Origin of the sequence: Streptomyces sp. NPDC087859 (assembly GCF_044742595.1) — a bacterium.
Lineage (GTDB): Bacteria > Actinomycetota > Actinomycetes > Streptomycetales > Streptomycetaceae > Streptomyces > Streptomyces canus_F.
In genome coordinates this window covers 1-109,022 of the sequence record NZ_JBIUUU010000004.1, presented here as the reverse complement: position 1 = coordinate 109,022, position 109,022 = coordinate 1, and the positions used below count along the sequence as shown (strand labels likewise).

The 109,022-nt window shown below is 69.8% G+C and carries 114 protein-coding genes, 2 rRNA genes and 2 pseudogenes (1 of these 118 running past the window's edge); 53 read left to right on the top strand and 65 right to left on the bottom strand.

Annotated features, from left to right (window positions below; genetic code table 11):
- From ACIOHP_RS10630 to ACIOHP_RS10605, 6 genes are all read right to left on the bottom strand, one after another.
- Positions 1-304, bottom strand: partial view of a DoxX family membrane protein gene (locus ACIOHP_RS10630; protein WP_401885531.1) — the beginning only. It extends 1,313 nt beyond the left edge of the window; only the first 304 of its 1,617 coding nucleotides appear in the window; the start codon lies at positions 302-304; its stop codon lies beyond the left edge, outside the window.
- 128 nt (positions 305-432) lie between these two features.
- Positions 433-1,374: a 23S rRNA (guanosine(2251)-2'-O)-methyltransferase RlmB gene (gene rlmB / locus ACIOHP_RS10625; protein WP_401885528.1), complete on the bottom strand. Its 942-nt coding sequence runs from the start codon at positions 1,372-1,374 to the stop codon at positions 433-435.
- Positions 1,375-1,462: 88 nt separating this feature from the next.
- Positions 1,463-2,860, bottom strand: coding sequence for a cysteine--tRNA ligase (gene cysS, locus ACIOHP_RS10620; protein ID WP_361553383.1), 1,398 nt, complete (start codon positions 2,858-2,860; stop codon positions 1,463-1,465).
- A gap of 75 nt (positions 2,861-2,935) precedes the next feature.
- Complete coding sequence (ispF, locus tag ACIOHP_RS10615; protein WP_266825412.1) at positions 2,936-3,439, bottom strand: 2-C-methyl-D-erythritol 2,4-cyclodiphosphate synthase; 504 nt, start codon at positions 3,437-3,439, stop codon at positions 2,936-2,938.
- Entirely contained in the window at positions 3,429-4,181 is a 753-nt protein-coding gene (gene ispD, locus ACIOHP_RS10610; protein ID WP_401885524.1) for a 2-C-methyl-D-erythritol 4-phosphate cytidylyltransferase, read from the bottom strand. Before ispD ends, ispF begins: the two co-directional genes overlap by 11 nt.
- Before the next feature lie 325 nt (positions 4,182-4,506).
- The gene (locus ACIOHP_RS10605; protein WP_003953493.1) at positions 4,507-4,989 is read right to left on the bottom strand and encodes a CarD family transcriptional regulator; all 483 of its coding nucleotides are present in this window, start codon (positions 4,987-4,989) and stop codon (positions 4,507-4,509) included.
- Positions 4,990-5,602: 613 nt separating this feature from the next.
- Between ACIOHP_RS10605 and ACIOHP_RS10600 the strand changes: the two genes are divergently transcribed.
- A complete protein-coding gene (locus ACIOHP_RS10600) occupies positions 5,603-6,265 on the top strand; it encodes a DUF461 domain-containing protein (protein ID WP_361553392.1) in 663 nt (220 codons plus the stop codon).
- Positions 6,266-6,352: 87 nt separating this feature from the next.
- Here the strand turns inward: ACIOHP_RS10600 and ACIOHP_RS10595 are convergent, their stop codons facing one another.
- The gene (locus ACIOHP_RS10595) at positions 6,353-7,033 is read right to left on the bottom strand and encodes a response regulator transcription factor (protein ID WP_266890667.1); all 681 of its coding nucleotides are present in this window, start codon (positions 7,031-7,033) and stop codon (positions 6,353-6,355) included.
- Entirely contained in the window at positions 7,030-8,277 is a 1,248-nt protein-coding gene (locus ACIOHP_RS10590; protein WP_361553395.1) for an ATP-binding protein, read from the bottom strand. Before ACIOHP_RS10590 ends, ACIOHP_RS10595 begins: the two co-directional genes overlap by 4 nt.
- 235 nt (positions 8,278-8,512) lie before the next feature.
- Here ACIOHP_RS10590 and phoU point away from each other — a divergent pair, with 235 nt between their 5' ends.
- A complete protein-coding gene (gene phoU / locus ACIOHP_RS10585) occupies positions 8,513-9,202 on the top strand; it encodes a phosphate signaling complex protein PhoU (RefSeq protein WP_307029047.1) in 690 nt (229 codons plus the stop codon).
- A 369-nt stretch (positions 9,203-9,571) separates the two neighbouring features.
- Here phoU and ACIOHP_RS10580 read toward each other — a convergent pair whose 3' ends face one another.
- The 3 genes from ACIOHP_RS10580 to ACIOHP_RS10570 form a co-directional block, all read right to left on the bottom strand.
- Complete coding sequence (locus ACIOHP_RS10580; protein WP_401885518.1) at positions 9,572-10,123, bottom strand: hypothetical protein; 552 nt, start codon at positions 10,121-10,123, stop codon at positions 9,572-9,574.
- 72 nt (positions 10,124-10,195) lie between these two features.
- Positions 10,196-10,615 carry a hypothetical protein gene (locus tag ACIOHP_RS10575; RefSeq protein ID WP_401885514.1) on the bottom strand — a complete coding sequence of 140 codons (420 nt, stop codon included), beginning with the start codon at positions 10,613-10,615 and terminating at the stop codon, positions 10,196-10,198.
- Between the two features lie 113 nt (positions 10,616-10,728).
- Positions 10,729-11,490: a phosphoglyceromutase gene (locus ACIOHP_RS10570; protein WP_361553405.1), complete on the bottom strand. Its 762-nt coding sequence runs from the start codon at positions 11,488-11,490 to the stop codon at positions 10,729-10,731.
- A gap of 154 nt (positions 11,491-11,644) precedes the next feature.
- Here ACIOHP_RS10570 and ACIOHP_RS10565 point away from each other — a divergent pair, with 154 nt between their 5' ends.
- Together ACIOHP_RS10565 and fxsT are read left to right on the top strand one after the other, a co-directional pair.
- The gene (locus ACIOHP_RS10565) at positions 11,645-12,904 is read left to right on the top strand and encodes an MDR family MFS transporter (RefSeq protein ID WP_401885508.1); all 1,260 of its coding nucleotides are present in this window, start codon (positions 11,645-11,647) and stop codon (positions 12,902-12,904) included.
- 146 nt (positions 12,905-13,050) lie between these two features.
- Complete coding sequence (gene fxsT / locus ACIOHP_RS10560) at positions 13,051-15,690, top strand: FxSxx-COOH system tetratricopeptide repeat protein (protein ID WP_401885504.1); 2,640 nt, start codon at positions 13,051-13,053, stop codon at positions 15,688-15,690.
- 9 nt (positions 15,691-15,699) lie between these two features.
- Here the strand turns inward: fxsT and ACIOHP_RS10555 are convergent, their stop codons facing one another.
- A complete protein-coding gene (locus ACIOHP_RS10555) occupies positions 15,700-16,125 on the bottom strand; it encodes a DUF2000 family protein (protein ID WP_401885501.1) in 426 nt (141 codons plus the stop codon).
- Positions 16,126-16,174: 49 nt separating this feature from the next.
- On the opposite strand from ACIOHP_RS10555, the gene ACIOHP_RS10550 reads away from it, so the two are divergent.
- The gene (locus ACIOHP_RS10550) at positions 16,175-16,969 is read left to right on the top strand and encodes an AraC family transcriptional regulator (protein ID WP_401885497.1); all 795 of its coding nucleotides are present in this window, start codon (positions 16,175-16,177) and stop codon (positions 16,967-16,969) included.
- Between the two features lie 101 nt (positions 16,970-17,070).
- Positions 17,071-17,583: a hypothetical protein gene (locus ACIOHP_RS10545; RefSeq protein WP_361553421.1), complete on the top strand. Its 513-nt coding sequence runs from the start codon at positions 17,071-17,073 to the stop codon at positions 17,581-17,583.
- Between the two features lie 15 nt (positions 17,584-17,598).
- Here the strand turns inward: ACIOHP_RS10545 and ACIOHP_RS10540 are convergent, their stop codons facing one another.
- A complete protein-coding gene (locus ACIOHP_RS10540; protein ID WP_401885493.1) occupies positions 17,599-18,108 on the bottom strand; it encodes a YbjN domain-containing protein in 510 nt (169 codons plus the stop codon).
- A complete protein-coding gene (gene mshA / locus ACIOHP_RS10535; RefSeq protein WP_401885490.1) occupies positions 18,101-19,438 on the bottom strand; it encodes a D-inositol-3-phosphate glycosyltransferase in 1,338 nt (445 codons plus the stop codon). Before mshA ends, ACIOHP_RS10540 begins: the two co-directional genes overlap by 8 nt.
- A 191-nt stretch (positions 19,439-19,629) precedes the next feature.
- Here mshA and ACIOHP_RS10530 point away from each other — a divergent pair, with 191 nt between their 5' ends.
- From ACIOHP_RS10530 to ACIOHP_RS10520, 3 genes are all read left to right on the top strand, one after another.
- Positions 19,630-20,424, top strand: coding sequence for a class I SAM-dependent methyltransferase (locus ACIOHP_RS10530; RefSeq protein WP_401885487.1), 795 nt, complete (start codon positions 19,630-19,632; stop codon positions 20,422-20,424).
- A 192-nt stretch (positions 20,425-20,616) separates the two neighbouring features.
- Complete coding sequence (locus ACIOHP_RS10525; RefSeq protein WP_401885483.1) at positions 20,617-21,696, top strand: NlpC/P60 family protein; 1,080 nt, start codon at positions 20,617-20,619, stop codon at positions 21,694-21,696.
- Positions 21,697-21,977: 281 nt separating this feature from the next.
- Positions 21,978-23,282, top strand: coding sequence for a PP2C family protein-serine/threonine phosphatase (locus ACIOHP_RS10520; protein WP_401885477.1), 1,305 nt, complete (start codon positions 21,978-21,980; stop codon positions 23,280-23,282).
- A gap of 113 nt (positions 23,283-23,395) precedes the next feature.
- Here ACIOHP_RS10520 and ACIOHP_RS10515 read toward each other — a convergent pair whose 3' ends face one another.
- From ACIOHP_RS10515 to ACIOHP_RS10505, 3 genes are all read right to left on the bottom strand, one after another.
- Positions 23,396-23,728, bottom strand: a complete 333-nt coding sequence (locus tag ACIOHP_RS10515) for a DUF2516 family protein (RefSeq protein ID WP_373463970.1) — start codon at positions 23,726-23,728, stop codon at positions 23,396-23,398.
- Between the two features lie 114 nt (positions 23,729-23,842).
- Positions 23,843-24,493 (bottom strand): hypothetical protein, encoded by a 651-nt coding sequence (locus ACIOHP_RS10510; protein ID WP_401885474.1) that lies wholly within the window; start codon positions 24,491-24,493, stop codon positions 23,843-23,845.
- Between the two features lie 65 nt (positions 24,494-24,558).
- A complete protein-coding gene (locus ACIOHP_RS10505; protein WP_361484732.1) occupies positions 24,559-25,101 on the bottom strand; it encodes a helix-turn-helix transcriptional regulator in 543 nt (180 codons plus the stop codon).
- Positions 25,102-25,201: 100 nt separating this feature from the next.
- Here ACIOHP_RS10505 and ACIOHP_RS10500 point away from each other — a divergent pair, with 100 nt between their 5' ends.
- Complete coding sequence (locus ACIOHP_RS10500) at positions 25,202-25,945, top strand: VOC family protein (RefSeq protein ID WP_401885471.1); 744 nt, start codon at positions 25,202-25,204, stop codon at positions 25,943-25,945.
- Between the two features lie 55 nt (positions 25,946-26,000).
- Here the strand turns inward: ACIOHP_RS10500 and ACIOHP_RS10495 are convergent, their stop codons facing one another.
- Complete coding sequence (locus ACIOHP_RS10495) at positions 26,001-26,588, bottom strand: TetR/AcrR family transcriptional regulator (protein WP_401885468.1); 588 nt, start codon at positions 26,586-26,588, stop codon at positions 26,001-26,003.
- 99 nt (positions 26,589-26,687) lie between these two features.
- Between ACIOHP_RS10495 and ACIOHP_RS10490 the strand changes: the two genes are divergently transcribed.
- Both ACIOHP_RS10490 and ACIOHP_RS10485 read left to right on the top strand, forming a co-directional pair.
- A complete protein-coding gene (locus tag ACIOHP_RS10490) occupies positions 26,688-27,122 on the top strand; it encodes a nuclear transport factor 2 family protein (protein ID WP_401885465.1) in 435 nt (144 codons plus the stop codon).
- 79 nt (positions 27,123-27,201) lie between these two features.
- On the top strand, positions 27,202-27,795 hold the full coding sequence (locus ACIOHP_RS10485) for a DinB family protein (protein WP_361553454.1): 594 nt from the start codon (positions 27,202-27,204) through the stop codon (positions 27,793-27,795).
- A 116-nt stretch (positions 27,796-27,911) separates the two neighbouring features.
- Here the strand turns inward: ACIOHP_RS10485 and ACIOHP_RS10480 are convergent, their stop codons facing one another.
- Positions 27,912-28,268, bottom strand: coding sequence for a helix-turn-helix domain-containing protein (locus ACIOHP_RS10480; RefSeq protein WP_361553660.1), 357 nt, complete (start codon positions 28,266-28,268; stop codon positions 27,912-27,914).
- 48 nt (positions 28,269-28,316) lie between these two features.
- Between ACIOHP_RS10480 and ACIOHP_RS10475 the strand changes: the two genes are divergently transcribed.
- Positions 28,317-29,195 (top strand): NAD(P)-dependent oxidoreductase, encoded by an 879-nt coding sequence (locus ACIOHP_RS10475; RefSeq protein WP_401885461.1) that lies wholly within the window; start codon positions 28,317-28,319, stop codon positions 29,193-29,195.
- Positions 29,196-29,204: 9 nt separating this feature from the next.
- Here ACIOHP_RS10475 and ACIOHP_RS10470 read toward each other — a convergent pair whose 3' ends face one another.
- The gene (locus tag ACIOHP_RS10470; RefSeq protein ID WP_401885459.1) at positions 29,205-29,681 is read right to left on the bottom strand and encodes an HAD domain-containing protein; all 477 of its coding nucleotides are present in this window, start codon (positions 29,679-29,681) and stop codon (positions 29,205-29,207) included.
- 221 nt (positions 29,682-29,902) lie between these two features.
- Here ACIOHP_RS10470 and ACIOHP_RS10465 point away from each other — a divergent pair, with 221 nt between their 5' ends.
- On the top strand, positions 29,903-30,742 hold the full coding sequence (locus tag ACIOHP_RS10465; RefSeq protein ID WP_401885457.1) for a nitroreductase/quinone reductase family protein: 840 nt from the start codon (positions 29,903-29,905) through the stop codon (positions 30,740-30,742).
- A gap of 7 nt (positions 30,743-30,749) precedes the next feature.
- Here the strand turns inward: ACIOHP_RS10465 and ACIOHP_RS10460 are convergent, their stop codons facing one another.
- The 5 genes from ACIOHP_RS10460 to ACIOHP_RS10440 all read right to left on the bottom strand — a co-directional run bounded on the left by ACIOHP_RS10460 (position 30,750) and on the right by ACIOHP_RS10440 (position 37,756).
- Positions 30,750-32,771: a HelD family protein gene (locus ACIOHP_RS10460; protein WP_401885454.1), complete on the bottom strand. Its 2,022-nt coding sequence runs from the start codon at positions 32,769-32,771 to the stop codon at positions 30,750-30,752.
- A gap of 55 nt (positions 32,772-32,826) precedes the next feature.
- Positions 32,827-33,438 (bottom strand): TetR/AcrR family transcriptional regulator, encoded by a 612-nt coding sequence (locus ACIOHP_RS10455; RefSeq protein ID WP_401885451.1) that lies wholly within the window; start codon positions 33,436-33,438, stop codon positions 32,827-32,829.
- A 33-nt stretch (positions 33,439-33,471) separates the two neighbouring features.
- Positions 33,472-34,386: a hypothetical protein gene (locus ACIOHP_RS10450; protein WP_401885449.1), complete on the bottom strand. Its 915-nt coding sequence runs from the start codon at positions 34,384-34,386 to the stop codon at positions 33,472-33,474.
- Positions 34,387-34,469: 83 nt separating this feature from the next.
- Positions 34,470-36,644 (bottom strand): aminoglycoside phosphotransferase family protein, encoded by a 2,175-nt coding sequence (locus ACIOHP_RS10445; protein WP_401886396.1) that lies wholly within the window; start codon positions 36,642-36,644, stop codon positions 34,470-34,472.
- Positions 36,645-36,868: 224 nt separating this feature from the next.
- A complete protein-coding gene (locus ACIOHP_RS10440; RefSeq protein ID WP_401885445.1) occupies positions 36,869-37,756 on the bottom strand; it encodes a GntR family transcriptional regulator in 888 nt (295 codons plus the stop codon).
- Between the two features lie 172 nt (positions 37,757-37,928).
- Between ACIOHP_RS10440 and ACIOHP_RS10435 the strand changes: the two genes are divergently transcribed.
- Positions 37,929-38,111: a hypothetical protein gene (locus tag ACIOHP_RS10435; protein ID WP_401885442.1), complete on the top strand. Its 183-nt coding sequence runs from the start codon at positions 37,929-37,931 to the stop codon at positions 38,109-38,111.
- Here ACIOHP_RS10435 and ACIOHP_RS10430 read toward each other — a convergent pair.
- From ACIOHP_RS10430 to ACIOHP_RS10420, 3 genes are read right to left on the bottom strand one after another with little or no spacing between them, the layout of a single operon-like run.
- On the bottom strand, positions 38,108-39,013 hold the full coding sequence (locus ACIOHP_RS10430; protein ID WP_401886393.1) for a GntR family transcriptional regulator: 906 nt from the start codon (positions 39,011-39,013) through the stop codon (positions 38,108-38,110). The genes ACIOHP_RS10435 and ACIOHP_RS10430 overlap by 4 nt on opposite strands.
- 32 nt (positions 39,014-39,045) lie before the next feature.
- The gene (locus tag ACIOHP_RS10425; RefSeq protein ID WP_401885439.1) at positions 39,046-39,783 is read right to left on the bottom strand and encodes an HAD family hydrolase; all 738 of its coding nucleotides are present in this window, start codon (positions 39,781-39,783) and stop codon (positions 39,046-39,048) included.
- On the bottom strand, positions 39,783-40,661 hold the full coding sequence (locus tag ACIOHP_RS10420; RefSeq protein WP_361553481.1) for a winged helix-turn-helix domain-containing protein: 879 nt from the start codon (positions 40,659-40,661) through the stop codon (positions 39,783-39,785). Before ACIOHP_RS10420 ends, ACIOHP_RS10425 begins: the two co-directional genes overlap by 1 nt.
- A 223-nt stretch (positions 40,662-40,884) precedes the next feature.
- Between ACIOHP_RS10420 and ACIOHP_RS10415 the strand changes: the two genes are divergently transcribed.
- The gene (locus tag ACIOHP_RS10415) at positions 40,885-41,073 is read left to right on the top strand and encodes a hypothetical protein (RefSeq protein ID WP_046258741.1); all 189 of its coding nucleotides are present in this window, start codon (positions 40,885-40,887) and stop codon (positions 41,071-41,073) included.
- Positions 41,074-41,112: 39 nt separating this feature from the next.
- On the opposite strand, the gene ACIOHP_RS10410 is transcribed toward ACIOHP_RS10415, so the two are convergent.
- Complete coding sequence (locus tag ACIOHP_RS10410; protein ID WP_401885435.1) at positions 41,113-42,021, bottom strand: winged helix-turn-helix domain-containing protein; 909 nt, start codon at positions 42,019-42,021, stop codon at positions 41,113-41,115.
- 183 nt (positions 42,022-42,204) lie between these two features.
- On the opposite strand from ACIOHP_RS10410, the gene ACIOHP_RS10405 reads away from it, so the two are divergent.
- Positions 42,205-42,387: a hypothetical protein gene (locus tag ACIOHP_RS10405; protein WP_307028972.1), complete on the top strand. Its 183-nt coding sequence runs from the start codon at positions 42,205-42,207 to the stop codon at positions 42,385-42,387.
- 211 nt (positions 42,388-42,598) lie between these two features.
- Here the strand turns inward: ACIOHP_RS10405 and ACIOHP_RS10400 are convergent, their stop codons facing one another.
- Together ACIOHP_RS10400 and ACIOHP_RS10395 are read right to left on the bottom strand one after the other, a co-directional pair.
- On the bottom strand, positions 42,599-43,858 hold the full coding sequence (locus ACIOHP_RS10400) for a GNAT family N-acetyltransferase (protein WP_401885431.1): 1,260 nt from the start codon (positions 43,856-43,858) through the stop codon (positions 42,599-42,601).
- Between the two features lie 427 nt (positions 43,859-44,285).
- Positions 44,286-44,858 (bottom strand): aerial mycelium formation protein, encoded by a 573-nt coding sequence (locus ACIOHP_RS10395; RefSeq protein WP_351687886.1) that lies wholly within the window; start codon positions 44,856-44,858, stop codon positions 44,286-44,288.
- 159 nt (positions 44,859-45,017) lie between these two features.
- Between ACIOHP_RS10395 and dtd the strand changes: the two genes are divergently transcribed.
- Positions 45,018-45,443: a D-aminoacyl-tRNA deacylase gene (gene dtd / locus ACIOHP_RS10390; protein WP_401885427.1), complete on the top strand. Its 426-nt coding sequence runs from the start codon at positions 45,018-45,020 to the stop codon at positions 45,441-45,443.
- 30 nt (positions 45,444-45,473) lie between these two features.
- On the opposite strand, the gene ACIOHP_RS10385 is transcribed toward dtd, so the two are convergent.
- The 6 genes from ACIOHP_RS10385 to ACIOHP_RS10360 form a co-directional block, all read right to left on the bottom strand.
- Positions 45,474-46,439, bottom strand: a complete 966-nt coding sequence (locus ACIOHP_RS10385) for a folate-binding protein (protein ID WP_361484680.1) — start codon at positions 46,437-46,439, stop codon at positions 45,474-45,476.
- Positions 46,440-46,449: 10 nt separating this feature from the next.
- A complete protein-coding gene (locus ACIOHP_RS10380; RefSeq protein ID WP_046258734.1) occupies positions 46,450-46,887 on the bottom strand; it encodes a Fur family transcriptional regulator in 438 nt (145 codons plus the stop codon).
- A gap of 16 nt (positions 46,888-46,903) precedes the next feature.
- Positions 46,904-47,479, bottom strand: a complete 576-nt coding sequence (locus ACIOHP_RS10375) for an FABP family protein (protein ID WP_046258733.1) — start codon at positions 47,477-47,479, stop codon at positions 46,904-46,906.
- Between the two features lie 216 nt (positions 47,480-47,695).
- Positions 47,696-48,535, bottom strand: a complete 840-nt coding sequence (locus ACIOHP_RS10370; RefSeq protein WP_401885423.1) for a hypothetical protein — start codon at positions 48,533-48,535, stop codon at positions 47,696-47,698.
- On the bottom strand, positions 48,532-49,356 hold the full coding sequence (locus ACIOHP_RS10365) for a hypothetical protein (RefSeq protein ID WP_401885421.1): 825 nt from the start codon (positions 49,354-49,356) through the stop codon (positions 48,532-48,534). The genes ACIOHP_RS10370 and ACIOHP_RS10365 overlap by 4 nt, the downstream gene beginning before the upstream one ends.
- Complete coding sequence (locus ACIOHP_RS10360) at positions 49,353-50,075, bottom strand: hypothetical protein (RefSeq protein ID WP_401885418.1); 723 nt, start codon at positions 50,073-50,075, stop codon at positions 49,353-49,355. The genes ACIOHP_RS10365 and ACIOHP_RS10360 overlap by 4 nt, the downstream gene beginning before the upstream one ends.
- 142 nt (positions 50,076-50,217) lie before the next feature.
- Here ACIOHP_RS10360 and ACIOHP_RS10355 point away from each other — a divergent pair, with 142 nt between their 5' ends.
- Positions 50,218-50,580: a DsrE family protein gene (locus tag ACIOHP_RS10355; RefSeq protein WP_361553509.1), complete on the top strand. Its 363-nt coding sequence runs from the start codon at positions 50,218-50,220 to the stop codon at positions 50,578-50,580.
- A 239-nt stretch (positions 50,581-50,819) separates the two neighbouring features.
- On the opposite strand, the gene ACIOHP_RS10350 is transcribed toward ACIOHP_RS10355, so the two are convergent.
- The 7 genes from ACIOHP_RS10350 to ACIOHP_RS10320 form a co-directional block, all read right to left on the bottom strand.
- Positions 50,820-51,080, bottom strand: a complete 261-nt coding sequence (locus tag ACIOHP_RS10350) for a DUF3099 domain-containing protein (RefSeq protein ID WP_046258727.1) — start codon at positions 51,078-51,080, stop codon at positions 50,820-50,822.
- Positions 51,081-51,160: 80 nt separating this feature from the next.
- A complete protein-coding gene (locus tag ACIOHP_RS10345) occupies positions 51,161-51,448 on the bottom strand; it encodes a DUF1416 domain-containing protein (protein WP_030318169.1) in 288 nt (95 codons plus the stop codon).
- A gap of 62 nt (positions 51,449-51,510) precedes the next feature.
- Positions 51,511-52,350, bottom strand: coding sequence for a sulfurtransferase (locus tag ACIOHP_RS10340; protein ID WP_351687866.1), 840 nt, complete (start codon positions 52,348-52,350; stop codon positions 51,511-51,513).
- A 402-nt stretch (positions 52,351-52,752) separates the two neighbouring features.
- Entirely contained in the window at positions 52,753-53,481 is a 729-nt protein-coding gene (locus ACIOHP_RS10335; RefSeq protein ID WP_401885414.1) for a DUF2993 domain-containing protein, read from the bottom strand.
- A 109-nt stretch (positions 53,482-53,590) separates the two neighbouring features.
- Entirely contained in the window at positions 53,591-54,670 is a 1,080-nt protein-coding gene (locus tag ACIOHP_RS10330; RefSeq protein WP_401885412.1) for a hypothetical protein, read from the bottom strand.
- A 2-nt stretch (positions 54,671-54,672) separates the two neighbouring features.
- Complete coding sequence (locus ACIOHP_RS10325; RefSeq protein WP_046258723.1) at positions 54,673-54,927, bottom strand: MoaD/ThiS family protein; 255 nt, start codon at positions 54,925-54,927, stop codon at positions 54,673-54,675.
- A 37-nt stretch (positions 54,928-54,964) separates the two neighbouring features.
- Positions 54,965-55,840, bottom strand: a complete 876-nt coding sequence (locus ACIOHP_RS10320) for an alpha/beta hydrolase (RefSeq protein WP_401885408.1) — start codon at positions 55,838-55,840, stop codon at positions 54,965-54,967.
- A gap of 118 nt (positions 55,841-55,958) precedes the next feature.
- On the opposite strand from ACIOHP_RS10320, the gene ACIOHP_RS10315 reads away from it, so the two are divergent.
- The 9 genes from ACIOHP_RS10315 to ACIOHP_RS10275 all read left to right on the top strand — a co-directional run bounded on the left by ACIOHP_RS10315 (position 55,959) and on the right by ACIOHP_RS10275 (position 65,271).
- A complete protein-coding gene (locus ACIOHP_RS10315; RefSeq protein WP_046258722.1) occupies positions 55,959-56,738 on the top strand; it encodes a response regulator transcription factor in 780 nt (259 codons plus the stop codon).
- Positions 56,739-56,822: 84 nt separating this feature from the next.
- On the top strand, positions 56,823-57,845 hold the full coding sequence (locus tag ACIOHP_RS10310) for a LacI family DNA-binding transcriptional regulator (RefSeq protein ID WP_361553526.1): 1,023 nt from the start codon (positions 56,823-56,825) through the stop codon (positions 57,843-57,845).
- Positions 57,846-57,987: 142 nt separating this feature from the next.
- Complete coding sequence (locus ACIOHP_RS10305; RefSeq protein WP_401885404.1) at positions 57,988-59,145, top strand: S1C family serine protease; 1,158 nt, start codon at positions 57,988-57,990, stop codon at positions 59,143-59,145.
- Between the two features lie 28 nt (positions 59,146-59,173).
- Positions 59,174-59,350, top strand: a complete 177-nt coding sequence (locus ACIOHP_RS10300) for a hypothetical protein (protein WP_361553532.1) — start codon at positions 59,174-59,176, stop codon at positions 59,348-59,350.
- A 90-nt stretch (positions 59,351-59,440) separates the two neighbouring features.
- Positions 59,441-60,175, top strand: coding sequence for a response regulator transcription factor (locus ACIOHP_RS10295; protein WP_361553535.1), 735 nt, complete (start codon positions 59,441-59,443; stop codon positions 60,173-60,175).
- Positions 60,172-61,641, top strand: coding sequence for a sensor histidine kinase (locus ACIOHP_RS10290; protein ID WP_401885400.1), 1,470 nt, complete (start codon positions 60,172-60,174; stop codon positions 61,639-61,641). The genes ACIOHP_RS10295 and ACIOHP_RS10290 overlap by 4 nt, the downstream gene beginning before the upstream one ends.
- A gap of 133 nt (positions 61,642-61,774) precedes the next feature.
- Positions 61,775-62,632 carry a hypothetical protein gene (locus ACIOHP_RS10285; RefSeq protein WP_401885398.1) on the top strand — a complete coding sequence of 286 codons (858 nt, stop codon included), beginning with the start codon at positions 61,775-61,777 and terminating at the stop codon, positions 62,630-62,632.
- Positions 62,633-62,720: 88 nt separating this feature from the next.
- A complete protein-coding gene (locus tag ACIOHP_RS10280) occupies positions 62,721-64,778 on the top strand; it encodes a pectinesterase family protein (protein WP_401885396.1) in 2,058 nt (685 codons plus the stop codon).
- Positions 64,779-64,824: 46 nt separating this feature from the next.
- Complete coding sequence (locus tag ACIOHP_RS10275) at positions 64,825-65,271, top strand: hypothetical protein (protein ID WP_401885393.1); 447 nt, start codon at positions 64,825-64,827, stop codon at positions 65,269-65,271.
- Positions 65,272-65,327: 56 nt separating this feature from the next.
- Here ACIOHP_RS10275 and ACIOHP_RS10270 read toward each other — a convergent pair whose 3' ends face one another.
- From ACIOHP_RS10270 to ACIOHP_RS10255, 4 genes are all read right to left on the bottom strand, one after another.
- On the bottom strand, positions 65,328-67,091 hold the full coding sequence (locus tag ACIOHP_RS10270) for an ABC transporter ATP-binding protein (protein ID WP_401885391.1): 1,764 nt from the start codon (positions 67,089-67,091) through the stop codon (positions 65,328-65,330).
- Positions 67,092-67,163: 72 nt separating this feature from the next.
- Positions 67,164-67,289 carry a hypothetical protein gene (locus ACIOHP_RS10265; protein WP_401885388.1) on the bottom strand — a complete coding sequence of 42 codons (126 nt, stop codon included), beginning with the start codon at positions 67,287-67,289 and terminating at the stop codon, positions 67,164-67,166.
- Positions 67,290-67,336: 47 nt separating this feature from the next.
- A complete protein-coding gene (locus ACIOHP_RS10260; protein ID WP_401885385.1) occupies positions 67,337-67,462 on the bottom strand; it encodes a hypothetical protein in 126 nt (41 codons plus the stop codon).
- Between the two features lie 222 nt (positions 67,463-67,684).
- Positions 67,685-69,493 carry a bifunctional metallophosphatase/5'-nucleotidase gene (locus ACIOHP_RS10255; RefSeq protein WP_401885380.1) on the bottom strand — a complete coding sequence of 603 codons (1,809 nt, stop codon included), beginning with the start codon at positions 69,491-69,493 and terminating at the stop codon, positions 67,685-67,687.
- 158 nt (positions 69,494-69,651) lie between these two features.
- Between ACIOHP_RS10255 and mshD the strand changes: the two genes are divergently transcribed.
- The gene (mshD, locus tag ACIOHP_RS10250) at positions 69,652-70,578 is read left to right on the top strand and encodes a mycothiol synthase (RefSeq protein ID WP_361553557.1); all 927 of its coding nucleotides are present in this window, start codon (positions 69,652-69,654) and stop codon (positions 70,576-70,578) included.
- 238 nt (positions 70,579-70,816) lie between these two features.
- Here mshD and ACIOHP_RS10245 read toward each other — a convergent pair whose 3' ends face one another.
- From ACIOHP_RS10245 to ACIOHP_RS10225, 5 genes are all read right to left on the bottom strand, one after another.
- Positions 70,817-71,497 (bottom strand): ABC transporter, encoded by a 681-nt coding sequence (locus ACIOHP_RS10245; protein ID WP_401886391.1) that lies wholly within the window; start codon positions 71,495-71,497, stop codon positions 70,817-70,819.
- Positions 71,498-71,540: 43 nt separating this feature from the next.
- Positions 71,541-73,058: an ABC transporter permease gene (locus ACIOHP_RS10240; RefSeq protein ID WP_401885375.1), complete on the bottom strand. Its 1,518-nt coding sequence runs from the start codon at positions 73,056-73,058 to the stop codon at positions 71,541-71,543.
- Positions 73,055-73,915, bottom strand: a complete 861-nt coding sequence (locus ACIOHP_RS10235; RefSeq protein WP_401885370.1) for an ABC transporter ATP-binding protein — start codon at positions 73,913-73,915, stop codon at positions 73,055-73,057. The genes ACIOHP_RS10240 and ACIOHP_RS10235 overlap by 4 nt, the downstream gene beginning before the upstream one ends.
- On the bottom strand, positions 73,912-74,724 hold the full coding sequence (locus ACIOHP_RS10230) for a zf-HC2 domain-containing protein (RefSeq protein WP_361553568.1): 813 nt from the start codon (positions 74,722-74,724) through the stop codon (positions 73,912-73,914). Before ACIOHP_RS10230 ends, ACIOHP_RS10235 begins: the two co-directional genes overlap by 4 nt.
- Before the next feature lie 70 nt (positions 74,725-74,794).
- Positions 74,795-75,343, bottom strand: coding sequence for an RNA polymerase sigma factor (locus tag ACIOHP_RS10225; RefSeq protein WP_361553571.1), 549 nt, complete (start codon positions 75,341-75,343; stop codon positions 74,795-74,797).
- Positions 75,344-75,454: 111 nt separating this feature from the next.
- Between ACIOHP_RS10225 and ACIOHP_RS10220 the strand changes: the two genes are divergently transcribed.
- From ACIOHP_RS10220 to pstB, 12 genes are all read left to right on the top strand, one after another.
- A complete protein-coding gene (locus ACIOHP_RS10220) occupies positions 75,455-75,871 on the top strand; it encodes a GntR family transcriptional regulator (protein WP_361553574.1) in 417 nt (138 codons plus the stop codon).
- Positions 75,868-76,764: an ABC transporter ATP-binding protein gene (locus ACIOHP_RS10215; RefSeq protein WP_401885364.1), complete on the top strand. Its 897-nt coding sequence runs from the start codon at positions 75,868-75,870 to the stop codon at positions 76,762-76,764. Before ACIOHP_RS10220 ends, ACIOHP_RS10215 begins: the two co-directional genes overlap by 4 nt.
- On the top strand, positions 76,761-77,732 hold the full coding sequence (locus ACIOHP_RS10210) for an ABC transporter permease (protein ID WP_401885362.1): 972 nt from the start codon (positions 76,761-76,763) through the stop codon (positions 77,730-77,732). Before ACIOHP_RS10215 ends, ACIOHP_RS10210 begins: the two co-directional genes overlap by 4 nt.
- Positions 77,729-78,568, top strand: a complete 840-nt coding sequence (locus ACIOHP_RS10205) for a hypothetical protein (protein WP_401885359.1) — start codon at positions 77,729-77,731, stop codon at positions 78,566-78,568. Before ACIOHP_RS10210 ends, ACIOHP_RS10205 begins: the two co-directional genes overlap by 4 nt.
- A complete protein-coding gene (locus ACIOHP_RS10200) occupies positions 78,565-79,515 on the top strand; it encodes a hypothetical protein (RefSeq protein ID WP_401885357.1) in 951 nt (316 codons plus the stop codon). Before ACIOHP_RS10205 ends, ACIOHP_RS10200 begins: the two co-directional genes overlap by 4 nt.
- Before the next feature lie 151 nt (positions 79,516-79,666).
- Positions 79,667-82,024 (top strand): RNA degradosome polyphosphate kinase, encoded by a 2,358-nt coding sequence (locus ACIOHP_RS10195; RefSeq protein WP_361553588.1) that lies wholly within the window; start codon positions 79,667-79,669, stop codon positions 82,022-82,024.
- Complete coding sequence (locus ACIOHP_RS10190; RefSeq protein ID WP_361553591.1) at positions 82,005-83,060, top strand: CHAD domain-containing protein; 1,056 nt, start codon at positions 82,005-82,007, stop codon at positions 83,058-83,060. Before ACIOHP_RS10195 ends, ACIOHP_RS10190 begins: the two co-directional genes overlap by 20 nt.
- A 25-nt stretch (positions 83,061-83,085) precedes the next feature.
- The gene (locus tag ACIOHP_RS10185; RefSeq protein ID WP_401885353.1) at positions 83,086-83,508 is read left to right on the top strand and encodes an NUDIX hydrolase; all 423 of its coding nucleotides are present in this window, start codon (positions 83,086-83,088) and stop codon (positions 83,506-83,508) included.
- Positions 83,509-83,741: 233 nt separating this feature from the next.
- Positions 83,742-84,866, top strand: a complete 1,125-nt coding sequence (pstS, locus tag ACIOHP_RS10180; RefSeq protein ID WP_361553597.1) for a phosphate ABC transporter substrate-binding protein PstS — start codon at positions 83,742-83,744, stop codon at positions 84,864-84,866.
- A gap of 110 nt (positions 84,867-84,976) precedes the next feature.
- Positions 84,977-85,981 carry a phosphate ABC transporter permease subunit PstC gene (pstC, locus tag ACIOHP_RS10175; protein ID WP_361553600.1) on the top strand — a complete coding sequence of 335 codons (1,005 nt, stop codon included), beginning with the start codon at positions 84,977-84,979 and terminating at the stop codon, positions 85,979-85,981.
- Positions 85,978-87,024 carry a phosphate ABC transporter permease PstA gene (pstA, locus tag ACIOHP_RS10170; protein ID WP_401885347.1) on the top strand — a complete coding sequence of 349 codons (1,047 nt, stop codon included), beginning with the start codon at positions 85,978-85,980 and terminating at the stop codon, positions 87,022-87,024. Before pstC ends, pstA begins: the two co-directional genes overlap by 4 nt.
- 41 nt (positions 87,025-87,065) lie before the next feature.
- A complete protein-coding gene (pstB, locus tag ACIOHP_RS10165; protein ID WP_361553606.1) occupies positions 87,066-87,842 on the top strand; it encodes a phosphate ABC transporter ATP-binding protein PstB in 777 nt (258 codons plus the stop codon).
- A 114-nt stretch (positions 87,843-87,956) separates the two neighbouring features.
- On the opposite strand, the gene ACIOHP_RS10160 is transcribed toward pstB, so the two are convergent.
- The 3 genes from ACIOHP_RS10160 to ACIOHP_RS10150 form a co-directional block, all read right to left on the bottom strand.
- Positions 87,957-88,379: a hypothetical protein gene (locus tag ACIOHP_RS10160; protein ID WP_361553609.1), complete on the bottom strand. Its 423-nt coding sequence runs from the start codon at positions 88,377-88,379 to the stop codon at positions 87,957-87,959.
- Positions 88,380-88,478: 99 nt separating this feature from the next.
- On the bottom strand, positions 88,479-89,477 hold the full coding sequence (locus tag ACIOHP_RS10155) for an anion permease (RefSeq protein ID WP_401885336.1): 999 nt from the start codon (positions 89,475-89,477) through the stop codon (positions 88,479-88,481).
- A gap of 5 nt (positions 89,478-89,482) precedes the next feature.
- Positions 89,483-90,103 (bottom strand): DUF47 domain-containing protein, encoded by a 621-nt coding sequence (locus tag ACIOHP_RS10150; RefSeq protein WP_030043659.1) that lies wholly within the window; start codon positions 90,101-90,103, stop codon positions 89,483-89,485.
- 212 nt (positions 90,104-90,315) lie between these two features.
- Here ACIOHP_RS10150 and ACIOHP_RS10145 point away from each other — a divergent pair, with 212 nt between their 5' ends.
- Complete coding sequence (locus ACIOHP_RS10145; protein ID WP_046262890.1) at positions 90,316-90,657, top strand: metal-sensitive transcriptional regulator; 342 nt, start codon at positions 90,316-90,318, stop codon at positions 90,655-90,657.
- Between the two features lie 60 nt (positions 90,658-90,717).
- Here ACIOHP_RS10145 and ACIOHP_RS10140 read toward each other — a convergent pair whose 3' ends face one another.
- Positions 90,718-90,897: a hypothetical protein gene (locus tag ACIOHP_RS10140; protein ID WP_046262891.1), complete on the bottom strand. Its 180-nt coding sequence runs from the start codon at positions 90,895-90,897 to the stop codon at positions 90,718-90,720.
- 97 nt (positions 90,898-90,994) lie between these two features.
- Positions 90,995-91,837 carry a hypothetical protein gene (locus tag ACIOHP_RS10135; RefSeq protein ID WP_401885333.1) on the bottom strand — a complete coding sequence of 281 codons (843 nt, stop codon included), beginning with the start codon at positions 91,835-91,837 and terminating at the stop codon, positions 90,995-90,997.
- Positions 91,838-92,218: 381 nt separating this feature from the next.
- On the opposite strand from ACIOHP_RS10135, the gene ACIOHP_RS10130 reads away from it, so the two are divergent.
- Positions 92,219-93,781, top strand: coding sequence for an FAD-binding oxidoreductase (locus ACIOHP_RS10130; RefSeq protein WP_401885331.1), 1,563 nt, complete (start codon positions 92,219-92,221; stop codon positions 93,779-93,781).
- Between the two features lie 26 nt (positions 93,782-93,807).
- Here ACIOHP_RS10130 and ACIOHP_RS10125 read toward each other — a convergent pair whose 3' ends face one another.
- From ACIOHP_RS10125 to ACIOHP_RS10110, 4 genes are all read right to left on the bottom strand, one after another.
- Positions 93,808-94,512, bottom strand: coding sequence for a phosphatase PAP2 family protein (locus ACIOHP_RS10125; RefSeq protein WP_361553623.1), 705 nt, complete (start codon positions 94,510-94,512; stop codon positions 93,808-93,810).
- Between the two features lie 197 nt (positions 94,513-94,709).
- Positions 94,710-95,717 carry an NlpC/P60 family protein gene (locus ACIOHP_RS10120; RefSeq protein ID WP_401886389.1) on the bottom strand — a complete coding sequence of 336 codons (1,008 nt, stop codon included), beginning with the start codon at positions 95,715-95,717 and terminating at the stop codon, positions 94,710-94,712.
- A gap of 68 nt (positions 95,718-95,785) precedes the next feature.
- Positions 95,786-96,502: a trypsin-like peptidase domain-containing protein gene (locus ACIOHP_RS10115; protein ID WP_401885323.1), complete on the bottom strand. Its 717-nt coding sequence runs from the start codon at positions 96,500-96,502 to the stop codon at positions 95,786-95,788.
- Between the two features lie 287 nt (positions 96,503-96,789).
- A complete protein-coding gene (locus tag ACIOHP_RS10110; RefSeq protein WP_401885319.1) occupies positions 96,790-97,707 on the bottom strand; it encodes an oxidoreductase in 918 nt (305 codons plus the stop codon).
- An 89-nt stretch (positions 97,708-97,796) separates the two neighbouring features.
- On the opposite strand from ACIOHP_RS10110, the gene ACIOHP_RS10105 reads away from it, so the two are divergent.
- The 8 genes from ACIOHP_RS10105 to ACIOHP_RS10070 all read left to right on the top strand — a co-directional run bounded on the left by ACIOHP_RS10105 (position 97,797) and on the right by ACIOHP_RS10070 (position 107,377).
- The gene (locus tag ACIOHP_RS10105) at positions 97,797-98,402 is read left to right on the top strand and encodes a TetR/AcrR family transcriptional regulator (RefSeq protein WP_361553632.1); all 606 of its coding nucleotides are present in this window, start codon (positions 97,797-97,799) and stop codon (positions 98,400-98,402) included.
- Positions 98,403-98,647: 245 nt separating this feature from the next.
- Positions 98,648-99,997: a peptidase S8 gene (locus ACIOHP_RS10100; RefSeq protein ID WP_401885316.1), complete on the top strand. Its 1,350-nt coding sequence runs from the start codon at positions 98,648-98,650 to the stop codon at positions 99,995-99,997.
- A 351-nt stretch (positions 99,998-100,348) separates the two neighbouring features.
- On the top strand, positions 100,349-100,657 hold the full coding sequence (locus ACIOHP_RS10095; RefSeq protein ID WP_046262904.1) for a hypothetical protein: 309 nt from the start codon (positions 100,349-100,351) through the stop codon (positions 100,655-100,657).
- Positions 100,658-100,843: 186 nt separating this feature from the next.
- Positions 100,844-101,644, top strand: a complete 801-nt coding sequence (locus tag ACIOHP_RS10090) for a hypothetical protein (protein WP_401885311.1) — start codon at positions 100,844-100,846, stop codon at positions 101,642-101,644.
- Positions 101,634-102,950 carry a hypothetical protein gene (locus tag ACIOHP_RS10085; protein WP_401885304.1) on the top strand — a complete coding sequence of 439 codons (1,317 nt, stop codon included), beginning with the start codon at positions 101,634-101,636 and terminating at the stop codon, positions 102,948-102,950. The genes ACIOHP_RS10090 and ACIOHP_RS10085 overlap by 11 nt, the downstream gene beginning before the upstream one ends.
- Positions 102,947-104,506 carry an SCO6880 family protein gene (locus ACIOHP_RS10080; RefSeq protein ID WP_361553645.1) on the top strand — a complete coding sequence of 520 codons (1,560 nt, stop codon included), beginning with the start codon at positions 102,947-102,949 and terminating at the stop codon, positions 104,504-104,506. The genes ACIOHP_RS10085 and ACIOHP_RS10080 overlap by 4 nt, the downstream gene beginning before the upstream one ends.
- A 13-nt stretch (positions 104,507-104,519) precedes the next feature.
- A complete protein-coding gene (locus ACIOHP_RS10075; RefSeq protein WP_351687759.1) occupies positions 104,520-105,932 on the top strand; it encodes an ATP-binding protein in 1,413 nt (470 codons plus the stop codon).
- 17 nt (positions 105,933-105,949) lie between these two features.
- Positions 105,950-107,377, top strand: coding sequence for a TraM recognition domain-containing protein (locus tag ACIOHP_RS10070; RefSeq protein ID WP_401886387.1), 1,428 nt, complete (start codon positions 105,950-105,952; stop codon positions 107,375-107,377).
- 66 nt (positions 107,378-107,443) lie between these two features.
- Here the strand turns inward: ACIOHP_RS10070 and ACIOHP_RS10065 are convergent, their stop codons facing one another.
- A complete protein-coding gene (locus ACIOHP_RS10065) occupies positions 107,444-108,007 on the bottom strand; it encodes a GNAT family N-acetyltransferase (RefSeq protein WP_401885296.1) in 564 nt (187 codons plus the stop codon).
- A 95-nt stretch (positions 108,008-108,102) separates the two neighbouring features.
- Between ACIOHP_RS10065 and ACIOHP_RS10060 the strand changes: the two are divergent.
- Both ACIOHP_RS10060 and ACIOHP_RS10055 read left to right on the top strand, forming a co-directional pair.
- Positions 108,103-108,639 (top strand): annotated as a pseudogene (locus tag ACIOHP_RS10060) (histidine kinase); the annotation flags it as partial.
- Positions 108,618-108,695, top strand: a pseudogene (locus ACIOHP_RS10055) (DNA-binding response regulator); the annotation flags it as partial. The pseudogenes ACIOHP_RS10060 and ACIOHP_RS10055, both read left to right, overlap by 22 nt.
- 42 nt (positions 108,696-108,737) lie before the next feature.
- Here the strand turns inward: ACIOHP_RS10055 and rrf are convergent.
- Together rrf and ACIOHP_RS10045 are read right to left on the bottom strand one after the other, a co-directional pair.
- Positions 108,738-108,854, bottom strand: a 5S ribosomal RNA gene (rrf, locus tag ACIOHP_RS10050).
- A gap of 95 nt (positions 108,855-108,949) precedes the next feature.
- Positions 108,950-109,022 (bottom strand): 23S ribosomal RNA (locus tag ACIOHP_RS10045); the annotation flags it as partial.

The window sequence follows — 109,022 nt, the reverse complement described above, 5'->3', positions numbered from 1 at the left end:
GGGCGGACTTGCCGCTCCAGACGACGGGGCGGCGGCGGGCCGCACCGGTGGCCGTGGCTCCCACGGCGGGCATCCGGGCGGTGTCCTCGGCAGCGCTCAAGTGCCGGGCGATCCGCGGGGATTGGGCGGCACGTCTCGTCGACGCGCCCAACTGCACGCGGAAGCTGGCGTGATTGACGATGACCTGCGCCGGATCGCTCGGCACCTTCACCATGCTCAGCGCGGGAGCGTCGTCGAATCCGGAATCGAATCCCGACGAGCGGTCCCCCGTGGGTGTGCGGGGTGTTCTGGTGTCCACACTCATCTAACCGAGTGACGTGTGTTTAGGACACTGCTTTGACTGCCCGGATGTGTCCGGACAGCGTCAAGCGTGCCCGCATCGCCCGAACGGAGGCGAGATTACCCCGTACGGGTGACGGTGCGGACCCCTGTTCAGGCCCGCCGACGAGCCGCCTCGTACAGCACGACACCCGCTGCCACACCGGCGTTCAGCGACTCCGCGCCACCCGGCATCGGGATCCGCATCCGGAAGTCGCACGTCTCGCCGACCAGCCGGGACAGGCCCTTGCCCTCGCTGCCGACGACGATGACGACCGGACCGCCGAGGGCCTCCAGGTCGCCGATCTCGTGCTCTCCGTCGGCGGCGAGACCGACGACGGCGATGCCGGCCTTCTGGTACGCCTCCAGGGCGCGCGTCAGGTTGGTGGCGCGGGCGACGGGCGTACGGGCGGCCGTACCGGCGGACGTCTTCCAGGCTCCGGCGGTCATGCCGGCCGCGCGGCGCTCGGGCACGACGACGCCGTGGCCGCCGAAGGCCGACACCGAGCGGACGACGGCGCCGAGGTTGCGCGGGTCGGTGACGCCGTCGAGCGCCACGATCAGCGGGTCCTCGCCGTGGTCGTAGGCGGCGCTGGCGAGGTCCTCGGGGTGGGCGTACTCGTACGGCGGGACCTGGAGGACCAGGCCCTGGTGGTTGAGCCCGTTGGTCATCCGGTCGAGCTCGGGACGGGGGGCCTCCATGAGGTTGATCCCGCCGCGCTCGGCCGCGAGCTGGAGCGCCTCGCGCACCCGCTCGTCGTTGTCGATGAACTGCTGGACGTACAGCGTCACCGCGGGCACGCCCTCGCGCAGCGCCTCGACGACGGGGTTGCGGCCGACGACCATCTCGGACGTGCCCTTGCCGCCCCGGCCGCGCGGCGTGGGACGGCGCGCGGCCTGCTTGGCCTTGGCGTTGGCGATGCGGTTCGCCTTGTGCTTCTTGCGCAGCTCGGCGGGCGGCGTCGGACCCCGGCCTTCGAGGCCCTTGCGTCGCTGGCCGCCACTGCCGACCTGCGCGCCCTTCTTGCCGGACATGCGGCGGTTGTTCGCGGCCATGACCTACCTGTTCTCTACGGAAGTAATACGTACGTCTATGCAGTGTGCCGCCCGGAGGGCCGGGCGGCACAATCGATCAAGAAGCGGGCTAGCGCGGACCGAGGGTCCAGCGCGGTCCCTGGGGGCCGTCCTCGATGGACAGGCCCGACTGGTTGAGCTGGTCGCGGATGGCGTCCGCGGTGGCCCAGTCCTTGCGGCCGCGGGCCGACTCGCGCTGGTCGAGGACGAGTCGTACGAGGCTGTCGACCACACCGTGCAGGTCCTCGCCGCGGCTCTCCTCGCCGGCCCAGTGGGCGTCGAGCGGGTCGAGGCCGAGAACGCCGAGCATGGCGCGGACCTCGGCGAGGCGGGCCACGGCGGCTTCCTTGTCGTCGGCGGCCAGCGCGCTGTTGCCCTGGCGGACCGTGGTGTGGACGACGGCGAGTGCCTGCGGGACGCCCAGGTCGTCGTCCATGGCCTCGGCGAAGGCGGGCGGGACCTCGGCGGAGGGCTCGACGGTGCCGGCCTTCTCGACGACGCGCTGCACGAAGCCCTCGATGCGCGCGAACGCCGACTCGGCCTCGCGCAGGGCCTCCTCGCTGTACTCGATCATCGAGCGGTAGTGCGGGGTGCCGAGGTAGTAGCGCAGGACGATCGGGCGCCACGTCTTGACCATCTCGGAGACGAGGACGCTGTTGCCGAGCGACTTCGACATCTTCTCGCCGCTCATGGTGACCCAGGCGTTGTGCACCCAGTACGCGGCGAAGTCGTCGCCGTAGGCCTTGGCCTGGGCGATCTCGTTCTCGTGGTGCGGGAAGATCAGGTCGAGGCCGCCGCCGTGGATGTCGAAGGCGCTGCCGAGGTACTTGTGGGCCATGGCCGAGCACTCCAGGTGCCAGCCGGGGCGGCCACGGCCCCACGGGGTCTCCCAGTCGGGCTCGCCCGGCTTGGTCGCCTTCCACAGCGCGAAGTCACGGGGGTCGCGCTTGCCGGTCTCGCCGTCCGCGGCGGGCTGGAGCAGGTTGTCCAGCTCCTGGTTGGACAGCTGGAGGTAGCCCGGGAAGGAGCGCACGTCGAAGTAGACGTTGCCGTCCGACTCGTAGGCGTGACCGCGCTCGATGAGGCCGCGCATCATCTCGATCATCTCGGGGACGTGCCCGGTGGCACGCGGCTCGTACGTCGGCGGGAGGCAGCCGAGGGCCTGGTAGCCGTCGTTGAACGCCCGCTCGTTCTCGTAGCCGATGGACCACCAGGGGCGGCCCTGGTCGTGCGACTTGGCGATGATCTTGTCGTCGATGTCGGTGACGTTGCGGATGAACGTGACGTCGTAGCCGCGGTACTCGAACCAGCGGCGCATGATGTCGAAGTTCAGGCCGGACCGGATGTGCCCGATGTGCGGTGCGGCCTGCACGGTGGCACCACAGAGGTAGATCGAGACACAACCCGGCATGAGCGGGGTGAAGTCACGGATCTGCCGGGCGCTGGTGTCGTACAGCCGAATAGTCACGAGACAAGGGTAGTGGGCCCCGGGTAGTGCGTTGCGCGCGTTCTGCTCAAGGGGACGTTTTCGTGACGTTGTCGGTCAGCCGACCCGTACGACCAGCGCCGTGGCGATCGCCATGAGGCCCTCGTCGCGGCCGGGGAACCCCAGTCCGTCCGTGGTGGCGCCCGACACCGACACCGGTGCTCCGGCCGCCTCCGAGAGGATCTTCTGGGCCTCGTCGCGGCGCTTGCCGATCTTCGGACGCGGTCCTACGACCTGTACGGCGATGTTGCCGATCCGGAAGCCCGCGGAGTTCACGATCCGGGCCGCCTCCGTCAGCAAGGTGATTCCGGACGCACCCGACCACTCGGGGCGCCCCGTGCCGAAGTGCTGCCCCAGGTCGCCGAGGCCCGCCGCCGAGAACAGCGCGTTGCACGCGGCGTGGGCGACGACGTCGGCGTCGGAGTGACCGGCCAGGCCCGGGCCCTCGCCCTCCCACTTGAGCCCGGCGCACCACAGCTCGCGGCCCTCTTCGAAGGCATGGATGTCGGTGCCGATGCCGACCTGCGGCAGCGGCGTCCCCGCGAAGGCGTCAGAAGCCATCGTTGAGCCTCCGGCGTGCCAGAACCGCCTCCGCGAGGACCAGGTCCAGGGGGCGGGTGACCTTGAAGGCCTCCTCGTGGCCAGGGACGACCACGACCGTCTCACCGAGCTGCTCGATCATGCTCGCGTCGTCGGTGACGTCGCCGGTGACGGTCTCGTGGGCGCGGATCAGGGTCGCGCGGTCGAAGCCCTGGGGCGTCTGGACGGCGCGGAGGCGGGCGCGCTCTGGGGTGGCGACGACGGGCTCGGGGTCGCCCGGGACCGTGGCCGGTTCGACCTCCTTGACGGTGTCGGCGAGGGGCAGCGCGGGCACGACGGCCGTGGCGCCCTCCCGTACGGCCTCGATGACCGCGTCCACCGTGTCCACGGGGACCAGCGGGCGGGCCGCGTCGTGGACGAGGACGATGTCGTAGTCCGGCGGCAACGCGTCCAGGCCGAGCCTCACGGAGTCCTGGCGTTCCTCACCGCCGGGGACGACCAGGAAGTCGGTGCGCTCGGGGAGGGCATGGGCGTCGAGGAGGCTCTTGACCTCGGCGGCGCCGTCGGGCGGTGCCACGACGACGACCAGGGAGACCGCGCGGGACGCCGCCATCGCACGGACCGCGTGGATCAGCATGGGGGTGCCGTTCAGCGCGCGGAGCGCTTTGGGGGCGCCCGGGCCGAGTCGTACGCCCCGGCCGGCGGCCGGAATCACGACCGCCGTGCGGACTTCGGCGCGTGAAGAGCGCGAATCGTCAGACATCGGTTCCTGTCAGGTTTGTGTGCTCGGCCAAGGTGGGTAGGCCAGACAGCGTGCCGGGCGCGACGCCTTGACCGGACCCTTCCGTGACACCGGTCGAGCCTGCTGCCCGGGCCCGGCACGCCAAGTATCGGGGCTCGTCCCCGAAGATGTGAGCGCCGGGACCAGGATCGGCCCGTGCAGGACGGATCGGCGTCCGGGCGTGAACATGCCGCAGCGCCCGGCGACAATGGTTACGTCATCGGGCACCGCGGCATTTCTTTGCAGCGTTTCTCTTTTCAGAGGACGCGGCAATGTGCTGAGCCGGGTCTGGCGGCAGCGTGCGTCGTCAGGACGCGAGGACCTCGTCGAGCAGGGCCTCGGCCTTGTCTTCGTTCGTGTTCTCCGCGAGAGCGAGCTCGCTCACCAGGATCTGGCGGGCCTTGGCGAGCATGCGCTTCTCACCTGCGGAAAGTCCGCGCTCACGCTCACGACGCCACAGGTCACGCACGACTTCCGCGACCTTGATGACATCGCCGGAGGCGAGCTTCTCCAGATTTGCCTTGTAGCGACGCGACCAGTTCGTGGGCTCCTCGGCGTACGGCGCGCGCAGCACCTCGAAGACCCGGTCCAGTCCGTCCTGACCGACCACATCACGCACGCCGACGAACTCCGCATTGTCCGCTGGCACACGTACCGTCAGGTCACCCTGCGCGACCTTCAGCACCAAGTAGGTCTTGTCCACGCCTTTGATCTGGCGAGTTTCGATAGCCTCGATCAGCGCGGCCCCGTGATGGGGATAGACCACGGTGTCGCCAACCTTGAACGTCATGTGACAGGTACCCCTTCCGTGGCTATCCAGGGTAACACGGAAACTGCGGGTTCTGAATGGCGTTTTCGCAGGTCAGGGCATATCTCGGGGCTTGACAACAACAACAGGAACGTGCTGCGCGGGCCGAGCGGAAGAAGGTATTCGCAGGTCGGAGCGGCTCTCCGGGGGAGGTGAAACGCGTACGTTACACACATCCGGAGGCCCTTCAGCGTAGACGAACGTCCCCATATGTCTGGTTCCGTGTGTGCGACTTCCGCTACTCCGTTCGGTGCCCGGAGTCGCCTCCGCGCCGTTTCCTGAATTGATCACTCGCAATCGTGAGCACCCACCGGATCAGCCCGTGATCAATTTCGTGGGCGGTCGCGATTTCCTTCACGGAAGATTTGCGAGGGGCGCGGAGGCTTCTTATGTGAATGGCGGACGAGTGCGGCTCAAAGTGACCCGTGAGTCATGTGTGAGGGGTGGTGACTAGCCCCTGCGGTGCGGAAGACGGCCCGTTGGGGAGGGTCGGGTGCGGTGACGCGGGAACGGCTCGGTAACCTAAGGCCCGCTGACAGACACTTAGGGCGGCTTTATGCGCCCGCTCCGTTCGAGTCAAGGAGTTGCCGCCCCCGTGAGCAGCAGCCTTCGACGCGGTGCCCTCGCGGCCGCCGCCATCGCGTTCTCGATCGCCTCGCTCTCCGCGTGCGCGGCCGGCAACAACGCCCAGACCCTGGAGGTCAAGCCGGACAACGCGGCCACCTCCGTCGGTGACATCAAGATCCAGAACGCCGTCGTCATCACCCAGCCCGACCTGGAGTCGACGGGTCCGGCCGTGATCTCCGCGACCCTGTTCAACAGCGGCCCCACCGCCGAGACGCTGGACTCGGTCACCGTGGACGACGCCGGCAAGACCGCCGAGCTCGCCGCCGCCAAGGGGAAGGGCAAGCTGACCATCCCGGCCGGCGGCTCCCTCGTCATCGGCGGTGAGGGCAACGCCTCCGCGGTCCTGTCCAGCAGCCGTGAGGCGGTCCGGGACGGCGACGCGCAGAAGATCACCTTCACCTTCAGCAAGACCGGTGCGGTGAGCCTGCAGGCCTTCGTGGTGCCGGCCAAGAGCTTCTTCGAGAAGTGGGGCCCCACCGAGATGCCCGAGGCGCCGGGCACGGGCGAGAGCACCTCGCCCTCCCCGACCGGGTCGGCCACCGACACGGCCTCGCCTTCGGCGACGGAGACCGCGACCGACGCGGCATCGGCCTCCGCCACGGCGACCGAGAGCGCCGCCGCCGGGCACTGAGCGGTCGTACGACGACTGCCTCGTCGCGAACGAAAGGGCGGGACCTCTCCGGAGGTCCCGCCCTTTCGTCGTCGTACGGCTTACGGCTTACGGCTCGAACTTGTAGCCCAGGCCCCTGACCGTCACCAGATACCTGGGCGCGCCCGGGTCGGGTTCGATCTTGGCGCGCAGGCGCTTGACGTGGACGTCGAGGGTCTTGGTGTCGCCGACGTAGTCGGCGCCCCAGACGCGGTCGATGAGCTGCATGCGGGTCAGGACGCGGCCCGCGTTGCGCAGGAGCATCTCCAGCAGGTCGAACTCCTTGAGGGGCAGGTCGACCTTGGAGCCGGAGACAGTGACCACGTGACGGTCCACGTCCATACGGACCGGACCGGCCTCCAGCGCGGCGGGGCTGACCTCCTCGGGCTCGCCGCGGCGGCGCAGGACGGCCCGGATACGGGCGACGAGTTCGCGGGACGAGAAGGGCTTGGTGACGTAGTCATCGGCTCCTATTTCCAGGCCGACGACCTTGTCGATCTCACTGTCCTTGGCGGTGACCATGATGACGGGCACGTTGGAGCGGCCGCGCAGCTGGCGGCAGACCTCGGTGCCCGGCAGGCCGGGCAGCATGAGGTCGAGGAGGACGAGGTCGGCGCCGTTGCGCTCGAACTCGTCGAGGCCGTCGGGGCCCGTGGTCGCGACCGCGACCTCGAAGCCCTCCTTGCGGAGCATGTACGACAGGGCGTCGGAGAAGGACTCCTCGTCCTCGACGACAAGCACTCGGGTCACGGAAGGACCTCCGGGGCGGGAAGCGGTTCGTACGGGGATGGGTCGGGTCCGTCCTCGTCATCGAGGTCGGCCGGGTGTTGTGCGCGGTCGCGGGCAGCCCCCGCCTCCGGCAGCCGCAGGGTGAACGTGGAGCCTTGTCCCTCCGAGCTCCACACCGTGACCTCCCCGGCATGGGAGGCGGCCACGTGTTTGACGATCGCCAGGCCCAGGCCGGTGCCGCCGGTGGCACGGGAGCGGGCCGGGTCGACGCGGTAGAAGCGCTCGAAGATGCGCTCCTTGTCCTTGTCGGAGATGCCTATGCCCTGGTCGGTCACGGCGATCTCGATGAGGTCCCCGCCGGGCGCGGTCACCCGGCGGGCGGCTATGCCGACGCGGGTGCGGGCCGGGGAGTAGTTCACGGCGTTCTCGACGAGGTTGCCGAGGGCGGCGGCGAGCTGGCCGCGGTTGCCCCAGATCCTGAGGTCGGCGGTGCCGCCGGCGGCCATGGTGATCTGCTTGGCGCCCGCCTGGTGGCGGCAGCGGTCGATGGCCTCGGCGACGAGTTCGTCGATACGGACGGGTTCGGCGTCCTCCAGGGGGTCGTCGTTCTGGACCCGGGAGAGGTCGATGAGCTCCTGGACCAGGTTGGTCAGCCGGGTCGCCTCTATCTGCATACGGCCGGCGAAGCGTGTCACCGCCTCGGGGTCGTCGGAGGCGTCCATGACGGCCTCGGACAGCAGGGAGAGGGCGCCGACCGGGGTCTTGAGCTCGTGACTGACGTTCGCGACGAAGTCGCGGCGTACCGCCTCGATGCGGCGGGCCTCGGTGAGGTCCTCGACCAGGAGGAGAACCAGCCGCGAGCCGAGCGGGGCGACACGGGCGGAGACCGCGAGGGCCTCGCCGCGTCCGGTTCCCCTTCTCGGCAGATCCAGTTCGACCTGTCGTATCTCTCCGTCTCTCCTGGTGTCGCGGGCCATCAGCAGCATGGGCTCGACGGCGAGTTTGCCGCCGCGGACCAGGCCGAGGGCGTAGGCGGCCGAGCTGGCCTTGACGACACCGTCGGCCTCGTCGAGGACGACGGCGGAGGAGCGCAGGACGGACAGGACGGTGTCCACGCCCGGCGGGAGCACCGGGTCGGTGTGCAGCGAGGTACGGGTGGGTCGCTTCTGTTCCCGCTCGCTGAAGCGGAACGCCAGCATGGCGATCACGCCGGTAACCACTCCGGCGATCGCTGCCACTGCGGCGACCGCCGCGTTCACGTCCATGCGTCCAGGTTAGGCATGGGATCGCTCCTGGCCACAGCCTTCGAGGTGCGAGCTCGAACACTCGTCGCCCAGAGTTCACCTAGGAGCCAGTGATGGTTCATTTGGGGTGACGGAAATCGACGCGTACAGGGCCGAACGTGGGAGCGTGGGGTTCACAGCGCCGGTCGTCGGATGTCTCCGGTGGCTGGTTCTGGCCCCCGGAACCCCCGAGGCAGACGTAAGAGAGGGACCCCTGATGCGGGACGCGTACCACGAGGAACTTGACTCCATCGGCGACGGTCTGGTGGAGATGGCCCGGCTGGTGGGGTCGGCGATCGGGCGCGCCACGACGTCCATCCTCGACTCCGACCTGAAGCTGGCCGAAAGCGTCATCGAGGCCGACCAGCGGGTGGACGACCTCCAGCACGAGCTGGAGGCGCGGGCCATAGCCCTGCTGGCCAGGCAGCAGCCGGTGGCCACGGATCTCCGTATCGTCGTCACCTCGCTGCGGATGTCGGCGGACCTGGAGCGTTCGGGCGACCTCGCCCAGCACGTGGCGAAGCTCGCCCGGCTGCGCTTCCCGGAGCGTGCCATCCCGCACGACCTGCACGCCACGATCCTGGAGATGGGCCAGCTCGCCCAGCGCCTGATGGCGAAGGCGGCGGAGGTCATCATCACCAAGGACGTCGACCTCGCGCTCCAGCTGGAGCAGGACGACGACGAGATGGACCTGCTGCACCGCACCCTCTTCCAGCACCTGCTCGACGACCGCTGGAAGCACGGCATCGAGACGGCGGTGGACGTCACCCTGCTGGGCCGCTACTACGAGCGGTTCGCCGACCACGCGGTGTCGGTGGCCAAGCGGGTGGTGTTCCTGGTGACGGGTGAGCACGCGGACGATCTGCAGGCGGACATCCAGCCCGCGACGGGGGTGGAGGGGGCCTGAGCCCCCGGTCTCCCGGGGGTGTGCGGGGCCTGTCGGGGCGCGTGCAAGCCTCAGTGCGCCGTTGATGCGACCTCGTGGGCGGGCATGCAATGGGGACAGGGTCTGTGCCGAGAGTCAGACCCTTGCCTCGAGGAGGGACCCATGGCCGAATCCCCCAGCACCCCCACGCCCGATCCCACGCAGGAACGCCCGACCGAGCAGCCCGCCGAGATCAGGAATCTGATGCTGATAGGCGCGTGCGGCTGTGGCTCGGGCTGCGGGTGCGGGTGCCAGTCGGGCAATCCGTGCCAGTGCGGCTGACGCCGCGATTTTTGTCGTACGACGGTGAGGGCCCCGGTGATCGCGCCGGGGCCCTTCGCGTGCCCGGGGTCAGGCGCCCCGGGTCCGGTTGACCGTGAGCAGGACGTCCGTGGTGGGCCGGAGGGTGCCGATGCGGCCGGGGTCCGTCTGGAGGGCGATGTCGACGGTCTCGGGCTCCCCGCCGAAGTCGGTGCGCTGCTGTTCGACGAGGACGGCGGGCGCGTAGATCTGGGGGACGCCGCCGCACAGGCCGAGGGAGGCGGGTGGTGTGCCGACGTCGCCGGTGAGGAAACGGCCGTCGGCGAGGTGGGTGAACCCGCTCGTCACGATCCTGTGCTGTTCGAGGTAGGCGCGCATCACCTTGGCGGTGCTGCGGAAGGCGACGGCCAGCTCGACGTCTCCGTCCTTGGCGGCGGGGTGGGTGACGTAGTGGACGTCCCGGGCACCGGCCGGCATCGGCAGGCCCACGACGTCGAGCTCCTGCTCCAACGGCACGTCGCTGCCCTCGCAGGCCCGCGCGTCCGCGAACGGATACCCCTTGTCCGCGGCCACGAGCCACCCGCCCACCGCCAGTACCGCCGCGGCGAACCCGCCGCCGACCGCCCACCACACGCGTCGCATGGGGCGCACAGTAGAGGCGGGTCAGGTGTGCGGTCGGGGAATTGTCCGGAGGTTGACGGACTCCTTGCCCGCTCAGAACCACCCCCGCCACCACGGGACGTCGGGCGAGGCGCAGGGCAGGACGCGGGCCCGGCGCAGGATGACGGCGTCGAGGTCGTGGAGCAGGGCGCGGAGTTCGCGGGCGGACCTGGCGGGGAGGGCGTGGAGCACCTGTTCGAGGTGGTCGCGGTAGTACCCCGGGTCGCACCCGCACCCAGGAATGCCGCAGGCGTCGACGTCGCGGGTCAGATGGGCGAGGGGGCCGTGCGCGAGGGCGGCCCAGTACCGGAACGCGCTGTCCGTGTCCCCCGGTGAGAAGCGCCGGTGTTCGAGCCTGCGGATGTCGGCGGCACAGCCCGCGGAGATCCGGCCGATACGGGGACGGGGGTGCCGGGAACGTCGTACCCGCACCGGTGTCGCTGCCCGTACCGCGGAGGGGCGCCTACGCGGCATCGCCCTTTCGGTGGTGAGTCATCCGCGCAGGTTACCGGGGCGGGCGGGCCGGCCGCACAGACAAACCCCCTGCCGGCGGGAAGGCCGCGGGCAGGGGGCTTGATCAGTACGGCTTACTTCTTCTTGCCCTGGTTCTTGACCGCCTCGATGGCCGCCGCGGCCGCGGCGGGGTCGAGGTAGGTGCCGCCCGGGTTGAGGGGCTTGAAGGCGGCGTCGAGTTCGTAGGACAGCGGGATGCCGGTGGGGATGTTCAGGCCCGCGATGTCGGCGTCGGAGATGCCGTCGAGGTGCTTGACGAGGGCGCGCAGCGAGTTGCCGTGGGCCGCGACCAGGACCGTGCGGCCCGCGAGGAGGTCGGGGACGATGCCGTCGTACCAGTACGGGAGCATGCGCGTCACGACGTCCTTGAGGCACTCCGTCCGCGGGCGGAGCTCCGGCGGGATCGTCGCGTAGCGCGGGTCGTCCGACTGGGAGTACTCCGTGCCGTCCTCGAGCGCGGGCGGCGGAGTGTCGTAGGAGCGGCGCCAGAGCATGAACTGCTCCTCGCCGAACTCCGCGAGGGTCTGCGCCTTGTCCTTGCCCTGGAGGGCGCCGTAGTGACGCTCGTTCAGGCGCCACGAACGGTGGACCGGGATCCAGTGGCGGTCCGCGGACTCCAGCGCGAGCTGGGCGGTGCGGATGGCGCGCTTCTGGAGGGACGTGTGGACCACGTCGGGGAGGAGATCGGCGTCCTTCAGGAGCTCGCCACCGCGGACCGCCTCCTTCTCGCCCTTCTCGTTCAGGTTCACGTCCACCCAGCCGGTGAACAGGTTCTTCGCGTTCCACTCGCTCTCGCCGTGGCGGAGGAGGATCAGCTTGTACGGTGCGTCGGCCATGCGTATGAGCGTAATCCACCGACTCGATCGCCTGTGCCTCCGCTCGGCAGGCGGACGGTTGACGAGATCTGTTAATTGAGTGGCCTCCCCGAGCACCCCGATTGTAAGTTGCCGTTGCCGTCAGAGACACTTACATCATCCCGGGGGATCCGCCATGTCACCAGCCGCCTTGAGACGTGCCCTCAGAGAATCCGTCTCCGGTCTCCCCCGCGCGTTCTGGTGGCTGTGGCTCAGCACCCTCGTCAACCGGCTCGGTGCCTTCGTCGCCACCTTCATGGCGCTCTACCTCACGCTCGACCGCGGGTACTCCGCCGCCTACGCCGGTCTCGTCGCCTCCCTGCACGGCCTGGGCGGTGTCGTCTCGTCCCTCGGGGCCGGTGTCATGACCGACCGGCTGGGACGGCGGCCCACGCTGCTCATCGCCCAGGCGTCCACCGCCGCCTCCGTCGCCCTGCTCGGCTTCATGCACCACCCCGTCGCCATCGCCGCCGTCGCCTTCCTCGTCGGTATGACGAGCAACGCCTCGCGGCCCGCGGTGCAGGCGATGATGGCCGACATCGTGCGGCCCGAGGACCGGGTGCGCGCCTTCTCGCTCAACTACTGGGCGATCAACCTGGGGTTCGCCATCTCCTCCATGGCCGCCGGGTTCATCGCCGAGTTCAGCTACCTCGCCGGCTTCCTCCTCGAGGCCGGCATGACGGCCGCCTGCGCGATCGTGATCTTCCTGAAGCTGCCCGAGTCGCGGCCCGAACGCACCCCCACCGAGAAGGCGGCCGACAACGAGGCCGGGCTCGGCACCGTGCTCCGCGACGGGCGCTACATGGGTGTCGTCGGGCTGTCCTTCCTCATCGCCCTCGTCTTCCAGCAGGGCGCCGTCGGACTGCCGGTGGCGATGGGCGAGGCCGGGTTCACACCCGCCGACTACGGCATGGCGATCGCCGTCAACGGCATCCTCATCGTCGCGTTGCAGATCCCGGTCACCCGGTTCATCCAGCACCGCGATCCGCGCCGGCTGCTCGTCATCTCGTCCCTGCTCGCCGGATACGGCTTCGGGCTCACCGCCTTCGCCGGCTCCATCGGCGTGTTCGCCCTCACGGTCTGCGTCTGGACCCTCGCCGAGATCGTCAACGCCCCCACCCAGACCAGCCTGGTCGTCCGCCTCTCCCCCGTCCACGGCCGCGGCCGCTACCAGGGCATGTACACCCTGTCCTGGGCGGTCGCCTCCCTCGTCGCCCCGCTGATGTCCGGCCTGATCATCGACCACTACGGCGCCGAGTGGCTGTGGGGGCTGTGCGCGGTCGTCGGCACCCTGGCCGGGGTGGGCTACGGCGTGCTGATGCGACGGCTGCCCGCCGAGGACCCGCTGCCGGCCGAGCCGCCGGTCGCCGCCAGGCCCGAAGTCAGCGCGGCCTGATCCCGGCCAACGCCCGGCCCCGCCACCGTTCCTGACCTGGCATCCCCTGTCCGTCGACTTTTCCCTACGCCGGGCGCGGACGCGTTTCCCGGCGGTATACAGGAAGGCGCGGGGGGCCGCCGGGGCCGCTGGGGTGGGAGACGGGCATGTCCGACAGTTCCGAGCCGATCTTCATCAGCTACGCCGGTCCGGACAACGAGTGGGCGGAATGGGTGGCCTGGCACCTCCAGGAGAACGGTTACCGGGTGGAGCTCGACCGCTGGAACTGGCGCACCGGCGACGACTTCGTGACGAAGATGAACAACGCACTCGACCAGGCGTCCGCCGTCGTCGCCGTCTTCTCCCCGCGCTACTTCGAGGCGGGGCGGTACACCGAGGAGGAGTGGACGTCTGTCATCGCCCGGCGCGGCCGTTTCATCCCGCTCGTGGTCGAGCCCTTGGAGTCCGGCCAGGTCCCGGCGATCCTCGCGCCCCGGCTCCGCAAGGACCTGCACGGACTGAGCGAGCCGGATGCCCTCAAGGCCCTCCTCGACGCCGTACGGGGACCGGCGCGGCCCACCCGCCCGCCGACCTTCCCCGGCGCCGCGGCCACACCGCCCGCGCCGCCCGCCCCGCACGGCCCGCAGCCGCCGTTCCCACCCCGCACCGGCGGCGGCCCCGCCGTGTGGGACGTACGCGACCGGCGGCGCAACCCGCACTTCACCGGCCGTGAAGCCGTCATCGACGAGGTCCGCGGCAAACTGCTGGCCGAACGCCACGCCGCCGTCCAGGCACTGCGCGGCACGGGCGGCATCGGCAAGACCCTGGTGGCTCTGGAGTACGCCTTCCGGCATGCCGCCGACTACGACCTCGTCTGGTGGGTCGACGCCGAACAGAGCGAGCAGGTCGTGGCCCGCTACGCCGAACTGGCGGCCCGCGTGGACGTGGCCAAGCCGGAGGCGGGCGTCGAGTTCAACGCCCGGTACGCGATGGAGTATCTGCGCACCCGGGACCGCTGGCTGATCATCCTGGACAACGCGGAGGACCCGGACCAGCTGCGGAGCTGGCTGCCGGAGGGCGGCGGGCACGTACTGATCACGGCCCGTAATCCGGCGTGGAGCGGGATCGTGCCGGGGCTGTCGCTGGGGGTGTTCAGCCGGGAGGAGTCGGTGGCTTACCTGAGGCGTCAGTTGCCGGCCCTGACCGACGATCAGGCGGACGCGCTGGCCGAGGCCCTCGGCGACCTGCCGCTCGCGCTGGCGCAGGCGGCGGGCGTGATGCGGGGCGGGATTCCGGCGGACCGGTATCTGGAGCTGCTCAGGACGAACACGGCCCAGCTGCTCGGGCGCAGCAACCTGCCGGACTATCCCGCGTCCCTGGCCGCCACGGTCACGATCGCCGCGGAACGTCTGGAGGCCGACCATCCGGGAGCCGTCGCCGTACTGCGCCTCGCCGCGTTTCTGGGGCCCGAGCCGATTCCCACGTCGTGGCTGGTCACGGCGCGGGACTCGTTGGCGAGCGTGCCGGGTGACGCCGACGACATCTTCTGGCCGGAGAGCGCCCTGACGCCGCTCGGGCGGTACGGGCTGGCGGTGGTGGGGTCGGATGTGTTTCAGGTGCATCGGCTGACGCAGGCGGTGGTACGACAGTCCGTCGACGAGGCGGATGCCCCGCGGGACGACGTGGCGGCGTTGCTGACCGCGGTCGATCCCGGCGATCCGGAGCTGCCCGCGACCTGGCCACGCTGGGCGTCCCTCACCTCCCACCTGACGGCGACACTGCCCGCCCTGAGCACCCGCCCCCGGCTGCGCCCCACCCTGCTGCGCGCCGCCCGCTACCTGGTGCGCAGCGCCCAGTACCACACCGGCCGCAGCCTCGCCGAGAAGCTGCACGAGACATGGTCCGAGTCCCTCGGAAAGAACGACCCCGACACTCTGCGCGCCGCCCATATGGTGACCTGGGCCCTGGACGGCCTGGGGGCACACGCGGAGGCCCTGCCTCTGGTCGAGGACGTCCTGAGGCGGCGTCGGCGGGTGCTGGGCGAGAATGACGACGACACGCTGAGTTCAGCCCATGACCTCGCCGTCACCCTGAACAAACTGGGCCGGCGCAAGGAGTCGTACGTCCTGCACCAGGACGCCCTCGAACGGCGTCGAGCAGTTCTGGGCCGCGATCACCCCGAGACACTCCGCACCGCCTACTCCATGGCCGTCGTCCTGGGTGCCACCGGCGAGTTGGAGAAGGCGCACGCAGACCTGACCGAGGTTCTGGAACAACAGCGACGCTCGCTGGGCAACGACCATCCCCACACTCTGGACACCGCTCACAACCTCGGCCAGGCGGCGGACCACACCGGCCAGCCGGACGCGGCCCACCGCGTCCTCACGGACGTCTTGAGGCGACGGCGTGACGTACTGGGCGAAGACCATCCCGACACTCTCCGCACCGCCCATAACCTGGGCATCGTGCTGGGACGTCTGGGCCGGTACGACGAGGCCCTTGCTCTGCTGTCCGGGTCATTCGAACGCCAGCGACGCGCCTTGGGCGACGACCATCCGGACTCTCTCGACATGGCCGACAGCCTTGGCCTCGCGCTCACGCATCTGGGTCGGTACAACAAGGCCGAGCAACTCCTGAGGAGCACAAGGGCACGTGTGCAAGAGGTCCTCGGGAAGGACCACCGCCTCCACAGACTCGTCAGCCGCAACCTGGCCAACGCCCTCGAAGGCCAGGGCCGCCACTTCGAGGCACAGAAGCTGAGGGCGTCCCTCCGCCGCAAACCCGCCCCCACCAAGCGCACCCCCTGACCCGCCCCCTCACGGATGCATCCGCGCCCCCTTCACCACCTTGTCCACCCCGTTCCGCGCCCCATAGACCGCAATCCCCACCACATCCAACTCCCCCGTCCCCACGGCCCGTACCGCCGCCCGGTTGTCCCGGTCGTTCCCCGTGGAGAACAGATCACCGGTGAACACCGAGCACGGCAACCCCCGGGACACCGCCCGCGCATGCGCCGCCGTCACCGTCTCCTTCGTCCCCTCGAAAACCATCACCGGCTGCCGGAACATCGGCAGATAGACCACCCCGTCGGCGTCCTCGTACGGCTCCCCGACCACCTCGGGAACCACCGTGCCGAGGCCGCTGACCAGGAACGCGGTGACGTTCAGCCGCTGCCACGGCTCCAGGTCCTCCCGCAGCAGGACGGCGATCTTCGTATCGAATCGGATGGGTGCTTCGCTCATGCCATGAGACTGCCGGGCGGCTCATGGCACCGTCTTGTACGTTCTTTGCATGGCCACCCGGCAGACCGTCTCCGCCTGGCGCCCCGCCGTCCCGGGCGTCGTGGAGGTCTTCCACGCTCACTACACCGGGTACGCCTACCCGATGCACGTCCATGACGCGTGGACGCTGCTGATCGTGGACGACGGGGCCGTACGGTACGACCTCGACCGGCATGAGCACGGCACCCCGCACGACACGGTGTCCCTGCTGCCGCCGCACGTCCCGCACAACGGCTCACCTGTCACGCCGGACGGTTTCCGCAAGCGGGTCGTCTATCTCGACACCTCCCTGCTGGGCGAGGATCTGGTCGGGTCCGCCGTCGACACCCCCGATCTGCGGGACCCCCTGCTGCGGCAGCGCGTCGGGCAGTTGCACCACGCCCTCGACCATCCCGGTGACGAGCTGGAGGCCGCGAGCAGGCTGATGTTCATCGGGGAACGGCTCACCGCTCAGCTGCGGCCGCGCCTGGTCGCCGACCTCCCGCGCGCCGACCCCGCCCTCGCCCGCCGGCTGCGCGAACTGCTCGACGAGCGGGTGGTCGAGGGGATCACCCTCGACGAGGCCGCCGCGCTGGTGCACGCGCATCCCGCCCATCTGGTACGGGCGTTCAGCAGCGCCTACGGCATCGCGCCGCACCAGTACCTCAACTCCCGCCGCGTCGACCGCGCCCGGCGGCTCCTCCTGGACGGGGTGCGGCCGAGTGAGGTGGCCGCCGCCACCGGCTTCTTCGACCAGTCCCATCTGACCCGGCACTTCAGGAAGTTGGTGGGGGTCACGCCCGGGCGGTACACAAAGGGAGGGTGAGACTTCGGATCGCGGCAGGTCGGCGGCCGAAAGCGGACGCCCGTTCGAGAGGTTCGGCGGAAGACGCCCGTCCGGCGATCAATGCCGCTTAGCGTCGGCACATGGACAACTCAGAGGACACCCAAGGCACTTCAGAGACCGACCGCACCGTGAGAGTCAGACGTTTCTCGACCGCCGTCGTCGGCGCGGCCGCCCTGGTCGCCCTCAGTGTCGGGGCCGCCCTCGCGGCGACCTCGGACGAGGAGCCCACCGCCGAACCCTCCGTGGAGATCAGCGTCCCGGCGGACGGGGGCACGGGCGGCTCCGGATCCGGCGGTGGCGACACCACCGGCGGCAGCGACCCGAGCCCGACGTTCACGGAACCGGACGACCCCACCGAGGAACCGACCGAGGGCCCCACCGACGGGCCGTCCGCGCCCAGTGAGCTGGACGAGCTCAACCGGCGTATCTCGGAGCTCGACAGGAAGGTCGACGAGCTGCCCACCAAGAAGGAACTCGCGGACGCCTTGCGCGCGTTCGCCGACGAGCTCGACAAGAGCGACCCTTCCGGCGAGCACCCCGACCCCACCAGCGAGCCCCAGCCGGGCTCGTCCCTGCCGCCCGGCGAGTCCTGACGCGCCGGACCGGGGTCAGTCGGACCGGTCGGCCGGGCGCTGGGTCAGGTGTGCGAACGCGTCCAGGTTGCGCGTCGGCTCACCCCGGGCCACCCGCCACTCGTACTCCTTGCGGATCGCGGACGCGAAACCGAGCTCCAGCAGGGTGTTGAAGCTGCCGTCCGCCGCCTCCAGGGTCTGTCCCAGGAGGCGGTCGATCTCGTCGGCGGTGACGGCGGCGAGGGGCAGCTTGGCGGTGACGTAGACGTCGCCGAGCCGGTCCACCGCGTAACTCACGCCGTACAGCTTGAGGTTGCGCTCCAGGAGCCAGCGGTGGACTCCCGACTCGTTCTCGTCGGGGTGGCGGACGACGAAGGCGTTCAGGGAGAGGGAGTGGCGGCCGACCAGGAGCGAGACCGTCGTCTTCAGCTTGCGGGTGCCGGGGAGCTGGACGACGTAATTGCCGGGGGCCGGGCTCTCCCACTCCAGGTCGTTGTCCTGGAGGACAGCCTCGATGACCTGTGCCGCCTTCTGCTCCTCAGCCATGGTGGGAGCGTACGCGACGCCGGTGGGCCTGCATCGCGGCCGTGTAGACGTCCGCCGTCGCGGCGGCCGCGGTGTCCCAGCCGAAGGACTGCGCGTGCCGGGCGGCGGCCTCGCCCATGCGGGGCGCGAGGTGGGGGTCGTCGGCGAGCTCGCCGAGCACGCGCGCGTAGTCGGCGGGATTGTGGCCCCGTACGAGGAAGCCCGTCTGCCGGTCGCGCACGGCCACCGGCAGGCCGCCGACCGCCGCCGCGAGGACGGGCGTGCCGGCTGCCTGGGCCTCTATGGCGACCAGACCGAAGGACTCGCTGTAGGACGGCATGACCAGCACGGACGCGGCCCGGAACCAGTCCGCGAGCTGTTCCTGGCCGACGGGCGGACGGAACCGTACGACGTCCGCGACACCGAGCCGGGCGGCCAGCTTCTGCAGGCCCTCGGGCTTGGCGAGGCCGCTGCCGCTGGGGCCGCCGACGATGGGCACGACCAGACGGGAGCGCAGCTCGGGGCGCTCGTCGAGGAGGACGGCGACGGCGCGCAGGAGGACGTCGGGGGCCTTCAGGGGCTGGATGCGGCCCGCGAAGAGCGGGATGAGGGCGTCCTGGGGGAGGTCCAGGCGGGCGCGGGCGGCGGCGCGGCCGTCGGCGGGGCTGAAGCGGTCCAGGTTGACGCCGGGGTGGACCACGGCGACCTTGCCGGGGTCCGCGCTGTAGTGGCGTACGAGCTCGTCGGCCTCCTCCGCCGTGTTGGCGATGAGGCGGTCCGCGGCGTCGACGATCTGGGTCTCGCCGATGACCCGGGCGGCGGGTTCGGGGGTGTCGCCGTCGGCGAGGTTGGCGTTCTTGACCTTGGCCATGGTGTGCATGGCGTGGACCAGCGGGACGCCCCAGCGCTGGGCGGCGAGCCAGCCGACGTGGCCGGAGAGCCAGTAGTGCGAGTGGACGAGGTCGTAGTAGCCGGGGCGGTGGCCGGCCCAGGCCTGCATCACGCCGTGCGTGAAGGCGCACAGCTGGGCGGGGAGCTCTTCCTTGGCGAGGCCCTCGTAGGGGCCGGCGTCGACGTGGCGGACGAGTACGCCGGGGGCGAGCTGGACCGTCGGCTCCAGTGCGGCGGTGGTCGCGCGCGTGAAGATCTCGACCTCGATGTTGATCGCTGCGAGGCGCTGCGCCAGCTCGACGATGTAGACGTTCATGCCGCCGGCGTCGCCGGTGCCGGGCTGGTGGAGCGGGGAGGTGTGCACGGAGAGCATCGCGATACGGCGGGGGCGGCGGTGCAGCCTCAGCCGCGGGGGCGCGGCCGGGGAGCGCCGCCCGAGCCTGCTGACGTACTGGCTCACGTGGCGGTCCTCCTCGCAGCGGGCATGCCTGACGGAGGGTGTGGGGAGCCCTCCACGGGGGTGCAACATCGGAGGAACGGGTTCCCATTCCGGGCGCGGTGAATTTTGCTGAGGCATTACCGGGGGTCGCTCAACTGTTCGGGGCGTGGGTGCGTCAGGAGGGTCTTTTCGGCGCGCATACCCTCGTAGGCATGACATCCCGCTCCACCACCCGCCCCGTGGGCACAGTGACGCGCGGGACCACCAACCCCAACCGGCTGCGCCGCATGGACCGCTGGATCACCGCGGCCCACGGGCCGGAACTGCGGCGGGCCGACGACCCCCTCGCCATCGATCTCGGGTACGGGGCAGCCCCCTGGACCGCCGTCGAGCTGTTGCGGCGGCTCCGAACCGTCGCGCCACGCGCGCGTGTCGTAGGGGTGGAGATCGAGCCCGCCCGGGTCGCGGCCGCGAAGCCGTACGAGCGGGAGGGGCTCGAGTTCCGGCACGGCGGGTTCGAGGTTCCGGTCCGGTCGCGGCCGACGCTCATCCGGGCCGCCAATGTGCTGCGGCAGTACGAGGAGGGCGAGGTCGCCGAGGTGTGGGCGCGGCTGTGTGCGCGGCTCGCGCCGGGCGGGCTGCTCATCGAGGGGACGTGTGACGAGATCGGGCGGCGGCATGTGTGGGTCGCGCTCGGACCGGAGGGGCCGCGGACGGTCACCTTCGCGACCCGGCTGGGCTCCCTGGAGCGGCCGTCCGACCTCGCCGAGCGGCTGCCGAAAGCCCTCATCCACCGCAACGTCCCGGGTGAGCCCGTGCACGCCTTCCTCCGCGACTTCGACCGCGCCTGGGCCGCCGCCGCGCCCTACGCCTCGTACGGCGCCCGGCAGCGCTGGATCCGGGCGGTGCGGGATCTGACCGCCGACTGGCCCGTGACCGATGGGCCGGTGCGGTGGCGCCAGGGGGAAGTCACCGTGTCGTGGGGGGCGTTGGCCCCGCGCGGGTGAACCTCACTCGCCCGCCTGACCTGCGGGGAACGATCTCCGTGAGTCGTTCGTCACAAAGGCGGGGAGATCGTCATGGGGCGGGTGGATCAGGGGGATGGACGTCGTACTGCCTCTGTCGTTTTCTGTCACGACATGGCACGATCCCCGGGCGTCCGTAAGTTACTGACGGTAAATCAGGTGGGGGGCTGGGGTATGGGTGCGGGCAAGCGCGGGCTGGTGACGGCTGCTGTGACCGTGGTCTGTGCGGTCACGGTGCTCGCGGCACCGGGCACGGCGTTCGCCAGCCCGAGCCCCAGTCCCAGCCCCACGCCTTCGGCATCCGCCACCGCCGGGACCAACAAGGACCTCGAGGCCGTACGCCAGCAGCTGGACGACCTCTATCACGACGCCGCCGTCGCCACGGACGAGTACAACGCCGCCGAGGAAGCCGCCGACCAGCAGTCGGCCGCGATCGTGGCGCTGGCGAAGAAGATCGTCAAGGGCAAGGAGAAGCTGGCGGAGTTGGAGAAGCGCGCGGGCGATGCGGCCGCCGCCCAGTACCGCACCGGCGGACTGCCCGACGAGGCACAGCTGATGCTCAGCGACGATCCGCAGCAGTTCCTCAACGGAGCGGGCCGGATTCTGCAGGGCCAGCGCGCCACCAAGGGTCTCATCGCGGAAATGACCCGCACCCAGGAGGACTTGGAGCAGTACGCCAGGGACGCCTCCGCCCAGTGGAACAAGCTCGAGGCCAACCGGAAGACGAAGGCCGCCGCCAAGAAGAAGGTCAAGAAGCAGATCGCGGCGGCCGAGGAGCTCGAGTCCCAGCTGGAGAAAGAGGAGAAGGAGCGCCTCGCCCGGCTGGAGCAGCAGGCCGCCTACCAGGCGCAGACCGCCTGGCTGGACTCCGGGATCCTCGACGAGATCAACGGCAAGGCGTCCACCCAGGGCAAGAAGGCCGTGGAGTACGCGAGCGCCCAGATAGGCAAGCCCTACGAATGGGGTGCCGAGGGTCCGGGGTCGTACGACTGCTCGGGCCTGACCTCGCAGGCCTGGGCCAGTGCCGGGCAGGCCATTCCGCGGACCTCGCAGCAGCAGTGGAAGCAGCTGAAGCACGTGGACGTCGCGGACATGCGGCCCGGCGACCTCATCATCTACAACGCCGATGCCAGCCATGTCGCGATGTACATAGGCGACGGCGCCATCATCCACGCCCCGCGGCCCGGGCGGACGGTGACCGTCGCCGGGGCGGGATCCATGCCGATCCTGGCGGTCGTGCGGCCGGACGCCTGACATATAGGCATTTGAGGTCGCGGGCACCTGAGATCGGGGTCACGTGACGCACCGCACGCCGACTGGCTCCCAAACCCGGCGCGGACGTGACGTTCGTCATTCCCGCACCTCGGGCGGGGTGTCCAACTGCGGTACGGAACGCGGCATATGACAGCGGCCGCCTGCCGAGCCGGGTGCCGTACACCATTCCGTTGCGGCGCCGAGTACCGCTATGGTCCCCGTCGGTGGGTCGAGGTCCCTCGCCCCGCCATGCCCTCGGGGGGAGGGAAGGACCCAAGACGATGCCCGTACCCGTACCGCGGCAGAGAGCGATCCCGGCCGTGGAAAGTGGTCAGGCGCCGGCCGCAACCGCACGTGGCGGCCCTTCAAGGGAAGAGGCCCCGCGCACGGACGGCACGATCGAGAAGCACAACGGCACGACTCATCTGACGCTGCTGGTGATCGAGGACGATCCCGGTGGCTCGACGCTCGTGCCGGAGCTCCTCGACGCCGCCGGCAACCCCATCCGCGTCCGCACCGCCCGCAACCTCACCGAGGCCGAGCGGCTGCTCACCGACGACGTCCACTGCATCCTGCTGGACCTCGCGCTGCGCGCCCCCGTGCGCGGCGGTGACGACGAGCTCGCCGTGCTCAAGCACGTACTGGAGCTCGCACCCCGGCACGCCGTGCTCGCCCTCACCACCTCCGGCGACGCCGAGCGCGGCACGGAGGCCGTCCGCGTGGGCGCCCAGGACTACCTCTTCCGGGATGAACTGGACAGCCGGCTGCTGAGCCGGGCGATCCGCTACGCCGTCGAGAGGAAACGTTCCGACACGGCCGAGCGGAGGCTCGCCGAGGGCCGGCTGCGGGCGCAGGAGAACCGCCGCCTGGAGCGGGGGCTGCTGCCCACACCGCTGCTGGAGGGCTCCTCGCTGCGGTTCGCCGCGCGCTACCGGCCGGGGCGTTCACGTGCGCTCCTCGGCGGTGACTTCTACGACGTCGTCCGCACTCCCGACGGCACGGTGCACGCCATGATCGGCGACGTCTGCGGGCACGGGCCCGACGAGGCGGCGCTCGGCGTGGAGCTGCGGATCGCGTGGCGAGCGCTGACCCTGGCGGGGCTGTGCGGGGACGAACTGCTCGGCACGTTGCAGCAGGTCCTCGAGCACGAGCGGTCCGACGACGAGATCTTCGCGACGCTGTGCACGGTGGACATCGCACCGGACGGGCGTCGGGCGGGGCTGTGCCTCGCGGGGCATCCGGCACCGCTGGTCGCACGGCCGGGGCGGCCGGCACGGCTGCTGCCGTACGACAACAACGGGCCGGCGCTCGGGCTGCTGCCCGGTGCCCGGTGGCCGCGGATGCAGGTGGAGCTGGGGCGGGAGTGGAGTCTGATGCTCTACACCGACGGGCTGATCGAGGGGCGGATCGGGGTCGGCAAGGAGCGGCTCGGCCAGGACGGCATGGTGGAGATGGTCCGCCGGCAGCTGTCCGAAGGGCTGCAGGGGGAAGCGTTGCTGCGGGCGGCCGTCAGCGAGGTGCGGGAGTTGAACGGTGGCGAGCTGACGGATGACGTCGCTGTGCTGCTGCTGGATCGGACCGGGTGATTTCGGGCGGGGGCCCGCCGTTGCGGGTGCCTGTCATTTGCCGGGTGCGCGTCCGTTGTGGCTGGTCGCGCAGTTCCCCGCGCCCCTGGGTCAGTCGCCGCTGACGGCGCGTTCTACCTGCCGCCGTTCCAGGGGCCGTACGGGCCGTCGCTGCTGCTGCCTCCGCGGCCCCTGCCTCCGCCGCCCGACACCTGGCGGAGCGCCGGGCGTACGTCGACGAAGAAGACGATCGAGGCGACCAGGCCCGCGAGTTGCAGGAAGAGCATCGGCACCAGGAGGTTCACCGCGACCGCGACGCCGAGGATGATCAGCCAGAAACCCTTGTTGTTCTTGCTGGCCGCGCGGTACGCGTCCTCACGGAACAGGGCGGCCATCACGAAGGCCACCACCGCGAATCCCAACATCGCGAGATAGAGAATCCACATCAACCCCGCGAATCCCTGCATCAGCACAACGCCCACCACCTGACTCGGATCGTCGTTACGCGGTCACCGTACCCGTAGAACGGGCCGGGCACCCCAGGGGTGCCCGGCCCGTCGTACCGGTACCGGCCGCCTCGCCTACTTCGCGGGCGGGGTCGTCTTCTTGGCGGTGGTCTTCTTCGCCGGGGTGGCCTTCTTGGCGGTGGTCTTCTTCGCCGGAGCGGCCGCGGCGGCCTGGGCCTCGGCGGGCTTCGGCTCTTCCTTGACCTCGACGGGCTCGGCCTTGGGCTCGACGGCCACGGCCAGCTCCTCGATCTCCTCGGCGGCCTCGCCACGCCAGGTCTTCACGGCCTGCTCGCCGTGCTCGGCGACCTTCTCGTAGGTCTCGCGGGCCTTCACGGCGTACTCGGCGGCGACACCGACGCCACGCAGGGCGAAGTCCTGGGCGCTCTCGCCGAACTTCTTCAGGTCGGCGTCGATGGTGGTGCCGAGCTTCTTGAGGTCGCCGTCCAGGGTCGCGATGAACTCGCCGACCTTGGTCTGGAGGGACTCCTGCGCCTCCTTGGCCTTGACGCCGGCCTCCTTGGCACGGGCGGCGGCCTTCTCCTGCACGGCCTTCGGGTCGGTGCCGCGCACGGCCTCGATACGGGCCGGGGCCTCGGCGCGCAGCTGCTCGACGATGCCGGGCACCTTCTTGGCCTCCTGGAGGGCGAGGTCACCGGCGCCGGCGAGGAAGTAGAGCGGGGTGGGGTCCGAAACGGCCTTGCGGATGTCGTCGGTGATGGCCATGGTGATGGTCCTCCCGGATCGCTTTCGTTTGAGGGTTTTGGTTCCGCGCTCGGTCAGCCGGTGTCTCAACTGGCCGTCTGCTGCGGGCCGGCGTCGCTGCCGTCGGTCGCGCGGGGGGCCGTGCTCTTCTTGCGGGTACGGCGCTTGGCAGTGCCGCCCCGGGCTTCTTCGCCCGGGATGTCTGCCGGTACGTCGACCGTGGTGGCCTCCGCCTCGGGAGCGGGTGCCCCCTGCGAGCCGGTCTCCTCGGTGTCGGTCCCGAATCCGTTCTCCTTGCGGAAGGACTCGTAGATCTGGAGCAGCACCTGCTTCTGCCGCTCGTTGAGCGTGGGGTCGGCGATGATGACGGCACGCGTCTCCACCTCGTCCCGGTCGCGCTCGGCGTCGAGGATGCCGGCGCGGACGTACAGCGTCTCGGCGGAGATCCGCAGCGCCTTGGCGACCTGCTGCAGCACCTCCGCGCTCGGCTTGCGCAGCCCGCGCTCGATCTGGCTCAGATACGGATTGGACACCCCGGCGGCGTCGGCGAGCTGCCTGAGCGAGAGCTGGGCGTTTCGCCGCTGCTCGCGCAGGTACTCACCGAGATTGCCGACGTTGAGCGATGCCATGACTCCACTGTGCCTCACCGTTGCTAACTATTGCAAGCAGGCGCTTGCAAAAGTGCTCCACGCCACTGATCCGGCGTAGTGGGTGCATAGGATCGTCCGCATGGCACTGCGACCTGTTCAGCTGAACATCAAGGCTGTCGACGGCTCGGCGGTCGGCCGGTTCTGGGCCCAGGCGCTCGGCTGGAACCTTTTCCGACCCGGTGTGACCACCTACGTCGGCCCCTCAGCCGAACTCGTCTGGCCGGACCCCGTCGCCGTCGGCATCGACGTCGTGCCGGTTCCCGAACCCAAGACGGCGACGAAGAACCGTGTGCACCTCGACCTCGCCACCACCTCCGCGGCCCATCAGGCGGAGTTGGTCGCGCGCCTGAAGGCTCTCGGTGCGACCCCCGTCGACGTGGGCCAGGGCGACGACGTGCCGTTCACGGTCCTCGCCGACCCGGAGGGCAACGAGTTCTGTGTGCTGGAGCCCCGGGAGATCCACCGGGACACCGGGCCGATCGCCGTGATGGTCGTCGACTGCGCGGATCCGCGGGCCATGGCCCGGTTCTGGGGCCAGGCGGTGGACTGGCCGCTGCACGAGGTGACCGACGACCATGCGCTGTTCCGCTCCCCCAAGGGTGTCGGCCCGTATCTCGAGTTCCTCCGCACGCCCGACGTGAAGACCGTGCCGGACCGTATCCATCTCGACCTGCTGCCCTACCCCGGCGACGACAAGGAGGCGGAGGTGACCCGGCTGCGGGCCCTCGGCGCCGTCGACCTCGACCTCGGCCAGGGCGATGTGCCGTGGACGTGCCTGACCGACCCGGAGGGGCACGAGTTCTGCGTCCTCGCCCCGTCCTGAGACGACACGGCCCGCCCGCATGTGCGGGGCGATCAGCTCGCGTCACTCACCGACGTCAGCCCGTCTGCCCCGTCTGCCCCGTCAGCGCCTTGATCGCCGGCCGCAGAAGTGCCGCGACGCGATCGGGCGGGGCGTCATGGAGGGCGGGCAGGGCGAGGAGCTGGTGCCCGACGGTGACGCCCAGGAGGGTGGTCACGATCAGGGCGGCGCGCAGTTCGGGGTCCTCGGCCGTCGGCAGGGTGGCGGCGACCCCGTCGATCTGCCGGGCGAGGGCGGCGCGGGCGTGGTCGGCCGCGGCCGGGTCGGTGAGCATGGAGCGCATCATCGCCAGCGTGCCCTCGGGCAGACCGCCGAGTTTGAGGCCGAGCGTGGCGATGAGCTGATCGACGAGCGCGTCGGTGTCGGCGGGTGCCGGTGACACGGGGAGCGCCTGCACCGCCTGCGAGAACAGCTCGCGCTTCGAACCGAAGTACTGCATGACCAGGGCCGGGTCCACACCCGCCGAGGCCGCCACGGCACGGATGGTGGTGCGGTCGAAGCCCTTCTCCGCGAACAGCTCCCGGGCGCTGTCGAGGATGCGCGCCTCGGTGGCCCGACGGCGGTCGGCGCGGGACCGATGGGGCGAGGAGGGGGACGTAGGCATCAATTCACTCTACAGACGTTGACCGAATCACCCCGTCGTCCTTACGGTGATTGGGTCAACGCTTGTTGAGTGAAAGACCGTACGACCGGGGTGGTCACCATGTCCGAACCGCAGCTCCCCGTCCTCCGCTCCCCACGCGAGGTACTGGCCCGCTACTACCGGGCCATGGTCGACAAGTCCGCGGACGACCTCGCCGACCTGTACGCCGTGGACGCGGTGCACGAGTTCCCGTTCGCCGTCCCCGGCTTCCCGCCTCGCTACGACGGTCGTGAGGCCGTACGTGCGGGGTACCAGGTGGCCTGGGGCGCAAGTCCCGCCCGGGTGGACGAGATCAGGAAGGTCGCGGCCTACGAGACCACCGAACCCGGAGTGATCGTCGCCGAGCATGTCGTGGCGGGGTCAGTACTGTCGGTGCCGCCCCGGCGCACCGTCTTCACCGTCCCCGGCCTGCTGATACTCCACGTCCACGACGGACTGATCACGCGGGCGCGCGACTACATGGACGCATCGGGGGTCACCGGCGCCCGCGGTTGAGCGCCCGGGACGGCCGTCCTCCTGACCGTCCGTGCGAAAAGCGGTGCGCGAAGATCGCCCGCGTCACAGACTGGCACACATGACCGAAACGGATCCCAAGGACGTCCTCCGCTTCTACCTCCAGTCGGCCCGCGACGCCCTCCTCTGGAAGCTCGACGGGCTCTCCGAGTACAGCGTCCGCCGCCCCCTGACACCGACCGGAACCAACCTCCTGGGGCTGGTGAAGCACGCGGCCGGCGTGGAGTTGGGGTATCTGGGCGACACCTTCGGGCGCCCGTCCGGGGAGCGGCTCCCCTGGCTCGACACCGCCGCCGAGAGCAACGGCGACATGTGGGCCACCGCCGACGAGTCGCGCGAGGACATCGTGGGCCTGTACCGCCGGGCATGGGCGCACGCGGACGCGACGCTCGACGCGCTCGCCCTGGACACCGTCGGCAGGGTGCCGTGGTGGCCGAACGGCAAGGACGAGGTCACGCTGCATCACGCGATGGTCCGCGTGATCGCCGACACGCAGCGGCACGCCGGGCACGCCGACATCCTCCGGGAGCTCCTGGACGGTGCCGTCGGGATGAACCAGGGCAACGACAGCATGGCCTCGCAGGACCCGGCCTGGTGGGAGGCCTACCGGGAACGGCTGGAGCGTGCGGCTCGGGAGGCAGACCGGAAGAGCTGACCAAGTACCCACAAAAAAGTGGGTACTTGGCAGCGGGACCGGGTGGATCGGAAGCTGGTCACGAAGGGCCGGCGAAGGAAAGGGGATCGGAAGCCGGGATCGGGAACCGGGAGCGATCAGGAAGCGGCCTGCTTCTCCATGTGGCGGTGGCCCCAGTCGGACAACGGGGCCAGCAGCTCGGAGAGTTCACGGCCGAAGGCGGTCAGTGAGTAGACCGTCTTGAGCGGCAGGACGTCGTGCACCTCCCGGTGCACAAGACCGTCCGTCTCCATCGAGCGCAGCGCCTGCGTCAGCACTTTCTCGCTGAGGCCGGGCAGTTGCCTGCGCAGCTCACCGGGCCGTTGCGGACCGGCCTCCAGCAGCCACAGCAGCGAGGTCTTCCACTTGCCGTCGATCACCGCGATCGCGGCGGTCACTCCGCAGGTGTTCATGTCCAGGACCCGCGCGCAGCCCATCTCCGCCCCCTTCGTCATCATTCGTAACGGCCTGCCAAGGGCCACTGTTCCCAAGGGAGTTGCAGCATGCCCGAGTCCTCTTCCGTCACCGTCCTCGGCCTGGGCCCGATGGGCCGCGCGCTGGCCGGTGCCTTCCTGGACGCCGGTCTGCGGACCACGGTCTGGAACCGCACCCCGGGCCGGGACCTCGACCTCAAAGAGCGCGGGGCGATCAGCGCCCCCTCGGCCGCCGAAGCGGTCGCCGCGAGCCCGCTGACGGTCGTCTGCGTGGTCAACTACGACGCCGCCGACACCTTCCTGCGTACGGAATCCGTCACCGACGCCCTCAAGGGCCGTACCGTCGTCAACTTCTCCAGCGACGCCCCCGACCGCGCCCGCCGCGCCGCGGACTGGGCCGCCGAGCACGGCATCCGCTATCTGGACGGCGCGATCATGACGCCGATCACGACCATCGGCACGCCCCACGCGGTGTTCTTGCACAGCGGCCCCGAGGACCTCTACGCCGAGCACCGCCCCGCCCTGGACGCGCTGGGCGGCACCCACACCCACCTCGGCGCGGACCCCGGCCGGGCAGCCGCCCACGACATCGCCCTGCTCGACATCTTCTGGACGGCCACCGCGGGCTATGTCCACGCCCTCGCGCTGGCCCGCGCCGAGGGCATCACCGCCCGCGAACTGGCTTCCTTCGCCCAGGGCATCGGCGCGATCCTGCCGCCGCTGTTCGCCGAGTGGGCGGACGACATCGACGAGGGCACCTACTCCGGCGAGGGCAACCCGCTGACCTCCTCGGTCTCCTCGATGGCCCACATCGTCCACACCGCCGAGGCACACGGCATCGACTCGGCCGTACTGCGCGCCGCCGAGGGCCAGGCCCGCCGCGCCGTCGGTCTGGGCCACGGCACGGACGGCATCACACGGCTGACCGAGCTGCTGGGCCGCCGCTGATCCGGTGCACTACGGCCGCCGGGACCGCAGCCAGTCCGCTACGACCGTGAAGTCCGCGTCGGTGATCCCGTACCGGTGATCGACGCGGTGGAGCAGGGCCGGTACGGGGTGATCCGCCGCCCGTGCCCGGTCCGCCGCACCGATCTCGTCGTCGATCCAGACGAAGGGTCGCCCGGCCGCCCGGTCGAGGAGGGGCAGTGTCTTCCAGTGCAGGGCGCCATCCCCCTCGCCGGCCGGGTCCGGCCAGTCCACGGCCGGCAGCGGGGGCAGCCCGAGCCAGGGGGCGAGGAGGTCGTTGGCGTCCTCCGTCGCCCAGGTCGTGGCCCATACGAGCTCGCAGCCCAACGCCGTGAGCCGCGACCCCAGTCCGGGATCGACACGGCTCAGCAGAGGGTGCCTGGCGGCCGCCGCACCGCCGTACACCGGATACGGCCGCGAGGACCCGAACGGCAGGATCGTCCCGTCGATGTCGAGAAAGAGAATCATCGGCAGCCAGCATGCACCGCCCGCGCCCCCGTGCACCGATATTCGGTGGCGCCGTTCATGACCGCGGGGCTACCGTCCCTCCCATGACTGCCGGGTTTGCGGCCACGCGCCGCGCGACAGTTGGGTACCCGGCCTCCGAGTGAGGCCGGTGCGGGCCAGAGGTCCGCCGTCTTCTCTTCGCCCTTGCCTCCCAGAGACCAGCGACGAAGAGAAAGAAGAGAATGCCCAACGACTTCAACCAGCCGATCATCGACGAGTTCCGGGCCGGCAACGGCCGCGTCGGCGGCATGTTCGAGGGTGCCCGGCTGCTCCTGCTGACCACCACCGGCGCCCGCACCGGCACCCCGCACACCACCCCCCTCGGCTACCTCCCCGACGGCGGCGACCGCGTCCTGGTCATCGCCTCCGCGGGCGGCTCCCCCAGGCACCCGGCCTGGTACCACAATCTCCGCGCGAACCCCCAAGTGACCGTCGAGAGCGGCGCGTTCATCTACGAGGCCCGGGCCGTCGTCCTGGAGGGCGAGGAGCGCGACCGGTCGTTCGCGCGGGCGGTGGAGGCGGAGCCGGGCTGGGCGGCGTACCAGGAGAAGGCCGGCGACCGGGTGATCCCGGTGGTCGCCCTGTACGAGAACGCGGCACCCGGTCCGCCGAACATCCGGGCCGGCTCCATGGGCGAGGCCATCAAGCTCGTCCACGACAACTTCCGCCACGAACTCGCCCTGATCCGTGAGGAGATGCGCAAGAACACCGGCTCGACCCTCGGCGCCCAGCTCCGCGTCAACTGCCTCACCTTCTGCCAGGGCATCCACAACCACCACACCGGCGAGGACCAGGGCCTGTTCCCCTTCCTCGCCGGCCGGCACCCCGAAGCCGCCCCCGTGCTGGCCCGCCTGGGCGAGGAGCACGAGCGGATCGCCGCGCTGGTGGAGGAGCTGAAGCAGGTGGTGTGGACGGCGGCCGAGCCCGCCACGGCCCAGGCGGAGGTGGAACGGCTCGCGGCCGAACTGGAGACCCATCTGACCTACGAGGAGGAGCAGTTGATCCCTCTGCTGGGCGGCTGAGGCCCTTTCACAGGGGCAGCGGCCGTCCGTGCACCACCTCCAGCCCCGACACCGCCCGCGTGAGCACCACGTACAGCCGGTGCAGCCCTCGCTCCTCCGCCTCGGCGATCGCCGCGGGCTCGACGGCGACGACATGGTCGTACTCGAGCCCCTTGACCAGCGTCGCCGGTACGAGGGTCACGCGGGCGCCCAGGTCGTCGGGGCCCGCGGTGTCGAGGCCCGCGGCGTGGAGGGCCGCTCGCACCCGGGGCACGTCCGCGTCGGCGGCGACGACACCGATCGACCCCTCCCTCAGGAGCGCGTCGCGCACGGCGGCCACGACCGCGCCGGGCACGTCGTCCCCGGCGTCCCGGATCCGCAACTCCCCGTCTCCGCGCAGCGATCGCGAGGCCGGGACGTCGACGTCCAGCCGCTCCAGAAGCCGGTTGGCCAGGCCTACGACGGCCTCGGGCACCCGGAAACCGGTCGTGAGCGGCACGACGGCGGCGTCCGGGCGGCCGAGGTGCGCGAGCTGGTCGGACCAGGTCCGCGCCGCCCACGGCGTGGTGCCCTGCGCCAGGTCCCCCAGCACGGTCAGCGACCCGAAGGAGGCCCGCCGGGCGATGGCCCGGCACTCCATCGGGGAGAGGTCCTGGGCCTCGTCGACCACGACATGGCCGTATGCCTCGGGATGTTCGATCAGCCCGTCGGCCTCGTCGAGGAGCACGAGGTCGGCGGCCGACCAGCGTGCCGACTTCCACGATCGCGGCGGCTTGTCCCACAGCAGCGCCTTCTGCTCGTCGGCGTCCAGCACCCCGTCCGCGGCCCGCTCCAACACCCCGGGGTCCGTGAGGAGTTCGGCGACGACCTCCTCCGGCCGCACACGGGGCCACACGGCATCGACGTACGCGCTGATCGCCCGCGCCCGCTCGATCCTGCGCACCCAGGAGTTCGGCACCGGCCCCTCGCGCCGCTCGGCCTGCGCCCGGACGTACGCCACGACCCGCGCCCGGACCCGCTCCCGCCCGACACCGTACGGCGGCGCCTCGGCCCGCACCCCCGCCACGATCCGCACCAGCTCACCGGCCGGCACCCGCCACCGGTACGACCCGTCGGGAATCGCCAGCCCCTCCACGACCTCCGCGGACACCCGCGCGTACAGTGCCCGGCGCAGCACCTCCGCCATCCGCCCGTCGTGCTTGACGGCGGCGGTACGCCCGTCGTCCTCACCCCTGACCGGATGCCGCGCGATCTCCTCCTGGAGGGTGGCCTGCCGTACGCCGGTCTCGCCGAGCGCGGGCAGCACCTGGGAGATGTACGCCAGGAAGGTGCGGTTGGGGCCGAGGATCAGCATGCCGCCGCGGCGGATGCGCTGCGGGTGGGTGTAGAGCAGATACGCGGCCCGGTGCAGCCCGACGGCGGTCTTGCCGGTGCCCGGGGCGCCCTGCACGCACACGGAGGCGCGCAGATCTCCTCGTACGAGATCGTCCTGCTCGGGCTGGATGGTCGCGGCGATGTCCCGCATGGGCCCGACGCGGGGCCGCTCGATCTCCCGCAGCACGATGTCCCCGACCCGGTCCTCACCCTCTTCGAGATGCTCGTCCTCCAGTCCGGTGAGGTCGGCGGAGTCCCCCCGGCTGCCCGGCGCCCACCCGAACCGCCGCCGCACGGCGACGCCCTGCGGGTCGCGTGCGCTGGCCTGGTAGAAGGCGCGCGAGACGGGAGCGCGCCAGTCGACGACGAGGGGTGGGGCGGCGGGGTGCTCGCTGATCCGCAGCCGCCCGATGTGCAGCGTCTGCCGGTCATCGGACGAATCCAGCCGCCCGAAGAACAACGGCCCCTCGGGCAGCTCCCGCATCTCCTTGGCCCGGCTGCGCAGCCGGTACCCGAGCACTTCGGCGTCGGCACCGGAGGCGGAGACGTCCTCGCCGGTGACGACCTGTTCCTGGGCACCGTCGACCATGGCGGCGAGGGCGGCGCGGCAGGTGTCGTGGTGGGTGCGTTCGAGGTGGAGGGCGTGCTGGAGTCGGCCTGGGTCGGGTGACGTCATGGGGTCGAGCGTACCGAAATAACGTAACCGAGTTAAATTTTTTACCGAGCCTCGCTCACGCCAGGTGCGGCAACCCCGCCTCCAGCAGATCGAAGGCCCGCTCGGCGGCGGCAACGGCATCCGCCCGCACGACACCCGCGTCCTCGCCGCCGGTGACCCGCCGCCAGTTCTCCTGGGCCAGCACCCGCCGCACCGCGATGATCTGCCCGGCGGCGAGCCGTGCGTCGAGATCACCGCCGAGGGCTTCGGCGAGGGCCTCCTCGGAGCGTTCGAGGTGGGCGTACATGCGGGCGACGAGGGCGGGGGTGCCGTAGAGCAGGTCGTAGAAGGCGAGCACGGCGGGGTGATCACTGAGCCCGGTGATGGGATCCGACCGCTCGATCCCACCGAGGAAGTCCCGCCGAAGCGAAACGAGCGGCGCGACGTCCGGGGCGCCCGCCACCACCCGCGCGGCCTCGTCCTCGTGATCGGCGATGCGGTGGAAGACGAGGTCTTCCTTGGTCGGGAAGTACCGGAAGAGGGTCGGCTTGGAGATCTCGGCTGCGGCGGCGATCTCGGCTACGGAGACGGTGTCGTAGCCCTTCTCCAGGAAGAGGCGGACGGCGGTGTCCGAGAGGGTTTCGTACATCCGCTGCTTCTTGCGTTCGCGCAGGCCGATCTCGCTCATGGGTCGAGCGTAAAGGGGCGGGGGGAGCCTCGGTCACTGTGCCGGTGCCGGAGCCGGGACAGGTGCCGGCCCTCGTCGCCAGCTCGGCTGTAGCGAGAGGTTCCACAGGTCGTCCAGGTGCTTGCTCCACGTGGCGACGATGGCCCGGGCGTCGTCACCCGCACCCCGGGACCAGACGCTGAGGTCGGTGCGGTAGCCCTTGGGGTCGTAGAACTCGGGTCCGCCGCTGCGGAGCATGCTGCGGGCCGAGACGTTGTAGAGGCCGTGGAGCACCTGTTCCCGGTTGAAGATGCAGACCTTCTCCCTGGGGATGCCCGGGTAGACCCGGTACTCGCACTCCGCGCTCACCCTGCCCAGGGCGTTGAGGCGGTCCTCGAGTCCTGACAGGGTCTCGTCGTAGTCCTTGCACTTCTCTTCCAGGCACCTGCGAAAACCTGGGTCGTCCACCGGCACCCCGTCCTCGCCCACGCGCGACGGCACGGTCATCGGCTGCCCGAAGTCCGGTATCAGAACCCTGACCGACACATGCCGGGTCGGGCCGGGGTCTTCGAGGAGTCCCTCAAGGCGGTAGAAGAGTTCGTTGCAGAGTGTCTCGCCGGTGTAACCGAGGAAGTGGATCTCCACTTCCCGGGAACGGAACGCCTCGGTCACGAAGGTTCCCAGTTCCCGCGACTCGACCTGGACCCGTCGCGGCAGCCGGAGCGTCAGGGCCAGATCCTTGAGCGTGTCATACAGGACATAGCCGACCAGGCTGAGCAGAGCGCCACCGAGGAACGCCTTGTCCTCCAGGGCGTCGCCGACCGGGCGCACGAACTGCGCGGTCAGACCGGTGACGAAGATCGTCATCAGCAGGACGCGGATGACGATCGGTTCGTAACGGGCCTGAAGACGCCTCCAGTGCTCGCCCACACCACGGTCGGCGGACCCTCCGCTCTTCCGCTCAGACACGCGCCCCCCTTTGATCTCGCCGAACTCCGACGGACCGTCACACAGCTTTGAACAAGGCGGATTTCGGCTCGACCATGCTCCTCTCAGGCCAGAGCGCGGGCAAGATAGGGGTTCGCAGCGGAACGGATCGGCAGGCCGAGAGATCCCTTCGCTGCCGCCAGTGTCATCGCGTAGGAGTCCACGGCGCGGCGGACGTTGGGCACGTCCAGGCTCGCACCCGTCACCAGGCGGTCGAGGTCCACATAAGCCGAGCGCACGGTCTCGAACCAGCGATAGACACGCCAGTCCCGCTTCCAGCCTGCCGTATAACCGTGGTCCAGCCGCTTCTCCCAGCGGCGGAACATACGATCGCGGATCTCCCGCCGCGTCGGGGTGAGATGCATGTGCCGGACCAGGTCGTAGAGCGGATCGCCGATGACGGCCAGTTCCCAGTCGATGATAGTCAAGGCGAGTGCATCGCCACGGCGGACGAGGTTCCACGGGTTCAGGTCCCCGTGCAGGAGGGCGGCTCTGCGGTCGTTCACCTTGTGCCGGGCCAGGATGCCTTTGAGCCGCTGATCGTCGGGCAACCCGATACGTCGTGCCAGCTGTTGCGACTCTTTCGGCAACTCTTTAACCAGAGCGACGAGTTGGTCGCTCAGCCAGGTGTAGAAGCTGCCCTCGCCGGCGACCGGGTCCAACTCCCTGTGGTCGATCCTCGTCAACGCGCAGAGCTGGTCCACGAGACCGTCCGCCTCGTGCGGCAGCAGACCGTGCACCGGATGGTCGGGAAGCCGGTCGTGCTCGCGCGGCCCTTCGTAGGTGTGGATGCCGAAACTTCCCCCCCGGTAGCTCGTACCCAGAGCGAGGATCTTCGGCGCCGCCACCGGGACCTTCGATGTCTCGATGACCCGCAGGACAGCGTGCTCGCTGAGGAATCCCCGCTCACGCCGGCAGACATCGGCCCTCTTGCGCCGTACGACGACGGGAAAGTCGACAGTCGGCACCGGGACCACCGAGCTTACGTGCCCTGTGCCCTTGAAGACCCGACTGGCCGGGACCGCGCCCTCCGCCAGCAGCGCATGACGCACCGCCGAGCGGGGAAAGTCAGGGTGTTCCGGGAAACGCGGATCGGGGCTCCAGTTGCCGTCCTTGACGGACAGTCCGAGGCCGCCCTTTCGGCCCGCGAGCCACCGGAGGAGAATCCGCTCGATCCTCTGATCACTCGGGATGACAGCGAGTCTGAGCGGTTCGGCCGCCGCCTCCAGCGCCCGGCGCACCGCGCTCTTCGCCGCGTCCAGCCCTTTCTGGTCGGGCGAGTCCGGCAGGGACTGCACGGCCCGCATCACGTCGGGGTAGACGGACTGCGCCCGCTCGAAGGCAATGTAGTGCGGCAGATCCCTGGTCAGGCCCCGGACGGCCGCCGGACGGACCTGCTGCATGGCGGCCGCCCAGGCCTCGATCACCTCGCCCCGCTGATGAACCGGGTACTGCATGCGCTCGATATGCGTCGCGAGGTCGTGCAAGGGATCCCCGTAGGTCGCCAGTTCCCAGTCGACGCAGATGAGGGGCGGGTCGCCGCCGTACGACATGACCAGGTTGTCGCGGTGTAGGTCGGTGTGGAGAAGACCGAACGGTCGCCGGGACATGACGGGAACCCGATCGGCCAACTGCTTCATGGCCTCCTCCGGGATACCGAGTGCCTTGAACAGCCCGCCGAAAGCAGCCCAATTGGGCTGACGAACCTGCTGGTCGGTCATCAACACCAGCGTCCGCAGAAATCCCTGGCTGTCCCAGTCGTCGCCGGGCCAGACATCCGGCAGGGGCGGCAACGCGTCTCTGCCCACCTGGGTCATCCTGGCGAGCAGGTCAGCCATCGCCTTGATGAGTATCGTGTCGACGGGCTTGCCGTTGTCGCACACGCGGGAGAGTGGCACACCCTCCACATAGGAGTGGATGGCGAACCCGTCGGCCTTGACGAGGCAGTCCGGGACATGCGGCAGAACGGTCTTGATGGCGTTGAGGATCTCCGCCTCGTCAGGCCATGTCCTGATCACCACGGGCAACGCCTCGGCGCGCCGAATACGTACAGTCACCAATGTGCCGGTCTTGCGGCGGGCCAGCCTGGCCACGTCCGCTGTCAGGGGCAGCACGTAGTTCTGGTTGTGGTGACCTCTGCTCGCTACACCCTGCCGCGTGGCACGCTCGACGAACGCCTCGACATCGGCGGATCTGGCGCGCTCCCCGGGGTGGGAACCGGGAGGAGATACTGCGCCCACTGGCCGCTCCGGGTGTGACTCACGCAGGGGACTGGGGAAGGTACGGCAAGCACAAACACTAGGTGTCGGTTGTAACAAGCACGACCGGAGTTCGGCTCGAATCGCCACAAAGAGTGGTTTGCAACTTTTCTTGGCCAAGGTGTCTGAGATTGACGTGTTCGCCTTCTCCCATACGCGCAAAACAGAGCGGTTGCTCAGGCGGTGTGGGGATGCTATCGGACTCGTCAAGGCTCTTCCGTGCGGGGTGGGGCTGCTTCCTCGGCAAGGTTGTCCCAGATCGAGTCGAACCACGCCTGCATGCGGCTCACGAAGACAGAGCCAGCCGAGTCGAGGTCGGCATCCTTCACATGGTGCGTCAGAGTGGCGCCGACTCCGAGGGCGTCCAGGGCGGGAATCTCCTCGCCGTTCTCGAGGACGACGGTGCGCTTGATGACCTCGTACGGCGCATGCAATGCCTCGACACCGTTGAGCAGGTAGAGCTTGCATGTCGGGGTCAGCGGCGCATGACGGATATGCGTCTCGACGGACGGAACCAACTGCTCGACCCGGAGCTCGTTCAGCACCGTCCGCAATGAGCCGCTATGCCTCCGCGTGAGGGCGAGCCGACGCTCTCGCAGTCGCCCATCATCCTTGTCGGCCAGGACCCTGGGATAGGGAAGCGCCAGCGACTCCGAGGGCAGCAGCATCCGCAGGGTGATGCTCTGAGGACTGATCTCGCCCATGCGGATCCGCTCGGCTTGGAGGCGGATGTGCGCGTCCAGCGATTCCGAAGTCAATGTATAGACATCCAGGCTGACTTCAGGCCGAGAGAACGCCTCACCAATGAGGGGCCCTAGCGTCAGTTTGCCCGGCTTAGCCGTGGAGGACTGTATGTCCTGCCGCCTGATAACCCGGGACCCACTCCCCTGGCGGGTTTCGATCCAACCCTCACTACTGAGCTCCTTGAGCACCCGCTGCACAGTGTCGCGCGAGACACCGAACTCCTGGGCGAGCTCGCGCTGCGGCGGCAGAAATGACTTGAGGGGATAGATCCCGTCAGCCATGCGAGCCCGCAGCGCATCCCCGACGCGCTCGAACTCCCTGCCACCGTCACCTGTGCCGCTCTCACTCACACATCGACCGTACCGCTCCCCCTCCCCAAGCAAACCACTTTCAGTCCAATTGGCATTCCAACTTGACCACGAGTTAAGGGATCAAGGGACACGGGCAGAACCAGATTACGTCAACCAGTCCAATTGGAACGAGAGTTGATCGCTTCCCGGAAAGTGGCAGATGGGGGTAGTCATGGTCGTCGTTCAACTGCTGTCCGCAGCCTTGCTCGTGGGCCTGGACCAACTGTTCCAGTCGAGGTACGGAGCGCTCGGCGTCCTGTGCCTCTTCCTCCTCGCGGTGGGCCTCAAGGCACGCAACACGGCATGCCTGTCCGTCGGCGCCGTGATCTTCGTCCTGCTGATGACGCAGGCCTAGGAACGCTCCGCGAGGACATTCCAGCAGGAGTCGAACCACGCCTGCATGCTCTCGATGAACACGGATCCCGGGGCATCTGGGTCGCCCTCGTCATTGACGTGCCGGGTCAGCGTCGAGCCGAGGCCGAGCACGTCCCGGGCTTCGACCTCCGTGAGGTCGTCCAGCAGAATGGTGCGCTCCACCACTTCGTACGGCCCGAACAGCGCCTCGACGCCGGGGCGCAGATAGAGCTTGAACGTCGGAGTCAGCGGCACATGCCGCACCTGCACGTCGATGTCCCCGACCAGCCCCTCGGCCTTCAGGTCGAGCAACGCGATGCGCATCGACGTGGTGTGCCGACGGGTGATCGCGCGGAGCCGCTCCTGCAACCGGTCCGGTTGGCCTGGTTGCCGCTGCGGTTCCTCCTCCCCCTCCGGCTTCTTGGCTCGGGGGTAGGGAAGATCGAGCGACTCCGAGGGCAGCAGCATGCGGAGCTTGATGTGCTCGGGATGGATCTCGCCAAGTCGGATGCTCTCGGCCTGGAGCCGGATATGGGCGTCCAGAGACTCAGAGGTCAGGGTGAACACGTCCAGTTGCACGATCGACTGAGCGAAGGCCCGCTCGATGAACGTGCCGAGAGCCGCACGCACCCGGGGCGTCTCCAGCTTGGGCGGCAGTCCCACATGGGTCGGACTCTTCACGACACGCGATCCTCTGCCCTGCCGGGATTTGATCCAGCCCTCGCTGTTCAGTTCGCGCATGACCCGCTGCACCGTGTCGCGCGACACCCCGAATTCTTCCGCGAGTTGACGCTGCGGCGGGATCTGGGAGCCGACTGCGTAGGTACCGACGGCTATCCGGGTCCGCAGCGCCTCCAGGACACGCTCGAACTCGGTACCGCTCCCGTCGCCGCGTTCCCCCATCACGACGTGACCGTACCCCTCTGGCCTACGCCTCAGGCCTGTTCCAGAACCACGGCCCTGACCACCTCCAGTGAACTCACCACCACCGAAGCACCAGCCTCCCGCAACACCTTCTCCTTGCGCGCGTTACGCGCGTAGCCGAGGAACGGCACGCCCGCGCTCCGAGCAGCCTCGTAGTCGGTGTCGCTGTCGCCGATCATCAGGGCGGACGAGGGAGCCGCGCCCATCGCGTTCAGGGCGCGGTTGAGGCAGTGCGGGTCGGGCTTGAGACGGTGGAGGTCCTCGGTGCGGCCGTAGATGTGGGGGGTGAAGCAGGAGATCAGGCCCCGGGACGAAAGGTATCTGCGGACGACCCTGGGGGAGTTGTTCGTCGCTATCGCCAGGCGGGAGCCGACCGCAGTCCAAGTGCGGATCAGGACGTCCGCGTACGCCGTCGGCATCGCCGAGGCCGCGGCGCGCAGTTCCTCCTGGGTGAGCCGCTCCTCCAGTTCCGCGACCAGGTCACTGCCGGGGTGCCGGCCGTCCACGGCGCGCAGGACGACATGAGGGTCGAGGGACTCCCGTTCGTCCTCCGTCACCAGGCCGTGCAGGCCTCGGCTCTCCAGCCACTCGACCAGCCCCCTCGCCACCCCGTCCGCCGTGTGCCCGGCGAACAGGCGGCAGATCGGACCGTCGAAGTCCCACAGGACGACTCGGGCGCGGGTGATCAGTTCGCGGAGTTCCTCGAGTTCTGCTGTCACCGCTTCAGTCTGCGTCGTATCAGAAGTCACTAGGAGAGTGTCAGGTCCGTCGTGATGGTTTCCCAGAGGGCGTCGAACCACTTCTGGGATTCCTCCACGAACGCCCCGTCCCGCTGGCTCGCCGCCTTCACGAAGGAGAAGAGGACGGACTGGGAGCCGAGGGCGTCGTACATCTCCAGGGTCTGGCTCTCGTACTCCTCCTCGCGCTTCTCCAGCATGTAGTAGCCGAGCAGCACTTCTTCCTCGTTGAGCAGGTACATCTTCACCGGCGGGGTGAAGGGCAGCGCGCGGAAGGTGATCCGGACGTCGATGCCGTGGGTGGAGCGGACGGCGTTGAGGTTGTACTTGAGGACGTGCGCCTGGGCGTTGCGCATCTCCAGCCACCGCTGGTGGACCGGGTCCTCCTCGACGTCGCGGTCGATCAGTACCGGGAAGGCGAGGTTGATGTCCCGGGACGGCAGCAGGACGCGGAAGTTGATCGACTCGGGGTGGATCCTGCCCTCGTGGATCCGGCGGAGTGAGTCGCCGAGGGCCAGCATCAGGGTCTCGGAGGTGTGACTCACGACGTCCACGCGCACGTGCTTCGCCGTGAACGCCTCCGACAGCCGCGGCGCCAGCCCCACCATCGTCGGCTGCGGCGCCCCCCGGACCGGCGCCGGCTCCGCGATCCTCGGCGGGCTCCCCTTGCTCACGTTGCTGAGCAGCCCGTCCTCCTGGAGGGCGCGCAGGGCCTGGCGGACGGCACCGCGTTCGACGCCGAACTCCTCTGCCAACTCGGCCTGGGTGGGCAGGCGATCCCCCGTCTTGAGGTCGCCCGCGCGAATACGTTCCCGCAGGATGTCGGCGATCTCCTGGGGCGAAAGCCTTCTGCTGCCGTTCACTGCAACGTTCTCCTGGGTCACGACCAAACGCTACAACTCCGATCCATCTATGGGGAGTTGTTTGGAAGTTGTTTCGGACTACGGGCCAAGTGGGGACAACTATTACTGAGATGGTTGCCAACTTCGCCAAGTTGGCGGAAGTTTTGCCTCCTTGTCGCCCAACCCCCGCACATCCGAATCCCAGCACATCCAACCCCCCCGCACATCCGACCGCCCCGGATGCCCGCCTCACGCCCGAAGGGGGAACACCGTGCCAGCTCTCTACCTCCTCTCCGCCCTCCTCGTCACCGGCATCGAGCAGACCGTCCAGTGGAAGTACGGCGCCACCGGCATCGTCGGCCTGCTGCTGCTCACCATCGGCGTCAGGGCCAAGAGCCCGGCGCTGAGCTCCATCGGCGCCGTCGTGCTCGCCCTGCTGGTCGCGGGGCCCGCCCTATGACGGACAGGCGCCGCCCGGATCCGCCACTGTGGGAGACCTTCAGCTCGTGAGCGTCAGCTCCGAACTGATCGTCTCCCACAGTGCGTTGAACCACAGGTGGGACTGCTCGACGAAGGTGGTGTCCCGCAGGCCGGCGCCCTGGTCGAAGGCGAACAGCATCGACTGGGTGCCCTCGGCGTCGTACATCTGAAGGAACTCGTGGTCGATCTGCTCCTCGCGCTGGCTGAGGGTGTAGTAGGCGAACAGGGCCTCGGTGTTGTTGAGCAGGTACAGCTTCACCGGCGGGGTGAAGGGCAGCGCGCGGAAGGTGACCCGGACGTCGATGCCGTGCGTGGAGCGCAGGGCCAGCAGGTTGTGGCGGAGCACATGACCCTGGGCGTTGCGGTGGGCCAGCCAGTGGCGCTGCAGCCGGCCGTCCACCGAGGCGTCGACCGGGGCCGGGAAGGCGAGGTCGATGTCCCGGCTCGGCAGCAGGACGCGGACGTCGATCTTGGCCGGTTTCAGCTGCCCGGCGTGAATCTGGCGCAGGGGTTCGCCGAGGGCGAGGTTGAAGGAGACCGAGGTCAGACAGAGCGCGTCGATCTCGACGTGCGGGGTCGCGAAGGCGGCGGCTATCCGTGGGGCGAGGGCCACCATCGTGGGCTGCGGCGGGGCTCCGGGGCCGGTCAGCGCCCTGCCGAGGTCGGGGGCGACGGTCGCGGGGCTGCCCTTGGACACGTTGGTGAGCAGCTGCTCGGACTGCAGGATGCGCAGGGCCTGTCGTACCGCCCCGCGCTCCACTCCGAACTCGTCGGCCAGCCTGGCCTGGGTGGGCATGCGCTGACCCGGCCGCAGCTCACCGGACCGGATCCGGGAACGCAGCTCGTCGGCCACGTCACGATGTGATGTGTGTGACCGCTGTGACCTCTCCCGTCCATTGACGGAGGCGTGTTTCGGGTCCACAACCAAACACTACAACTTCCCGCCATCTTTGGGCAGTTCGGAGGAAGGTGGTTATGAGACGCATCCAAGCGGAGATAAGTACAGTGAAGTTGGTAGCCAACTTGCACAACATGGTCAAACTTCCAAAGGGTTGGTGCCACCAAGCCGCTTCAGACCTCGACAGGTAGTACCGCAACTGGGGGGATCGTCATGCCGCTCGCCATCGCCATCGCCGCCCTCGCCATCGGATTCGAGCAGCTCATCCAGTGGAAGTGGGGGCCGATGGGCATCATCGCCTTCGTCCTTCTCACCGTCGGCATCAAGGCAAAGAACACCATGGTCGGCGGTATCGGTGCGGCGATCCTCGTGATGCTGCTCGCCCAGTCCGGCTGACCGGACCGCCCAAGTCCGCGCAGTCGGCCGGTCGGGCTCCCTTCCGGAGGGGAGCCGGGAGCCCGGTCGGTCAGCACAGCCACAACTCCACATCGACAACTGAACACCGCTTCCGCTCAGCCACAACTAAAGAGCTACACAGCTACAGCTACGGATCGGTTCAGTCCCGAGCCCCTGCCACCGGCGGGAGGCGGCCGGCAGGAGGGAGACGTCAGAACATGTCCGGGCACCAAGGCCGCCCGGACGTATGCAGCAGGGCGTCGGCCATTCGGCCGGCGCCCGCTCGGTCTTCCTGGACCCGGCCGAGCGCGGCGAGCCGTACGGCGGACTCGTCGCCGAGCCACAGGGTGGCCAAGTCGGCGACGTCCAGGGTGAGTTCGGCGTTCTGCGTGGTCGCCGTACAGGACGCCCGGCCGTCCTCCGCCACCTCCAGCCGATAGCGCCCACCGGCCAGACCGGCCGCGTCGACGACCTCCAGGACCAACGCCCCCGCCCTGTTGTACGTACGCGCCTCCAGAGCCCGTACGACGTCCAGGATCCGCACCCACAGCCAGTCCGCGTGCATGGTGGTGCGCGCGGCCCGCGGATCAGGCAGGTAGAAGGGCAGCAGGTCGTCGGGCCCGCGCCAGCCGCTGCGCACCTTCGTGACCCAGTCGATCGAGCAGAGATGGAGCCACAGGGCGCGCTCGGCGGCCGCGGTCGTGGCGATCAGCCACTTCACCTTGGCCGTCTCGGCGGGCTGCTTGTCCTCCCACTGGTCGTCGCACTTGTAGGCCGCCATTCCCTCGACCTCGCCGGTGGCCGAGCGGTACACGGCGAAGAACGGCTCGACCCAGGGGGCACGGTCCAGGTGCACGGCCCCGGTCTCGATCTCCCACCATCGCCGCGTACGACTGACCGCACCGGGTTGGCCGCGGCGCACGCGCTCATGCAGCTCCGGGCCGAGCTTGCGGACGTCCTCCCGGTCCACGAGATCGATACGGCCGCCGTCCTCGGGCCCCGACCAGCGGGCGTCCAGCCCTGCGCGCGGCACGTCCACCGTCCACTCGGTCATCCAGGTGGCGGGACCGAAGCCGTAGCGGCCGTAGATCGGGTACTCGGCGGCGATCAGCGTGGCGACGACGTCTCCGCGCTCCTTCGCCGCGCCAAGGTCCGCGGCCATCATGCGCGTCAGGATGCCGCGTCGGCGGTGGGTGGCCGTCACGCTGACGTTCGTGATGGCATCCGCGGGAACCTCCGCGCCGCCGACAGCCGTGAGCTGCTGCTCGAACGACCGGAACGTCCCCACACACCGCCCACCGTCGAAGGCACCCAGCGTCCGGGACGGTTCGATATAGCTGCTCCGGTCCGCGATCTCGTCCTCGGTGACGCCGGGACTGCGCAGAAAACCGGTGTTCAGGGCACGGATCCAGTCGGGGATCTCGTCCTCGTCGATCGGACGGATGTCGATGTCGGGATACGGGCGGGTCATGGAGCCACGTTAGGTCGACGACGATGAGCTGTCGCCACGATTTTCCCGCTCCCGACCGGCCCCCCGCCCTACCCGGCCGCTCGGAATCGTGCGAGAAGCCCGCGCGCTCCCATGCTGTCGGCGTCGAAGCCGTGAATGCTGTCGAGTTCGTCGGGGACGGACGGTCCCCACAGACGCGCGCCGTGGCACTGAAAACAGAAAGCCAAGCTCGCCGGCCCTCGTGGGCGACGAGGTCGCGATCTGGGAGGCGGCACGGGTCACGGAGACCCTGAAGTCGGTCGGCGCTCTGCCGGACAGTCCTCTGATGCGCTGCTTCTTTCCCGGGTGGGGCATCCGCGCACACAGTGCCTCCGGCCTGCTCTTCCAGGAAGCAGCATCCGCTCATGGTCGTCGAGCGGGACGCCGCGCACCAGGGACCGCCCCCTCCTCACATCAACAGGTCCTCCACCTGCGCCTCGCCTTCCCGGTAGCGTCGGGCGATCTCCGCGCTGGAGTCGTCCGCCGTGCGTTGCAAGCGCTGGCGGCGGCGGGAGACCTGCTGTTCGTAGCGGACGAGGCGGGCCATCGCGGCGTTGAGTTCGAGGTCGGTGCGGGCCCGGAGGTCGGAGAGTTCGACCTCGGCGAGCATCTCGGCGGCGAGGCGGCGGTACTCCTCGCTGTGGGGCGTGCCCAGCGTCACATGGCGGGCCGAGGAGCGGTGGCGGGCCGGGGCGTCCGCGAGGATCTCGGAGAGGCGCTCCACCACCGAGCCCTCCCCCGCCGGCGAGCGGCGTGCCAACTCCGCGCGCAGGATGTCGATACGGCCCTGCAGCAGCCGCCGTACATAGCTCAGGTCCGCCTCGTCGCGCTGGGCGTCCCGGCGCAGGGTGCGCAGCTCGGGCAGGCTCAGCGGGGCGAGGTCGTGTTCGGACGGGTCCGCGGACAGCCACGGCTCCTCCGTACGCTGCGCGGGCGGCCGGACAACAGCCCCGGGCGGCTGTCCGATGCTCGGTGTGCTCATGTGCCTCAACCGTCCCCTCGACCGGGCGTGTATGAGCATCGTGCCACCCCAAGTGGCCGCTATGTGACCGAGTGCCCCCGATCGGCCCCAGATGGGGGGTTATCGATCAAAAAGAAACCCGAGGAAAGGTCACTGCGGCCCGGGCGGCATGATGGTCCCATGCGTGCAGTGGTTCAGAGAGTCGACGGCGCGAGCGTCGTCGTCGAGGGCGAGACCGTCGGGGAGATCGTCGGCGAGGGACTCTGTGTCCTCGTGGGGGTCACCCACGAGGACACCAAGGAGAAGGCCGCCCAACTCGCCCGCAAACTCTGGTCGATCCGCATGCTGCACGACGAGAAGTCCTGCAGCGACGTCGACGCCCCGCTCCTCGTGATCAGCCAGTTCACCCTGTACGGGGACGCGAGGAAGGGCCGCCGCCCCACCTGGAACGCCGCCGCCCCCGGCGACATCGCCGAGCCGCTCGTCGACGAGGTCGTGTCCCAGCTCCGCGCCCTGGGCGCGACGGTGGCTACGGGACGGTTCGGCGCGCAGATGCGGGTGTCGCTGACGAACGACGGCCCCTTCACCGTGCTCGTGGAGATCTAGGTGCTCTTGGAGATCTAGGCCCGCAGCCCCTCAGGGCTCGACCACGACCTCCTGTGCCGCCGCCGTCGTGTCCGCCACCAGGTGCGCGTCCACCGGCACGTTCCGCTTCACCAGGGCGAGGGCGACTGGGCCGAGTTCGTGGTGGCGTACGGACGTCGTGATGAAGCCGATCTTGCGGCCGTCGGGGCCGTCGTCCGCGAGGTGGATCTGGGTGCCGGCCGGTGGCAGGTGGACCTCGCTGCCGTCGAGGTGGAGGAAGACGAGGCGGCGCGGGGGCTTGCCCAGGTTGTGGACACGGGCGACCGTCTCCTGGCCTCGGTAGCAGCCCTTCTGCAGATGCACCGCCGTGCCGATCCAGCCCAACTCGTGCGGGATGGTGCGGTGGTCGGTCTCGAAGCCGAGGCGAGGGCGGTGCTGCTCGACGCGCAGCGCCTCGTAGGCCAGGAGACCCGCTGCCGGGCCCGCCTGCTCGGCGTACGACTCCAGGTCCGCGCGCGGGAGGAACAGATCACGGCCGTACGCCGTCTCGCGGACGACGACACCCTCCGGCACCGGCGCGATCGAACCGGCCGGCAGATGGACGACCGCGATGTCGGCCGTGCGGTCGGCGGTCTCGACCCGGTAGAAGAACTTCATCGACTCCAGGTAGGCGAGCAGCGCCTCCTGGGTGTCGGGTTCCACATGGATCCAGACCGTCGCACCGTCGTCCACCAGGTACAGCGCATGCTCGATGTGGCCGTTGGCGGACAGGATCAGCGCCTCGGTGGCCTGGCCCACGGGCAGCTCGGAGACGTGTTGCGTGAGCAGCAGATGCAGCCAGCTCAGCCGGTCCTCGCCGGTGACGGTGAGGACACCGCGGTGGGAGAGGTCGACGAATCCGGTGCCCTCGGCGAGGGCGCGCTGTTCGCGGAACAGGTCGCCGTAGTGGGCGGCGACACCTTCGTCCACGCCCTCGGCGGGGACGGCGCCGGGCAGGGACAGCAGAGGGCTCTTCATACGCCTAAGCCTACGACTCGGTAGTTGAAGCCTTCAGAGAACAGTCCTTGCACCGGCCGAAGATCGCGAAGTGCTTCATGTCCGTCTCGAACCCGAAGGTCGAACGCAGCTTCGCGGTGAACTCCGCCGCCACCGCGATATCCGCCTCGATGACGTTCTGGCAGTCGCGGCAGACCAGGTGGATGTGGTGGTGACGGTCCGCGAGATGGTACGTCGGCGCCCCGTGCCCCAGATGGGCATGGCTGACCAGACCGAGCTCCTCCAGGAGCTCCAGGGTCCGGTAGACCGTGGAAATGTTGACCCCCGACGCCGTCTTCTTCACTTCCGTGAGGATGTCGTCGGGGGTCGCGTGTTCGAGGGTGTCCACGGCTTCGAGCACAAGCTGCCGTTGCGGGGTCAGCCGGTAACCGCGCTGCCGCAGATCACTCTTCCAGTCGGTGCTCACCACACCGACGAGTCTAGGCCTACTTGAAGAAGGCGATGCCGTCGTCCGGCATGTCGTCGGGGAGAGCCTTGGCCCAGCGCTCGACGTCCTCCGGGGTGACGACCTTCTTCAGGTGCGCGGACATGTAGGGGCGCAGTTCGACCTCGGGGGTCTGCTTCTCGCCGACCCACATGAGGTCGCTCTTGACGTAGCCGTACAGACGCTTGCCGCCGGTGTACGGGCCCGAGGCCGCCGTACGCGCCACCGCGTCCGTGACCAGGTCGATCTGCGGCTTCTGCTTGGCCAGCTCGCCGTACCAGATCTCCACGACGCCGTCGTCACGGACCATCGTGATCTCGACCTTGCGGTCGGCGTCGACGCGCCAGAAGCCGTGCTCGGACTCCAGCGGACGGACCTTGTTCCCGTCGTTGTCCAGGACCCAGGTGTGGGACTGGTACTCCAGGAAGTCCCGGCCGTCGTGCGAGAAGGTGACCTCCTGCCCGAAGTTGCACTTCTCGGAGCCGGGGAAGTCGTGCACGCCCGCGCCGGCCCAGTTGCCGAGCAGGAAGGCGAGCGGGACGAGCTCCTTGTGGAGGTCGGACGGGATCTCGATCATGAGAGGCGGTTCCTAGGTATGGGTCAGCGCTGGCCCTGGTACAGCTTCTTCGCTGTCAGCCCGGCGAAGGCGAGGACGCCGACGCAGACCATGGCGAGCAGGATTTCGAAGACAACCTCAAGCACGTGGTGCTCCTACGGTGAGCGAGGGTGGGCGGTACACAGGCCGGGCCCCAGCTTAGTCGGCCGGGGCCCGGCCTTCTCCGCGAGGTGGGCCTCAGCCGAGCAGCTGGCTCTGCAGCGTCACCGTCTGCTGGAAGGGCACGGCCTTCGCAGCGCCCTTGCGTGACTGGACGATCACAGCGAGGACGTCCCCTGCGGCGAGATACGCCTGGCGGGTCTGCTCGGGGCCGTAGGGCTCCAGCTCGACGTAGACAGAGCGCCGGATCTCTTCCAGCCGGGACTTCTCCGGGAACTTCTCGTCGAAGACGGACGCCTCGGCGCCGCGCAAGGCGTGAGAGGGGCTGTTGGCCGGGGCGAGGTCCTCGTCGAAGAGGTAGTCCGTGGCCGCCGCGGTGTCGAACTGCAGCAGGTAGATCCGGGTGTGCGTGCCGTCCGTGGTCCAGCCACGGGCCGCGATGTGCCGCAGTCCGCTGTCGGTGAGCGTCTGCCCGAACTCCTCGCGGTCGTCCTCCGTGTACTCCGTGAGGAAGTCCTTCGTCGTCAGCCAGCCGGCCTTCCCCTCGAGTGCCTTGTCGGCCTTCGCGCCCTCAGGCGCGGGCAGCAGGAGCTCCCGCAGGTCGGCGTAGTGCGAGCCGGCCGTGTTCTCCTCGGAGAAGGGGCCCGGACGGCCGGACGGCAGCGGCGGCTTGACGATCTGCGGGTACTCCCAGCGTCCGTCCGACTCGGTCGCGAGTCCGGGTACGTCCGTCCGCTCCATGCGGGTGATGCCGTACGCCGTCCCCGCACCGGCCACGGCGAAGACCACGACGGCGGCGGTCCAGCGCAGGACGGCCCGGAGGACGCGACGGTCCTTCGGGGCCGGGACCACGGGCTCCGGGAGCGCCTCGGGCACGGGCGTTGTCACGAGGTACTGCTGCTCGGTCTGCTCGGTCATACCGCCTCCCCAGGCTCCGCGATGCGGTCGAGCTGGTCCTTCAGAAGCTCAGCGACACCCTTGGTGTCGAACGGCTTGTCCCCGTCCGCGGTGAGAGTGATCAGGACGTCGCCCCGGTAGGCGGAGCAGTACATCGAGTCGAGGTCCTCGTCGGTGTCCTTGGGCGGAAGGAAGCACTCGGCGTCCTTGTAGCCCTTGATCTTCGGGCCCTTGCGGATGATGTCCAGGCTGTCGAGGAACTCGTTCTGGGACGTGGAGACGTTCCGGACCACCGACTGGCTTTTCATCCGGGACAGCACGATGCTGACGGAGAGGGGGGTGTCGGTGAAGAAGGCGCTGCCGGCTTCCTTGACGTAGCTGCGCATGGCCGTGCCCTCGATGGACTGCTTGTCGATCAGCTTCTCCAGCTCTCTGCGCTCGGTCCGGGGCAGGCCGCGCAGCGACTCCTTGCGCAGGGCGGTCGCCTGGGCGGCACCGAGCTCCACGTCGGAGCCGAACTCGGCCAGATCCGGGCCGCGCTGCCAGCCGTCGATGTACGGCACGAGCGCACCGGCCAGCCCCTTGGCAGCGACCGCATTCTCCGCGTCTGCCTTGGCCTTCGGGAACTTCCAGACCGGGGCACCGGCATCACGATCGGCGCCGTCCACGGTCACGACGGTGTAGCCGACGCCGGCCACGACGGCACCGGTCAGCAGCACGGACCCGGCGATCGCGGCGATACGACCACGGCGGACGGGCTTCTTGGCGGGAACGGCAGGCTCGGGTACCGCTGACTCGACGACCTCGACCTCGCCGATCGGCTCGTTATGGTTCTCCGTCACAGCCGCCCCATCTGCCGCTCGACCAGGTCCATGATCTTCTTCTTGGTGATCGGCTTGGTGTCGTAGACCCAGACCTCCACAGCGATGTCACCGCGCCAGGCGTGCGCCTCCGCGCTGTAGAGCGGGAGGTAGCCGGGCTCGGTCTTGGGCTCCTTGTGGACGTATGCCATCCCGTCCTCGGTCCCCGGAACGACCCAGCTCTCCGTGGAGTCCTTGGAGTCCGCCCAGTACTGGCCGTCCAGCGCAGCATCGCGGGCCTCGACGGCCTCCTCCTGCCGGTACTGGATCAGCCGGATCGACACCGAGAGGTTGCCTGTCTCCCAGCCGGTGACGGCCGCACGGCGGAATTCCTCGTCGACGAGGTTGCCGAAGGCACGGCCGGGCTTCTCGAAGACGTCGGCGTAAGCGGCCAGGTCCATCCAGCCGTCGTTGTCGCCCAGCCAGGCGCCGGCCTCCTTCGCCCCATCCGGCTTCTTCAGCAGCAGCTTGCGCAGATCGCCGTCCGTCTTCACCCGCCGGTCCTGCGCCGCGGACAACGGCTCGACCTCGCCCTCGGCCTGCTTGACGGCGGGCTGGGAAAGCGACGGCAGCCTGGTCGGCTCACGGTCCGCCTGGATGAGGAAACCCGTGCAGGTGCCGGCGACCGTGCCGAGGGCGGCGGCCGCGGCGATGAGGAGTGCGGTGCGTCCGCGCCGGCGCGGACGGGGCGCTTCGGGCACCTCCGCCGGTACCGGTATTTCAAGAACTTCAGGTACTTCCAAGACGTCCCCCCACAGAACGCGAAGTGCGCATTCCGTATGCGCGCACAGGAGACTCACCGCCGATGACCTGGGTTGTAGGCGAGATGATTACGATTCAGGCATGGCGAAGAAGCTCGTGATCAAGGTGACGGCGGGGGCCGATGCCCCCGAGCGCTGCTCGCAGGCGTTCACGGTGGCGGCGGTGGCCGTGGCCAGCGGGGTGGAGGTCTCCCTGTGGCTGACCGGGGAGTCCGCGTGGTTCGCGCTGCCGGGCCGCGCCGCCGAGTTCGACCTGCCGCACGCGGCCCCGCTCCCCGACCTGATCGACTCGGTCCTGGCCGGCGGCACGCTGACGTTGTGCACCCAGTGCGCGGCCCGTCGGGACATCACGGAGAAGGACGTCATCGAGGGCGTACGGATCGCGGGGGCGCAGGTGTTCGTGCAGGAGGCGCTCGGGGACGGGACGCAGGCGCTGGTCTACTGAGCCGTCCGCACCCACAGACAGAACGGATGGCCCGCGGGGTCGAAGAGCCCTCTTCGCCCCCGCCGCCCTTACCGGTTCCCATCCCCAGGGGCATGCTGCCCCTTCGACCCCGCTCCCAGCGAGGCTCCGCCCCCTGGCGCCCCCTCCTCAAACGAGGCCCGTTCAGGGCCGAAGCGGGGGTCTGGGGGCGGCAGCCCCCAGGGATGGGACGGGTAGGGGCGGCGGGGGCGAAACGCCTCCTACCGCGGCCGCTTCTTCCCGTCCAGTTCGTCCCACCAGTCGTCCGACTTGGGGTCGCCGGACGGGTCGTCCCACCAACGGTCGTCAGGACCGCGCCGGTTGGCGACCATCGCGGCGACCGGGGGGATCAGCATGGCGACCACGCACATGCCGACGGCCACCGGAACCGACCAGAGGCGCACGACCGACCAGGCCAGGACGAAGAGCCCGATGCACGTGCCCATCATGGCGAAGTAGACATGACGTCGTCGTGCCAGCATGAGTCCAGCGTAGGCCCGTCCACGGGCATGCCGAAGGGCCGCACCCCGCGGGGTGCGGCCCTTCGGTCGGTCTCGGCGGTTCAGACCGCGATCGCGACCTCCGCGAGGCCGCCGTGCTGGGCGACGACCGTGCGGTCGGCGGTGCCGCCGGGGACCAGGGCGCGGACGGTCCAGGTGCCCTCGGCCGCGTAGAAGCGGAACTGGCCCGTCGCCGAGGTCGGGACCTCGGCGGTGAACTCGCCGGTCGAGTCCAGGAGGCGGACGTAGCCCACCACCGGCTCGCCGTCGCGGGTCACCTGGCCCTGGATCGTGGTCTCACCGGGCTTGATCGTCGAGGCGTCCGGGCCGCCGGCCTTCGCTCCACACATGTCTTTCTCCAAGAGGGGTCTGACCGGAAGGAAGGCCGGTCGGGATTGAGCGGGGTCTGTGCTTACTTGTTGGCGCCGAGCTCGATCGGAACGCCGACCAGGCTGCCGTACTCGGTCCAGGAGCCGTCGTAGTTCTTGACGTTCTCCACACCCAGCAGCTCGTGCAGCACGAACCAGGTCAGCGCGGAGCGCTCACCGATGCGGCAGTAGGCGATGGTGTCCTTGGCCAGGTCCACCTGCTCCTCGGCGTAGAGCTCCTTGAGCTCGTCGTCCGACTTGAAGGTGCCGTCGTCGTTGGCGTTCTTCGACCACGGGATGTTGCGGGCGGACGGGACGTGGCCCGGACGCTGCGACTGCTCCTGCGGAAGGTGCGCCGGGGCGAGCAGCTTGCCGCTGAACTCGTCGGGCGAACGGACGTCGACGAGGTTCTGCGAACCGATCGCCGCCACCACGTCGTCGCGGAAGGCGCGGATCGCGGTGTTCTGGGGCTTGGCCTTGTAGTCGGTGGCGGCCCGCTCCGGGACCTCCTCGACCAGCTCGCGGGCGTCCAGCTCCCACTTCTTGCGGCCGCCGTCGAGCAGCTTGACGTTGTCGTGGCCGTACAGCTTGAAGTACCAGTAGGCGTAGGAGGCGAACCAGTTGTTGTTGCCGCCGTAGAGGATCACCAGCGTGTCGTTGGCGATGCCCTTCGCCGAGAGGAGCTTCTCGAAGCCCTCCTGGTCGATGAAGTCACGGCGGACCGGGTCCTGCAGGTCCTGCGTCCAGTCGATCCGGATCGCGTTCTTGATGTGGTTCTTCTCGTAGGCGGACGTGTCTTCGTCCACCTCCACGATCGCGATGTCGGCGTTGTCGAGGTTGGCCTCGACCCAGTCGGCGTCGACCAGGACGTCGCTGCGGCTCATGCTCTTTCTCCTCCGGGGCAGTTACGGCGGGGCGTGCGAGTGCGAGGGTGCGTGGCCCGGTGCGGGCGCGGCGCACGGATGCCCTGGAATCAGGGCGAGGGGATGCGGAAGGACGGAGCTTCCGCTCAGAAGGTGCGACAGAGCATGGCGGCAACGCGGCACAGGTCCACTGCCCGCCGCTTCGTGAGATCCGCCTGTCGCTTCATGCGTCGATCGTAGGGACGGACAGCCTGGCGTGTCACCGGCGTGTCGTATTTTGAGACGCGATCGTCCGGGATGTGGGATCCGAGCAGCGCCCGGGCCGTGTTCGCACGGGTTTCGGGCGCCGGTGGCCGTCGTCACATCTGCGGTGCGGACGGCCCGTCTCGCTCCTCGGACAGTTCCTGTCCGCCGAACGCGGTCCTACCCGGCCAGCTCGACGTTCGAACCCTTCACCGTCACCTCTACGCCGTTCTGCGCGGCCTCGACCTTGTCGAGCTGCACGCCGCCGGGCAGGTCGTCGATCTTCTGCTCGAAGTCGGTGATCGAGCGGACCTTGCCCTCCGCGACCTCGACGACCATGTTCGGCAGGTTGTCCGCGTGCACCTTCACGGTGTCGCCGTCGACGGTGACCGTGCTGAGCACCGGATACGTCGTCGACTTGCCCAGGGCCGTGACCTTGACGTTCACCTTGATCTTGCCGTTGCCGCCGTCGGAGAGGCCGACGACCTCGGCCGTCACCCCGGTGAAGATCTGCGTCGGTTCGGACTCGGCGGCCTTGAGCAGCTCGTCGTAGGAGATGCTCGCGGTGCCGTTCGCGGTGGCGGCGGTCGCGGAGCTGTAGTCGCCGGAGAAGGCGACGCCCTTGAAGTTCGCCTTGATGTCGTCGATGCGGATCTTGTCGCCCGTGGTGCCGGCGGCGGCCTCGTAGTCCCTGATGCCGACCTCGGTGTCGTCGAGCTCGCCGGAGACGACCTGGGTGAGGAACGGGAAGCCCTTGATGGACACGTCGGGGGTGGAGGAGAGGTTCTCGGTGGTCCTGAGCTTGTCCGCCACCTCGCCCTCCGCGAAGTGGACCGCGACACGGTCGGCGATCACGAAGAGGCCGCCCAGAATGACGACGACGATCAGAAGTATTCGCAGTGCGCGCATTCTTTGGTGTTCCCCCACCTAGGCGGTCTACGTCCGGGTGCCACCGTAACTCCGGCCGGAGCGCCGACCAGGAGTTTGTCGATCACCTGTGACAAGGCGGGCCAGGGCTTTACCCGAGCGCCCGCCCCAGCACGTACACCGCCGGTGCCGCGGCGGCCAGCGGCAGGGCCACGCCCGCCGTGAAGTGCACGAAGCGGGACGGGTAGTCATAGCTCGCGACCCGGTGGCCGATCAGCGCGCACACCCCCGCGCCCGCGCCCAGCAGCGCGCCCCCCGAGCCCAGGTCCGTCATCCCGCCGACCGCGATACCCGCGCCCGCCGCGGCGAGCAGCGAGACCACCACGGAGGCCGGCGTGGGCAGCGGCAGCGCCCGGGCCAGGACGGCGACCGCGACCGAGGCCGCGCCGACCGTCACCGCGTCCGCGGCGGCCGCGAGATAGCCGGACGCGATGATCGCCAGGGCCGCCGAGGCGACGGTGGCCATCAGGCCGTACATCCGGGTGTCGGCGTCGGCGTGCGAGCGCAGCTGGAGCACCAGGGAGAGCAGCACCCAGACGCCCAGCGTCCCGAGGATCGCGGACGGCGCGTGGTCGGACGCCAGCAGCGCCACGTCCGCGACCAGCGCGCCCAGGAACGCCAGCGCGATGCCCTGCCGGGCGGGCCACATGCCGTTCAGCCGGAACCAGCCGGCCGCCGTCACGGCCTGGAGGACGACGAGCGGGACGAGCAGGGCGTACGACCCGACGGCCGCCGTGCCGGCGAGGAGCAGGCCGAGCAGCGCGGTGAGCGCGGCGGGCTGCATGCCGGGCTCGATGACCGGGGAGCGGCCCTCGAGCCGGGCGCGCTGGGCGTCGGTGATGCGGGCGTTGCCGCCGAGGCTGGCGGGGCCGTAGTCGGAGGTGGTGGGGGCCTGCGGAGGGGTCGCCGCGGGGGCCGGCGGCTCGCCGTACGCCTGCTGCGGCACGTACGAGGTGTCCGCGGCCGGCGCGACCGGCGCCTGGACCTGCGTCTCCCAGGTCTGGCCCTGCCACTGCTGGGTGTACTGCTGGGCGGCCTGCGGATCCTCGTAGCCCTGCTGCTGCCCGGGCCAGGACTGCTGCTGATGCTGGGGCTGCTGCTGGTGCTGCTGCCAGTACGGGTCGTAACCCTGCTGGTACTGCTGCTGCCCCTCATACGGCTGGTCGGTCATCGTCACCCTCCTGCGAACGGCGGGAGCACCTCGACCGTGCCGCCGTCGGCCAGCCGTACCGTCTCATGTCCGCGGGTGCCCACGGGGTCACCGTCGATGAGGAACGAGCATCGCTGCAGGACGCGCGTGAGTTCGCCGGGGTGTCGCCCGCGCACCGCGTCGAGCGCCTCGGCGAGCGTGTCCGCGTCGTACGCCTCCTCGGCGACGCCGGCCGCGGACTTGGCGGCGGCCCAGTAGCGGACCGTGACCTTGGGCATCCGGTTCCTCAATCAATCGGCTGTGTACACGGTCAGGCTAGCCGCCCTGTGCGACGGCCCAGTCCCCGATGCGCCCCAGCAGCTCGTCCGGCGCCGCGTTCTCGGCATGGCCCATGCCGGGCTCCAGCCACAGTTCGCCGTGGTCACCGGCGGCCGCGGCCAGCATGCGCGGGTGGTCGAGGGGGAAATAGCCGTCGCGGTCGCCGTGGACGACGAGGAGAGGAGTGGGGGCGATCCTCGGGACGGCCTCCACCGGGGACAGCGGGACCGGGTCCCACTCCCGGTGATGGATCCTCGTCCGCAGGCCGTAGCGGCCCACCAGACGGCCCGCGGGGCGGGTTATCAGCCAGTGGACCCTGCGCATAGGGGCCGTGCCGCGGTAGTACCAGCGAGCCGGAGCACTCACCGAGACCACCGCGTCCGAATGCGCTTCCGTGCGCCCCTCGCGCCCCGAGTCACCGTCCGGCCGGTACAGGGCCGCGTGCCGCAGCACCACAGAACCGCCCATGGAGAAGCCGACGGTCACCACGCGCGTGTGCCCGAGCGACCGGGCCCACTCCACCGCGGCCGCCAGATCCAGCACCTCGCGGTCCCCCACCGTCGAGCGCCCGCCGGAGGCTCCGTGGCCGCGGAAGGAGAACGTGACCACGGCCCCGTACTGCGTGAACGTCTTGGCCACCCGGCGAACATGTGGACGATCCACGTCGCCGGTGAAACCGTGCGCGACGACGAACACGAGACCACGCGCGGATGAAGCGGAGGCGTCGTATACAACGGCCGGCGGATCGTATACGGAATCGATCGTCACACCGTCGGTGGTGTGCAGAAACGTCCGTATAGGTGTGCCTCTGTTCGTCTCAGAGTGCGGAATCGGGGTGGATCGCACCACACGACCTGCCGGATCAATGCGCATGTGGGCTATTCTCCTCAACAGAGGACTCGGGCAATGCAGCCCCCGGGTCCTTTTGTGCTTTCGGATCACCTGTATACGAAAGCTACGACCTCGCCGGGACCGAGGAGGAACCAGCCGTATGAGTTCTCTGCTGCTCCTGACCAATGCCCTCCAGCCATCGACGGAGGTGCTTCCCGCTCTCGGCCTTCTCCTGCACAACGTGCGAGTGGCCCCGGCAGAAGGCCCTGCCCTCGTCGACACCCCTGGTGCCGACGTGATCCTCATCGACGGCCGCCGCGATCTGCCACAGGTCCGCAGCCTGTGTCAGCTCCTGCGCTCCACGGGGCCGGGCTGTCCGCTCATCCTCGTCGTCACCGAGGGCGGCCTCGCCGCCGTCACCGCCGACTGGGGCATCGACGACGTCCTGCTCGACACCGCCGGACCGGCCGAGGTCGAGGCACGACTGCGCCTGGCCATGGGCCGGCAGCAGATCGTCAACGACGACTCCCCCATGGAGATCCGCAACGGCGACCTCTCGGTCGACGAGGCGACCTACAGCGCCAAGCTGAAGGGCCGGGTCCTCGACCTGACCTTCAAGGAGTTCGAGCTCCTCAAATACCTCGCCCAGCACCCGGGCCGCGTCTTCACGCGCGCCCAGCTGCTCCAGGAGGTCTGGGGCTACGACTACTTCGGTGGCACCCGGACCGTGGACGTGCACGTACGACGTCTGCGCGCCAAGCTCGGCCCCGAGCACGAGTCGCTCATCGGAACCGTCCGTAACGTCGGTTATCGATTCGTTACGCCGGAGAAGGGTGGGGCCGTCTCGGACGAGGCAAAGTCCAAGAGCGCCCAGCCAAAGGCGGAGGATGCGGACGAGACGGCCGCCCTGGACGCGGCCGAGGTCAATGCCGACGTATAGCGGTCGTCGGAAACGCTCGGGCGGGGCACAGGGAAGCTCCTTCACGCCCTGCCCAGAGCGGGTCCATCCGCGTAGACTCCGCGCGTGGCCAAGGTAACCAGGGATGATGTGGCGCGGCTGGCGGGGACGTCCACTGCCGTCGTCAGCTATGTCATCAACAACGGACCCCGGCCGGTTGCCCCGGCCACGCGCGAGCGTGTCCTCGCCGCGATCAAGGAACTGGGTTACCGGCCCGACCGGGTCGCGCAGGCGATGGCATCGCGGCGCACCGACCTCATAGGCCTGATCGTGCCGGACGCGCGCCAGCCCTTCTTCGGGGAGATGGCGCACGCGGTCGAACAGGCCGCGTCCGAGCGCGGAAAGATGGTACTGGTCGGCAACTCCGACTACATCGCCGAGCGCGAGGTCCACTATCTGCGGGCCTTCCTCGGTATGCGGGTCTCCGGACTGATCCTGGTCAGCCACGCACTGAACGACAACGCCGCCGCCGAGATCGACGCCTGGGACGCCCGGGTGGTGCTCCTGCACGAGCGGCCCGAGGCTATCGACGACGTCGCGGTGGTCACGGACGACCTCGGCGGCGCCGAACTCGCCACCCGCCATCTCCTGGAACACGGTTACGCGTACGTCGCCTGTATGGGCGGCACCGCCGAGACCCCCTCCGTCGGCGACCCGGTCTCCGACCACGTCGAGGGCTGGCGGCGCGCGATGGACGAGGCGGGGATCTCCACCGAGGGGCGGCTCTTCGAGGCGCCCTACAACCGCTACGACGCGTATCAGGTGGCGCTGGGTGTGCTGTCGGGCCCCGAGCGTCCGCCCGCGATCTTCTGCTCCACCGACGACCAGGCGATCGGCGTGCTGCGCGCGGCGCGCGAGCTGCGGATCGATGTGCCGGGTGAGCTGGCGGTGATCGGGTTCGACGACATCAAGGAAGCGGCGCTCGCTGATCCGCCGATGACAACGATCGCATCGGACCGGTCGGCGATGGCGCGGGCCGCGGTGGACCTGGTGCTCGATGACGGGCTGCGGGTCGCGGGTTCGCGCCGGGAGCGGCTGAAGGTGTTTCCGTCGCGGTTGGTCGTACGACAGTCCTGTGGCTGCGCATGAGGCTGCACGGGCCTTCATGAGGTCTGTCTGAGAAGGCTCCGCCTACTCCCTGGTCCGGCTTTATATCGGGCAAACGAGGTTCTGGTGGCGTTCTCAGGGAGCACTCAGGGAGCTCTCATGGTCGGGCGACAAGCTCATTGCCATGACCGAGAGCTTCCGCCGCGACGGCGAGTACGAGCAGTACACGAACCCCTACCAGGGCGCCCAGCAGCACGCCTCCTCCCCCGTGAACCCGGAGTGGCCGCCCCCGCCGGCGCAGCCGCCCGCTCCGCAGCCGGTGACCGTCGAGCCGGGTACGACCGTGTGGCCGGGGCAGCAGCAGGCGGCCTACGCCACTTCCGCTGACGGCGGCGCCGGCGACGGCCACGGCGGCGGGACGGCTCTCCTCACCGCGGTACCGGCGGAGCCTGCCGCGCCGAAGAAGCGGACCCGGGGTCCCCTCGCCCTTCTCGCCGCCGTGGCGATCGTCGCCGCGGCGATCGGTGGCGGTACGGCGTACGGCATCCAGGAACTCACCGGCAACGACACCGTCACCTCCAGCAGCACCAGCACCAACGTCATCCCGTCCTCCGCCAGGGGCACGGTCTCCGGGGTCGCCAAGGCGGTCAGCCCGAGCATCGTCGAAATCAACGCGACACTCAGCAACGGCTCCTCCACCGGCTCCGGCGTGATCATCACCAGTGGCGGCGAGATCATCACCAACAACCACGTCATCTCCGGCGCCTCCTCGATCAAGGTCTCGACGAGCGACGGCAAGGAGTACACCGCCAAGGTCGTCGGCACCGACAGCGCCAAGGACCTCGCCCTGATCAAGCTGGAGAACGCCTCCGGCCTCACCCCCGCGACCCTCGGCAACTCCGACGGTGTCCAGGTCGGCGACGAGGTCGTGGCGATCGGCTCCCCCGAGGGCCTGACCGGCACCGTCACCAGCGGCATCGTCTCGGCGCTCGACCGCGACGTGACCGTCTCGACCGACGAGAGCCAGAGCCAGGGCGGCCAGGGCGGCGGCAGCGGGCAGTGGCCGTTCGAGTTCGGTGGCCAGGAGTTCAACGGCGACACCGGTTCGTCCACGACGACGTACAAGGCGCTCCAGACCGACGCGTCCCTGAACCCCGGCAACTCCGGCGGCGCGCTGATCGACATGAACGGCAACATCGTCGGCATCAACTCGGCGATGTACTCGGCCGCGGACTCCACCTCCTCGTCCAGCGCCGGCAGCGTCGGCCTCGGCTTCGCCATCCCGATCAACACCGTCAAGGCCGACCTGGCGAAGCTGCGGGCCGGCGGCAGCGACAGCTGAACCACCTCTGAGCAGCAGGGAGTACGTCATGATCAAGCAGGTTTCCCACCCGGTGGCCGGCGACGACCCGGCCGGCTTCGCCCTCGCGCTGGCAGTGGCGTACGAGCTCAACGCACCCGCCGCGGCGGTCCGCGCCCCCGAGATATCGACGGCGGCCGCCCGGCACGCGGCGAGGGTCACCCGGCGTCGTACGGTCCGCGGCTGATCCCCACCGTGCTCGACCCGACCGCACCGAAACATGCGAGGCTGAGAGCGACCCGGCCCCGCCCCACCGCACCCTGAGGAACCGCGAGCGATGAGTCCCGCCGATGGCGACCGTGACCCCCAGCGCATCCTGATCGTCGACGACGAGCCGGCCGTGCGCGAAGCACTTCAGCGCAGCCTCGCCTTCGAGGGGTACGACACCGAGGTCGCGGTCGACGGCGCGGACGCGCTGGAGAAGGCGACGGCATACCAGCCGGACCTGGTCGTCCTCGACATCCAGATGCCGCGCATGGACGGCCTGACCGCCGCGCGGCGCATGCGGGGTGCGGGCACGACGACGCCGATCCTCATGCTGACGGCTCGGGACACGGTCGGCGACCGTGTGACGGGTCTCGACGCCGGCGCCGACGACTACCTGGTCAAGCCGTTCGAACTGGACGAACTGTTCGCTCGGGTCCGTGCGCTGCTGCGGCGCAGCTCCTACGCGGCCGTGGCCGGGGCCGCCGTCCAGGAGGACGAGGCGCTGACCTTCGCGGACCTCCGCATGGATCTGGCGACGCGGGAGGTGACCCGTGCCGGGCGGCCGGTGGAGCTGACCCGAACCGAGTTCACGCTGCTGGAGATGTTCATGGCGCATCCGCGCCAGGTCCTCACCCGTGAGCAGATCCTCAAGGCGGTCTGGGGCTTCGACTTCGAGCCGTCGTCGAACTCCCTCGACGTGTATGTGATGTACCTGCGCCGCAAGACGGAGGCGGGCGGAGAGCCTCGGCTCGTGCACACGGTGCGTGGCGTGGGGTACGTGTTGCGGCAGGGCGGGGCCGAGTGAACAGGGTTCTGCACCGGTTCCGGACACTTCCCATCCGGGCACGGCTGTCGTTGCTGGTCGCGGCGGCGGTGGCGTTCGCGGTGGCGGCGGTTTCGGTGACCTGCTGGTTCATCGTGCAGGGGAAGCTGTACGAGCAGTTGGACAACGATCTGCAGCGGGGCAGCGGCGGACCCCAGCAGATCAAGCAGATCAACCAGGCCCAGAGCGCCCTCGACAACTGTTCCAAGACCCCGCAGAGCACCGGCTTCTCCCGCGGCGACTACACCCAGGTGGTCACGGAGAACGGAAAGGTCTGCGTCGTCGACGACTCGGCGGGCGCGATCAAGGTGACACAGGCCGACAAGAACGTGATCGAGAAGGCGGATCCCACCCGGGTCTACTTCCGCAACGGCACGGCCGAGGACGGCACCGAGGTGCGCGTGATGACGCGGTACCTGAGTCCCACCACCACCTCCACCGGGGAGGCCGGTCCCGCCATCGGCATCGCCATCGCCGTACCCCTGAAGGGCACCCAGAGCACCCTCAACGACCTCGCCCTGATCCTCCTCCTCGTCTCCGGTATCGGAGTGCTCGGTGCCGGCGCCGCCGGTCTGGCCGTGGCCCGCGCAGGGCTGCGCCCCGTCGACAAGCTCACCGAAGCCGTCGAACACGTGGCCCGCACCGAGGACTTGAGCGTCCGTATCCCCGTCGAGGAGGACTCCGAGGACGAGGTGGCCCGGCTCTCGCGGTCGTTCAACTCGATGACCTCGTCCCTCGCCAGCTCCCGTGAGCTCCAGCAGCAGCTGATCGCGGACGCCGGCCACGAACTCCGTACCCCTCTCACCTCCCTCCGCACCAACATCGAGCTCCTGACCCGCAGTGAGGAGACCGGCCGCCCCATCCCCGAGGCGGACCGCAAGGCGCTGCTCGCCTCGGTGAAGGCGCAGATGACCGAACTGGCGGCGCTCATCGGCGACTTGCAGGAGCTGTCGAGGTCGGAGGGTCAGCGGGGGGAACGTGTGCAGGTCGTCTCGCTGGAGGACACCGTCGAGTCCGCCCTGCGTCGCGCACGGCTGCGTGGGCCCGAGCTGAGCATCGACGTCGATCTCCAGCCCTGGTACGTCCGTGCCGAGCCCGCCGCTCTGGAACGCGCCGTGGTCAACATCCTCGACAACGCCGTGAAGTTCAGCCCCGAGGGCGGCTCCATCGAGGTCCGGCTGGCTTCCGACGGCACCCTCACCGTCCGCGACCACGGCCCCGGTATCCCGGAGGACGAACTCCCCCACGTCTTCGACCGTTTCTGGCGCTCACCGAGCGCCCGCGCCCTCCCCGGTTCGGGCCTCGGTCTCTCCATCGTCGCCCGCACGGTGGAGCAGGCCGGCGGCCAGGTGACGCTGGGGCACGCGCCGGGTGGCGGCACCATCGCGACCGTGCAGATGCCGGGTGCGCCCACTCCTCCGCCGGAGAATCCTGTCGCTGGACAGTGACGACCAAGCTGTCAATGTCCTGTCAAAGCTCCCGCGTTTTCGACCCTACTCGCGGGTTCTCTGCCACCTTCCTGAGCTGTCGAACAGATGCCCCACGCGTCTGTCCTCAACGCTCAGGAGTGAAGAACCCCCCATGCGCCCGTTTCGCACATCGACTCTGAAGAAGAGCGCCCTGGCCGCCGCGTCCGTGGCCCTCGCCGTCACCGGACTGCTGGCCGGCTCCGGCACCGCGCAGGCCGCGGGCCCCGGCGGCGCCCAGAACGTCCGGGGCGTGGACCCCGGGAACACCGACGTCATGCTCGACCGGCTGTGCGGCCAGGAGACCAGCCTGACCGGGGTCTACGGCGCGTACAACGTCGACACCGGCGAGTTCAAGACGCGGGACGAGTACCTGCGGGACGTCGTCGGGCTGTGGGTGCCCGCCGGACCGTGGGAGCTGTTCCGCGGCTGGTGCGGGTACGCGCAGGCGTCCACCTGGTCGGTCAAGGGCGAGCCCGTCCGCACCTCCGAGTGGACCGGCAACCACGGCACGACGGAGGACAAGGTGACCTTCGTCAGCGGCTACAGCACCAAGACGTTCGCCAAGAAGAGCGTCGGCGCCAGCATCAGCCTCTCGCTCGCCAAGAGCATCTTCTCCGGCACGGCCGGCGGCAGCTTCGGATACGAGTGGGGCTGGGAGAAGAGCTCGTCCTTCGAGCGCCGCAGCGAGAAGTCGATACCGCCGTGCACCCAGGTCGCGACGACCTGGACGCCGTACCAGCGCGTGGTCCGCGTGAACCCGGTCTTCTACGTCGAGGACTACCAGTGGAACAAGGGCGACGGCGAGGTCACCGCGCACACCTGGCGTGGCCGGGACGCGAGCTGGAAGACGATCTACTCGTACGGCTACTACATCGACGGCGTCTCCGACAAGCTCCTGCCCAACGGCCAGCCGGACGGCCGTGAGGACAAGTGGCAGGAGAACCTCGACCCCAAGTCCTGCGCCAAGTAGCCGAACTGGCCGATTCGCGCGGCAACCTTCCGTGCGGGGGCGGCGACTGCACTGCGGTCCCTACCCCCGCACGGAACGGAATCCCCCCATGAGTGAGATCCGCGGCAAGGCCCGCCACCGCCGGAGGAAGACAGCCCTCGCGGTGGGCGTCCCGCTCGCTCTGACCGCCGCCGGCGTCACGGCGTACGGCTTCCTCCCGGGCACCCAGTCCCACGCGTCCGCCGCGACCGCCGCGGCCCCCGCGTGGGCGACCGCCACCGCCGACGGCTTCGCCTCGGTCAACGCGCTGGGGCAGAACGGCACTTACGGCGGGCGTGACGGGCAGACCGTCACCGTCAAGACGCTCGCCGACCTGGAGAAGTACGCGACCGCGGCCGAGCCGTACGTCATCGTCGTCGCCGCGACCATCAACATGAACCCGGTCGGCAAGGAGATCAAGGTCCAGTCCGACAAGACCATCGTCGGGGCCGGGACCTCCGGGCACATCGTCGGCGGCGGGTTCTTCCTCGGGGCCGGCGTGCACAACGTGATCATCCGGAACCTGACCATCCGGGACGCCTACCAGGGCATCTGGAACGACAAGGACCACGACTTCGACGCCGTCCAGATGGACGGTGCCCATCACGTCTGGATCGACCACAACGATCTGCGGCACATGGCCGACGGCCTCATCGACGTCCGCAAGGACAGCACCTATGTGACCGTCTCCTGGAACAAACTCAGCCAGGACAACAAGGCGTTCGGCATCGGGTGGACGGAGAACGTCGTCACCGACATCACCATCCACCACAACTGGATCCGCGAGACCGAGCAGCGCAACCCGTCGACGGACAACGCCGCCCACGCGCACCTCTACAACAACTTCCTCGAGGACGTCGCCGACACCGACATCAAGTCGTCGTACGGCAACTACTCGCGCGGCGCCACCAAGATGGTCCTGGAGAACTCCTACTTCCAGGGCGTCAACAACCCCGTCATCAAGGACAGCACCGCGACGATCGTGCAGAAGGGGAACACCTTCGTCGGCACCAGCGGGCGCAACGAGAGCGGGGGTACGGCTTTCGACCCGAAGACGTATTACGCCTACACGCTCGACAAGACGGCCGACGTACCGGCGCTTCTCAAGTCCGGTGCGGGACCACGGAGTTCGATCGGCACGACGGTGACCGCCGCGACGAAGGCAGCCGCCGCCACCACGCTGACCGTCGCCAAGGACGGCAGCGGGCAGTACTCGACCGTGCAGGCCGCGGTGAACGCCGTACCGGCGAACAACCCCTCCCGCGTGGTGATATCGGTGAAGCCGGGGACCTACCGCGAGCTGGTCAAGGTGCCGTCCAACAAGCCGCACGTCACCATCCAGGGGTCGGGCGCCAGCCGTAAGGACACGGTGATCGTCTACAACAACGCGTCGGGCACGCCCAAGCCCGACGGCTCCGGCACCTACGGCACCGGCGGCAGCGCCACCGTCGCCGTCGAGGCCGACGACTTCCAGGCCCGCAACCTGACCGTCTCCAACGACTTCGACGAGGCCAGTCACCAGGACATCGCGGGCCAGGCGGTGGCCCTGCGCACCGCCGCCGACAAGGTGTTCCTGGACGGGATCATCGTCAGCGGCGACCAGGACACCCTGCTCGTGGACACCGCGGCGAAGGACAAGCTGGGCCGGGTCTACATGACGAACTTCTACGTCATCGGCAACGTCGACTTCATCTTCGGCCGGGCCACCACGGTGATCGACAAGTCGGTCATCACCCTGAAGAAGCGCTGGAACGGCACCTCGGCCGGTTACGTCACCGCGCCCAGCACCGCCGCGGACCGCAAGGGCATCCTCATCGCCAACTCGACGGTCAACGGGGACGTCTCCTCCGCGAGCTTCTACCTGGGCCGCCCCTGGCACGCCGGCGGCGACACGACCCTCGACCCGCAGACCACGGTCCGGAACACGTCGTTGAGCGCCGCGATCAAGTCCACGCCCTGGACCGACATGAGCGGCTTCTCCTGGAAGGACGACCGGTTCGCCGAGTACAAGAACACCGGCGCCGGTTCCGGCAGCGCGAGCGGCGACCGGCCCCAGCTGACCGACTCCCAGGCCACCGGCCAGGAGGTCGCGGACTGGCTCGGCGGCTGGACGCCCACCGCTTCCTGACGCGCGGGTCCCCGTCCTACGATCAACCCGACCACGGGGAGGGATCATGGGCGGGGACATCATCCGGGAGTACCGCAGACGGGGGCCGGCGTGGAAGGCGGCCGCCGCCGTCGCGCTCTTCTTCGCGGCCGGCGTCGGGGAAGTGCTGCTCAACGGGGTGCCGTTGTGGCCCGCGGTGGCCCTGGTGACGGTCCTGCTGCTCTCCAACGGCTGGATGGCGCTGGCCCTGCTGCGGGCCCGTACCGTCGTACGGCCCGGCGGGATCACCTCGTACAGCGCCCTGCGCGTGCGGAAGTGGACCTGGCACGACATCCAGGACCTACGCGTCGAGAACGCCCCGCAGGACTCCAGTCTCCGGTTCATCACCTGCCTGTACGACTCGGCGGGGCGCCGGACCGTGCTGCCCTTCGTCAACGACCGGTGTGTGACGGACGTGCACGCCGAGACCGAGTTCCTGCGGGGGGTCCTGGCGGGCGGCCGGGGGGTGGCATAGCAGGCCGGAGGCGCCGCGGCGGACCGCGGCTCAGCCGGGCCATGCGGGGGGCCGGGCTACACACTCAGGAGTCCGGTGGGCTTCCCGGCCGGGCGGGTGTGGGCGGCCAGCCGGGCGTATGTCCCGCCGCGCTCCACGAGTTCGTCGTGTGTGCCGGCCTCCACCAGCCGGCCCTCGTCCACGACGAGGATGCGGTCGGCGTCGGGGGCGAGGCTCAGATCGTGGGTGATCATGATCGTCGTACGGCCGGACATCAGGTGGCGCAGCGGCTTCACGATGCGGCGGGCGGCCACCGAGTCGAGGCCGGTGGTGGGTTCGTCGAGGATCAGGACGGGGGCGGCGCGCAGCATCGCGCGGGCGATGGCGATCCGCTTGAGCTGGCCGCCGGAGAGGGCGGCGGTGCCGGGGGCGATGACGGTGCCGTAGCCGCCGGGGAGTTCGGCGATGAACTCGTGCGCCGCGGCAGCCCGCGCGGCCCGCTCGATGTCCTCGTCGGCGGCGCCGGGGCGGCCGCACTCGATGTTCTCGCGGATCGTGCCGTGCAGGACGAGCGTCTCCTGCGGTAGCAGCGCCACGTTCTCGCGCAGGAATTCCAGGGGTACGTCGGTCAGCGGGACGCCGTCCAGGCAGAGCACTCCGGACGAGGGGTCGTAGAAGCGGAGCAGCAGCTTGGCGAGGGTGGACTTGCCGGCGCCGCTCGGGCCGGTGACGAGGACGAGTTCGCCGGGGGCGGCCTGGAAGGTGACGTCATGCAGGGAGTCCCTGGCGGCGCCGGGGTAGCGGAAGCCGGCGCCGTGGACGCTGACCCAGCCGCGTACCGGCCAGTCCCGGACCGGTTCGGCGGGGTCGGTGACGGCGGGTTCGGCGTCGAGGATCTCGTTGAGCCGCTGGGCGCCCGCGGTGGCGGCGGTGAGGGTGAGGCCGAGTTGGCCGAGGTTGCGGACCGGTGGGTAGAGGTAGCCGATGAACGCGGCGAAGGCGAGGAGCCGCCCGAGGGTCATACGGTCGGCGGAGATCTCCCAGACACCGAGTCCGATGACGGCGAGGACGCAGACCGTCTCGACGACCTCGACGAACTGCTCGTACATCTCGCTGAGTCGTGCCCCGCGCACGGATGCCTTCATCCAGGCGCGGGCCTCGCGGTCGAGCCGCTTCTCCTCGTCGGCGCGGCGGTTGTAGGCCTGGGTCAGCACCACATTGCCGAGGGACTCCTCGACGACGGAGGTGATGGCGCCGTCGGCGGTCCGCTCGTCCTGTGAGGCGCTCTTGACGCGGCCGGCGAAGCGGCGGGCGGCCAGCAGGAACAGGGGGGCGAGGACGAAGGTGACGAGGGCCAGGTCCCAGCGCAGATAAAGGGCCGCGGCGGAGTAGAAGACGGCGGAGAACGCGGCGGCGACGGTACCGACGACCCCGGACACCACCATCTGCTCGATGGCCTCGACATCACCGGTGAGCCGTTCGACGAGGTCGCCCTGGCGGTGCTTCTGGAAGAAGTGCGGGGGCAGGTCCTGGACGTGCCGGAACACCGTGGCCCGCAGCCGGAGCACGAATCTCTCCGCGGTCCAGGCGGCCAGCGAGTTCCCGAGGTAGCCGACCAGCGCGCCGAGCGCGGCGACGGCGAGCCAGGCGCCGGCCGGGCCCCAGAAGGCGGAGAGCGAACCGGCCTTCAGGGCGGTGTCGGTCAGCTCCGCGAACAGCAGGATCGAGGCGGTCTCGGCGAGCGCGGACACCACCACGCACCCGACGATCGCCACCAGCCACCTGCGGTCACCGCGGGTCAGCGGCCAGAAGCGGCGGAAGGCCTCGCGGACTTCCCTCATGATTCCTCCTCCGTACATGCCGGAGGCGGGGCCACCGAGTCCCTGTCGGTGGCCCCGCCTCACGGTTCGGCGTCAGCAGCCCTTGCGGGATACCGGACGGGCGGCGGCCTTCTTCTGCTGAGGAGCCTTCTTCTTCGGCGCCGGGGCGGCGGGCTTGGTGTTCTTCCTGGCGACAGGGGCGATCTTGTGGAAGCTCATGGGAATTACCTCTCCGGTTATCAGGTTCAGGTTATGCGGGGTTTATTTCAGTGCTTATGGGAGACCGGGCGCCGTCGCGGAGTCACCTTCTTCACCTGGGCCTTCTTCTTGGCGGCCGGGGCGGCGGGCTTGGTGTTCTTCCTGGCGACGGGGGCGACCTTGTGGAAGCTCATCGTCTTCTCCTTTGTGTTGTCCGGTGTCGTTCGCTTTCGACATGGAAAACACTACGGGACCGCAAACCCGGAAAAGGCCAATTCCGCTTAGACCTCGATGAATTGCAGCTGAGACCATTTTTCAGGCGGCACCCGGAACCAATACGCCACTCACACAGGTTTTAATACGCGAAGAGGCGGCCGCGTCGATATGACGCGACCGCCTCTTACCGCCCCAGAGGGTTACTTCAGGATCGTGATCCGGTTCGCGGCCGGAGGTGCGATCGGGCTCGTGGCCGAGGAGTTGGCCAGGAGGTACTGCTCGAGCGCCGCCAGGTCGTCCGTGCCGACGAGGTCGTTGGTGCCCAGGCCCAGCGTGGTGATGCCGTCGCCGCCGCCCGCGAGGAAGCTGTTGGTCGCGACGCGGTAGGTGGCCGCCGGGTCGATGGCCGTGCCGTTCAGCTTGACGGAGTCGACGACGATCCGGTCGGCGCCGGTCTTCGTGAGGTCCAGCGTGTACGTCAGGCCCGACGAGGGCTGAAGGATCTTCGGCGAGGCCGCGTTGCTGCCGCTCACCTGCTCCTGGAGGACCTTGATCAGCTGGGCGCCGGTGAAGTCCTGAAGGTTCACGGTGTTGGAGAACGGCTGGACGGTGAAGCCCTCGGCGTAGGTCACCACGCCGTCGCCCTCGGTCCCCTTGGCCGCGTAGTTGAGGCCGGCCCGCACACCGCCCGGGTTCATCAGCGCGAGGTCGGTCTCCGGGTCGAGCTGCTTGCCGTACGCGAGTTGCGCGTCGGCGATGAGGTCGCCCATCGGGGACTCGGTGCCGGTGCTCGGGATGTCGGCGGAGATGTAGCCGATCGCGCGGTTGCCGATGGGCGCCGCGAGGGTGTTCCACCTGCTGATCAGCTCGGTCATGTCCGTCGCCTTGGCGACGGTCCGGGTGACCACGTGGTTCGCCGACTTCACGGCCGTACGGGCGATGTCACCCGTCCACCGGTCGTACGTCAGCGTGGTGTCCGTGTAGAGCCGGCCGAAGGACGCGGCCGAGGTGACCGTGCGCGGGTTGCCCGCCGGGTCGTTGATGGTGCAGGCGTAGGCGGCGTGGGTGTGACCCGTCACCAGCGCGTCGACCTGCGGGGTGATGTTCTTGGCGATGTCCACGATCGGGCCGGAGATGCCGTCACCGGCGCCCGGGGCGTCGCAGTCGTAGTTGTACGACGCCGAGGCCGGGGCCCCGCCCTCGTGGATGAGGGCCACGATCGACTTGACGCCCTGGCGCTGGAGCTCCTTGGCGTACTTGTTGATCGTCTGGACCTCGTCCTTGAACTTCAGGCCCTTGACGCCCTCCGCGGAGACGACGCCCGGGGTGTCCTCCAGGGTGACGCCGATGAAGCCGACCTTGACGCCGTTCTTCTTCCACACCCAGTAGGGCTTGAGGATCGGCTTGCCGGTCTTCTCGTTCAGGACGTTGGCCGCGAGGTAGGGGAAGTTCGCACCCTCGAACTCCTCGTCCGTGTAGCAGCCGGCGGTCGGGTGACAGCCGCCCTTCTGCAGACGGGCCAGTTCCTTGGCGCCCTCGTCGAACTCGTGGTTGCCGACGGAGGTGACGTCCAGGTCGAGGCCGTTGAGCGCCTCGATGGTCGGCTCGTCATGGAAGAGTCCCGAAATGAGCGGAGACGCACCGACCATGTCGCCGCCGGCGGCGGTGATGGAGTACTTGTTGCCCGCACGCGCCTCGCGCAGGTGCGTGGCGAGGTACTCGACACCACCGGCGTCGATGGTCTTCGTCGTGCCGTCCGCCTGGAGTTCGGTGACACGGCCGGACGAACCGGACGGCGGCTCCAGGTTGCCGTGCAGGTCGTTGAAGGACAGCAGCTGCACGTCCTGGTAACGACTGGGCGCCTTACCACCCGACTTGCCCGATTCGCCCGCAGCGGCCGTCGAGGGCAGCGCGGCGGCGAGAGCGCCGACGGTCGCGAGACCGGCGGCTGCGGCAAGGAGACGGACGGTCCGTCTGCGGCGTTGGTGCGGCTGGGATATGGCTGGCATACGCCCCCCTGTGGGATGTCTGAATCACGTGGGCCCCGTCCGGCGCAGCCTAGAGTCAACGCGCGTAGCGCGACAGGGGTTTCCTGGTTACATCCTGGTTTCCCTTTGCCCTTTCCTTTGCCGCCACTTTGCGGGGTCCTCCCCGTACCCTCGTACGCATGACCAGCGACGACACCGCACGGCATGGCACTTCCCGCTCGATCGACACCTACTCGGCGCTCTCTCCTGACCGGACCGAAGCGGTGCTGGCGCTCCTCGCGGAGGCCGTGCGCAGCGACGGGCAGCAGGCGGTGTCGGAGCAGGGGCGGCTGCAGCTGCGCGGTGGCGCACGCGAAGGGGTGTCCCATCTGCTGCTGACCGTCGACGACCAGCTCGTCGGCTACGCCCAACTGGAGGACACCGACCCGGTGGAGGCGCCGGCCGCGGAACTGGTCGTCCATCCCGCGCACCGCGGTCACGGCCACGGCCGGGCGCTGGGCTCGGCCCTCCTCGCCGCGTCCGGCAAGCGGCTGCGGGTGTGGGCCCACGGCGGCCACTCCGCGGCCCGGCATCTCGCCCAGGTCCTCGGCCTGACCCTCTTCCGTGAGCTGCGGCAGATGCGGCGGCCGCTGACGGGCCTCGAGCTGCCCGACCCTGTCCTCCCGGACGGCGTGACGGTACGCACCTTCGTCCCCGGCCAGGACGACGCGGCCTGGCTCGCCGTCAACGCCGCCGCCTTCGCCCACCATCCCGAGCAGGGCTCCCTCGTCCAGCGCGACCTCGACGCGCGCATGGCCGAGTCCTGGTTCGACCCGTCCGGGTTCTTCCTCGCCTTCCGCGGCGACGAGTTGATCGGTTTCCACTGGACCAAGGTCCACGCCACGGAGCAGCTGGGCGAGGTCTATGTCCTCGGGGTGAAGCCGGGTGCGCAGGGTGGGGGGCTCGGGAAGTCCCTCACCACGGTCGGCCTGCGGCATCTGGCGGGGCAGGGGTTGCCCACGGCGATGCTGTACGTCGACGCGGACAACAAGGCGGCGGTGTCGGTGTACGAGCGGCTCGGGTTCGTGACGCATGAGACGGATCTGATGTACCGCACGGAGACGTGAGGCCGGGGGCGCGCGCCGGGCGGTTTTCGCCCCCGCCGCCCCTACCCGTCCCGTCCCTGGGGGCTGCCGCCCCCAGACCCCCGCTTCGGCCCCGAAAGGGCCTCGTCCTCAAACGCCGGACGGGCTGGAACATCTGGACCGGCGTCAGCAAATCCAGCCCCTCCGGCGTTTGAGGAGCGGGGGTCCAGGGGGCGGAGCCCCCTGGAGGGTGGGAACGGGTAAGGGCGGCGGGGCGAGATCACGCGCCCGACGGGCCGGCCCGCAGCGCTCGCCGTCTCGTCCGCTCCGGTCCGCACAGCACCCACACCACCGCCGCCCCCACCAGCACCCACGCCCACCGGTCATGGGACGCCGCCCACCGCTCGTCCCGCACTCCCACGAACATCGCCCACCGACCCGGCAGCGCCAGCGGCGTCACGACCGCCGACGTGAGTACCGCCGCGGCCACCGCCTGCCCCGGCTCCGACGCCTCGTTGAACCGCACGGCGACAGCGGCCGCCGCCAGGGCGAGCACAGAGGTCGCGGCGGCCTCCAACGTGACGTCGCCCACGGGAGGACGTATCTCACCCGGCACGAGGAGCATCGCCACCGTCCACGCCAGCGCCAGGAACGGGGCGACCACTGCCACCCGCAGCGCCTGCCGGAGCGGACGCGTCGTCGGCACCGAGGCGGTGGTCTCGCGGGCCGGGTCGTCCAGGAGGAACGCCAGGCCCAGGGCGAAGGCCAGCGCGGCCGCCCGCAGCAGATTCAGCGCCAGCCACTCGTCCCCGTCGATGAGCCACCGCGCCGCCCCCGCGAGGAGCAGCCCCACACCGCCGGCGGCCCCCAACGCCCGCCACGGCAAGGTCCGCAGAACGGGACCCAGCAACGTCCGCGACACCACCGCACTCCGCACCCGCGCCTCCCCGGCCCCGCTCATCTCCACCCTCTCCACCTTCTCCACTCGAACGCCGGAGCCCGTGTCAGTCACACGAGTCGGCCTTCACCTTGGCGTCCACGCCCAGCAGTTCGGCCGCCCGGGCGGTCGTCACCTTCGGCGCCGTCAGTTCCGACCACCGCGACTTCACCTTCGCCTCGATCTCGCCCCGCGGCCGCTCCAGCAGCTTGCGGACCACCGTCGTCTGTCCCTCCGTCATCGACATCGAGTTCGTCGGGGACAGCACGATCGCCGAGCCGGTCACGCTGTCGTCGAGGCGGACGCGCCTCAACTGGGTGATCGGGTCGGACTCCCAGGCCAGGGCGATCCACATGAGGGTGACCATGCGGCCGTCGCACAGTTCGCCCGCCGCGTCCTCGTTGCCCGCGATCAGTACGGCGGCGACGGCGGCCGAGAACTCGGGGACGCGGTTGCCGCCCCAGTTCGTGCCGACCGTCACCTGGTGGGCGGCCTTGGACGGGGCGACCGCCGCGTCGCTGTCGAGGCCGTAGGTGGCGTCTATCCGCTGGCGGACGAGAAGTGGCTGGTCGTGTGCCGTACCGCCCGCCAGGGACTGCACCTGGTCCACGACCGAGGCCCAGTCCGCCGTGCGGTCCCGCCACTCCGGGAAGGCGCAGTACCGCGATCCGGCCCGCTCCACGCATGTCTGCACCTGCTCGGGGTGGAACGTCACCCGCTCCCGCGCCGCCGTCGTCTTCGCCGGCACTCCCTGTGCCTGGGCGGTCCCGCCCAGGACAGTCAGGGCCAGCGCTCCGACGAACAGGGCCCGTGCGGACCGCGCACGACCGCCGCCCAGCAGTACCGCGAGCAGCGCCAGGCTCAGCCCGAGGCCGGCGAGATAGACGGCGTGCCAGAGGGCGGGGCGGCCGATCAGGTCGGAGGGCAGCGTGTCGTTGCTCATCTCGCCCACCACCGGGTACAGCCAGCGGACCCAGCCGCCTTCGCCTCCCAGCCCCGTGCCGAGCACGAAGAAGAAGAGGAAGACCACCAACAGCAGCGGAGCCGCGAAGCTCGAGGCCACCAGCCGGGCCATCAGGACGCCGACCGCCCCGAACAGCAGCACCGTCAGCGGCCCCACCAGCAGCTCGCCGACCGAACCGTGCCCGAGGGCACCGGACTTGAGGGCCTCCCAGCCGAACTGTCCCGTCACGCAGACCGCGGTGAGCAGGACGGTCGGCACGACGGACAGCAGATGCGCCACCGTACGCCGCCCCGACCCCATCACCAGCACCCCGAAGTGGCGTTCCGTGTCCTGTCGCCCGGACCGCAGCACCGCCTGGTTCACGGCCAGCAGCGCGGCGAGGCCGACCAGCAGCGGCCCGCCCTGCGTGGCACGGTCGACGTTCTGCAGGGCCGGATAGCCGTCCGCGTAGTCCCGGGCGTTCCACACGATCCAGGCGACGTACATCAGGAAGCCGACGATCACCGGAAGGCTCATCAGCATGCGGCGCGCCTCGAACCGGGCGAGTGCGAACACCGCGGCCCAGGAGTCCCGTGACGCGATCCGCTCGGCGGGCGGGGCCGCCTCCATCACCGCGCTCATGCCGCCACCTCCGCGCCCGCGCCGTCGAGGGTCAGCAGGTAGCCGTCCTCCAGGGTGGGGTCGAGGAGTTCGGCACCGGCGGGCGGATCCCCCACGTTGCGGAAGGAGCCTGTGCCGGTGCGCCACCCCGCCTTCGCTCCCGGGTCGCGTTCCGTACTGCTCCACACGCGTCCGGCGGCGCGTGCGGTCAGTTCGGCGGGAGTGCCGTCGAAGCGCACTCCGCCGGTCGCCATCACCACGACCCGGTGGCAGAGCATCGCCACGTCCTCCGTCTGGTGGGTGGACAGCAGGACCGTCCGCCCTTCGCCCGCCCTGGCGATCAACTCCCGGAATCTCATGCGCTGTTCCGGGTCGAGGCCGACCGTCGGTTCGTCCAGGACGAGGAAGCCCGGGTCGCCGACGAGCGCCGCGGCCAGCGCGACCCGCTGCCGCATGCCTCCGGACAGCTTCTTGATGCGCTTGGCGCGCACCTCGCCCAGGTCGACCTCGTCCAGCACCCGGCGCACCTCACGGTGGCGGGCGGCGCGATCCGTCAGCTCCTTCAGGATCGCCACGTAGTCGACGAACTCGAAGGCCGTGAAGTCCGGGTGGAAACCGGGGGTCTGGGGCAGATAGCCGAGCCGGCGCCGCACCTCCTGCCGCCCGCGGGTGGTGCCCGGGTCATGTCCGAGCACCGTGAAGGCGCCCCGGTCGGCGGGCGCGGCGGTGGCCAGTACCCGCAACAGGGTGGTCTTTCCGGCCCCGTTGGGACCGAGCAGTCCGGTGACGCCGCGCGTCAGCCGCAGCGACACGTCGTCCAGGGCGCGGGTACCGCCGTAACGGAGGCTGAGCCCCGAGGCGGAGACGGTGGGTGTCATACGGCACTCCTGTGGGAGACGTCGAAACGGTCACGTGCGAGGTAGAGCAGTCCGACCGCGAGTGCGGCGACCGCGGCGGCGGCACCCTGGCCCGCCGCTGTGAACGGCACGAGCGGCCCGTCGCCGCTCGCGTCCGCGACGATCAGCAGCGCGACCCACATCCCGCCGACGAGGGACGGTGCGAGGACCGGGCCCAGTCGGGGGGTCAGCGCGAGGCCGGTCGCGGTGAGGGCGAGCGCGGGCAGCAGCCAGGCCAGGGCGCGCAGGCCGTAGGCGGGGAGCGCGAGCGTCGCCAGGCCGTTGAGGCCGAGGACGGTGGTGAGCACGGCGACCGTACGGATCATCAGCAGCCGGAATCCGTGCACCGGACTGACGACCGCCATCTCGTACGTCGGGTCCAGCGCGGGCCCGTACGCCAGTGCCACACCCGCGAGCGGCAGCAGCGGGGCAAGGGCGAGGAACAGCGTCGGCGAGTCCGCCGAGTACACCGCCCCCACCGTCGCCGCCAGCACGAACACCACCGCCGCCAGCCACGACCGGCGCAGCACCGGGGTCGCCGCGAGCAGCCGCGCGGTGTGGTCGGCGACCCCGAGCCGCACGAGCAGCCCCTCGAACAACCCCCGCTTGGGCGCGTCGAGTTCGGCGTCGAGGCGCTCCCAGCCGGCGTCCACGGAAGGGCCGACGGAGGCGAGCACCTCCCGGCACCGCGCACAGGAGACGAGGTGTGTGTCGGCGGACCAGAGCATGGGGGGCGTCAGCTCACCCTGTGCATAGGCCCGTAGATCCTCTTCGGCCACATGCCATGTCATGCCGCCACCTCCTGTCCGTGCTCCCGACCGTGCTCCCGGCCCCGCAGACCGTGATCGCTTACGTGCCTGCTCATGCCAGTGCCTCCCGCAGTTGCTTACGGGCCCGCATCGCCCGCGTCTTGACCGTGCCCGGCGGGATCCCCAGGACGACGGCCGCCTCGCGGGTGGTCAGCCCGTCGATGACCGTCGCCTGGAGGACCGCCCGGAGCTCGGGTGACAGCCGGACCAGGGCGCCCGCGAGGTCTCCGTGCTCAACCCCCGCGAGCACGCGTTCCTCCGCTGACGCCTCGTCCCGGTGGCGCAGCCTGGCCAGTGCCTGCCGCAGCCTCCCCCGCGCCCCGTCGCCGCGCAGCACGTCGACGAGGCGCCGCGAACCGATGCGCCACAGCCACCCGGCCGGATCCCCGGTGACTCCGTCCTCGCGATAGCGGGCCTTGCCCCGCCAGATCGCGAGGAACGTCTCCTGCACCACGTCGTCGACGACCCCGGCGTCGGCGCACCGGCCCCGCAGCCTGGCCGTCAGCCAGGGCGCGAACCGCCGGTACAGCTCCTCGAAGGCGCGCCGGTCCCCGTCCGCCGCGGCCCGCAGCAGCTCCCCGTCGCTTCTCGTCTCGCTCACATCACCCTCATCGCACGAGCCCCGCCGATCGGTTCACAGGATCGCTCTTGACTTTCCGACCCGCCTTGCACCACCCTTTAACTACTCAATTAGTGAAAGGGTGGTGCACGGGTGGTCGAGTACCGCATCGACCGGCACTCCGGGGTCGCCACGTACGTCCAGATCGTCCAGCAGACCAAGCAGGCCCTCCGGCTGGGCCACCTGGAACCGGGCGACAAGCTCCCCACGGCGCGCGAGGTAGTGGAGGCCACCGCCATCAACCCCAACACGGTCCTGAAGGCCTACCGCGAACTGGAGCGCGAGGGACTGGTCGAGGCCCGGCGCGGCCTCGGCACCTTCGTGCGCCGCGGCCTCGGCGCCGCTACCGCCGACTCGCCCCTCCACTCCGAGCTCGACGGATGGACCCAGCGGGCCCGGGCGGCCGGCCTCGACCGGGACGACGTGGCCGCGCTCTTCACCGCCGTACTCGACAAGCACTTCCTGGACGGAAACGGCCAGGACCAGCACAGCCAGGGAGCCCCCTCATGACCGACACCGCCCTTGAGGCAGCCGCGCTGGGCAAGCGCTTCGGCCGGCTGCGGCGGTCCGCCGGATGGGCCCTGCGCGACTGCACGTTCACGCTCCCCGCCAGCCGCGTCTGCGCCGTCGTCGGCCCCAACGGCGCCGGCAAGTCCACGCTGCTCGCCCTCGCCGCCGGCCTCATGGCCCCCACGGAGGGCGCCCTCTCCGTCCTCGGCGGGCCCGCGGGCCAGGCACGCGCACGCGTGGGCTTCGTCGCCCAGGACAAGCCGCTCTATCCCCAGCTCAGCGTCGCCGAGACGCTCCGCATGGGCGCCGACCTCAACCCCGGCCACTGGGACGCGCGCGCCGCCGAGCGGATCGTGGCAGGCGGCGAGCTCGACCCCAAGGCCCGTATCCGCGCCCTGTCCGGCGGCCAGCGGACCCGGGTCGCGCTCGCCCTCGCGCTCGGCAAGAAGCCCGAACTCCTGCTCCTGGACGAGCCGATGGCCGACCTCGACCCGCTGGCCCGGCACGAGCTGATGGGCGTGCTGATGTCACAAGCGGCCCAGCACGGCACCACGATCGTCATGTCCTCGCACGTCGTCGCCGAGCTGGAGGACTCCTGCGACCACCTGCTGCTGATCGGCGGCGGCCGGGTCCGCCTCGCCGGGGAGATCGACGAGCTGCTGGAGACGCACACGCGCGTGTCGGCATCCGCGGACACCGCCCTCGACCCGCACACGGTCGTCGAGTCCCGCACCACGGGCCGCCAGCTGTCCGCCCTGATCCGCCCGGCCGCCCCGCTCCCCGCCGGCTGGCGCACCAGCGCGCCCTCCCTGGAGGAGCTGGTGCTGTCCTATCTGCGCAACCCGCAGGCCCCCGGCCTGACGCCGGCCGGCGCCGAGGAGGTCTCCGCGTGAGCACCCTCACCGCACCGCACCTGACCCGGTGGCTGATACGACTGCACCGACCGGCCCTCCTCATCTGGACCGTCGTCCTCCTCGGACTCGGCAGCGCGCTGATGTGCCTGTGGGGTCCACTGGCCGACGCCTCCGCCGAGGCCTGGCAGCAGCACTACGCCTGCGCGTCCACAGGTCCCTGCCTGTACGACCAGGCCGCGATCCTGCGCTACAAGCACATCTACGACTACGCGACCATCGCGGTCCTGGCCGTCCCCTTCCTCGTCGCCGCCTGGGCGGGAGCCGCCCTCACCGGCCGTGAACTGGAGCAGCGCACCGCGCAGCTGGCGTGGGCCCAGGGCCTGACCCCGACCCGCTGGCTGCTCTCGAAGCTCACCCTCCCGGCCGCCCTGGTCACCGCCGGCACCGGCCTCCTGGTGCTGCTGCACCACGAGATGTGGTGGGCGTCCGAGGGCCGGATCGGCAGCGCCAAGTCCTGGTACGACCCGCCCACCTTCTACGCCGGCGGCCCGATCACCGTCGCCCTCGCCCTGGCCGGCCTGTTCGCCGGCGCCTTCGCGGGCGTGCTGCTGCGCCGCTCACTGGCCGCGCTGGGCGCCTCCGTCGTCGCCGTGGGCGCGCTGTGGGCCGGTGTCCACCGGGCCCTGCCGCACCTGTGGACGCCGGTGCACAGCGTGTCGGGCCTGGACAGCGATCTGCCCGTGGGCAACGGCGTGGACGTGTCCACAGGCCTGCTCACCGCCGACGGCGAGCGCCTCGCCGACCCGTTCTGCGGCAGCACGATCAACCCGCAGTGCGAGCGGCTCTACGACCGTCTCGGCGCCGTCAGCTGGTACCACGACTACCACCCGCTCTCCCACTACTGGCCCCTCCAGCTGACCGCCTCCGCGATCGTGCTCGCCGTCGCCGCCCTGCTCGCGCTGGCCGCGTTCCGCGTGATGGCCGTACGCACGAGAGGTCTCTCATGATCCGGGGCGTGCTGCGGCTGCACCGCACGGCCCTGATCGTGTGGACCGTGTTCGTGCTGGGCTCGGTGGCCTCCCTGGTCTGGCTGACCGAGATCACCGCCGACGACGTACACGCGACGCTGGCCGCCTGCCCCAGGAACGACCCCGACGGCGGCTGCGGCATCTGGGCCTGGCGCGACTACAGCGAGCCGATGGGCTGGATCAGTACGTTCATGTACTACGGCTTCTGGTCCGTCGCCGCCTGGTCGGCCGGCGCGCTGATCGGCCGTGAACTGGAGTCCGGCACGGAGCGGCTGGCGTGGACGCAGGGCGTCTCGCCGATGCGCTGGCTGACCGCCAAGCTCTCCGTGCCGGCGCTGGTCCTGATCGTCGGCGGCGCGCTCTTCGTCCCCGTCTACCGCTGGGCCTGGTCGGCCCACCGCGACCTGATGGGCGACGACTGGGGCTTCGCCGACGTGTTCGCCGCCCGCGGCCCGCTCGTCGTGGCCTACGGCCTGTGCGCCCTCGCCGTCGGCGCGCTCACCGGGCTCGTCGTACGCCGTTCACTGCCCGCGACGGCCATCGCGGTCGCCGCGGTGATCGTGCTCAACCGGTACGTGGAGAAGTACCGCGCGCAGTACTGGCCCTCGGCCGACAGCGACGGACGCGAACTGCCCGCCACCGTATGGCAGCTGGGCGACGGCGCCTACCACCCGCAGTCCCACTTCTGGCCGCTGCACCTCGTCGAGACCGGCATCGTCCTCGCCGTCGCGGCCCTGGCCACCCTCGCCGCGTTCCTCCTGCTCCGCCACCGCACCCACCCCGCTCGCACGCCCCGCCAGGAGTCCCCCGCATGACCGCATCCGTCGCCGCGGCCCCACCGCGGCCCCCGGCCACCGGCCGCACGGTGCTGCGCCTGCACCGCGCCGCCCTGATCGTCTGGGTGCTCGTGACCGTCGCCGCCGCGCTGGCCCTGCTGTGGGCGTATGGTCCCGGCGCCGATTCCGCCGAGGCCGCGTGGCGGCGCAGCTGCCCCGTCGGCGACGACTGCATGTGGGACACCACGCTCAACGGCTACTACCGGACCGTCATGCTCGCCAGGTGGGCCATCGTCTACCTGCCCTGTGCCGTCGCCGCGTGGGCCGGTGCCGTCATCGGCCGCGAACTGGAGTCCGGCACCGCGCGGCTGGCGTGGACCCAGGGCGTGACGCCGACCCGCTGGCTGGCCGCCAAGCTCGCCGTCCCCGCGGCCCTGCTCACCGCCGGCACGGCCGTACTGGTCCTGCTGCACCGCATGGTCTACCGCGCGAACGAGTTCCCGCTGGACTGGGTCTGGTACGACGACAACACGTTCACCGCGAACGGCACCGTCGCCCTCGCCCTGCCCCTCCTCGCCCTGGCCGTCGGCGCCCTCGCGGGCCTGCTCCTGCGCCGCGCCCTGCCGGCCCTCGCGCTGGGCCTCGCGGTCACCGTGCTCGTGGAGTACGCCGCCGACACCGTCACCCCCCACCTGTGGCCCTGGCAGACCGCGCTCAACGGTCTGCGCTCGGGCCCCGGGACCCCGCAGAACGTCCTGTGGGGCGACCAGGGGGCCCTGACCGCCGGCGGCGAACGGATCCCGATCCCGGACTGCGGCGACAGCATGAAGTGCTTCACCGACCACGGCGTGACCGGCTACTACCTCGACTACCACCCCGCCTCCGACTTCTGGCCCCTCCAGTACGTCGAGACCGGCCTCCTCCTCGCCATCGCCGCCGCCGCGACGGCCGCCGCCTTCCTGCTGCTGCGCCGCCGCACGGCCTAGGACCTCCGGACCGCACGTCCTCCCACGGGGGTGGGGGACGTGCGGTCCGGGCCTGTTTCCGGGCGGGCGGATGCCCGGGATCCGCTCCCCGGTGTCCCACACGCCATGTCTCCGTAACCAATGGTTCAGACAGACTTGCGAGGCTCGGCGAATGAAGCCCGCCGTGCCCGAGCCTTCGCCGCCACCCGAGGGACCCGCGCGGAACGGAGTCGCCGCGCTCCCGCCCGCGCTCTCCGACGCGCCTGTCTCGCCCTCGGCGCGGAACAATGGGTCCATGAGCCAGCCCAACACCCAGGCAGCACAGGTCCAGCACGCGCAGCCCTCCGTGGGCTCCATAGCCGCGCACCGCCCGCACACCGTGGCGGCGGCGGTCTCCGACCTGGAACCCGACATCGACGCCGACCTCGACGCGTACGAGGAGTCGCCCTTCGATGGACCGGATCTCCCGCAGGGTCGTTTCCTCGACCGGGAGCGCAGCTGGCTCGCCTTCAACGAGCGCGTCCTGGAACTCGCCGAGGATCCGAACACGCCCCTGCTCGAACGGGCGAACTTCCTCGCGATTTTCGCCAGCAACCTGGACGAGTTCTTCATGGTCCGGGTGGCCGGTCTGAAGCGCCGTATCGCCACCGGCGTCGCCACCCGCTCCGCCTCCGGCCTCCAGCCGCGCGAGGTGCTGGAGATGATCTGGGCCCGCTCCCGCGAGCTGATGGCCCGGCACGCCGCCTGCTACCACGAGGACGTCGCCCCCGCACTGGCGGAGGAGGGCATCCACCTGGTCCGCTGGAACGAGCTCCAGGAGAAGGAGCAGGCCCGCCTCTTCACCCTGTTCCGCCACCAGATCTTCCCGGTCCTGACCCCCCTGGCGGTCGACCCGGCGCACCCCTTCCCGTACATCTCGGGTCTCTCGCTGAACCTCGCGGTCGTCGTACGCAACCCCGTCACCGGCCACCGCCACTTCGCCCGCGTCAAGGTCCCGCCGCTGCTGTCCCGCTTCCTGGAGAGCTCCCCCGGCCGCTACGTCCCCATCGAGGACGTCATCGCCGCGCACCTGGAGGAGCTGTTCCCGGGCATGGAGGTGCTGGAGCACCACGCCTTCCGCCTGACCAGGAACGAGGACCTGGAGGTCGAGGAGGACGACGCCGAGAACCTGCTCCAGGCCCTGGAGAAGGAGCTCATGCGGCGCCGCTTCGGGCCGCCGGTGCGCCTGGAGGTGGAGGAGTCCATCGACCGCGAGGTCCTGGACCTGCTGGTGCGCGAGCTGAAGATCTCCGAGGCCGAGGTGTACCCGCTGCCGGGTCCCCTGGACCTCACCGGTCTCTTCCGCATCGCCTCCCTCGACCGGCCCGAGCTGAAGTACAAGAAGTTCATCGCCGGCGTCCACCGCGACCTGGCCGAGGTCGAGTCGGCGTCCGCGCCCGACATCTTCGCGGCCCTGCGCGCCCGTGACGTGCTGCTGCACCACCCCTACGACAGCTTCTCGACCTCCGTGCAGGCCTTCCTCCAGCAGGCGGCCGACGACCCGGACGTCCTCGCCATCAAGCAGACCCTGTACCGGACCTCCGGCGACTCCCCGATAGTCGACGCGCTCATCGACGCCGCCGAGGCCGGCAAGCAGGTCCTCGTCCTGGTCGAGATCAAGGCCCGCTTCGACGAGCACGCCAACATCAAGTGGGCGCGCAAGCTGGAGGAGGCGGGCTGCCATGTCGTCTACGGCCTGGTGGGCCTGAAGACCCACTGCAAGCTGTCCCTGGTGGTGCGCCAGGAGGGCGAGACGCTACGGCGCTACAGCCACGTCGGCACCGGCAACTACCACCCCAAGACGGCCCGCCTGTACGAGGACCTGGGCCTGCTGACGGCGGACCCGCAGGTCGGCGCGGACCTCTCGGACCTGTTCAACCGTCTCTCGGGCTACTCCCGCCGCGAGACCTACCGCCGCCTCCTGGTGGCTCCCAAGTCCCTTCGGGACGGTCTGATCTCGCGGGTCAACAAGGAAGTCCAGCACCACAAGGCGGGGCGTCCGGCGTTCATCCGCATCAAGGTCAACTCGATGGTCGACGAGGCGCTCATCGACTCGCTCTACCGCGCGTCCCAGGCCGGTGTGCCGGTCGACGTGTGGGTGCGCGGCATCTGCGCGATCCGCCCCGGCGTCACGGGCCTGTCGGAGAACATCCGGGTCCGCTCGATCCTCGGCCGCTTCCTGGAGCACTCCCGGGTCTTCGGCTTCGGCAACGGCGGTGAGCCCGAGGTGTGGATCGGCAGCGCCGACATGATGCACCGCAACCTCGACCGCCGTATCGAGGCGCTGGTCAGGGTGACCGACCCGGCCCACCGGGCGGCGCTCAACCGTCTCCTGGAGACGGGCATGTCCGACGCCACGTCCTCCTGGCATCTGGGCCCGGACGGCGAGTGGGAGCGGCACGCGACCGACGCGGAGGGCCAGCCGCTGCGCAACGTCCAGGAGATGCTCATAGACGCCCGGAGGCGCCGGCGTGGCACAGCAACACCTTGAACCGACGGAACCCGTGGCCGGTCATGCCGGGCCGGTGACGGGGGAAGCCCTCGCGGGTTACCTCCGGGCCCAGGCCACGGAGTTCCTCCGCGCCCTGCGACTGCACCGGGAGTCCGGTGCGGTCGCCGGCAGCGGCGCGGTGCCCCCCGTCGACGCGGCCCGGGCCCTGCGCCGCTCGGCCCGCCGCATCAGCGGCAGCCTCCACACCTTCCGGCCGCTCCTGGAGGCGGACTGGTCGGAACGGATGCGGCCCGAACTGGCGTGGGTGTCGGGCACGCTGGCGTCGGAGCACGCGTGCGAGGCGCGGCTGGAGAGGCTGCTGCTGGCGCTGCACCGGCTGTCGGGGGCGACGGTGTTTCCGGCGCAGGGGGCCGGCGGGACAGTCGCCTCGGCCCCGCCGGCGCCCTCCCCGGACCGCGGCAACCTCACGGTGGGCGCGGCGAAGGCGGGCGCCCTCCTGGACCGCCAGCTGACCCTGGCCCGTACCCGGGCGCACTCCACGGCCCTCCAGGCCCTCGGCTCCTCCCGCTTCCACGCGGTCGCCGATAACATCGCCGTACTGGCCAGCGAGGTGCCCCTCACCCCCGCGGCCCCCTCCACCGACCTCCACGCCCTGGCCCAGGCCGCCAAGGACCGCCTCAAGGACGCCGCGGCCGCCCTCCCCCTGGTCACCGCGGGCCATCCCTACAACGCGGAGGCCCTCGTCCACGGCCTCTCCCCGGACCCGGCCCCGCACCCCCAGGACGCCCCCTGGCACCAGGTCCGCCTGCTGCTGCGCCTGCACCGGTACGCCCGCGAGGTCCTGCGCGGCGACCTGACCGATGTACGCCTGCTCGCGGCCGGCGAGGCACTCGACCGGCACCGCGACGCGTCCGAGGCCGCCGCGGCCGCCGCGCAGGCGGCCCGCACGCCCCGGATCGCGCCGGCGACCGCCTACGCCCTCGGCGTGCTCCACGCCGACCAGCGCCACGAAGTGGAAGCCGCCAGGTTCGCCTTCCAGCGTTCGTGGCAGATGGAACCCGTCAGCACCTCGTAGCCGACACGGAGGCGGTGAGCCCTCGGTGAGCTCTCCCGGCAACAGCACCGTCCAGGCGGCGGGCTGCGTCCTGTGGCGCCGTTCGCCCTTCGACGGTGAGCTGGAGGTATGCCTCGTCCACAGGCCGAAATACGACGACTGGTCCCACCCCAAGGGCAAGCTGAAGCGGGGCGAGGACCCCCTGGTGGGCGCCCTGCGCGAGGTGGCGGAGGAAACCGGCTACCGGGCGGCGACCGGCGCCGAGCTGCCCACGATGCACTACGTGGCGAACGAGCGCCCCAAACAGGTCCGCTACTGGGCCGCCGAGGCCGTCGACGGTGCCTTCACCCCGAACAGCGAGGTCGACCGCATCCTGTGGCTCTCCCCGACGGGAGCCCGCAACCGACTGACCCAGCCGAGGGACCGCACGTTGGTGGACGCGCTGCTGGCCTCACTGCACCTGACATAGTCCGGAATCGCGTCGTGTCCTCGACGTAAGCCTTCCGTGACCTAACCGCCCCTTCCGCAGGGGTTCACCCCCCGTTCATTTACGCCAGTCGGCGCCTTCACCTGATCTGCCTAATTTCGGCCTTACGCGGTGCGGACCGCCCTTCGGGACAACACCTCGAAGTCGTGTCCGCATCACCCAGTCTTCGCACGCCGCCGGATTCAGGACGGCGGCTCTCGGAAGGAACTCCCTCAGTGAAGCTTCAGCGCAAGAACCGGCGGGCTCTCGCTCTCGGCGCGATCGCCGTCTCCGGCGCCCTGGCCCTCACGGCGTGCGGCTCCGACGACACCGGCTCCTCGGACGGCGCGAGCAACGCCACCGCCGCCAACAGCTCGATCAAGTGTGACGACGCCAAGGGTCAGCTGCTCGCCGACGGCTCCTCCGCGCAGAAGAACGCCATCGACGCCTGGGTCAAGCAGTTCACGGCCGCCTGCTCCGGCGTCCAGATCAACTACAAGGGCGGCGGCTCCGGCGCCGGCGTCACCGCGTTCACCCAGGGCCAGGTGGCCTTCGCCGGTTCGGACTCCGCGCTGAAGCCCGAAGAGGTCACCGCCTCCAAGTCGGTCTGCAAGGGCGGCCAGGGCATCGACCTCCCGATGGTCGGCGGCCCGATCGCGGTCGGCTTCAACGTCCCGGGCGTGGACAAGCTCGTCCTGAACGCCGAGACGCTCGCCAAGATCTTCGACAGCAAGATCACCAACTGGAACGACAAGGCGATCAAGGCGCTCAACCCCGACGCCACGCTCCCCGACCTGAAGATCCAGGCGTTCCACCGCTCCGACGAGTCCGGCACCACGGACAACTTCACCAAGTACCTGATCGCCGCCTCCCCGGCGAACTGGAAGTACGAGGGCGGCAAGGCCTGGCAGGCCAAGGGCGGCCAGTCGGCCTCCGGCTCCTCCGGTGTCGCCCAGCAGGTCAAGCAGACCTCCGGCGCCATCTCCTACATGGAGCTGTCGTACGCCAAGGACGGCATCGTCCCGGTCACCATCGACACGGGCGCCTCCGCCCCGGTCGAGGCCACCGTCGAGAACGCCACCAAGGCGATCGCGGCCGCTCAGGTCGTCGGCACCGGCAAGGACCTGTCGCTGAAGCTGGACTACGCGACCAAGGCCGACGGCGCCTACCCGATCACCCTGGTCACGTACGAGATCGTCTGCGACAAGGGCAACAAGGCCGACAGCCTGCCCGCCACGAAGGCGTTCCTGCGCTACATCGCCTCCGAGGACGGCCAGGGCGTGCTCGCCGAGGCCGGCTACGCCCCGATCCCCGACGACATCATCGCCAAGGTCCGCACCACCATCGAGGGCCTGAGCTGATCCCGCGTGCGGTCCGGTCCAGGGCCTGAGACCCCGGACCGGACCGCACCGTCCGGTGCACCGCCGCCAGGAGCCGTACAGCCGTACGACTCCGCAGACCGGAGAACCCGATGGACACCACACAGATAGCTGACACTCCTCCCCCCGCCCCTCAGCCCACCGTGACCGAGCAGAAGGCCGCGGCCCGTGGCGCCACCCGCCCCGGCGACCGCGTCTTCCTCGCCCTGTCCCGCGGTTCGGGCATCTTCCTGCTGGTGATCATGGCCGCGATCGCGGTCTTCCTCACCTACCGCGCGTCCCTCGCGATCAGCAAGGACGACGGAAACTTCCTGACCACCTTCGAGTGGAACACCGGCCTCAACCCGCCGGTCTTCGGCATCGCGGTGCTCGCCTTCGGCACGGTCGTCTCCTCGATCGTCGCCATGGCCATCGCGGTCCCGATCGCGGTCGCCATCGCGCTGTTCCTCACGCACTACGCCCCGCGCAAGCTGAGCGGCCCGATCGCCTACGTGATCGACCTGCTCGCCGCCGTCCCGTCCATCGTGTACGGCCTGTGGGGCGCCCTGATCCTCGTGCCGAACATGACCGGTCTCTTCGGCTGGCTGGACACCTATCTCGGCTGGACCGGCATCTTCTCCTGGCAGGGCGGCGCGCCCCGCTCGATGCTGACCGTCGGCATCCTGCTCGCGATCATGATCCTGCCGATCATCACCAACGTCAGCCGTGAGGTCTTCCGGCAGACACCGCGGATGAACGAGGAGGCGGCCCTGGCGCTCGGCGCCACCCGCTGGGAGGTCATCCGCATCTCGGTGATCCCCTTCGGCCGCTCCGGCGTGATCTCCGCCTCGATGCTCGGCCTCGGCCGCGCGCTCGGCGAGACGATGGCCGTCGCCACCGTGCTCTCCCCGACCTTCGACATCCAGGCCAGCCTGCTCGACCCGGGCGGCGGCACCTTCGCGCAGAACATCGCCAGCAAGTTCGGCGAGGCCACGGAGTTCGGCCGTGACGCGCTGATCGCCTCCGGTCTGGTCCTGTTCGTCATCACCCTGCTGGTCAACGGCGCGGCCCGCGCGATCATCGCCCGCCGCAAGGAGTACTCGGGGGCCAACGCATGAGCACCGCAACCGTCAGCACCCTGCGCGGTGCCCGTCTGCCCAAGTGGTCCCCGTACGCCATCGCGGCCGGCTCGATCGCCGTCGCGGTCGGCATCGGGCTGGGCGCCGGCCTCGACAGCGAGGTCCAGTGGGGCCTGATCGCCGCGATCCTCTTCCTCGTCGGGACCTACGGCATCGCCGCCCGTGTCGAGGGCCGCCGCCAGGCCAGGGACCGGATCGCCACCTCGCTGGTCTGGGTCTCCTTCCTGATCGCCCTCATCCCGCTGGTCTCCCTGATCTGGGTGACGGTCGCGCGCGGTGTGAAGGTCCTGGACGTCTACTTCCTGACCCACTCCATGGGTGTGGTCGCCGACACCGAGCCGGGCGGCGGCATCTACCACGCCATCCTCGGCAGCCTCGAGCAGGTCGCCCTCGCCACGGTCATCGCCGCCCCGATCGGTGTGCTCACCGCGATCTACCTGGTGGAGTACGGCCGGGGCAACCTCTCCAGGGCCATCACGTTCTTCGTCGACGTGATGACCGGCATCCCGTCGATCGTCGCGGGCCTCTTCATCCTCAGCCTCATGCTGATGTTCGAGATGCAGCCCTTCGGGTTCGCCGGCTCGCTGGCCCTGGCCATCCTGATGATGCCGGTGGTCGTCCGCTCCACCGAGGAGATGCTCAAGCTCGTCCCGAACGAGCTGCGCGAGGCCTCGCTGGCCCTCGGCGTCCCGAAGTGGCGCACGATCCTGAAGGTGGTCCTGCCGACCTCGATCGGCGGTATCACGACCGGCATCATGCTGGCGGTCGCCCGTATCGCCGGTGAGACCGCTCCGGTTCTGCTGCTGGTGTTCGGTAACCCGTTCATCAACAACAACCCCTTCGAGGGTGCGCAGGCCTCGCTGCCGCTGTACATCTACCAGCAGTACGCGAACAGCGCGGGCTCCGGAGCGGCGTACGACCGCGCCTGGGCGGCGTCACTGACGCTGATCGCCTTCGTGATGATCCTGAACCTGGTGGCCCGCGGCATCGCCCGCTGGAAGGCCCCCAAGACCGGTCGCTGACGCGGCCTCTCGGCGACTGAATCCCTGGAAGTGACGTAATCATGGCCAAGCGAATCGACGTAAGCGGACTGACCGCCTACTACGGCTCCCACAAGGCGATCGAGGACATCTCGATGACCGTCGAGCCCCGCTCGGTGACGGCCTTCATCGGCCCCTCCGGCTGCGGCAAGTCGACGTTCCTGCGCACCCTGAACCGGATGCACGAGGTCACCCCCGGCGGCCGCGTCGAGGGCAAGGTGCTCCTGGACGACGAGGACCTGTACGGCAGCGGCATCGACCCCGTGTCGGTGCGCCGCGAGGTCGGCATGGTCTTCCAGCGCCCGAACCCGTTCCCCACGATGTCGATCTTCGACAACGTGGCGGCGGGCCTGCGCCTGAACGGCTCGTACAAGAAGGCCCAGCTCTCGGACATCGTGGAGAAGTCCCTCAAGGGCGCGAACCTCTGGAACGAGGTCAAGGACCGCCTGAACAAGCCGGGCTCGGGCCTGTCCGGCGGTCAGCAGCAGCGTCTGTGCATCGCCCGCGCGATCGCGGTCGAGCCGAACGTCCTGCTGATGGACGAGCCCTGCTCGGCCCTGGACCCCATCTCCACCCTGGCGATCGAGGACCTGATCGGCGAGCTGAAGGAGCGCTTCACGATCGTCATCGTGACGCACAACATGCAGCAGGCCGCCCGCGTCTCGGACCGCACGGCGTTCTTCAACCTCGCGGCCGTCGGCCAGCCCGGCAAGCTGATCGAGATCGACGACACGGAGCGCATCTTCTCCAACCCGTCGGTCCAGGCCACGGAGGACTACATCTCGGGCCGCTTCGGCTAGACCGGCACCCGCTGAAGACCCCTCGCGGTGCTGCATGGCGGTGCCACCGCGAGGACGAAAAAGGGCCCGCCCCCTGCTTCAACAGGGGGCGGGCCCGTTTCGTACGGCCGGCGGTTACGCGACGCCGTCGGCGTAGGCCGTCTTCCAGCCGCTGCACGTGGCCGAGACCACGTTGCCGTCGTTGCGCAGACAGACCCTGATGTAGAGCGTGGCCGACTCGGCGAAGTCCTCGTCGGACGGCACGCACGTGTTGAAGCCGTTGCCGTTGTACTTGGAGTGGACCGTGCCGGAGCTGCCGACCTTCCAGTACCCGACGACACCGGCACCGTCGGTCGAGTTGTCGCAGATGTGGAACGAGTCGTCGTCCGTGTAGAAGGCCTCCGAGCCCGCGGCCGCCGCGTAGTCACCGGACCTGTAGGTCGACACGCTGTAGATCTCGGTGGCCGCGGAGGCCGGCGCGGCCACGTAGAGCATGGTGGCCGCCGCGGCACCCACCGCTCCCGCACCGGACAGCAGACGCCTGCTGAGAGTGTTCACGAGAATTCCCCCTTCGAACACGCGTTCATAGAACAGGTGATCCAAAGGTCTCACGAAGGGGACGGGAGTGTCGGGTGTTTTTCAACTACTTGACCACGCTCACAGGAACGCCAGGTTCACGACACCGAACACACACGCGGCGACCAGCGCCGCCGCCGGCATGGTGATGAACCAGCCCAGGATGATGTTCTTCGCGACACCCCACCGCACGGCGTTCACCCGCTTCGTCGCCCCCACGCCCATGATCGCCGAGGTGATGACATGGGTCGTCGAGATCGGCGCGTGGAACATGAACGCGGTGGTGAACATGATCCCCGCGCCCGTGGTCTCCGCGGCGAAGCCCTGCGGCGGGTCCAGCTCGATGATCTTCCGCCCGAGGGTCCGCATGATCCGCCAGCCGCCCGCGTACGTGCCGAGCGACAGCATCACCGCACAGGCGATCTTGACCCACACCGGGATCGGGTCACCGGCCTGCTCGACATCGGCGATGACGAGCGCCATCACCACGATGCCCATCGTCTTCTGCGCGTCCTGCAGACCATGACCGAGGGCCATACCGGCCGCGGACACGGTCTGCGCGATCCGGAAACCGCGCTTGGCCTTGTGCGGGTTCGACTTCCGGAACATCCACATGATCGCGACCATCACCAGATAGCCGGTGACGAGACCGACGATCGGCGACAGGAACATCGGGATGACGACCTTGTCGAGCACCCCGGACCAGATCACGCCGATCCCGCCCGCGAGTGCCGCTCCCACCATGCCGCCGAACAGCGCGTGCGAGGACGACGAGGGCAGACCGAAGTACCAGGTGACCAGGTTCCAGACGATCGCGCCGACGAGGGCGGAGAAGAGGATCCACATCCCCCGGTTGCCCTGCGGGGTCTCGATCAGGCCCTCACTCACGGTCTTGGCGATCCCGCTGCCGAGGAACGCACCCGCGAGGTTCATCACGGCCGCCATGGCGAGCGCGGCCCGCGGGGTCAGCGCGCGCGTGGAGACCGAGGTCGCGATCGCGTTGGCCGAATCATGGAAACCATTGGTGTACGTGAAGCCGAGCGCGACGCCGATGGTCACGATCAGAGCGAAGGTGTCCACGTGGTTCAGGACTCCTTGACCGCGATGGTCTCCACGGTGTTGGCGACGTGTTCGAACGCGTCAGCCGCCTCTTCCAGCACGTCCACGATCTGCTTGAGCTTCAGCACCTCGATGGCCTCGTACTTGCCGTTGAAGAGCATGGCGAGCAGCTTGCGGTGGATCTGGTCGGCCTGGTTCTCCAGCCGGTTGACCTCGATCCAGTACTCGGTGAGGTTGTCCATGGTCCGCAGGTTCGGCATGGCCTCGGCGGTGAGCTCGGCGGCCCGCGCCAGCACCTCGATCTGCTGCTCGACGCCCTTGGGGAGTTCCTCGACGTTGTAGAGGACGACGAGGTCGACGGCCTCCTCCATGAAGTCCATGATGTCGTCGAGGGACGACGCGAGGTTGTAGATGTCCTCACGGTCGAACGGCGTGATGAACGAGGAGTTCAGCTGGTGGAAGATCGCATGCGTGGCATCGTCACCTGCGTGTTCCGCCGCCCGCATCCGCTCTGCGATCTCGGCCCGGCCGGCGGTGTCCGCCCCGAGCAGTTCCATGAGGAGCTTCGAGCCCGTGACGATGTTGTCCGCGGATGCGGCGAACATGTCGTAGAAGCTCGTCTCCCTGGGGGTCAGACGAAAGCGCACAAGGGGTCCTCGGGGTGCATGGGTTTCGGTCAGGCTGATGCTAAGTGCATCATCCGGCCACGGCTAATGGGCCGTCCCCCAGTGTCGCCCATCAGGCAGAGTGGTCGGCACGGGGGCCTTCCGCAGGCCCTATACCCGCCAAAGTTGGGTACGATATACCCAGTAGGGGTATATGTGTGCCCTCAGATTGGCCCGCAGATGTGGAGGACGCCATGACGACCACCGAGGCCGGCGCGGAAGTGCCCTCCGCGGAGACGGACCACGACCACGGAGTGCACGGCTACCACAAGCAGAAGGACGAGCACCTCAAGCGCCTGCGCCGCATCGAGGGCCAGATCCGCGGCCTTCAGCGCATGGTGGACGAGGACGTCTACTGCATCGACATACTCACGCAGGTGTCCGCCTCCACCAAGGCCCTGCAGTCCTTCGCGCTGCAACTGCTGGAGGAACACCTGCGGCACTGCGTCGCGGACGCGGCCCTCAAGGGCGGCGAGGAGATCGACGCCAAGGTGGAAGAGGCGACCAAGGCGATCGGCCGGCTGCTGCGAACCTGAGACGGACGCGGACGCCGGGCTGACAGGACCGACGGGACCGAGGGGACGCCCCCGGGCGGCTCACGCGCCGGAGGCGTCCTCGCGCTCCTGGGCCACTTTCAGCACCTCGTCGATGCTCTCAAGGCTGAGCCTGTCCTCGTGGGCGGCCGAGGCCGCGATGATCAGGTCTCCGCACAGCTCGATCTCGGCGAGGGCCACGTGGTCCTGAACTGCCGTACCGCCGACCGGAGCCACGTGCATCACCTCTTCTCTGCCGTTACCGCTTCCTAGAGTAGGGAGCGGCCTACGCACCGCGCATGGCACGGACGGGCTAGTTCTTGACGCCCGTCACGGCTGCTCACTCCTCGGCGATCTTCCCGGCGTAGATGTCGTCGTCGTCCGGAAGCCGTACGTCGACGGCGACCCCGAAGTCGTAGAGCAAGGTCGTGGAGGCGACCGCCACGGTCCCCTCCTGCTGCCCGTTGACGAAGCTGAACCGGTGCCGGACCTTGCGGATCCGCCCGTCGCCGTCGAGGTAGACGTCGAAGGGGACCCGGGCCGTGGCGAACCCTTTCGCCGCCGCGCCGAGGGCGGACCTGTTCCCGGCGGAGGCGTCCCGGGCGGCGACGGTGAGATCCGCGACCCCCCGGTAGTGCGACACCTGCGTCCCCGCGACCTCGGTCTTCCCGACATAGGCCGCGGACCGCGTCCCCCGCAACAACTCGGCGGCGGCGAACGGGTCGGTGGCGCCCCCGGTGACGAGATTCCCGTCCGACAGCGATGCGGTCTCGACCCGCACCCATTTGTCGGAGGGCACCCCGGCACCGCGGTTCTTCATGAACAGCGCACCGGGAGCGAGCAGTTCGGTGATGGGCCGATGCCCGCTGGTCCCGGCGGGATCCTGCGGCAGCTGCACCTTCAGCTCCCCGATCCGGCGCCGGTAGTCATAGATCCCCTCCCCGCGAATGGTGACGCGGGTCCCCCCGGTCGCCATCTCCATGGAGGTCCGGGCCTTGGAACTCCGCGCCTCCACAAGCCGGTCGGCGGCAACGCGCACCACCTCGACGGCGTCACCCGAGCTCCGCCCGTCCTCGGCGGCGACCCCGCTCCCCGCACACCCCGCGGCCCCGGCGCAGAAGACGGCCACGACCCCCGCCACAACACCGACCCCGCCCGTCCGCCTCTGCTGCCGCTCCGCCATCGCCTGCCTCCGTCACGGACCCCCTGTCCGTTCCGCTAACGACGACCATGCGGAGCCCGTCACGCGCATACGAGCCCTTTACCCGGGCTCGGTAACGTTGTCGCCGTGGCACACCAGGACAGGGTCCCCCCGCCCCGCGACTCCCCTGAACACCTGACGACAACAGTCGACCAGGGCCCCTTCTGCACAGCCCGCTGCACCTGCGGCTGGCGCGGCCCGGCACGAAGAGCAAGAAGCCAGGCAAGAACAGACGCAAAACACCACACAGAGACGTAACAGCACGCCTCTCGACGCCGGTCCGTGTCCTTGTTCTTCAGCCCGTCACGATGGAACCCCCGACCCCACCACCTCGTCTCGTTCCACGAACCCCCAGGAGGCGACATGGAACGGCGTACGTTCATCGGCGGCGGCGTAGCCGCCATCGCCGCGGCGACCGCGACCGCGTGCAATGGCGACGACAAAGCCGACGCAGCGCAGACGGCCACCGCCGGCACGTCCGCACGTACGTCGACCAGAACCGGCACCACCGCCACCGCCCCCGCGGACTGGACCGCCCTCGCCCGCGACCTCGACGGCACCCTCGTCCGCCCGGGCGACACGAACTGGCCCACCGCCCACCAGCTCTACAACACCCGCTTCGACAACCTGAAGCCCGCGGCGGTCGCGTACGTCGCCCACGCGGAAGACATCCGCACCGCCCTCGCCTACGCCCGAGCCCATCACCTCCACATCGCGATCCGCAACGGCGGCCACTCCTACGCCGGCTGGTCCTCCGGCAACAACCGCCTGATCGTCGACGTCTCGAAGCTCAACAAGGTCCGCGGCAGCGGCGGTACAGCGGTGGTCGGCGCCGGATCGAAACTCATCGACGTCTACCGCGCGCTGACCGCGAAGGGCGTCACCATCCCCGCCGGCTCCTGCCCCACCGTCGGCGTCTCCGGACTCACCCTCGGCGGCGGCCACGGAGTCGTCTCCCGCGCCTACGGCCTGACCTGCGACAGCCTCACCCAGGCGACACTGATCACGGCGGACGGCAAGCAGCTCACCGCGAACGCGACCGAGAACAAGGACCTCTTCTGGGCGCTGCGCGGCGCGGGCAACGGCAACTTCGGCGTCGTCACCGAGCTGCGCTTCAAGACCCACCCGGCACCCCAGGCGGTGAAGGCGTATCTGTCCTGGCCGTGGGCGAAGGCCGCCGCCGTGACCAAGGCCTGGCAGGAGTGGGGCCCGGCCCAGCCCGACGAGATCTGGTCGTCCCTGCACCTGGCGGGCACCTCCGGCGGCTACACCACGGTCTCCGTCGCCGCCTTCTCCCTAGGTACCTACGGCGAACTCCAGAACGCCGTGGACCGCCTGGCCGACAGGATCGGCGCCCCCGCGACCAGCGTCTCCCTCAAGCGCCTCTCGTACGAGGACGCGATGGAGGTCTACGCCGGCTGCTCCTCCTTCACCACGGACGCCCAGTGCCACCTGCCCGGCAAGACCCCGGGCCGGTCCCCGCAGGGCGCGCTCGGCCGGGAGACGTACGCCGCGAAGTCGGACTTCTTCGACCGCTCCCTGTCCACGGCCGGCATCCAGGCGATGCTCAGGCAGCTGGAGTCGGTACGCGGCGGGGCCGGCGACATCGCCCTCACGGCCCTGGGCGGCGCCGTCAACCGTGTCTCCCCGACGGCCACGGCGTTCGTCCACCGCCGTTCCCGCATGCTGGCCCAGTACATCGCCGCCTGGAAGGCGGGCACGCCGGGCACGGCCGCCCAGTCCTGGCTGACCCAGGCCCACAACGCGATGAAGCCCTACGCGTCGGGCGCGGCCTACCAGAACTACACCGACCCGTCTCTGACGGACTGGCGCAAGGCGTACTACGGAGACGCGGCGACCAGGCTCGCGGCCCTGAAGAAGCAGTACGACCCGAAGGGCTTCTTCACGTTCCCGCAGGCCCTCTAGGGCACCTCCGGGGCCTGTTGGGCGGATCAGGCGGCGAGGTCGCGCTCCTCGGCGCCCGTTTCCTTCCGGGCGCCGGGGATCAGGGCGTCCTGACCGTCGTAGGACTTCCCCCGTGCCCGGATCAGCCATCCCGCGCGCGGCGACCGCTCGATTGCCTTCATCAGCGGGGTGAGCAGGGCCATGGCCAGCGGGGACAGCAGCAGGGCCACGGCGGTGCCGAGGGCGAAGCCGCCGATGACGTCGGTCGGGTAGTGCACGCCCATGTAGACCCGGCAGAAGCCCTCGAGCAGGGCGAGGCCGATGCCGAAGAAGCCGAACTTCCGGTTGGCGACGAACAGTCCGACCGCCATGGCCATGGTGATCGTGGCGTGGTCGCTCACGAAGGAGTAGTCGGTCTTGCCGGAGACCAGGACCTCGAGTCCCTCGTGCTGGAGGAACGGCCGGGGCCGCTCCACGAATCCTCGAATCGGCACGTTGACCAGCACGGCGACACCGGCCGCGAGCGGCGCCCAGACCAGTGCGGCCACGGACGAGGGTGCCTCCGCGCCGCCCCGCTTGCGCACGGACAGCCAGCACCACAGCACGAGCAGCACGGTGGCCAGGAGAATCCCGTACTCACCGACGTACTCCATGACCCGGTCGAACCACACGGGTGCGTCCTTGGCCAGGCCGTTGATGTCGTAGAGCAGGTCGACGTCGGGGTTCGACCCGGATGCGGCGAGTCCAGCCATGGTGCTGCGGCCCCTTCGTCGGCTCTCCCGGCGCGCAGAGGTCGCGCGCCGCTGTTCCACCCCCGTGGTGTGTAGATCGCTACGAGAACAGGAACGCACGGTCCCCGTTAATACGTTCCACCCTCCACTGAATGATCACGCAGACGTTATCGAAGAGAGACACATCGCTGCAGCTCAGGGGGCAGGTTCACAGGCTGTCAGACCGTCGTGGGGAGCGCTTTCGCGCCATCTTCGGTGACGCGTGTGGCTCCGAAGTAGTCGGGGGTGTCGATCGGGTCGAACCGGATCACAGCACCTGTTCTCGGGGCGTCGATCATGTATCCGCCGCCGACATAAATCCCCACATGCCGGATGGCCCGGGAGTTGGTGAGGTCGTCCGAGAAGAAGACGAGATCGCCGGGGAGCAGCTCGTCCCTGGCCGGATGCTGACCCGCGTTCCACTGGTCGTTGGCGACGCGGGGCAGCGTGATCCCGACACTCTCGTACGCGGCCTTCGTCAGCCCCGAGCAGTCGAACCGGCCACCGTCCTGAGCAGTACCGTCACCGCCCCAGAGGTAGGGCGTGCCGAGCTTCTTCTGCGCGTAGTAGATGGCTCCGGCGGCCTGCTTGGAGGGGTCCACACGCGTGACGGGAGCGGCGAAGCTCTCCTCCAGCGTCGTGATCGTCTTCACGTAGTTCTGGGTCTCCTTGTACGGCGGCACACCCCCGTACTTGATCACCGCGTAGGCGCCCGCGTTGTAGGACGCGAGCATGTTCTTCGTGGCGTCCCCGGGGACGTCCTTCACGTACGAGGCGAGGGTGCAGTCGTACTTCGCGGCCGACGGAATCGCGTCATTCGGATCCCATACGTCGCGGTCGCCGTCCCCGTCGCCGTCGATCCCGTGCGTGGCCCAGGTCCCGGGGATGAATTGCGCTATCCCCTGCGCGGCCGCGGCGCTCTGCGCCTTCGGGTTGAACCCGCTCTCCTGGTAGAGCTGGGCGGCGAGCAGCGCCGGGTTGATCGCGGTGCAGAGATTGCCCCACTTCTGCACGAGGTTCTGATAGGCGGCCGGGACGGACCCCTTGGCCAGCGCCTTCGTGGCTCCGCCGACCCCGTTGGCGAGGTTCCCGGCGACGACGTACACACCGACGACGAGCAGCATCACGAAGCTGAGCCCCGCCCCGAGGACGGCACCCCCCACGAGCCATGCCTTACGCACCGTCAACCGCCCCTCGCTGCCCCGGAGTCCGACGCCCACGTCAGTTTAGGGGCGCCTTCGTCGTTCTGGGGTGATCATGCGGAAGGAGACTCCGTCGCGTCCCGGTACAGTCGCGCGGCCTCCCGCCCGAGCACCACGCTGTACGAGATGCCGGCGGTCGCCCCGCCCTGCTCGTGCCCGCCGAGCACCCCGACGACCTCCCCGTCCCCGTTGACCCACGGGCTGCCGCTGGTGCCGCCGCTGAACCCTGGGCAGTCGACGCGTTGTTGCGTACGGCTGTGCGCGACCGGCTTGTCGGCGCAGCGGACCGGCGTCTCGCGGGAGCCGGGATAGCCGGTGACCGTGACACCGGTGGCACCGGTCGCGGTACCGGTGGTGAAGCGGTTCCCCCCGACGAGGTCCTCGACGCCCTCGCCCCGCCGCCCGGCCACGGTCGCGAACGCCACGTCACTGTCCTCGTCCCACGCGTCGGGCAGAAACCGTCTGGTGATGCGCCACTTCCCGTACGGCGCCCTGCCGTTTCGGTAGCCCGGCGCGAACACGAGGTCGTCCGTGTCACCGTCCAGGCAGTGTGCGGCGGTGACGACGAGATCCCGGTGCGGGCTGTGCACGACGGACGCGGTACAGAAGTGCCGCCCGCCGGCGAACAGCGCCCCCACGCGCACGGTCTCCGCGGTCGCGGCGGCGGTGACGGTGACCCCGAAAGGGCCGGGGCCGTCGTCGGCGGCCGCCTCGGAGGCGGAGGTGACGGCGAGGAGTACGAGGACGGCGTAGAGAGGCGTGCGCTTCATCGGAACGCAGCCTTCCGCACGAAGGTGAGAACCGGGTCAGGCGCGCGTCAAGGGACGTCTACCCGGACACCAACCCTGGCAGCGTTCTCCTCCGCGCAGCTGAACCGGCTGCGGCTGGAACCCCCGGTCGTCCTCCACGCCGACGTCGAGGCTCTCAACGCCCGGTTCGCGCAACTCCGGCGGCTCGCCCGGGAGGCCCCGCCTCCGACGCGGGCGTCACCGTCACGGGCACGTGGATCAACGCAACGGCGGGAATGTTCGCCGGCTGACGACCGGCCGGGCAGCGCCTAGCCGGGTCGTACGGCCGTCTCCAGCGGGAACCGCGTCCCCGTCAGCTCCTCCGACACCGTCCACAGCCGCCTCGCCGTCGCCGGGTCGCTCGCCGCGGGTGAGCGGCCCACCAGGGTCGGGGCGCCCCGCATCTCGCCGAACCCGTCCGGGCCGACGTAGCTCGCGCCGGGCAGGTCCTGCGTCGCCGCGTACAGCGTCGGCAGGGTGCCCGCCTTGTCATCCTGGGCCAGGAACCTGTTGCCGAACTTCATGAAGACCCGGGCCGCCGGACTCGCCGCGTGGCTCTGGAGGTTGGTGGCCGAGTAGCCGGGGTGGGCGGCGAGGGCGCGGACCGCGGAGCCCGACTGCGTCAGGCGGCGCTGGAGTTCCAGGGTGAACAGGAGGTTCGCCAGCTTCGACTGGGCGTAGGCCTGGTTGGGGTGGTAGCCGGTCGTCCAGTTCAGGTCGTCGAAGCGGATCCTGGCGTCGCCCCAGCGGTGGGCGCCCGAGGACACCGTCACCACCCGGTCCGTGAGGTACGGCAGCAGCAGGTTCGTGAGCGCGAAGTGGCCCAGGTGGTTCGTGCCGAACTGCATCTCGAAGCCGTCCGGCGTCCGCTGCTCCGGCACCATCATCACGCCGGCGTTGTTGATGAGGAGGTCCAGCGGACCGTCCCACGCCGCCGCGAACTCCCGTACGGACGACAGGTCCGCCAGGTCCAGGCGCCGCACCTCCACGCTGCCGTTCACCGTCCGCGCCGCCGCCTCACCGCGCCGCGGGTCCCGTACGGCGAACACCACGTGCGCGCCCGCCCCGGTCAGCGCGGCCGCGGCGGTGAGGCCGATACCGCTGTTGGCGCCGGTGATCACGGCGGTGCGGCCGGTCAGGTCGGGGAGGTGGGTCGCGTTCCACGCGTGCTTGCTCTTGTCAGCCATGCCCTCAAAGTAGGCGACGCCAACAATGCTGTCAATGACAACAATGATGGCGATGCCAACAATAGTGACGGCGCCTACATCGGGATACGATGGCGTCCATGCCGTCCGAGACCCGCCCCTACCACCACGGAGACCTCCGCTCCGCCCTGCTCGCGAGCGCGGAGCGCACCCTGCGCGACAGGGGCGTGGCCTCACTCTCCCTGCGCGAACTGGCCCGCGACATCGGCGTCAGCCACGCCGCCCCGGGACGGCATTTCAAGGACAAGCAGGCCCTGCTCAACGCCCTGGCCCTCGACGGCTACGAACGGCTGACCCGGGCGCTCGACGCCGCCGACGACCCCGCCCTGCCGCTGGAACCCCGGTTCACGGCTCTCGCCCGGGCCTATCTGGCCTTCTCCCTGGAGAACGCCGAGCTCCTGGAGCTCATGTACGCCCGCAAGCACGACCCCGAGGCGTCCGAGCAGATGGCCGTCGCCGTCGGCCGCACGGTGGGAGCCCTCGAGCAGATCATCTCGGACGCCCAGCAGCGCGGCGAGATCGTCCAGGGGGACCCCGGCCGCCTCACCCTCGCCCTGGGCGCCACCCTGCACGGCACCGCCATGTTCGCGGCCACCGACAAGCTCGACCCGCAGGCAGCCCTCGACGGCATGCCCGAGCTCGTACATCTCCTGCTGCACGGCCTCAAGCCCAGGTGACCCTCCGGCAGTTGTGCGCAACGCGTGTGGATGGTCAAGCCGAGGCCATTCGGCGCCCATCACCCCGCCATTGATCAGTAACCCCCCAACCCCCTTCAGTAAGGCGGAAGTCAGGATTCCACCGCCCGTCTTGTTGTCACGTACTCAACAAGGGGATGGTCTACGCGGGTCGCCGCCCCCACCGGGAACCTCACCGGTGGTCCCCACCGCAGGCCTCTGCAACCCCACTCTCAGGAGGCTGTACGTTGCGTACGCCCAACACCCCCCACATATCCGGCAGATCGCGCCGGATCGGCACGGCCGCCACGACCACGGCCGCCCTCCTCCTCGCCGGACTCGGCATCGCGACCCACGCCGACGCGGCCGCCCCCACGCCGCACAAGGTGAGCGCCCGGACCGTCGCCGCACAGGTCGCCAAGGCCCATGTGCAGTACGAGAGCGCGTGCGCCACGACCCCGAAGAAGGGCTACGCCGCCTGCAACGCGCTCCGTGTCACCGGCGGCACCACCGCCTACATGGAGAAGCAGGCCGCGCTCAAGGGCGCGACCCCCAAGACCGTCAAGCCGAACGCCACCTCGGCCACACCGACCGGCTACGGCCCGAGCGACCTCCAGGACGCCTACGGCCTGACCGCCGCCTCCTCCTCGAACGGCTCCGGCGAGACCATCGCCATCGTCGACGCCTACGACGACCCCAACGCCGCCGCGGACCTGGCCACCTACCGCTCCTACTACGGCCTCCCCGCCTGCACCGTCGCCAACGGCTGCTTCAAGAAGGTCTCCCAGACCGGCTCCACGACCTCCCTCCCCACCGCCGACAGCGGCTGGGCCGGTGAGATCTCCCTCGACCTCGACATGGTCTCCGCCATCGCTCCGAACGCCAAGATCCTTCTGGTCGAGGCGAGTTCGTCGAGCATGGCCAACCTGGGCAAGGCGGTGAACGAGGCCGTCGCCCTGGGCGCCAAGTTCGTCTCCAACTCCTACGGCGGCTCCGAGTCCTCCTCGGACACCTCCTACGACTCCTCCTACTTCAACCACCCGGGCGTCGCCATCACCGTCTCCGCGGGCGACGAGGCCTACGGCGCCGAGTACCCGGCCGGCTCGAAGTACGTGACCTCGGTCGGCGGCACCAAGCTCTCCACGTCCTCCACCACCCGCGGCTGGACCGAGAGCGTCTGGAAGACCAGCAGCACCGAGGGCACCGGCTCCGGCTGCTCCGCGTACGACGCCAAGCCCAGCTGGCAGACCGACACCGGCTGCACCAAGCGCATGATCTCCGACGTCTCCGCCGTCGCCGACCCGGCCACCGGTGTCTCCGTCTACGACTCCTACGGCTCCGACGGCACCGGCTGGAACACCTACGGCGGCACCAGCGCCTCGGCCCCGATCATCGCCTCCGTGTACGCCCTGGCCGGCACGCCGTCCAGCAGCTCCTACCCGGCACAGTTCCCCTACGAGGACACCTCCGCCCTCAACGACGTGACCTCCGGCAACAACGGCACCTGCTCCACGAGCTACTTCTGCACCGCCGCCTCGGGCTACGACGGCCCGACCGGCCTGGGCACCCCGCAGGGAGTGAGCGCCTTCACAGGCTGACGCTCAGTCACCACCCAGACGGGCCGCGGCACCAGCCGCGGCCCGTTCGTCATGCCGGTCCCGTGCGGAGATAGCCTTCACCCGCAGAACATGGGTGCACTCGGGTGCCACCAGCACACCAGATGCCGAGAAGAGGTCAACGACGGAACCACACGAAGGTTCCGCTCCGACCTCATTGCCCGGCGTGACCAGCCGTGATACACAGAGTGACCGGGCAGTGCATTCGTACGAAACCCGCCAATCAATGACGCCAAGTCGACATCCGGCAGCAGAATTGTCGGCGAGAATGAGGCCTGACCTCTGCGCACCTGCAGGGGGAAGCGGAACTACCCACCAGGGGCGGTGACTTACATGCTCTTTGCGGCCGACAAGGGAGACATCAACACCATCATCGGCGGGATCGCTCCGGACTGGGGCCCCTTCGGGGCGCTGGGCACGGAAGCGAAGACGATGATCCAGGTCGTCATGGCGGTCGCCATCATGCTCTGCCTCGGCATCGCCATCTGGGGCGCCGCGAAGCAACGCATCGGCGCGACGGCCCTCCGTGACACCTTCAGCGCGGAACAGGGCAAGGGCCTGATCATCGCCGGCCTCACCGGGGTCTTCATCATCGGCTCACTCGGCACGCTGTTCACCATCGTGTACGGCATGGCCGTCTAGCAGGCGTTCCTCCAGTCCCCCGGGCACGCCCGGTCGTACCCCTCCACCCCACCCGCCCGTCGTGCCCACCGACTGAGGTTGCGTTTCCCTGATGCCGAGTCACCACACCGCGCCCGCGCGGGAACCAGCACGGCTACCGTCGTACTCCTACGTGTTTCCGCACGACGTAGAGGGGGCGTACGCGGCATGAGTCCCGGTGACGAACACGACACCTCCGGCGGCTACGGGGGCTCCGGCCAGACCCGCACGCGCATGCCGGACGACGTGTACGGCGGCGCGCGTCCCCGCGCCCGCTCGTCGTCACGCAGCCTGGTCACGGTGGTCGGCGTGGTCGTCCTCCTCATCGCCGCGATCGCCTTCGCGAACCGCGGAGGAGACGACTCCTCATCGAAAACCGGCGCCAGCGACAAGCCCGAGGTGTCCACCACGGCGGCAAGCGGGACGAAGCCGGTGGCTGCGGGGTTCGCGCACGATGCGCAGGGGGCGCAGAGCGCGGCGGCGAATTACGCGGTAGCGCTGGGTTCGGACGGCATGTTCAACACGTCCCGGCGACACGAGATCGTGCAAGACGTCGCTGACCCCACTTCCCTCGACCGGCTCCAGTCCGGCTTCGACGCGGACTATTCGGCGGGGTTCCTGAAGAAGATCGGTCTCAGCGAGGACGGCAGCGCCCCTACAGGCAGCACATTCGTCAACCGCACGCTGCCGGCAGGAACCAAGGTCACGTCCTTCAGCAACAGCGCGGCCACCGTCGAGGTCTGGTGCAACGGCCTCTTCGGACTCACCGGCCAGAGCTCGACCAACCCCGTGACCAGCAACTGGTTCACCGTGACCATGAAGCTGAACTGGAGCGGTGGCGACTGGAAGGTCCTCGAGACCAGCCAGAAGACCGGACCCACCCCGGTCACGGGCGACAACCCCGTGTCCGGCGCAGATGAGATCGGCAAGGCGGTCGAGGAGTTCGGAGGCTTCACGTATGCCCGGTAGCCCGCACCGCGCACTCAAGCTCACCGGTTTGGTGGCCGCAGCTCAAGCAACCACCGTGCTGCTGGCCACACGTGCTTTCGCCGCACCCACACCGAGCCCGACGCCGACGCCGAGCGACGATCCATGCTCGCTGATTGCCGGCCCTGCCAAGAAGTACTGCGAACGCGGCAGCGGCTCCGAAGGGGCCGGCGGAACCACCATCGACCCCACCTCCACCCTCGACCCCCTCTCCTCCCTCGCCAAGGGCTGTGCCGACGCCGCCGCATGGACCGTCGACAAGCTCAGCGAGGCCGTGAAGGACACCGCGAACGTCGACTTCACGAACCCCAAGTTCCTCCAGCAGTACGCGGTCGTCTTCGCGGCGTCGACGATTCTGACGCTGCTGCTGTGGCTGCTGGCCGTGGCCAAGCGAGCCGTCCGTGGCGCACCCCTCACCACGGCCATCTCCGAAGCGATCGGGTTCCTCTGGCTGACCGTGCTGGCGTCGGCCTTCACCCCCCTGATCCTGTACACGGTCGTCTCGGCCACCGACGGCGTCACCGAGGTCCTCGCGAAGACCACCGGCGACCAGACGGACACGTTCTTCGGCACCTTCTCCGGCGCCCTGGAGAAGGGCGAGGACATCGGCGGCGGCCCGATCATGCTGATCGTGGTGTCCCTCGTCTCCATCCTCGCCGCCGGCGTCCTCTGGCTGGAACTGGTCATCAGGGCCGCGCTCCTCTACGTCGGCGCCCTCCTCGGCACCGTCGTCTACGCGGGCCTGGTCGACAAGAACCTGTGGGGCCACGTCCGCCGCTGGGCGGGCATCATGATCGCGGTCATCCTGGTCAAGCCGGTCATCGTGATCGTCCTGGGGCTGGCCGGCGCGCTGTCCGCCGACGACGGTCCGGACGCCTTCTCCGCCGTGGTCTCCGGCCTGGCCATCATCCTGCTCGCCATCTTCGCCAGCGCGATGATCTACCGCTTCGTCCCCGGCTTCGGCGACGAGATCGCGGGCTCCCGCAACAACCGCATCATGCAGGGCGCCGAAGGAAAGGCGGCCGCGGTCATCAGCTCCCCCGCGACCCTCGTCGCCCAGGGCATCAAGACCCACAGCACCAGGGCCGACAACAACGGCGGCGGCAACGGTTCGAGCGGCGCCCGCCCCTCCAACCCCGCCTCCGGCGGCGTCGCCGCCCACAGCGCCCGCACCCCGAACGGTGGCGGCGGCGGATCTGTCCCCTCCGCCGCACCCCAGCCCCGTTCGAGCAACGCGGTCAACACCCCGCACGCCAGCAACAACCGCACAGGAGGTGACGGGCGTTGACGACCGAGTCCCACGTGTCCCACGCGGTCACACCCCGCCGTACCTATCTCATCGGCCGCGCCCGGCCGAACGCGATCGTCGGCCGCAACCGTGAGACCGGCGAGATCGCGCTGATCATCGCCGGCGCGTTCCTCGGCATGATGTGCGGGCTCCTCGTCCCCGTCCTGGCCTTGCGCATCGTGCTGCTGATGGGCTTCCCACTGATCGCCCTGATGGCGGTCTACGTGCCGTACAAGCACCGCACGTTCTACAAGTGGTTCGAGATCAACCGCAGTTACAAGCGGTCCCTGAAGCGCGGGACCGTCTACCGCTCCGGCGTCATGGAGGCCGGCATCAGGGCCGACGGCCTGGAGGTCGAGATCGGCCCGCCGCCCGGCATCGGCCGTATCACCTGGCTCGCCGCACCCTTCGGCCCCGACGAGATCGCCGTACTCCTGCACGCGGACCGCCGCACCGTCACCGCCGCCATCGAGATCGAGGGCCCCGGCGTCGGCCTGCGCGACTCCGAGGACCAGGAAGCCCTCGTCGACCGCTTCGGCACCCTGCTCAAGCACGTCGCCAACGGGGACGGCTTCGTCACCCGCCTCCAGATGCTGGCCCGCACCCTCCCCGCCGACCCCGACGCCCACGCCAAGGACGTCGCCGTCCGCGGGGACGAGAGGGCACCGGGATGGCTCCAGCAGTCGTACGACCAACTCCAGTCCATGGTGTCGACGAGCAGCGAGCAGCACCGCGCCTACCTCGTCGCCTGCATGCACTTCACCCGCGAACTCGCCGCCGAGGCCCACACCATGGCCCGCGCCGCGCGCCCCCAGTCCGGCCGCAAACTGGACCGCGACGCGGGCCTCGCGGTCGTGATGGCACGTGAACTCACCGACATCTGCTCGCGGTTGCAGGAGGCCGACATCCGCGTACGGCAACCGCTGGGCCAGGGCCGTCTCGCCTCGCTCATCCACTCCATGTACGACCCGGACCACCCCATCGACCACATCCAGGCGATGAGCAAGCGCAACTCCTGGCCGGCCGAGCTGGACGCCATGGAGCCGACGTATCTCCAGGCGAAGACCCGGGAGTCCAGCACCCGCGCGCCCTGGTGCCATGCGACGGCCTGGGTGAAGGAATGGCCGATGACCCCCGTCGGGGTCAACTTCCTCGCCCCCCTCCTCGTCCACACCCCGGACGTCATCCGCACGGTCGCCGTCACCATGGACCTCGAACCCACCGAGGTCGCCATCGAGCGCATGCTGACCGAGAAGACGAACGACGAGGCGGAAGCCTCCCGCCAGGCCAAGATGAACCGCACCGTCGACCCGCGCGACATCGCCTCCCACAACCGTCTCGACCAGCGCGGCGAAGACCTCGCGAGCGGCGCGGCCGGCGTCAACCTGGTCGGTTACATCACCGTCTCCTCCCGCAATCCCGACGCCCTGGCCCGCGACAAGCGGACCATCCGGGCCTCGGCCGGAAAGTCGTACCTGAAGCTCGAATGGTGCGACCGCGAACACCACCGCGCGTTCGTGAACACGCTCCCGTTCGCCACCGGCATCCGAAGGTAGGGGCTGAGCTCAGATGCGGGACCCGCTGTCCGTCCTCACCGACGCCTTCACGTCCTTCCTCTTCGGCAAGGTCGAGACGACCCGCCTGCCCGTCCGCACCTCCACCGGCCAGGCCCAGGCGGTCTACCTGCCCACGGCCGCACCGGGGCTCGGCGACTCCGGCGTGATCATCGGCCGCGAGGTGTACTCCGGGAAGGGCTACATCTACGACCCCTTCCAGCTGTACGGCCAGCAGCTCCCGGCACCTCACTGGCTGGTCCTCGGCGAGTCCGGCAACGGCAAGTCGGCGCTGGAGAAGACATACGTCCTGCGCCAACTGCGCTTCCGCGACCGGCAGGTCGTCGTTCTCGACGCACAGGGCGAGGACGGGGTCGGCGAATGGAACCTCATCGCCCAGGAGTTGGGGATAACTCCTATCCGCCTCGACCCGATGGCCGCCCTGGACATGGGGATCCGGCTGAACCCCCTCGACCCCGCGATCACGACGACCGGCCAGCTCGCGCTGCTCCGGACCATCATCGAGGTCGCGCTGGGCCACGGACTCGACGAGCGCTCCGGCTTCGCCCTGAAGGTCGCGCACGCCTACGTCAACGAGACGATCGTCGAACGCCAGCCGATCCTCACGGACATCGTGGAGCAGCTGCGGCACCCCGAGCCGGAGTCGGCCGAGGCGATGAACGTCGACATAGAGGACGTACGCGCCTGGGGCCTGGACGTCGCGCTGGTCCTGGACCGTCTGGTCGACGGTGACCTGCGCGGCATGTTCGACGGCCCCACGACGGTCGGCATCGACCTGGACGCCCCGCTCATCGTCTTCGACCTGTCGCACATCGACCGCAACTCCATCGCCATGCCCATCCTCATGGCGATCGTCGGCGTGTGGCTGGAGCACACCTGGATCCGCCCCGACCGGAAGAAGCGCATCTTCCTGGTCGAGGAGGCCTGGCACATCATCAACAGCCCCTTCGTGGCCCAGCTGTTCCAGCGGCTGCTGAAGTTCGGCCGACGGCTCGGCCTGTCCTTCGTGGCGGTCGTCCACCACCTGTCCGACGTGGTGGACGGAGCCGCGGCGAAGGAGGCGGCGGCGATCCTGAAGATGGCGTCCACGAGGACGATCTACGCCCAGAAGGCGGACGAGGCCAGAATGACGGGCCGGGTGCTGGGTCTGCCACGCTGGGCGGTCGAGATCATCCCCTCGCTGACACCGGGCATCGCGGTGTGGGACGTCAACGGCAACGTCCAGGTGGTCAAACACCTGATCACCGAGACGGAGCGCCCACTGGTCTTCACCGACCGCGCGATGACCGAGTCCTCCGAGGACCACCTCGCGGACGACGCCCTGCGCGCGGCCGAGCTGGAGGCCGAGGAGCGGGCGGCGGCCTTCATGGAACAGCACATGGGCGACTCCGAGTCGACGGTGGCGTAGGCGGGAGGCGTGCCATGGTGAGACCTGACGATCGCCGCGGGCAGGGAGGTCAGGGAGGCGTCCCTGACGGGCTGTTGGTCGGCATACTCGCCTTCCTCCTCGGCATGACCCTGATGGTCTGGTCGGCTACCGGTCTGGCGGGCCTGTTCGCCCACGGCAGCTGGCCCCAGGGCGTCACCTTCGCCCGTACGCCCATGGCGATGCGCCAGCTCATCGGCCAGCCCCAGGACATCCCGGGCGCCTGGCCGGAGACCCCGGCCGGGCAGCTCTCCGGGTACGGGCTGTTCTGGGGGCTGGTCATCGGGCAGCTGATGATCCTGATCGTGCTCACCGTGTTCGTCCTGGGGACGGTGGCCCGCTGGAAGGCGGTACGGCGGGCACGGCGGACGGAGGTGCCGGTCGCGGTCGTCGAACAGCCGCCGGCGGCTCCGGAGCCCGTCGTCGAGGCGGTCACGCACCACGAGGTCCCGACACCGCGGGCAGAGCCGGAGCCTCCCCCGGCGGTGGCGGTGCCCGCACGGGTGGAGAAGGTTCTCGTGGCCCCCAGGGAGGACCGCCAGGCCTCCGCCACCCAGGCCGTCCGCGACGCCGAGGGCGCCATCCTCATCGTCACCTCGAACCCCGCCGTCTGGTCCGACACCAAGGACGCCCGCACCAAGCTGGGCCCGGTCCACCTCTACGACCCCGCCCATCTCTGCGACACCCCGGCCCGCCTCCACTGGTCCCCCACGACGGGCTGCGAGGAGAAGCAGACGGCGACCGCGAGGGCCCACGCCCTCCTCGCGCCGGTCCGCCCCACCGCGAAGATCGACCAGGCGGTGGCCGACGTAGCGGAAACGCTCCTGCGGAGCTGTCTGCACGCCGCCGCCATCGACGGCCGCACCATCCGGCACGTCCACCGCTGGTCCCAGGGCACCCAGATCCAGGACGCGGTCCGCATCCTCCGTACCAACCCCAAGGCCGCTCCCGGAGCGGCGGGCGAGCTCGAGGCCGCGCTCACCGCTTATCCCGAACGCCGGGACATCGCCCAGGAGTTGACCGGACGCGCGCTCTCCGCGCTCTTCACGGTCAACATCCGCGAGGCGTGCACTCCCAACCGAACTGATGCCCTTGCCTTGGATTCCTTCGTGGACGAAGGGGGCACGCTTTACGTGGTGGGGGAATCCATCGAGGACCCCAGGACCAATCCGGGCGCCATGCCACTCCTGACGGCGCTCGTCTCCAGCGTGGTCGAGCGTGGCCGGCGCATGGCCGAACGGTCATCCTCCGGTCGCCTCGACCCACCACTGACGCTCGTCCTGGACGATGTCGCCGCCGTGGCTCCGCTTCCCCAGCTCCCGGAGCTGCTGGCCACCGGGGCGGACCGGGGCCTGCCGACCCTGGCCCTGCTCCGCTCCCGGGAACAGGCGAGGGCCCGTTGGCCGCACGACGAACTGCCGGTATGACCGCACCCGTCGAGACCCGGCCCTGCTCCGGATCCGGCGCCTCCGGGGTTCCGGCCTTCTCCGGACTCAGGCCTTCTCCAGCACGAACTCCAACTCGCTCTCCCCCTCGTGCCCGTCCAACGGCACGGTCTTCCCGCTCGGCACGAACCCGACCTTGCGATAGAACCCCTGGGCCCGCGGATTGTCCTCGTGCACGATGAGCCGCACGGCCTCGACCCCACGCCCCCACGCCCACTCCAGGGCGGCGTCGAAGAGCGCCCCGGCCACCGCGCCGCCACGCCACTCGGGCCGCACGAACACCCCGACCACATGACCCTGGTTCCGCTCGACGGTGAACCCGGCCCAGTCGGTGCTCCCGGCCTCCTCCATCAGCACGACCACCGACCCGACCCACGTCCCGTCAGCCGCCTCGGCGACGAACTGCCGCGCCCCACCGAACTCCCCGGCGGCTCCGGCGGCCCGCTCCCGCCAGAAGGAGTCCGGACGGGTCAGGGCCATCTCGTACGTCTCCAGAAAGGCCACCGGCGCGGCCGGATCCCGCAGCGAGACCAGCCGCAGCTCCTTCACGGCAGGCCACTCATCAGCACGTATGGGCCGGACAACATACGAACCGGGCGTCGAGTCAGTCATGCCGTTCACCGTAATACCCGGGTACCAGACCCCTCACCTCATATAGGACCCGCAGGTGGACGCCCGGCACCCGGTCCACACCGGATCATCGGCCCATGGACCCCCTGCCGGAGGAGCGAACAGCCGAACCCCTCACCCAGTACGTCCAGCGCATCGCCGGCCAGGTGCGCGACTTCGACCGCCGCCACCCCCCCGCTCTGGGACCTCGCCCTCACCGGCTTCTGGCTGACAGCCCCCCTGATCGACTACGTCGGCGGCGGCGGCTGGGAGAGCGTGGCCCGCAACAAGGATGTCCCGGACGGCCTGCTCCTCACTCTGAGCCTCGGCCTCACGATCCCGCTCCTCTGGCGCCGCACCCACCCCCGAGCAGCCCTGCTGACCATGGCCCCGATGGCCTTCGCCAACGCCTTCACGGGCGCGGTCCTCCAGGCCGCCCTCCTCCAGCTGGTCCTCGTCTACAACATCGCCCCCGCCTGGAGACCGAACGCGACCAGCAGGCCCAGCTCGCCGCGGCCGCCGAACGCGCCCGCATAGCCCGCGAGATGCACGACATCATCGGCCACAACTCCTCCGTCTTCACCGGCCTCGCCGACGGCGGCCGCTACTCCGCCGCATCCTGGCGAAGACGGGCTCCAGGGACCGGATTCAGGCCGTGATCCTGGCGTACGAAACAAAGCTGGTGAAATAGAAAAAGGCCCACGCCTGGAGGCGTGGGCCTTTTCTAAAATTTGTTCGGCGGTGTCCTACTCTCCCACAGGGTCCCCCCTGCAGTACCATCGGCGCTGTAAGGCTTAGCTTCCGGGTTCGGAATGTAACCGGGCGTTTCCCTCACGCTATGACCACCGAAACACTATGAAACTGTCGAACTATGCCGCACCACACCCGATAATGGGTATGGGGCTGTTCGTGGTTTCAGAACCAACACAGTGGACGCGAGCAACTGAGGACAAGCCCTCGGCCTATTAGTACCGGTCACCTCCGCACGTTACCGTGCTTCCAGATCCGGCCTATCAAC

What these genes read in the sequence shown, in the direction of transcription:
- rlmB (WP_401885528.1), bottom strand. Translation starts at nt 1,374, where the DNA reads ATGGCCGCGAACAACCGCCGCATGTCCGGCAAGAAGGGCGCGCAGGTC.
- ispF (WP_266825412.1), bottom strand. Translation starts at nt 3,439, where the DNA reads ATGGCTTCTGACGCCTTCGCGGGGACGCCGCTGCCGCAGGTCGGCATC.
- ispD (WP_401885524.1), bottom strand. Translation starts at nt 4,181, where the DNA reads ATGTCTGACGATTCGCGCTCTTCACGCGCCGAAGTCCGCACGGCGGTC.
- ACIOHP_RS10605 (WP_003953493.1), bottom strand. Translation starts at nt 4,989, where the DNA reads ATGACGTTCAAGGTTGGCGACACCGTGGTCTATCCCCATCACGGGGCC.
- ACIOHP_RS10590 (WP_361553395.1), bottom strand. Translation starts at nt 8,277, where the DNA reads ATGGACGTGAACGCGGCGGTCGCCGCAGTGGCAGCGATCGCCGGAGTG.
- phoU (WP_307029047.1), top strand. Translation starts at nt 8,513, where the DNA reads ATGCGGGACGCGTACCACGAGGAACTTGACTCCATCGGCGACGGTCTG.
- ACIOHP_RS10580 (WP_401885518.1), bottom strand. Translation starts at nt 10,123, where the DNA reads ATGCGACGCGTGTGGTGGGCGGTCGGCGGCGGGTTCGCCGCGGCGGTA.
- ACIOHP_RS10575 (WP_401885514.1), bottom strand. Translation starts at nt 10,615, where the DNA reads ATGCCGCGTAGGCGCCCCTCCGCGGTACGGGCAGCGACACCGGTGCGG.
- ACIOHP_RS10570 (WP_361553405.1), bottom strand. Translation starts at nt 11,490, where the DNA reads ATGGCCGACGCACCGTACAAGCTGATCCTCCTCCGCCACGGCGAGAGC.
- ACIOHP_RS10565 (WP_401885508.1), top strand. Translation starts at nt 11,645, where the DNA reads ATGTCACCAGCCGCCTTGAGACGTGCCCTCAGAGAATCCGTCTCCGGT.
- fxsT (WP_401885504.1), top strand. Translation starts at nt 13,051, where the DNA reads ATGTCCGACAGTTCCGAGCCGATCTTCATCAGCTACGCCGGTCCGGAC.
- ACIOHP_RS10555 (WP_401885501.1), bottom strand. Translation starts at nt 16,125, where the DNA reads ATGAGCGAAGCACCCATCCGATTCGATACGAAGATCGCCGTCCTGCTG.
- ACIOHP_RS10550 (WP_401885497.1), top strand. Translation starts at nt 16,175, where the DNA reads ATGGCCACCCGGCAGACCGTCTCCGCCTGGCGCCCCGCCGTCCCGGGC.
- ACIOHP_RS10545 (WP_361553421.1), top strand. Translation starts at nt 17,071, where the DNA reads ATGGACAACTCAGAGGACACCCAAGGCACTTCAGAGACCGACCGCACC.
- ACIOHP_RS10540 (WP_401885493.1), bottom strand. Translation starts at nt 18,108, where the DNA reads ATGGCTGAGGAGCAGAAGGCGGCACAGGTCATCGAGGCTGTCCTCCAG.
- ACIOHP_RS10530 (WP_401885487.1), top strand. Translation starts at nt 19,630, where the DNA reads ATGACATCCCGCTCCACCACCCGCCCCGTGGGCACAGTGACGCGCGGG.
- ACIOHP_RS10525 (WP_401885483.1), top strand. Translation starts at nt 20,617, where the DNA reads ATGGGTGCGGGCAAGCGCGGGCTGGTGACGGCTGCTGTGACCGTGGTC.
- ACIOHP_RS10520 (WP_401885477.1), top strand. Translation starts at nt 21,978, where the DNA reads ATGCCCGTACCCGTACCGCGGCAGAGAGCGATCCCGGCCGTGGAAAGT.
- ACIOHP_RS10515 (WP_373463970.1), bottom strand. Translation starts at nt 23,728, where the DNA reads ATGCAGGGATTCGCGGGGTTGATGTGGATTCTCTATCTCGCGATGTTG.
- ACIOHP_RS10510 (WP_401885474.1), bottom strand. Translation starts at nt 24,493, where the DNA reads ATGGCCATCACCGACGACATCCGCAAGGCCGTTTCGGACCCCACCCCG.
- ACIOHP_RS10505 (WP_361484732.1), bottom strand. Translation starts at nt 25,101, where the DNA reads ATGGCATCGCTCAACGTCGGCAATCTCGGTGAGTACCTGCGCGAGCAG.
- ACIOHP_RS10500 (WP_401885471.1), top strand. Translation starts at nt 25,202, where the DNA reads ATGGCACTGCGACCTGTTCAGCTGAACATCAAGGCTGTCGACGGCTCG.
- ACIOHP_RS10495 (WP_401885468.1), bottom strand. Translation starts at nt 26,588, where the DNA reads ATGCCTACGTCCCCCTCCTCGCCCCATCGGTCCCGCGCCGACCGCCGT.
- ACIOHP_RS10490 (WP_401885465.1), top strand. Translation starts at nt 26,688, where the DNA reads ATGTCCGAACCGCAGCTCCCCGTCCTCCGCTCCCCACGCGAGGTACTG.
- ACIOHP_RS10485 (WP_361553454.1), top strand. Translation starts at nt 27,202, where the DNA reads ATGACCGAAACGGATCCCAAGGACGTCCTCCGCTTCTACCTCCAGTCG.
- ACIOHP_RS10480 (WP_361553660.1), bottom strand. Translation starts at nt 28,268, where the DNA reads ATGACGAAGGGGGCGGAGATGGGCTGCGCGCGGGTCCTGGACATGAAC.
- ACIOHP_RS10475 (WP_401885461.1), top strand. Translation starts at nt 28,317, where the DNA reads ATGCCCGAGTCCTCTTCCGTCACCGTCCTCGGCCTGGGCCCGATGGGC.
- ACIOHP_RS10470 (WP_401885459.1), bottom strand. Translation starts at nt 29,681, where the DNA reads ATGATTCTCTTTCTCGACATCGACGGGACGATCCTGCCGTTCGGGTCC.
- ACIOHP_RS10465 (WP_401885457.1), top strand. Translation starts at nt 29,903, where the DNA reads ATGCCCAACGACTTCAACCAGCCGATCATCGACGAGTTCCGGGCCGGC.
- ACIOHP_RS10460 (WP_401885454.1), bottom strand. Translation starts at nt 32,771, where the DNA reads ATGACGTCACCCGACCCAGGCCGACTCCAGCACGCCCTCCACCTCGAA.
- ACIOHP_RS10455 (WP_401885451.1), bottom strand. Translation starts at nt 33,438, where the DNA reads ATGAGCGAGATCGGCCTGCGCGAACGCAAGAAGCAGCGGATGTACGAA.
- ACIOHP_RS10435 (WP_401885442.1), top strand. Translation starts at nt 37,929, where the DNA reads ATGGTCGTCGTTCAACTGCTGTCCGCAGCCTTGCTCGTGGGCCTGGAC.
- ACIOHP_RS10430 (WP_401886393.1), bottom strand. Translation starts at nt 39,013, where the DNA reads ATGGGGGAACGCGGCGACGGGAGCGGTACCGAGTTCGAGCGTGTCCTG.
- ACIOHP_RS10405 (WP_307028972.1), top strand. Translation starts at nt 42,205, where the DNA reads ATGCCGCTCGCCATCGCCATCGCCGCCCTCGCCATCGGATTCGAGCAG.
- ACIOHP_RS10400 (WP_401885431.1), bottom strand. Translation starts at nt 43,858, where the DNA reads ATGACCCGCCCGTATCCCGACATCGACATCCGTCCGATCGACGAGGAC.
- ACIOHP_RS10395 (WP_351687886.1), bottom strand. Translation starts at nt 44,858, where the DNA reads ATGAGCACACCGAGCATCGGACAGCCGCCCGGGGCTGTTGTCCGGCCG.
- dtd (WP_401885427.1), top strand. Translation starts at nt 45,018, where the DNA reads ATGCGTGCAGTGGTTCAGAGAGTCGACGGCGCGAGCGTCGTCGTCGAG.
- ACIOHP_RS10385 (WP_361484680.1), bottom strand. Translation starts at nt 46,439, where the DNA reads ATGAAGAGCCCTCTGCTGTCCCTGCCCGGCGCCGTCCCCGCCGAGGGC.
- ACIOHP_RS10375 (WP_046258733.1), bottom strand. Translation starts at nt 47,479, where the DNA reads ATGATCGAGATCCCGTCCGACCTCCACAAGGAGCTCGTCCCGCTCGCC.
- ACIOHP_RS10370 (WP_401885423.1), bottom strand. Translation starts at nt 48,535, where the DNA reads ATGACCGAGCAGACCGAGCAGCAGTACCTCGTGACAACGCCCGTGCCC.
- ACIOHP_RS10355 (WP_361553509.1), top strand. Translation starts at nt 50,218, where the DNA reads ATGGCGAAGAAGCTCGTGATCAAGGTGACGGCGGGGGCCGATGCCCCC.
- ACIOHP_RS10350 (WP_046258727.1), bottom strand. Translation starts at nt 51,080, where the DNA reads ATGCTGGCACGACGACGTCATGTCTACTTCGCCATGATGGGCACGTGC.
- ACIOHP_RS10345 (WP_030318169.1), bottom strand. Translation starts at nt 51,448, where the DNA reads ATGTGTGGAGCGAAGGCCGGCGGCCCGGACGCCTCGACGATCAAGCCC.
- ACIOHP_RS10340 (WP_351687866.1), bottom strand. Translation starts at nt 52,350, where the DNA reads ATGAGCCGCAGCGACGTCCTGGTCGACGCCGACTGGGTCGAGGCCAAC.
- ACIOHP_RS10335 (WP_401885414.1), bottom strand. Translation starts at nt 53,481, where the DNA reads ATGCGCGCACTGCGAATACTTCTGATCGTCGTCGTCATTCTGGGCGGC.
- ACIOHP_RS10330 (WP_401885412.1), bottom strand. Translation starts at nt 54,670, where the DNA reads ATGACCGACCAGCCGTATGAGGGGCAGCAGCAGTACCAGCAGGGTTAC.
- ACIOHP_RS10325 (WP_046258723.1), bottom strand. Translation starts at nt 54,927, where the DNA reads ATGCCCAAGGTCACGGTCCGCTACTGGGCCGCCGCCAAGTCCGCGGCC.
- ACIOHP_RS10320 (WP_401885408.1), bottom strand. Translation starts at nt 55,840, where the DNA reads ATGCGCATTGATCCGGCAGGTCGTGTGGTGCGATCCACCCCGATTCCG.
- ACIOHP_RS10315 (WP_046258722.1), top strand. Translation starts at nt 55,959, where the DNA reads ATGAGTTCTCTGCTGCTCCTGACCAATGCCCTCCAGCCATCGACGGAG.
- ACIOHP_RS10305 (WP_401885404.1), top strand. Translation starts at nt 57,988, where the DNA reads ATGACCGAGAGCTTCCGCCGCGACGGCGAGTACGAGCAGTACACGAAC.
- ACIOHP_RS10300 (WP_361553532.1), top strand. Translation starts at nt 59,174, where the DNA reads ATGATCAAGCAGGTTTCCCACCCGGTGGCCGGCGACGACCCGGCCGGC.
- ACIOHP_RS10295 (WP_361553535.1), top strand. Translation starts at nt 59,441, where the DNA reads ATGAGTCCCGCCGATGGCGACCGTGACCCCCAGCGCATCCTGATCGTC.
- ACIOHP_RS10285 (WP_401885398.1), top strand. Translation starts at nt 61,775, where the DNA reads ATGCGCCCGTTTCGCACATCGACTCTGAAGAAGAGCGCCCTGGCCGCC.
- ACIOHP_RS10280 (WP_401885396.1), top strand. Translation starts at nt 62,721, where the DNA reads ATGAGTGAGATCCGCGGCAAGGCCCGCCACCGCCGGAGGAAGACAGCC.
- ACIOHP_RS10275 (WP_401885393.1), top strand. Translation starts at nt 64,825, where the DNA reads ATGGGCGGGGACATCATCCGGGAGTACCGCAGACGGGGGCCGGCGTGG.
- ACIOHP_RS10270 (WP_401885391.1), bottom strand. Translation starts at nt 67,091, where the DNA reads ATGAGGGAAGTCCGCGAGGCCTTCCGCCGCTTCTGGCCGCTGACCCGC.
- ACIOHP_RS10265 (WP_401885388.1), bottom strand. Translation starts at nt 67,289, where the DNA reads ATGAGCTTCCACAAGATCGCCCCTGTCGCCAGGAAGAACACCAAGCCC.
- ACIOHP_RS10260 (WP_401885385.1), bottom strand. Translation starts at nt 67,462, where the DNA reads ATGAGCTTCCACAAGGTCGCCCCCGTCGCCAGGAAGAACACCAAGCCC.
- ACIOHP_RS10255 (WP_401885380.1), bottom strand. Translation starts at nt 69,493, where the DNA reads ATGCCAGCCATATCCCAGCCGCACCAACGCCGCAGACGGACCGTCCGT.
- mshD (WP_361553557.1), top strand. Translation starts at nt 69,652, where the DNA reads ATGACCAGCGACGACACCGCACGGCATGGCACTTCCCGCTCGATCGAC.
- ACIOHP_RS10245 (WP_401886391.1), bottom strand. Translation starts at nt 71,497, where the DNA reads ATGAGCGGGGCCGGGGAGGCGCGGGTGCGGAGTGCGGTGGTGTCGCGG.
- ACIOHP_RS10240 (WP_401885375.1), bottom strand. Translation starts at nt 73,058, where the DNA reads ATGAGCGCGGTGATGGAGGCGGCCCCGCCCGCCGAGCGGATCGCGTCA.
- ACIOHP_RS10235 (WP_401885370.1), bottom strand. Translation starts at nt 73,915, where the DNA reads ATGACACCCACCGTCTCCGCCTCGGGGCTCAGCCTCCGTTACGGCGGT.
- ACIOHP_RS10230 (WP_361553568.1), bottom strand. Translation starts at nt 74,724, where the DNA reads ATGACATGGCATGTGGCCGAAGAGGATCTACGGGCCTATGCACAGGGT.
- ACIOHP_RS10215 (WP_401885364.1), top strand. Translation starts at nt 75,868, where the DNA reads ATGACCGACACCGCCCTTGAGGCAGCCGCGCTGGGCAAGCGCTTCGGC.
- ACIOHP_RS10205 (WP_401885359.1), top strand. Translation starts at nt 77,729, where the DNA reads ATGATCCGGGGCGTGCTGCGGCTGCACCGCACGGCCCTGATCGTGTGG.
- ACIOHP_RS10200 (WP_401885357.1), top strand. Translation starts at nt 78,565, where the DNA reads ATGACCGCATCCGTCGCCGCGGCCCCACCGCGGCCCCCGGCCACCGGC.
- ACIOHP_RS10195 (WP_361553588.1), top strand. Translation starts at nt 79,667, where the DNA reads ATGAAGCCCGCCGTGCCCGAGCCTTCGCCGCCACCCGAGGGACCCGCG.
- pstC (WP_361553600.1), top strand. Translation starts at nt 84,977, where the DNA reads ATGGACACCACACAGATAGCTGACACTCCTCCCCCCGCCCCTCAGCCC.
- pstA (WP_401885347.1), top strand. Translation starts at nt 85,978, where the DNA reads ATGAGCACCGCAACCGTCAGCACCCTGCGCGGTGCCCGTCTGCCCAAG.
- pstB (WP_361553606.1), top strand. Translation starts at nt 87,066, where the DNA reads ATGGCCAAGCGAATCGACGTAAGCGGACTGACCGCCTACTACGGCTCC.
- ACIOHP_RS10145 (WP_046262890.1), top strand. Translation starts at nt 90,316, where the DNA reads ATGACGACCACCGAGGCCGGCGCGGAAGTGCCCTCCGCGGAGACGGAC.
- ACIOHP_RS10140 (WP_046262891.1), bottom strand. Translation starts at nt 90,897, where the DNA reads ATGCACGTGGCTCCGGTCGGCGGTACGGCAGTTCAGGACCACGTGGCC.
- ACIOHP_RS10135 (WP_401885333.1), bottom strand. Translation starts at nt 91,837, where the DNA reads ATGGCGGAGCGGCAGCAGAGGCGGACGGGCGGGGTCGGTGTTGTGGCG.
- ACIOHP_RS10130 (WP_401885331.1), top strand. Translation starts at nt 92,219, where the DNA reads ATGGAACGGCGTACGTTCATCGGCGGCGGCGTAGCCGCCATCGCCGCG.
- ACIOHP_RS10125 (WP_361553623.1), bottom strand. Translation starts at nt 94,512, where the DNA reads ATGGCTGGACTCGCCGCATCCGGGTCGAACCCCGACGTCGACCTGCTC.
- ACIOHP_RS10115 (WP_401885323.1), bottom strand. Translation starts at nt 96,502, where the DNA reads ATGAAGCGCACGCCTCTCTACGCCGTCCTCGTACTCCTCGCCGTCACC.
- ACIOHP_RS10110 (WP_401885319.1), bottom strand. Translation starts at nt 97,707, where the DNA reads ATGGCTGACAAGAGCAAGCACGCGTGGAACGCGACCCACCTCCCCGAC.
- ACIOHP_RS10105 (WP_361553632.1), top strand. Translation starts at nt 97,797, where the DNA reads ATGGCGTCCATGCCGTCCGAGACCCGCCCCTACCACCACGGAGACCTC.
- ACIOHP_RS10095 (WP_046262904.1), top strand. Translation starts at nt 100,349, where the DNA reads ATGCTCTTTGCGGCCGACAAGGGAGACATCAACACCATCATCGGCGGG.
- ACIOHP_RS10090 (WP_401885311.1), top strand. Translation starts at nt 100,844, where the DNA reads ATGAGTCCCGGTGACGAACACGACACCTCCGGCGGCTACGGGGGCTCC.
- ACIOHP_RS10085 (WP_401885304.1), top strand. Translation starts at nt 101,634, where the DNA reads ATGCCCGGTAGCCCGCACCGCGCACTCAAGCTCACCGGTTTGGTGGCC.
- ACIOHP_RS10075 (WP_351687759.1), top strand. Translation starts at nt 104,520, where the DNA reads ATGCGGGACCCGCTGTCCGTCCTCACCGACGCCTTCACGTCCTTCCTC.
- ACIOHP_RS10065 (WP_401885296.1), bottom strand. Translation starts at nt 108,007, where the DNA reads ATGACTGACTCGACGCCCGGTTCGTATGTTGTCCGGCCCATACGTGCT.